General features: G+C 41.8%; 113 protein-coding genes, 1 tRNA gene, 1 other RNA gene and 3 pseudogenes. 95 read left to right on the top strand and 23 right to left on the bottom strand.

Annotated elements, in window-relative coordinates:
* Nucleotides 1-28 precede the first annotated feature (28 nt).
* Together SST111_RS01430 and SST111_RS12320 are read right to left on the bottom strand one after the other, a co-directional pair.
* The gene (locus SST111_RS01430) at nt 29-256 is read right to left on the bottom strand and encodes a KilA-N domain-containing protein (RefSeq protein ID WP_099809772.1); all 228 of its coding nucleotides are present in this window, start codon (nt 254-256) and stop codon (nt 29-31) included.
* A 374-nt stretch (nt 257-630) separates the two neighbouring features.
* Nucleotides 631-1,119 carry a helix-turn-helix domain-containing protein gene (locus tag SST111_RS12320; protein ID WP_257211345.1) on the bottom strand — a complete coding sequence of 163 codons (489 nt, stop codon included), beginning with the start codon at nt 1,117-1,119 and terminating at the stop codon, nt 631-633.
* Between the two features lie 208 nt (nt 1,120-1,327).
* On the opposite strand from SST111_RS12320, the gene SST111_RS01420 reads away from it, so the two are divergent.
* The 25 genes and pseudogenes from SST111_RS01420 (at nt 1,328) to SST111_RS01305 (ending at nt 18,572) form a co-directional block, all read left to right on the top strand.
* A complete protein-coding gene (locus SST111_RS01420; RefSeq protein WP_099809771.1) occupies nt 1,328-1,528 on the top strand; it encodes a helix-turn-helix transcriptional regulator in 201 nt (66 codons plus the stop codon).
* 17 nt (nt 1,529-1,545) lie between these two features.
* Nucleotides 1,546-2,289, top strand: coding sequence for a BRO family protein (locus SST111_RS01415; RefSeq protein WP_099809770.1), 744 nt, complete (start codon nt 1,546-1,548; stop codon nt 2,287-2,289).
* Nucleotides 2,290-2,295: 6 nt separating this feature from the next.
* Nucleotides 2,296-2,404 (top strand): annotated as a pseudogene (locus tag SST111_RS12665) (Rha family transcriptional regulator); the annotation flags it as partial.
* Nucleotides 2,405-2,420: 16 nt separating this feature from the next.
* The gene (locus SST111_RS01410; protein ID WP_099809769.1) at nt 2,421-2,747 is read left to right on the top strand and encodes a phage head closure protein; all 327 of its coding nucleotides are present in this window, start codon (nt 2,421-2,423) and stop codon (nt 2,745-2,747) included.
* Nucleotides 2,748-2,910: 163 nt separating this feature from the next.
* Nucleotides 2,911-3,312, top strand: a complete 402-nt coding sequence (locus SST111_RS01405) for a hypothetical protein (RefSeq protein WP_099809768.1) — start codon at nt 2,911-2,913, stop codon at nt 3,310-3,312.
* Nucleotides 3,300-3,656, top strand: coding sequence for a hypothetical protein (locus SST111_RS12600; RefSeq protein ID WP_257211344.1), 357 nt, complete (start codon nt 3,300-3,302; stop codon nt 3,654-3,656). Before SST111_RS01405 ends, SST111_RS12600 begins: the two co-directional genes overlap by 13 nt.
* Nucleotides 3,653-3,991, top strand: coding sequence for a hypothetical protein (locus SST111_RS01395; RefSeq protein ID WP_099809767.1), 339 nt, complete (start codon nt 3,653-3,655; stop codon nt 3,989-3,991). The genes SST111_RS12600 and SST111_RS01395 overlap by 4 nt, the downstream gene beginning before the upstream one ends.
* Nucleotides 3,981-4,265, top strand: a complete 285-nt coding sequence (locus SST111_RS01390; RefSeq protein WP_099809766.1) for a transcriptional regulator — start codon at nt 3,981-3,983, stop codon at nt 4,263-4,265. The genes SST111_RS01395 and SST111_RS01390 overlap by 11 nt, the downstream gene beginning before the upstream one ends.
* Entirely contained in the window at nt 4,252-5,064 is an 813-nt protein-coding gene (locus SST111_RS01385; RefSeq protein WP_099809765.1) for a phage replisome organizer N-terminal domain-containing protein, read from the top strand. The genes SST111_RS01390 and SST111_RS01385 overlap by 14 nt, the downstream gene beginning before the upstream one ends.
* A gap of 14 nt (nt 5,065-5,078) precedes the next feature.
* Complete coding sequence (locus SST111_RS01380; RefSeq protein WP_099809764.1) at nt 5,079-5,930, top strand: ATP-binding protein; 852 nt, start codon at nt 5,079-5,081, stop codon at nt 5,928-5,930.
* Nucleotides 5,931-5,934: 4 nt separating this feature from the next.
* The gene (locus tag SST111_RS01375) at nt 5,935-6,492 is read left to right on the top strand and encodes a hypothetical protein (RefSeq protein ID WP_099809763.1); all 558 of its coding nucleotides are present in this window, start codon (nt 5,935-5,937) and stop codon (nt 6,490-6,492) included.
* Nucleotides 6,493-7,044: 552 nt separating this feature from the next.
* Entirely contained in the window at nt 7,045-7,452 is a 408-nt protein-coding gene (locus SST111_RS01370) for an ArpU family phage packaging/lysis transcriptional regulator (RefSeq protein WP_099809776.1), read from the top strand.
* A 168-nt stretch (nt 7,453-7,620) separates the two neighbouring features.
* The gene (locus tag SST111_RS01365; RefSeq protein WP_002941795.1) at nt 7,621-7,812 is read left to right on the top strand and encodes a type II toxin-antitoxin system HicA family toxin; all 192 of its coding nucleotides are present in this window, start codon (nt 7,621-7,623) and stop codon (nt 7,810-7,812) included.
* A 35-nt stretch (nt 7,813-7,847) separates the two neighbouring features.
* Entirely contained in the window at nt 7,848-8,225 is a 378-nt protein-coding gene (locus SST111_RS01360) for a type II toxin-antitoxin system HicB family antitoxin (RefSeq protein WP_002941801.1), read from the top strand.
* Nucleotides 8,226-8,529: 304 nt separating this feature from the next.
* Nucleotides 8,530-9,783 carry an EF-P 5-aminopentanol modification-associated protein YfmF gene (gene yfmF, locus SST111_RS01355; RefSeq protein WP_002941805.1) on the top strand — a complete coding sequence of 418 codons (1,254 nt, stop codon included), beginning with the start codon at nt 8,530-8,532 and terminating at the stop codon, nt 9,781-9,783.
* Nucleotides 9,780-11,063 carry an EF-P 5-aminopentanol modification-associated protein YfmH gene (gene yfmH, locus SST111_RS01350; RefSeq protein WP_099809762.1) on the top strand — a complete coding sequence of 428 codons (1,284 nt, stop codon included), beginning with the start codon at nt 9,780-9,782 and terminating at the stop codon, nt 11,061-11,063. Before yfmF ends, yfmH begins: the two co-directional genes overlap by 4 nt.
* Before the next feature lie 81 nt (nt 11,064-11,144).
* On the top strand, nt 11,145-12,002 hold the full coding sequence (gene rodZ / locus SST111_RS01345; RefSeq protein WP_099809761.1) for a cytoskeleton protein RodZ: 858 nt from the start codon (nt 11,145-11,147) through the stop codon (nt 12,000-12,002).
* A 9-nt stretch (nt 12,003-12,011) separates the two neighbouring features.
* Entirely contained in the window at nt 12,012-12,551 is a 540-nt protein-coding gene (gene pgsA / locus SST111_RS01340) for a CDP-diacylglycerol--glycerol-3-phosphate 3-phosphatidyltransferase (protein ID WP_099809760.1), read from the top strand.
* Nucleotides 12,551-13,387 (top strand): energy-coupling factor ABC transporter ATP-binding protein, encoded by an 837-nt coding sequence (locus SST111_RS01335; protein WP_099809775.1) that lies wholly within the window; start codon nt 12,551-12,553, stop codon nt 13,385-13,387. Before pgsA ends, SST111_RS01335 begins: the two co-directional genes overlap by 1 nt.
* Nucleotides 13,363-14,205 carry an energy-coupling factor transporter ATPase gene (locus tag SST111_RS01330; protein ID WP_099809759.1) on the top strand — a complete coding sequence of 281 codons (843 nt, stop codon included), beginning with the start codon at nt 13,363-13,365 and terminating at the stop codon, nt 14,203-14,205. Before SST111_RS01335 ends, SST111_RS01330 begins: the two co-directional genes overlap by 25 nt.
* A complete protein-coding gene (locus SST111_RS01325) occupies nt 14,198-14,992 on the top strand; it encodes an energy-coupling factor transporter transmembrane component T family protein (RefSeq protein WP_099809758.1) in 795 nt (264 codons plus the stop codon). Before SST111_RS01330 ends, SST111_RS01325 begins: the two co-directional genes overlap by 8 nt.
* Nucleotides 14,993-15,123: 131 nt before the next feature.
* Nucleotides 15,124-15,678 carry a LysM peptidoglycan-binding domain-containing protein gene (locus SST111_RS01320; protein WP_099809757.1) on the top strand — a complete coding sequence of 185 codons (555 nt, stop codon included), beginning with the start codon at nt 15,124-15,126 and terminating at the stop codon, nt 15,676-15,678.
* 121 nt (nt 15,679-15,799) lie between these two features.
* Nucleotides 15,800-17,182: a HAMP domain-containing sensor histidine kinase gene (locus SST111_RS01315; protein ID WP_099809756.1), complete on the top strand. Its 1,383-nt coding sequence runs from the start codon at nt 15,800-15,802 to the stop codon at nt 17,180-17,182.
* Nucleotides 17,179-17,847: a response regulator transcription factor gene (locus SST111_RS01310; protein ID WP_099809755.1), complete on the top strand. Its 669-nt coding sequence runs from the start codon at nt 17,179-17,181 to the stop codon at nt 17,845-17,847. The genes SST111_RS01315 and SST111_RS01310 overlap by 4 nt, the downstream gene beginning before the upstream one ends.
* A gap of 119 nt (nt 17,848-17,966) precedes the next feature.
* On the top strand, nt 17,967-18,572 hold the full coding sequence (locus SST111_RS01305) for a DUF3642 domain-containing protein (protein WP_099809754.1): 606 nt from the start codon (nt 17,967-17,969) through the stop codon (nt 18,570-18,572).
* Nucleotides 18,573-18,614: 42 nt separating this feature from the next.
* On the opposite strand, the gene sdaAA is transcribed toward SST111_RS01305, so the two are convergent.
* Nucleotides 18,615-19,487, bottom strand: coding sequence for an L-serine ammonia-lyase, iron-sulfur-dependent, subunit alpha (sdaAA, locus tag SST111_RS01300; protein ID WP_099809753.1), 873 nt, complete (start codon nt 19,485-19,487; stop codon nt 18,615-18,617).
* A 12-nt stretch (nt 19,488-19,499) separates the two neighbouring features.
* On the bottom strand, nt 19,500-20,174 hold the full coding sequence (gene sdaAB, locus SST111_RS01295) for an L-serine ammonia-lyase, iron-sulfur-dependent subunit beta (protein ID WP_099809752.1): 675 nt from the start codon (nt 20,172-20,174) through the stop codon (nt 19,500-19,502).
* A gap of 217 nt (nt 20,175-20,391) precedes the next feature.
* Between sdaAB and mnmA the strand changes: the two genes are divergently transcribed.
* Entirely contained in the window at nt 20,392-21,516 is a 1,125-nt protein-coding gene (gene mnmA, locus SST111_RS01290) for a tRNA 2-thiouridine(34) synthase MnmA (RefSeq protein ID WP_099809751.1), read from the top strand.
* A gap of 42 nt (nt 21,517-21,558) precedes the next feature.
* Here mnmA and SST111_RS01285 read toward each other — a convergent pair whose 3' ends face one another.
* Nucleotides 21,559-21,948: a nuclear transport factor 2 family protein gene (locus SST111_RS01285; RefSeq protein WP_099809750.1), complete on the bottom strand. Its 390-nt coding sequence runs from the start codon at nt 21,946-21,948 to the stop codon at nt 21,559-21,561.
* 125 nt (nt 21,949-22,073) lie between these two features.
* Between SST111_RS01285 and SST111_RS01280 the strand changes: the two genes are divergently transcribed.
* The 23 genes from SST111_RS01280 to nrdI all read left to right on the top strand — a co-directional run bounded on the left by SST111_RS01280 (nt 22,074) and on the right by nrdI (nt 42,898).
* Nucleotides 22,074-22,400, top strand: coding sequence for a winged helix-turn-helix transcriptional regulator (locus SST111_RS01280; protein ID WP_024389858.1), 327 nt, complete (start codon nt 22,074-22,076; stop codon nt 22,398-22,400).
* 128 nt (nt 22,401-22,528) lie between these two features.
* On the top strand, nt 22,529-22,690 hold the full coding sequence (locus tag SST111_RS12125) for a hypothetical protein (protein ID WP_180274012.1): 162 nt from the start codon (nt 22,529-22,531) through the stop codon (nt 22,688-22,690).
* Between the two features lie 39 nt (nt 22,691-22,729).
* Nucleotides 22,730-23,362, top strand: coding sequence for an RpiB/LacA/LacB family sugar-phosphate isomerase (locus tag SST111_RS01270; RefSeq protein ID WP_029176231.1), 633 nt, complete (start codon nt 22,730-22,732; stop codon nt 23,360-23,362).
* Between the two features lie 129 nt (nt 23,363-23,491).
* Entirely contained in the window at nt 23,492-23,944 is a 453-nt protein-coding gene (locus tag SST111_RS01265) for an NUDIX hydrolase (RefSeq protein ID WP_099809749.1), read from the top strand.
* 16 nt (nt 23,945-23,960) lie between these two features.
* A complete protein-coding gene (locus SST111_RS01260; protein WP_099809748.1) occupies nt 23,961-24,392 on the top strand; it encodes an NUDIX hydrolase in 432 nt (143 codons plus the stop codon).
* Entirely contained in the window at nt 24,382-24,843 is a 462-nt protein-coding gene (locus SST111_RS01255; RefSeq protein ID WP_099809747.1) for an NUDIX hydrolase, read from the top strand. The genes SST111_RS01260 and SST111_RS01255 overlap by 11 nt, the downstream gene beginning before the upstream one ends.
* Entirely contained in the window at nt 24,840-26,756 is a 1,917-nt protein-coding gene (mnmG, locus tag SST111_RS01250; RefSeq protein ID WP_099809746.1) for a tRNA uridine-5-carboxymethylaminomethyl(34) synthesis enzyme MnmG, read from the top strand. The genes SST111_RS01255 and mnmG overlap by 4 nt, the downstream gene beginning before the upstream one ends.
* A gap of 80 nt (nt 26,757-26,836) precedes the next feature.
* Nucleotides 26,837-28,798, top strand: a complete 1,962-nt coding sequence (locus SST111_RS01245) for a DHH family phosphoesterase (RefSeq protein ID WP_099809745.1) — start codon at nt 26,837-26,839, stop codon at nt 28,796-28,798.
* Between the two features lie 10 nt (nt 28,799-28,808).
* Nucleotides 28,809-29,261, top strand: coding sequence for a 50S ribosomal protein L9 (gene rplI, locus SST111_RS01240; protein WP_029179683.1), 453 nt, complete (start codon nt 28,809-28,811; stop codon nt 29,259-29,261).
* A gap of 31 nt (nt 29,262-29,292) precedes the next feature.
* Nucleotides 29,293-30,648: a replicative DNA helicase gene (gene dnaB, locus SST111_RS01235; protein ID WP_002938217.1), complete on the top strand. Its 1,356-nt coding sequence runs from the start codon at nt 29,293-29,295 to the stop codon at nt 30,646-30,648.
* A gap of 3 nt (nt 30,649-30,651) precedes the next feature.
* Nucleotides 30,652-30,903: a Veg family protein gene (locus SST111_RS01230; RefSeq protein ID WP_002938218.1), complete on the top strand. Its 252-nt coding sequence runs from the start codon at nt 30,652-30,654 to the stop codon at nt 30,901-30,903.
* Nucleotides 30,904-31,043: 140 nt separating this feature from the next.
* Nucleotides 31,044-31,739 carry a cytochrome c biogenesis CcdA family protein gene (locus SST111_RS01225; protein WP_099809744.1) on the top strand — a complete coding sequence of 232 codons (696 nt, stop codon included), beginning with the start codon at nt 31,044-31,046 and terminating at the stop codon, nt 31,737-31,739.
* An 18-nt stretch (nt 31,740-31,757) separates the two neighbouring features.
* The gene (locus SST111_RS01220; protein ID WP_099809743.1) at nt 31,758-32,321 is read left to right on the top strand and encodes a TlpA family protein disulfide reductase; all 564 of its coding nucleotides are present in this window, start codon (nt 31,758-31,760) and stop codon (nt 32,319-32,321) included.
* A 309-nt stretch (nt 32,322-32,630) separates the two neighbouring features.
* The gene (gene rpsD / locus SST111_RS01210) at nt 32,631-33,242 is read left to right on the top strand and encodes a 30S ribosomal protein S4 (protein ID WP_002938227.1); all 612 of its coding nucleotides are present in this window, start codon (nt 32,631-32,633) and stop codon (nt 33,240-33,242) included.
* A 65-nt stretch (nt 33,243-33,307) separates the two neighbouring features.
* Complete coding sequence (locus SST111_RS01205; RefSeq protein ID WP_099809742.1) at nt 33,308-33,757, top strand: DUF6568 family protein; 450 nt, start codon at nt 33,308-33,310, stop codon at nt 33,755-33,757.
* Nucleotides 33,758-33,891: 134 nt separating this feature from the next.
* Nucleotides 33,892-35,406: a flavocytochrome c gene (locus SST111_RS01200; protein WP_099809741.1), complete on the top strand. Its 1,515-nt coding sequence runs from the start codon at nt 33,892-33,894 to the stop codon at nt 35,404-35,406.
* 82 nt (nt 35,407-35,488) lie between these two features.
* A complete protein-coding gene (locus SST111_RS01195) occupies nt 35,489-36,853 on the top strand; it encodes a metallophosphoesterase (RefSeq protein ID WP_099809740.1) in 1,365 nt (454 codons plus the stop codon).
* A 163-nt stretch (nt 36,854-37,016) separates the two neighbouring features.
* The gene (locus SST111_RS01190) at nt 37,017-38,030 is read left to right on the top strand and encodes a glycosyltransferase family 2 protein (RefSeq protein ID WP_180274011.1); all 1,014 of its coding nucleotides are present in this window, start codon (nt 37,017-37,019) and stop codon (nt 38,028-38,030) included.
* Nucleotides 38,031-38,097: 67 nt separating this feature from the next.
* Entirely contained in the window at nt 38,098-39,009 is a 912-nt protein-coding gene (locus SST111_RS01185; RefSeq protein ID WP_099809738.1) for an aldo/keto reductase, read from the top strand.
* 9 nt (nt 39,010-39,018) lie between these two features.
* A complete protein-coding gene (locus tag SST111_RS01180) occupies nt 39,019-39,471 on the top strand; it encodes a GNAT family N-acetyltransferase (protein WP_099809737.1) in 453 nt (150 codons plus the stop codon).
* A gap of 222 nt (nt 39,472-39,693) precedes the next feature.
* Nucleotides 39,694-41,445, top strand: a complete 1,752-nt coding sequence (aspS, locus tag SST111_RS01175) for an aspartate--tRNA ligase (protein WP_044758453.1) — start codon at nt 39,694-39,696, stop codon at nt 41,443-41,445.
* Entirely contained in the window at nt 41,432-42,370 is a 939-nt protein-coding gene (locus SST111_RS01170; protein WP_099809736.1) for a YitT family protein, read from the top strand. Before aspS ends, SST111_RS01170 begins: the two co-directional genes overlap by 14 nt.
* 75 nt (nt 42,371-42,445) lie before the next feature.
* On the top strand, nt 42,446-42,898 hold the full coding sequence (nrdI, locus tag SST111_RS01165) for a class Ib ribonucleoside-diphosphate reductase assembly flavoprotein NrdI (protein WP_024407725.1): 453 nt from the start codon (nt 42,446-42,448) through the stop codon (nt 42,896-42,898).
* Nucleotides 42,899-43,049: 151 nt separating this feature from the next.
* Here the strand turns inward: nrdI and pulA are convergent, their stop codons facing one another.
* The 6 genes from pulA to SST111_RS01135 form a co-directional block, all read right to left on the bottom strand.
* The gene (gene pulA / locus SST111_RS01160) at nt 43,050-45,101 is read right to left on the bottom strand and encodes a type I pullulanase (RefSeq protein ID WP_099809735.1); all 2,052 of its coding nucleotides are present in this window, start codon (nt 45,099-45,101) and stop codon (nt 43,050-43,052) included.
* 23 nt (nt 45,102-45,124) lie between these two features.
* On the bottom strand, nt 45,125-46,108 hold the full coding sequence (locus SST111_RS01155) for a LacI family DNA-binding transcriptional regulator (protein ID WP_099809734.1): 984 nt from the start codon (nt 46,106-46,108) through the stop codon (nt 45,125-45,127).
* A gap of 9 nt (nt 46,109-46,117) precedes the next feature.
* Nucleotides 46,118-46,828 carry a hypothetical protein gene (locus tag SST111_RS01150; protein ID WP_228477860.1) on the bottom strand — a complete coding sequence of 237 codons (711 nt, stop codon included), beginning with the start codon at nt 46,826-46,828 and terminating at the stop codon, nt 46,118-46,120.
* A 131-nt stretch (nt 46,829-46,959) separates the two neighbouring features.
* Nucleotides 46,960-47,802 (bottom strand): sugar ABC transporter permease, encoded by an 843-nt coding sequence (locus tag SST111_RS01145; RefSeq protein ID WP_002941891.1) that lies wholly within the window; start codon nt 47,800-47,802, stop codon nt 46,960-46,962.
* Nucleotide 47,803: 1 nt separating this feature from the next.
* Complete coding sequence (locus SST111_RS01140; RefSeq protein ID WP_024376014.1) at nt 47,804-49,099, bottom strand: sugar ABC transporter permease; 1,296 nt, start codon at nt 49,097-49,099, stop codon at nt 47,804-47,806.
* A gap of 106 nt (nt 49,100-49,205) precedes the next feature.
* Entirely contained in the window at nt 49,206-50,465 is a 1,260-nt protein-coding gene (locus SST111_RS01135) for an extracellular solute-binding protein (protein ID WP_099809733.1), read from the bottom strand.
* Nucleotides 50,466-50,767: 302 nt separating this feature from the next.
* On the opposite strand from SST111_RS01135, the gene malQ reads away from it, so the two are divergent.
* The 9 genes and pseudogenes from malQ to SST111_RS01090 all read left to right on the top strand — a co-directional run bounded on the left by malQ (nt 50,768) and on the right by SST111_RS01090 (nt 59,029).
* On the top strand, nt 50,768-52,306 hold the full coding sequence (gene malQ / locus SST111_RS01130; RefSeq protein ID WP_099809732.1) for a 4-alpha-glucanotransferase: 1,539 nt from the start codon (nt 50,768-50,770) through the stop codon (nt 52,304-52,306).
* Nucleotides 52,307-52,386: 80 nt separating this feature from the next.
* On the top strand, nt 52,387-53,298 hold the full coding sequence (locus SST111_RS01125) for a helix-turn-helix domain-containing protein (protein ID WP_099809731.1): 912 nt from the start codon (nt 52,387-52,389) through the stop codon (nt 53,296-53,298).
* A 351-nt stretch (nt 53,299-53,649) separates the two neighbouring features.
* Entirely contained in the window at nt 53,650-53,913 is a 264-nt protein-coding gene (locus SST111_RS01120; RefSeq protein ID WP_373560736.1) for a hypothetical protein, read from the top strand.
* A gap of 54 nt (nt 53,914-53,967) precedes the next feature.
* A complete protein-coding gene (locus tag SST111_RS01115) occupies nt 53,968-54,582 on the top strand; it encodes an ABC transporter ATP-binding protein (RefSeq protein ID WP_099809730.1) in 615 nt (204 codons plus the stop codon).
* Nucleotides 54,582-55,733 (top strand): hypothetical protein, encoded by a 1,152-nt coding sequence (locus SST111_RS01110; RefSeq protein ID WP_099809729.1) that lies wholly within the window; start codon nt 54,582-54,584, stop codon nt 55,731-55,733. The genes SST111_RS01115 and SST111_RS01110 overlap by 1 nt, the downstream gene beginning before the upstream one ends.
* Before the next feature lie 11 nt (nt 55,734-55,744).
* Nucleotides 55,745-55,930, top strand: a pseudogene (locus SST111_RS01105) (lactococcin 972 family bacteriocin); the annotation flags it as partial.
* A gap of 133 nt (nt 55,931-56,063) precedes the next feature.
* The gene (locus SST111_RS01100; RefSeq protein ID WP_099809728.1) at nt 56,064-58,094 is read left to right on the top strand and encodes a bacteriocin-associated integral membrane family protein; all 2,031 of its coding nucleotides are present in this window, start codon (nt 56,064-56,066) and stop codon (nt 58,092-58,094) included.
* Between the two features lies 1 nt (nt 58,095).
* Nucleotides 58,096-58,737: an ABC transporter ATP-binding protein gene (locus SST111_RS01095; RefSeq protein WP_099809727.1), complete on the top strand. Its 642-nt coding sequence runs from the start codon at nt 58,096-58,098 to the stop codon at nt 58,735-58,737.
* The gene (locus SST111_RS01090; RefSeq protein WP_099809726.1) at nt 58,730-59,029 is read left to right on the top strand and encodes a hypothetical protein; all 300 of its coding nucleotides are present in this window, start codon (nt 58,730-58,732) and stop codon (nt 59,027-59,029) included. The genes SST111_RS01095 and SST111_RS01090 overlap by 8 nt, the downstream gene beginning before the upstream one ends.
* Before the next feature lie 39 nt (nt 59,030-59,068).
* Here SST111_RS01090 and SST111_RS01085 read toward each other — a convergent pair whose 3' ends face one another.
* A complete protein-coding gene (locus SST111_RS01085) occupies nt 59,069-59,254 on the bottom strand; it encodes a hypothetical protein (RefSeq protein ID WP_099809725.1) in 186 nt (61 codons plus the stop codon).
* A 128-nt stretch (nt 59,255-59,382) separates the two neighbouring features.
* Here SST111_RS01085 and SST111_RS01080 point away from each other — a divergent pair, with 128 nt between their 5' ends.
* Nucleotides 59,383-59,907: an ABC transporter permease gene (locus SST111_RS01080; RefSeq protein ID WP_099809724.1), complete on the top strand. Its 525-nt coding sequence runs from the start codon at nt 59,383-59,385 to the stop codon at nt 59,905-59,907.
* Nucleotides 59,908-59,956: 49 nt separating this feature from the next.
* On the opposite strand, the gene SST111_RS12120 is transcribed toward SST111_RS01080, so the two are convergent.
* Together SST111_RS12120 and argS are read right to left on the bottom strand one after the other, a co-directional pair.
* On the bottom strand, nt 59,957-61,258 hold the full coding sequence (locus SST111_RS12120; protein ID WP_180274009.1) for an SH3 domain-containing protein: 1,302 nt from the start codon (nt 61,256-61,258) through the stop codon (nt 59,957-59,959).
* A gap of 179 nt (nt 61,259-61,437) precedes the next feature.
* Nucleotides 61,438-63,126: an arginine--tRNA ligase gene (gene argS, locus SST111_RS01065; RefSeq protein WP_053863622.1), complete on the bottom strand. Its 1,689-nt coding sequence runs from the start codon at nt 63,124-63,126 to the stop codon at nt 61,438-61,440.
* A 106-nt stretch (nt 63,127-63,232) separates the two neighbouring features.
* On the opposite strand from argS, the gene argR reads away from it, so the two are divergent.
* From argR to SST111_RS01050, 3 genes are all read left to right on the top strand, one after another.
* Nucleotides 63,233-63,673 (top strand): arginine repressor, encoded by a 441-nt coding sequence (gene argR / locus SST111_RS01060; protein WP_099809773.1) that lies wholly within the window; start codon nt 63,233-63,235, stop codon nt 63,671-63,673.
* A gap of 14 nt (nt 63,674-63,687) precedes the next feature.
* Complete coding sequence (mutS, locus tag SST111_RS01055; protein ID WP_099809723.1) at nt 63,688-66,228, top strand: DNA mismatch repair protein MutS; 2,541 nt, start codon at nt 63,688-63,690, stop codon at nt 66,226-66,228.
* Nucleotides 66,229-66,373: 145 nt separating this feature from the next.
* Nucleotides 66,374-66,769, top strand: coding sequence for a hypothetical protein (locus tag SST111_RS01050; RefSeq protein ID WP_099809722.1), 396 nt, complete (start codon nt 66,374-66,376; stop codon nt 66,767-66,769).
* A gap of 124 nt (nt 66,770-66,893) precedes the next feature.
* Here SST111_RS01050 and SST111_RS01045 read toward each other — a convergent pair whose 3' ends face one another.
* Nucleotides 66,894-67,331, bottom strand: a complete 438-nt coding sequence (locus SST111_RS01045; RefSeq protein WP_099809721.1) for a MarR family winged helix-turn-helix transcriptional regulator — start codon at nt 67,329-67,331, stop codon at nt 66,894-66,896.
* A gap of 135 nt (nt 67,332-67,466) precedes the next feature.
* On the opposite strand from SST111_RS01045, the gene SST111_RS01040 reads away from it, so the two are divergent.
* The 12 genes and pseudogenes from SST111_RS01040 to nrdG all read left to right on the top strand — a co-directional run bounded on the left by SST111_RS01040 (nt 67,467) and on the right by nrdG (nt 76,187).
* Nucleotides 67,467-68,159 (top strand): type 1 glutamine amidotransferase domain-containing protein, encoded by a 693-nt coding sequence (locus tag SST111_RS01040; protein ID WP_099809720.1) that lies wholly within the window; start codon nt 67,467-67,469, stop codon nt 68,157-68,159.
* Nucleotides 68,159-69,502, top strand: coding sequence for a dihydrolipoyl dehydrogenase family protein (locus tag SST111_RS01035; RefSeq protein ID WP_099809719.1), 1,344 nt, complete (start codon nt 68,159-68,161; stop codon nt 69,500-69,502). The genes SST111_RS01040 and SST111_RS01035 overlap by 1 nt, the downstream gene beginning before the upstream one ends.
* Nucleotides 69,503-69,518: 16 nt before the next feature.
* Nucleotides 69,519-70,145, top strand: coding sequence for a nitroreductase family protein (locus tag SST111_RS01030; RefSeq protein ID WP_099809718.1), 627 nt, complete (start codon nt 69,519-69,521; stop codon nt 70,143-70,145).
* Nucleotides 70,146-70,187: 42 nt separating this feature from the next.
* On the top strand, nt 70,188-70,841 hold the full coding sequence (locus SST111_RS01025; RefSeq protein ID WP_099809717.1) for a DUF998 domain-containing protein: 654 nt from the start codon (nt 70,188-70,190) through the stop codon (nt 70,839-70,841).
* A gap of 121 nt (nt 70,842-70,962) precedes the next feature.
* Entirely contained in the window at nt 70,963-71,406 is a 444-nt protein-coding gene (locus SST111_RS01020) for a LytTR family DNA-binding domain-containing protein (RefSeq protein ID WP_099809716.1), read from the top strand.
* Nucleotides 71,403-71,843 carry a DUF3021 domain-containing protein gene (locus SST111_RS01015; protein WP_099809715.1) on the top strand — a complete coding sequence of 147 codons (441 nt, stop codon included), beginning with the start codon at nt 71,403-71,405 and terminating at the stop codon, nt 71,841-71,843. Before SST111_RS01020 ends, SST111_RS01015 begins: the two co-directional genes overlap by 4 nt.
* 33 nt (nt 71,844-71,876) lie before the next feature.
* A complete protein-coding gene (locus SST111_RS01010; protein ID WP_180274008.1) occupies nt 71,877-72,050 on the top strand; it encodes a hypothetical protein in 174 nt (57 codons plus the stop codon).
* A 126-nt stretch (nt 72,051-72,176) separates the two neighbouring features.
* Entirely contained in the window at nt 72,177-74,363 is a 2,187-nt protein-coding gene (nrdD, locus tag SST111_RS01005; protein WP_373560735.1) for an anaerobic ribonucleoside-triphosphate reductase, read from the top strand.
* Nucleotides 74,364-74,455: 92 nt separating this feature from the next.
* Entirely contained in the window at nt 74,456-74,590 is a 135-nt protein-coding gene (locus SST111_RS12310; protein ID WP_099809712.1) for a hypothetical protein, read from the top strand.
* 120 nt (nt 74,591-74,710) lie between these two features.
* Nucleotides 74,711-74,947: pseudogene (locus tag SST111_RS00995) on the top strand (bifunctional metallophosphatase/5'-nucleotidase); the annotation flags it as partial.
* A 1-nt stretch (nt 74,948) separates the two neighbouring features.
* Entirely contained in the window at nt 74,949-75,443 is a 495-nt protein-coding gene (locus SST111_RS00990) for a GNAT family N-acetyltransferase (protein ID WP_099809711.1), read from the top strand.
* A 186-nt stretch (nt 75,444-75,629) separates the two neighbouring features.
* Nucleotides 75,630-76,187, top strand: a complete 558-nt coding sequence (nrdG, locus tag SST111_RS00980; RefSeq protein WP_099809710.1) for an anaerobic ribonucleoside-triphosphate reductase activating protein — start codon at nt 75,630-75,632, stop codon at nt 76,185-76,187.
* A 93-nt stretch (nt 76,188-76,280) separates the two neighbouring features.
* Here the strand turns inward: nrdG and SST111_RS00975 are convergent.
* The 3 genes from SST111_RS00975 to SST111_RS00965 form a co-directional block, all read right to left on the bottom strand.
* Nucleotides 76,281-76,353, bottom strand: a tRNA-Lys gene (locus SST111_RS00975).
* An 8-nt stretch (nt 76,354-76,361) separates the two neighbouring features.
* Nucleotides 76,362-76,555, bottom strand: a non-coding RNA gene (gene ssrS / locus SST111_RS00970) — 6S RNA.
* Nucleotides 76,556-76,626: 71 nt separating this feature from the next.
* Nucleotides 76,627-77,907 (bottom strand): replication-associated recombination protein A, encoded by a 1,281-nt coding sequence (locus SST111_RS00965; protein ID WP_099809709.1) that lies wholly within the window; start codon nt 77,905-77,907, stop codon nt 76,627-76,629.
* A gap of 68 nt (nt 77,908-77,975) precedes the next feature.
* Here SST111_RS00965 and SST111_RS00960 point away from each other — a divergent pair, with 68 nt between their 5' ends.
* Genes SST111_RS00960 through SST111_RS00950 form a run of 3 tightly spaced genes read left to right on the top strand, consistent with a single transcriptional unit; the run spans nt 77,976 to nt 79,138 of the window.
* Nucleotides 77,976-78,311, top strand: a complete 336-nt coding sequence (locus SST111_RS00960) for a MazG nucleotide pyrophosphohydrolase domain-containing protein (protein WP_099809708.1) — start codon at nt 77,976-77,978, stop codon at nt 78,309-78,311.
* A 1-nt stretch (nt 78,312) separates the two neighbouring features.
* On the top strand, nt 78,313-78,783 hold the full coding sequence (locus tag SST111_RS00955) for a DUF3013 family protein (RefSeq protein WP_099809707.1): 471 nt from the start codon (nt 78,313-78,315) through the stop codon (nt 78,781-78,783).
* A gap of 1 nt (nt 78,784) precedes the next feature.
* On the top strand, nt 78,785-79,138 hold the full coding sequence (locus tag SST111_RS00950; protein ID WP_099809706.1) for an ASCH domain-containing protein: 354 nt from the start codon (nt 78,785-78,787) through the stop codon (nt 79,136-79,138).
* A 153-nt stretch (nt 79,139-79,291) separates the two neighbouring features.
* Here the strand turns inward: SST111_RS00950 and SST111_RS12305 are convergent, their stop codons facing one another.
* Nucleotides 79,292-79,396, bottom strand: a complete 105-nt coding sequence (locus tag SST111_RS12305; RefSeq protein WP_257211343.1) for a putative holin-like toxin — start codon at nt 79,394-79,396, stop codon at nt 79,292-79,294.
* Nucleotides 79,397-79,608: 212 nt separating this feature from the next.
* Here SST111_RS12305 and prmA point away from each other — a divergent pair, with 212 nt between their 5' ends.
* The 3 genes from prmA to SST111_RS00935 are packed head-to-tail and all read left to right on the top strand — an operon-like array spanning nt 79,609 to nt 82,030.
* Complete coding sequence (gene prmA / locus SST111_RS00945) at nt 79,609-80,562, top strand: 50S ribosomal protein L11 methyltransferase (protein WP_099809705.1); 954 nt, start codon at nt 79,609-79,611, stop codon at nt 80,560-80,562.
* A gap of 1 nt (nt 80,563) precedes the next feature.
* On the top strand, nt 80,564-81,310 hold the full coding sequence (locus tag SST111_RS00940; RefSeq protein ID WP_099809704.1) for a 16S rRNA (uracil(1498)-N(3))-methyltransferase: 747 nt from the start codon (nt 80,564-80,566) through the stop codon (nt 81,308-81,310).
* 3 nt (nt 81,311-81,313) lie between these two features.
* A complete protein-coding gene (locus SST111_RS00935; RefSeq protein ID WP_099809703.1) occupies nt 81,314-82,030 on the top strand; it encodes a DUF554 domain-containing protein in 717 nt (238 codons plus the stop codon).
* Nucleotides 82,031-82,053: 23 nt separating this feature from the next.
* Here SST111_RS00935 and SST111_RS00930 read toward each other — a convergent pair whose 3' ends face one another.
* Nucleotides 82,054-82,578 (bottom strand): GNAT family N-acetyltransferase, encoded by a 525-nt coding sequence (locus tag SST111_RS00930; RefSeq protein ID WP_099809702.1) that lies wholly within the window; start codon nt 82,576-82,578, stop codon nt 82,054-82,056.
* Between the two features lie 59 nt (nt 82,579-82,637).
* Nucleotides 82,638-85,193, bottom strand: coding sequence for a bifunctional 2',3'-cyclic-nucleotide 2'-phosphodiesterase/3'-nucleotidase (locus tag SST111_RS00925; protein WP_099809701.1), 2,556 nt, complete (start codon nt 85,191-85,193; stop codon nt 82,638-82,640).
* A gap of 254 nt (nt 85,194-85,447) precedes the next feature.
* On the opposite strand from SST111_RS00925, the gene SST111_RS00920 reads away from it, so the two are divergent.
* From SST111_RS00920 to SST111_RS00860, 12 genes are all read left to right on the top strand, one after another.
* A complete protein-coding gene (locus SST111_RS00920) occupies nt 85,448-87,649 on the top strand; it encodes a RelA/SpoT family protein (RefSeq protein WP_099809700.1) in 2,202 nt (733 codons plus the stop codon).
* 1 nt (nt 87,650) lies between these two features.
* Entirely contained in the window at nt 87,651-88,094 is a 444-nt protein-coding gene (dtd, locus tag SST111_RS00915) for a D-aminoacyl-tRNA deacylase (RefSeq protein WP_099809699.1), read from the top strand.
* A gap of 61 nt (nt 88,095-88,155) precedes the next feature.
* Entirely contained in the window at nt 88,156-88,341 is a 186-nt protein-coding gene (locus tag SST111_RS00910) for a hypothetical protein (protein ID WP_099778114.1), read from the top strand.
* A 701-nt stretch (nt 88,342-89,042) separates the two neighbouring features.
* Nucleotides 89,043-89,780, top strand: a complete 738-nt coding sequence (locus SST111_RS00895; protein ID WP_099809697.1) for a response regulator transcription factor — start codon at nt 89,043-89,045, stop codon at nt 89,778-89,780.
* The gene (locus SST111_RS00890) at nt 89,780-91,120 is read left to right on the top strand and encodes a sensor histidine kinase (protein WP_099809696.1); all 1,341 of its coding nucleotides are present in this window, start codon (nt 89,780-89,782) and stop codon (nt 91,118-91,120) included. Before SST111_RS00895 ends, SST111_RS00890 begins: the two co-directional genes overlap by 1 nt.
* Before the next feature lie 160 nt (nt 91,121-91,280).
* Nucleotides 91,281-91,442, top strand: coding sequence for a hypothetical protein (locus SST111_RS12115; RefSeq protein WP_180274007.1), 162 nt, complete (start codon nt 91,281-91,283; stop codon nt 91,440-91,442).
* A gap of 17 nt (nt 91,443-91,459) precedes the next feature.
* The gene (locus SST111_RS00885) at nt 91,460-91,669 is read left to right on the top strand and encodes a hypothetical protein (protein ID WP_024398780.1); all 210 of its coding nucleotides are present in this window, start codon (nt 91,460-91,462) and stop codon (nt 91,667-91,669) included.
* Nucleotides 91,670-91,779: 110 nt separating this feature from the next.
* Nucleotides 91,780-92,034: a hypothetical protein gene (locus SST111_RS00880; RefSeq protein ID WP_044774149.1), complete on the top strand. Its 255-nt coding sequence runs from the start codon at nt 91,780-91,782 to the stop codon at nt 92,032-92,034.
* A 2-nt stretch (nt 92,035-92,036) separates the two neighbouring features.
* Entirely contained in the window at nt 92,037-92,219 is a 183-nt protein-coding gene (locus SST111_RS00875; protein ID WP_099809695.1) for a hypothetical protein, read from the top strand.
* 34 nt (nt 92,220-92,253) lie between these two features.
* Nucleotides 92,254-92,478: a hypothetical protein gene (locus SST111_RS00870; RefSeq protein WP_099809694.1), complete on the top strand. Its 225-nt coding sequence runs from the start codon at nt 92,254-92,256 to the stop codon at nt 92,476-92,478.
* Between the two features lie 2 nt (nt 92,479-92,480).
* The gene (locus SST111_RS00865) at nt 92,481-93,182 is read left to right on the top strand and encodes a CPBP family intramembrane glutamic endopeptidase (protein WP_099809693.1); all 702 of its coding nucleotides are present in this window, start codon (nt 92,481-92,483) and stop codon (nt 93,180-93,182) included.
* A gap of 21 nt (nt 93,183-93,203) precedes the next feature.
* Nucleotides 93,204-93,398 (top strand): hypothetical protein, encoded by a 195-nt coding sequence (locus SST111_RS00860; protein ID WP_099809692.1) that lies wholly within the window; start codon nt 93,204-93,206, stop codon nt 93,396-93,398.
* 94 nt (nt 93,399-93,492) lie between these two features.
* Here SST111_RS00860 and SST111_RS00855 read toward each other — a convergent pair whose 3' ends face one another.
* Nucleotides 93,493-93,834 carry a type II toxin-antitoxin system RelE/ParE family toxin gene (locus SST111_RS00855; protein ID WP_099809691.1) on the bottom strand — a complete coding sequence of 114 codons (342 nt, stop codon included), beginning with the start codon at nt 93,832-93,834 and terminating at the stop codon, nt 93,493-93,495.
* Nucleotides 93,824-94,111 (bottom strand): type II toxin-antitoxin system RelB/ParD family antitoxin, encoded by a 288-nt coding sequence (relB, locus tag SST111_RS00850; RefSeq protein ID WP_099809690.1) that lies wholly within the window; start codon nt 94,109-94,111, stop codon nt 93,824-93,826. The genes SST111_RS00855 and relB overlap by 11 nt, the downstream gene beginning before the upstream one ends.
* A gap of 225 nt (nt 94,112-94,336) precedes the next feature.
* Here relB and SST111_RS00845 point away from each other — a divergent pair, with 225 nt between their 5' ends.
* The 3 genes from SST111_RS00845 to SST111_RS12110 all read left to right on the top strand — a co-directional run bounded on the left by SST111_RS00845 (nt 94,337) and on the right by SST111_RS12110 (nt 95,974).
* Complete coding sequence (locus SST111_RS00845) at nt 94,337-94,987, top strand: CPBP family intramembrane glutamic endopeptidase (RefSeq protein ID WP_099809689.1); 651 nt, start codon at nt 94,337-94,339, stop codon at nt 94,985-94,987.
* Nucleotides 94,988-95,052: 65 nt separating this feature from the next.
* Entirely contained in the window at nt 95,053-95,727 is a 675-nt protein-coding gene (locus SST111_RS00840; RefSeq protein ID WP_099809688.1) for a CPBP family intramembrane glutamic endopeptidase, read from the top strand.
* A gap of 97 nt (nt 95,728-95,824) precedes the next feature.
* Nucleotides 95,825-95,974, top strand: a complete 150-nt coding sequence (locus tag SST111_RS12110) for a hypothetical protein (protein WP_180274006.1) — start codon at nt 95,825-95,827, stop codon at nt 95,972-95,974.
* The last annotated feature ends 176 nt before the right edge of the window (nt 95,975-96,150 follow it).

Below are 96,150 nucleotides of genomic sequence, written 5' to 3'. Positions count from 1 at the left end.
TCTTTAGGCGCTGGCTGGTGATGTGGGCTTATAGCCCTTGTTCAAACCACCCGTTTGACGGGTGGTCATGATTTTCATTATTTATTTTTTCCCAAGCTCCTAGGAATTCAATAGTATTTCTACTCCTCATCCAGTTTTTAATAATATCGGCTGGAGCGTCTGGATTTCGATATTTAGCGATATCTGTCAGACTGACATAATCAGTATTTGTGGAAAGTAAAGTTATTTCTTTACCATTTGCCTTAATTTTAACCATTATGGGCCTTTCTAAAATTGTTATAGGATTTACAGTTTTGTTGGCGTCAACAAAATTGATAGGTATAACCTTTACTAAGTCAGCGGACTTGCTGAAGCACGAGGGAATCACGCGCCGAAACCTAGAAAAACCTATCTTTCAAAAATAAACTGATTAGGTATTTAGGATTTTCACACCGTGGCGCGTGATCTATCTTGTTAACTCCTCTTCTCTTTGGTCTATTCTATCAATCAAATCTAGCAACTGACAAAAACTGACTTTTTTCACTCCACACAGTCCACTAGAAAGCCCATAGGCGCGTGGAATAACTTGGTAGGGTAAATGTACCCGAGAAGTGTTTGAACGTGGTGAGGGGGCTTGTAGGGGGGCGTGGGTTAGTTGTTTGGGATAATTTTATCTGATAAGCTCTTGACCAATTTAAAAATGAGTTGTTTATCGCTATTATCTAGCAATGAAAAATAAATAATTAGTTCCGCTTCTTTTGTATGCTGAATATTTGTTAAATTATCAATGAAACTGAAGTGTACAAAATCGTTTGTACTTGTCTTTTCCAAAAACTCAGCCATTCTTTTTTCGCCTATAATTTGAGCGATCCAATCGAAGTTTTGACCCCCGACAGATCCACCCATTGGGACATCATACACTAGGTTTTTTATCTCCGTCTGATCTCTATATTCACTATACCCCAACAGATACCCGACACTTACCCCAAAATGGTCAGCGAGTGCCTGGGCTTTGTCTGGTTTGATTTGTCTTTCACCGTTCTCCCAACGGAGAATAGTTATTTTTGATACACCAATTTCACTAGCTAATTCTTCCTGAGTTAGCTTTTTTTCTTTGCGTAATTCTTTCAACCTATTCATACATTTCACGACCTTTCAAGGTTGATTATAACCAAAAAAGTAAAAAGTATCAAGAAATGATACAAAAAAATTAAAAAAACGCTTGACAAGTATCTGAAATGGATATATAATCATTTTCAAAGTTATCCAAAACGGATACTTCACCCCCTCCATGACCTTTCACACTTTCAATCTATGGAGGGGGATTTTTCAAAGAAAGGAGAACGACATGAGCAAACTCAAAGGCTATCGGGTCATGTTAGGGCTAACCCAGCAAGCTATGGCGGACAAGCTAGATATTTCTTTACAGTCATACAACAACAAAGAAACAGGCAAAACACCATTCAATGACAAGGAAAAGAAAGCAATCAAGATTATTGTTGCAGAGGTTAAGCCAGACATCACCATTGATGAACTATTTTACAGCTAGAAAGGAGCGGGCAAGCTATGAAAAGGAACTACAGTAAAGTCATTGAAGAAATGCGAACCACACACGGGCTGAACTTGGTCGCTATTGGTCAGCGTATCGGAACAGACCCCCGAACAGTTGGCAAGTGGGCGCAGGGCAAGCACCAACCCAACAAGGACAGCAGAAAGAAAATCAATAATCTATACAGAGAGGTAAAACAGAATATGACAACGCAAAACACAATTGAACCATTCGAAGATTTTTACGACTGGTCAAAAATGAAGAAAAAGAAACCGACTACCGAAGTTATCGCTACTCAACAATTCGGGGGAAAGTCTTTTGAAATATATGGAAACAAAGATAACCCGCTTTTTATTGCTGTTGAAGTAGCTGAAATGATTGAAGTACAAAATACAACCGACTTATTAAAAAGGATTGACGAAGATGAAAAGCTGACCTATGTAATAACTAGGGCAGGTCAAAAACGAGAAGTGAACATGTTGACTGAGTTTGGTCTTTATGAAGTCTTATTTCAATCACGTAAACCAAAAGCCAAAGAGTTCGAGAAAGTAGTCAAAAACATCTTGAAAGAAATTCGAGTAAACGGCTACTACATGCAGGGTGAACTAATTCAAGAACCAACCCAGCCAGCTATTGAGCCAAATTCTGACATGGCATATATCAAGAGCAGACTTTCAGAGTTGCAAAATATGACTACCATGGCAGATATTAAAATAGGACTAGCCAAAACTTACCGAATTGCTGAACTGATGGAAGATTAGAAAGGGCAAGCACTGGAAGACATGGCTATTGCTATGATACACCTAGGCATGACATACCAAGACATCAAAACTATGGTATTCAGACCACTAAAAAAACGCACCACAAGGCGCGTGAGAGGAGAAAAAACAAAATGAACACCAGAAAAATGACTGAGCGAATTACATTTTTTTCAAAAAATGGAAAGCAAAACGAGGACGGAGAAATAATTGAGCCTATTTCTACTGACGTATATTCTTGTTGGGCTGATGTTTCAGGGATGACCGTCAGAGATTTTAAAACCTTATCAGGGCTTGAAACTGGAAAAGATACAAAAGTTTTTGTTATTCGTTATCACCCTAAACCTCCATTTGATAATTCCATGTATATCCGTTTTCGTGGAACAGATTATAAAATCACCGAAATCCACGTAGACCATGCGGACAAGGAATATATTTCAGTAAAAGCAATAACGATTTAAAACAACAAAAAAAGGCTTTGAGAGCAACCAACTTCCAAGCCTTTGAGGTAAATAACTAAAACACAATTCAGCAGGCAAGCTATAAGGGTTTTAGAAATATTTTTACGGCTATATTATACCATAATCCTGAGCAATCTTGAGCAAAAAAAGAGGTAAGAACTACATGAAAGACAATAACAGAGAAACGATAATCCATTTTGATAATTCTAGCAAAGAATACTCACCCGTAAAGGCTGCAGTATCGGAAGAGCTAGAGGCGGTCATCAGAAAAGTATATCAGCTAGATCATGAAACAGGATGGACATTGCACTATCTAACCGAAATCATGCTGAACCACTTTCATGAGGACGTGGCACGAGTTCAATATGGCGATTTGACACCGATTGAGCGCAGTTTGAACAGCATAGCCTCACGAGTTGAAAAAGCTAGAATAGAACTCTTAAAAGCTGGATATGAAGACAAGATTGAAGTAGGTAATCCTATGTGGTATTTAAAACTAATCTTGCAAGATTTTGAGCATATGAAAAAACTAGCCAAGAAGGAGGTTAAAAAATGCAAGAAATGACAATCGAAACCGCTTTGACTTTACTAGCAATCTTTACACCTCTGAACCTCTATCTATGGTTTGGTGTTGGTTTAGGCACTTTTCAGCTCCATAGCAAGCCAAAAAAAGTTTCCGAGGGTAAACCAGACCCCTTGAAAACGAGCGCTACGGGGCTTATATTCAATCACAGGGCAGATATTATAACTAGGAGGACAGACATGACACAGGCAGAACTTGAACGGATAGCAGAGACCATTCTCAAACACACAACACCAGACGAAATGCAAGAATATCTTGCCATGGATCATGATGATAAGTTGCTTTGGATAAAATACAAAATTGCAAGTCTGGAGGTGCAGGCATGACAGAAAATCGACTACCACCACACCTATACAAAGTTTTCAAGCTCCTACCGCTTGGAATGGACTTGCCAATCACAGGGGCGGACATCGAACGACTGACAGGCTTGGACGTTCGAACCATTCGGGAACATATCCGCCAGCTCATTGTTGATTATGGTATTCCCGTATGCGGTGGGCGAGATAACAAACAAAGGGGCTACTATATCCCCCAGAATGAAGTGGAACGACTGGCTGGAGTGCTACCGCTCCAACGGCAATACGACCAGGAGCATAAGCGTATCCACGCGCTACTGACCGCTGATTTACAAGACTGGAGGAAGTACAGAGATGAGACTTGAACTGACCGCACAAAGTGAAACAGACTTAAAAACGGGCATTCTGGAGCTTATAGAGAACTATCTGGAAGCGCGTGAGATGGTCAAGCCAAGGGTTACAGGGCTAATCACAGCCCAACAGTTGAAGAGTGAGCTAGACATAGAATACAAGACTTTGCAACGGTGGGAGAAAAACGGGCTGAGACGATACCAACCACCGATAGAGGACACTAAGAAAATATTTTATAGGGTCAGTGATGTTTTGAAATTTTTGGGGGTGGAGAATGGTAAAAACTAAAATATATTTTTGGTTGAAGATTGATAAAAAATTTTTTGATAATATTTTCATTAAGAGACTGAAGACAATTCCAGGCGGTTACACTATGACAGTAATTTACATCCGTCTTATGCTTGAAAGTCTTGAAAGTGACTGCATTCTCTACTACGAAGGTTATTTTGAAAATCTCAAGGAAGAATTGGCTTTGAAGTTGGATGTGTCGGAAGATGATATCGATATGACTATGGCATACTTTACAAAATGCGGACTAATTCAGATTGACGAAGACCAAAACGCAGAGCTAACACAAGCCAAAGCCTTGGTACAACAAGAAACTAACCAAGCTTCATACATGCGAGAATATAGAAAACAACAACAAGAAAAAAAGAAAAATCTTACAATGTTAACCGAAAATCTTACAACGTTAACTACGTGTAAGACAGAGATAGAGCTAGAGAAAGAGCAAGAGATAGAGCTAGAGCAACAGCAAGAAGAAAAAAAAGCGGCTGCTGGAGTTGGTAAAAATATCATCTTTGAAAAACTCAAAGAAGCATTTGGGGAAGTGGCGATTAGTGGAACTGTCACCCAAGAAGTCGAAGACCTATTAAAGGTTCATGGGCAACGCTTGGTATTGTATGCTTTAGACGAAACTATCCTGAATGGTGGGAGGTCAATCAGATATACCCGTTCTATTCTGGAACGCTGGCAAGGTCAAGGTCTGAAGACTATCGAACAAGTCAAGCAGAACAAAATGGAGTTTGAAGCGATGAAACAACCTAGGCAAGATAATCCGGACAATTTCCCAGAAGTGCCATTTTAGAAAGGGGACAGGAATTGAGAAATCCATTTCAGAATTTACAGCACCTTAGACAGTTAGAAGCGACTTGCCCACTACATAACATCCCATTAGTCCAACTTGATAGAGCTGTCAAGGTGGTTGGAGAAGACAAACCACGGAAGCTAGAGCCTTTTTGTCCTGAGTGCGAGCAAGAACAAAAGCAACAACAGGAACAAAGGGCAGTAGAAGAGTATTTGAACGCTGGGCTTTACTCAAGGACGTATAATGTGCTTATGCGAGATAGCACAATTCCAAGGGAACTAGAGGGGGCTAGTTTTAACACTTTCAAAGCGGAAACTGCCGAGGAAAAACAGCTACTAGCTTTTGCTAAAGGGCAGGCGGAAAAGTATCTTGCAGGGCTCAAAGCAAATACCCTTATCACAGGCTCTACAGGCATCGGAAAAAGCCATCTAAGTATTGCAATGGCTAAAGCGATAAACGAGGGCTACAGGGCTAAGGGAGAGCCTAAAAGCGTGCTCTTTGTAAACCTAACGGAGCTTATCAAAAAAATCAAAGAAGGCTGGAACTACGGACAAGGGGCAAAACTGACAGAATTTGAGGCAGTGGAGTTGCTGAAGTCAGTCGATTATCTGATTTTAGATGATCTAGGGGCAAAAAATGCGATTATTAAACCCAAAAGCGACTGGGAACAGGACCTGCTTTTTGATATTTTGAATAGTCGTGAGAATACAATCATCAACACTAATCTAAGCGGGTCAGAGTTGAAGACAGTTTACAACGAGCGGAACTATAGCCGTATTTTGAAAGGCTTAGAAGGTAATTCTTTCAAGTCGTTTACAATCAAGGATAAACGCTACTCAATCAACAAACTAAAACAAGGAGAATAATACCATGACATTAAAAACTATTTCAGACACACCACAAACCTTTACTTTTACTTACGACTTTGAAGACATTGACACCGCCAAAGTGGCAAGTAATGCAGTCTTTGGATATATGTTTGGGACTTATCACGCGCCAGTGATTGAGGCAACGATTAAGGGAAAAGGCCAGCTAGTACTGGAGTATATAGCAGATACTGAACTTACTGAAACATTCAAGCGGATTTGTGACAGTTTTAAAGACTACTACAACAATCCTGATGAGTTAACAGGCGTAGACTTGGACGACTACGAACAAGAACAGGAAATCGAACAAGAGTATATCCGTCAGCGCACGGAACAACTAAGACAGTCAGATAGCTTTGACAGCCTACTGGAAAAAGTAGCAAGGTTAGAGCTTGAACTGATGGAGCTAGCTGACAGCGTGCTAGACGATGATTATCCTGACATGGCAGTGAATGGAGTATGGGAGAATATGATGGCCGTAGATGATGAAGCAAGAAAGTTACTGAAGGAGCTGGATACCGAAGATAACTATTGCGCTTTGTGGAAGTATTCAGCAGAATAGCAGAGAGAGGCTACAGCCTCTTTTGCTGTTTCGTAAACCTAAAAAAAACCTAAGATAAAAACAGATATAAGATACTACAAAATACTACAATCAAATCTATATAGGCAATACTAAGAAAACCTAAGTTTGAAAAATGCTATAGGGTTGAAGTACTTTGGCAACTCCCAAAACGAACAAATACTACAAACGTTCGCTTTACAAAACAAATAAATGCGGAACGTTTGGAGGCTGAAAAGCTAGTACTATCAAGCATTCACAGGGTTTAAAGGCGCAAAAAAATATGGAACGTTTTTTTGATTTTCCAAAACGACGAACACCCGAACACTATATAATTCTTAAAGCTAGATAAATGAAATGATTAGGTTTAGACTAGGTTGGATAAGTAAAAAATAAGGAGATTCAGCATTTTTTTTGGTAGTCTAAAAGAGATAATATTCAGATACGGCGGCGCGTGATTAAACAAAAAGCCAAGGCACTCTCTGCCCAGGCTGTGGTTTCGCTATCAATATTATACCACAGTTGGAGGGCGCTAGCTTGATTTTTTTAGATACTATGATAGACGAAAAGAAGACCGTAGCAATCACTAAGCGATACTTGAAACAATATCCACGATTGAAAACCATAGCACGCACTACCACCACTTTACAGAGTAGTTGGAATGTATCGGATAAAGTAAAATCAGGAACGACCAGAAACACGCAAGAAGATAGATTACTGAACGCAATCGCAGTAAGTCAGGAAGTGGAAAAAATAGAGCGAGCTATTTCAAACTTGGATAAGCTGCACAGTGACATACTGACAGAAAAGTATATCAAGCGACAGAAAGCCGATTATGGTATATACCAAGATATGAACATGAGTGAGTCAGGTTTTTACAGAACATTACAAACAGCTTTGTTAGACTTTGCTTATATATTCAAGAATGGGGAATTGTTGCAGTATAAAGACGGTCAGGCTTAATATTCGTAAATACCCCTATCTTTTTTAATCGGGGGTGGGTTTGTTCGGGGTTCAACGACGCCGGCCTCTTCCGTGCACAATTTTCCCTTTTTGAAGTTTTTAAGATAAAAGAATTTGACAAATGCGCATAATGCGTATATAATAAATAATGTAAGGAGGTAGAGCGCTATGCCACTTACTGGAAAAGAAATGGCAAAACTTGCAGAGGCTAACGGGTGGAAAGAAATCCGAGTTAATGGAAGTCACCACCATTTCAAAAAAGAAGGATTTTCAAAAATAGTCACAATCCCAGTTCATGGAAACAAGGACTTGGGAAAAGGGCTAGAAAAGAAAATCCTGAAAGATTTGGGGCTACTTTGAAATGCCCCTCCTCTTTCGCTTTTGGAGGTAGAAACATGTTAAAATCTTACCCAGCTATTTTTCATAAAGACGAACAAGGTTATTGGGTGGAGTTCCCAGAGTTTAGTGGTGGTACTCAAGGGGATAACCTTGAGGAAGCTATGTACAATGCCCGCGAGTTTTTAGAAAGCTCTATTGCCCTTTATATTGATGAGGGGATGGAGTTACCAAAAGCAAGCGATATAAAGGAGTTAAGCGCTCCTGATGGCTTTGTTTCAATGATACAAGCTGACCCAACACCGTATATTAAGAATAATAAAGCAATTAGAAAGAATGTGACGGTGCCTGAATGGTTAACAAAACTAGCAGACCGTGAGGGTTTGAACTATTCGGAAATTTTAACAACGGCTTTAGAAACACGATTGCAAGTGTAAACATGGTATAATACACTTACCAGCAATCAAAAAAAGCGTAGCTGATCACTACGCTAGTACTTGCCTGCTGAACTCATAAAATTTTTAGGTTATCGCCCTTTGATAACCTTTTTTTATTTGTAAAATTTGTTCACCTTTTTGTGGACTTTCTAGGAAAATGTAACGCTTTATAAAGTTTACACATTTTTCAAAAAATCCAGTAAAATCAACTATAAAGGCGTGTAAAGCAATCAAATGCTAAAGCCAAGCATACCTTATCACAAAATGGTATAATGGAAGGTACAATGTTTGAAAGAGGGAGACGATGAAATTACAAGAGGGAGTAGATCTTCATTTTATTGATACAGATCAGTTTACGACAAATCGTATACGTATTCGCTTTGCAGCTGAAATGAGTGAGGCTACAGTTGCTGGTCGTGTGTTAGTTGCAAATATTTTTGAAATGGGTAACCAAGAATTTCAAACTGCTCAGGCTGTTCGGAGAAGATTGGCAGAATTGTATGGTGCTCAGTTCTCGACCTCAGTTTCGAAACGTGGTAGGGTGCACTGTGTAGATGTGACAATTTCATATGTCAGTCCTCGTCACTTGCCAGAAAATGAGGATATTACAGTAGAGATTCTTGATTTTTTATACACATGTATATTTAGACCACTGAAAAAGGGGCGAGGATTTGATAGCCAGATTTTCGAGGTTGAAAAAACGAATTTAATCAATTTTCTTCAGTCAGAGATAGAAGATAATTTTTATCATGCAGATGTTGAAATGAGTAAGCTTTTTTATAAAGATCCCTCTCTTCAAATTCCACGCGTCGGTAGGCTTGATTTGGTTGAAAAAGAAACAGCAGAATCAACCTTTCAGATTTATCGGAATATGTTGCGTATGGATAAAATTGATATATTTGTCTTAGGGAAGGTTGACAGAGAACAAGTCAAAAGAAAACTTGAAGATTTTGGTTTTACTTATAGAAAACCAAAATTAGAGTTAGAATATCATCAGGAATACTCAAACATCACGCAAGAAAAAATCGAGCGTAAACAGGCAAGGCAGTCCATTTTGGAATTGGCATATCATTTACAAGTGGTTTACAACGATGTAAACTATCCGGCTTTGATGGTATTTAATGGTCTACTGGGTGCTTTCTCCCATTCGAAGTTATTTATGAATGTTCGTGAGAAAGAAAGTTTGGCCTATACAATTGGCAGTCAGGTTTCTATTTTTTCAGGAATGCTGAAGGTCTATGCTGGAATTAGCCGTGAAAATAGACTCAGGGTAATGAAGTTAATCAGTAAACAACTACTTGATTTAAAATGTGGTAAGTTTACAGAAGAAGAATTAGAGTTGACAAAAAACATGTTGATTCATTCAGCAACCTTGGCTCAAGATAGGCAGAATAATTTGATAGAACAAGTATATAATCAAGTTACCTTAGGAAATAGAAATTTAAGTTGGTTAGATTGGATTGAGGCTATCAAATCGGTATCAATAGACGATGTCATTCGAGTAGGACAGATGATTAATTTACAGGCTGTTTACTTTATGGAGGGGACAGAAGAATGAAGTTAATTGAGAAGAAGTATCCTTACATGAAAGAATCTGTCTTTTATGGAAAAGTTGACAATGGGTTGACAGTTATTTTGCTTCCTAAAGTAGATTTCCATGAGACATATGGAATTCTAACGACAAATTTTGGGGGTATTCATACTCGATTTACATTGGCTAATGGTAATAGTGTTGTTTATCCTGCAGGGATTGCACATTTTTTAGAACATAAGCTGTTTGAAACTGAGAATGAAGAGGATATTATGAATGAGTTTGCTAAATTGGGAGCAAGCGCAAATGCTTATACCAGTTTTAGACAGACTAGTTACTTATTTTCAACGACTCAGAAAGTATTGGAGTCTCTATCACTTTTACAATCTTTTGTTCGAGAACCGTATTTTACAGAAGACAATGTAGGAAGAGAACAGGGGATTATTGAACAAGAAATCGAGATGTATCAAGATGATGCAGATTATCGCTTGTTTACGGGAATTTTATCATCGCTTTATCCAGAAAGTCCTTTGGCCTATGATATAGCAGGGACAGTTGAATCAATTGCTGCAATTACTGCGGATGATTTACATGAGAATTTTGAAGTGTTTTATCATCCAAGTAACATGAATTTATTCGTTATTGGTAATTTTGATTTAGAGGCAGTTTGGAAACAAATTTCAAGTTATCAAGTAGCTCAGATGGATAATCCAGCTCAGTCGTTTGAATTGGCAGGTGTCCCAAAGTTGCCGATACAGGAACATCTCTCAGAACAATTTGAAGTATCTACCCCAAAATTGGCCGTTGGTTTACGGGGAAATGACGAGGTTGATAAGGAGACTATTCAGAAATATCGGATCAGTTTACAATTTTTATTTGCCATGTTGTTTGGTTGGACTTCAAAACGATATCAACAGTTATACGAGCAGGGAAAAATTGATTCTTCTTTCCAGTTCCAATTAGAGGTTACACCTGAATACCACTATTTGATTATCTCGGGAGATACTCAAGAACCCATTACGCTTTCTAGTATACTGATGAAAGCACTTAGGAAATTTGAGGATGATGCAGATGTGACAGAGGATCATTTACAATTGTTGAAAAACGAGATGTATGGAGATTTTATTCGTAGCTTAAATTCTCTTGAGTTTACAGCTAGTCACTTTGTTTCTCAGTATTCAGAATATGAAAATGTTTTTGATATACCTCAAATGATACAAAGTCTTCAGTTAGATGACATCAGAGAGGCAGGTCGTCGCTTTATTGATCACTGTGATATGACAGATTTCACGATTTTTCCAAAATAAGTGGGCGCAACCCGTCGAAATTTCCTTGGAATTTTGTTAGAATAGTATACTGTACATGATGAGCGATAGAGAGAGAGTATTATGAGACAAAAGAGTATAGGGGAAGTACTTAGAACAGCCAGAGAAGGACGGGGTTGGACATTTGTTGACTTGCAACGGATAACAAAAATCCAAGCTAAATATTTACAGGCACTTGAGTACAATGATTTTGATTTTATTGCAAACTCAGATGATGTTCAGTCTATGTTAAAAGCATATGCTGAGGCTTTGGAATTAGATGCAGATGTTCTACTGGATGCTTACGAGACCAATAGTTTAGTGAAATATTATGAAGATGGAGAAGAAGAACTACGCTCTTCAGAATTGAAAAGAAGCTATAAGGTTCGTAAACGTAAAAAGAACTCTTATCTTCCGTTGATTTACTTATTACTCGCGACGGGTTTGATTATTATTTTTGTGACTTATATTGTTCATAGCAGGCTTCAAAATAGAGCATCTATTACGCCTACTACAACGTCATATAGTATAGTTGAGCAATCTGTATCTGAAGCAAGTAGTGGCACAGAGACGAGTTCTACTGAGCAGGCGCAGTCAAATTCAACGAGTTCAAGTAGTTCCGCTACAGAAAATGTGACTATTTCAGGATCAGGTTCTAACATTGTTGCGACCCTTAAAACAGTGACTTATCCAGTAGAAGTAACTGTAACAGCAAAAAATACAACGAGTTGGATCAGCCTTTCTGACACCTTGTTAGAGGGGGGTGTTACACTAACACCTGATAATCCGACAGTAACTACTACTATTGAAGAAGGAGTGACTTCTACTACACTTGTTCTTGGTGTTGTCAAAGGAGTAGAGGTAATTGTAGGTGGCCAAAAGTTAGATCTATCAGCCTTGACAGTAGATACAGGCTCAATTACAATAAATTTTGGACAATAAAGGTTTTATATGAAAAAAGAAAATATTCCCAATGCATTGACGATAGGTAGGATCTTGGTAATTCCAGTTTTTATCTTGTTACTGACCGTTTGGGATTCAACAATTAGTCATGTTTTAGCAGCACTAATCTTTGCTTTGGCAAGTATTACGGATTATCTAGACGGCTACTTGGCTCGTAAATGGCAGGTTGTAACAAACTTTGGAAAATTTGCGGATCCGATGGCAGATAAGATTTTGGTGATGACAGCATTTATCATGCTTGTAGAGCTTGGCTTTGCTCCAGCTTGGGTAGTTGCAATTATTATTTGTCGTGAATTGGCAGTGACAGGTCTTCGTCTACTCTTGGTGGAAAATGGAGGAACAGTTCTAGCTGCGGCTATGCCAGGAAAAATCAAAACATTTTCACAGATGTTTTCAGTGATTTTCCTGCTCTTACACTGGAACGTCGTGGGGCAAATAACACTCTATATTGCACTTTTCTTCACCCTATATTCAGGTTATGATTATTTCAGGGGTGCCTCTTACTTATTCAAAGATACTTTTAAATGATGACAAATATTATCGAAGTAAAAAATCTTAAATATAAATACAACCAAGAGGATGAGCAATATACTCTAAATGATGTTTCGTTTCACGTGAAACAGGGAGAGTGGCTGTCTATTATTGGTCATAATGGTTCGGGTAAATCAACAACAGTTCGATTGATTGATGGACTACTGGAAGCTGAATCCGGAGATATTTATATCGATGGTGATGCCTTAACCATTGATAATGTATGGGATAAGCGACGCTTGATTGGTATGGTTTTTCAAAATCCAGATAACCAATTTGTAGGCGCTACAGTTGAAGATGATGTTGCATTTGGTTTAGAGAACCAGGGAATCCCTTTGGAGGAGATGCGTAGTCGAGTTGACGAAGCTTTGGAATTGGTTGGAATGACTGATTTCAAAACACGTGAGCCTGCTCGTTTATCTGGTGGTCAGAAGCAGAGGGTGGCGATTGCTGGAGTGGTTGCCTTGCGTCCAAAAATTATTATTTTGGATGAGGCTACGTCTATGTTGGATCCAGAAGGTCGTCTCGACTTGATTAAGATTGTCCGTGAAATTAAGGAGCGTCATGGTATGACGGTTATCTCTATAACACATGATTTGGATGAGGTTGCATTGAGTGATCGAGTTATCGTGATGAAAAATGGACAGGTTGAATCAATTAGCACTCCAAATGAATTATTTATGCGAGAAGATTTGGTAGATTTAGACTTGGATAGACCATTTACGACAGAGCTGACTTCATCTTTGCGCCAGACTGGACTTGATTTACCGCTCCGCTATTTTACAGAGGAAGAATTAGAGGAAACTTTATGGGAATTGATCTCCAAGAAGTAAGCTATACCTATCAAGCTGGCACTCCTTTTGAGGGGCGTGCGCTTTTTGGTGTGGATTTGGAGATTGTTGATGGCTCTTACACGGCCCTTATTGGGCATACGGGTTCGGGCAAATCAACGATTTTACAGCTTTTGAATGGATTAAATGTACCAACAGAAGGAAGAGTAGTCATTGATGATGTTGTGATTACAGCGACGTCTGAAAATAAGGATATTAAGCAAGTCAGGAAGAAAGTTGGGTTGATGTTCCAATTTCCTGAAAGTCAGGTGTTTGATGAAACGGTCTTAAAAGACGTTGCTTTTGGTCCACAAAATTTCGGAGTTTCTCAGGAAGAGGCTGAAACGATTGCGCGTGAAAAGTTGGCCTTGGTTGGAATTGATGAAAGCTTGTTTGAGCGTAGTCCTTTTGAACTATCCGGTGGTCAAATGCGTCGGGTAGCGATTGCTGGGATTCTGGCAATGGAACCAAGTATCTTAGTTTTGGATGAACCAACGGCTGGATTGGATCCTGCGGGTCGTCAGGAATTGATGGATATTTTCAAAAAGCTTCATGAATCAGGCATGACAATCGTTTTGGTAACTCATTTGATGGACGATGTGGCTAACTATGCTGATTTTGTTTACATTATGGAAAAGGGAAAGCTGGTCCGTTCTGGCAAACCAGTCGATATTTTTCAAGAGGTAGATTTTTTAGAGAGTATTCAGTTGGGAGTGCCTAAGATTACTAAGTTTGCAGCTAATTTGGAGAGAAGAGGTTTTGTATTTGAACGTCTTCCTATTACAATTGAAGAATTTACGGGGATGGTGACACATGGATAAATTAATTTTAGGTCGCTATATTCCTGGGGATTCAATTATTCATCGCTTGGATCCAAGAAGTAAGCTTTTAGCAATGTTTGGATTTCTATTGATGATTTTTTGGGCCAATAATTTGGTCACCAATGCCTTGTTGATAGCATTTGTTTTAGGAATGGTTGTTTTATCTCGTATTCGCTTATCATTTTTTATTAATGGTTTGAAACCGATGATAGGAATTATTCTATTTACAACTTTCTTTCAGGTTTTCTTTACACCTGGAGCGACCATTCTATGGGAGTTTTGGATTTTTAAATTATCTGTAGAAGGGTTGCAACAGGCGGCGATTATTTTTGTTCGCTTTGTTTTGATTATTTTCTTCTCAACCCTATTGACCTTGACGACGACACCCCTTAACTTGGCTGATGGTATCGAGTCAGGTCTTGCACCTTTGAAGAAATTTAAAGTTCCTGTGCATGAAATTGGTTTGATGTTGTCCATGAGCTTGCGTTTTGTACCGACCTTGATGGATGATACCACTCGGATTATGAATGCTCAGAGAGCTCGTGGAGTGGACTTTAATGAGGGAAATCTTATTCAGAAGGTAAAGTCAGTTATTCCTATTTTGATTCCGTTATTCGCATCAAGTTTTAAGAGGGCAGATGCTCTTGCAACGGCGATGGAGGCGCGTGGGTATCAGGGCGGCGATGGGAGAACCAAGTATCGGATTTTGGAATGGAAGTTAGCAGATACGTTAGCAATTTTAGTTATGTTAGCTTTAGCTGGACTCTTATTTATATTGAAAAAATGAGTAAAAAACGCTAGAAATAGCGTTTTTATTGTCTAATCTCAATTTGTCTGTAATATTTGTAACAATTTCACAAAGTCTAAGTAATAGTTAGAGGGTATGATAGACACATGACAGAAAGGAATGTGACTATTATGAACATTACATTAAAGAAAAACTTAAAAACAACTATTGCTGGTTTGGTAGCGGGAATCTCCCTTTTGACTGCGGGTGTAGTTAGTGCAGAAACCTATACTGTAAAGTCTGGTGATACCCTGTCTGAAATTGCTGAAACACACAATACTACTGTTGAAAAATTAGCAGAGCAGAATAAGATTACCAACTTAGATTTTATCCATGTCGGTCAAGTTATCGAATTGGGTGATGTGACAGTGAAGGCAGTAGAGAGTTCAGTTGAACAAACTCAATCAACATCAACTTCTACTGCAACAGCAACAACTAGCACCTATTCTTCAAACTTGAGTGCTGAAGATGCAGTAGCAAAAGAATGGATTGCAATGAAGGAATCAAGCGGTAGCTATGATGCCCGTAACGGTATCTACATTGGTCGTTACCAGTTGACAAATACTTACTTGAATGGTGATTACTCACCAGAAAACCAAGAGCGTGTAGCAGATGCCTATGTTGCTAGTCGCTATGGTTCATGGTCTGCAGCCAAGGCTTTCTGGTTGGCAAATGGTTGGTACTAAGATAAATTAGAAGAGGTCTAGCACGATGCTAGACTTTTTTCTATTGTTGAAAGTTGTCTAGCTTTACAGATAAGGTTGTTTTGTTTATAATTGTGAAAAAATTGACTAGAAAAGAAGAGCTATGAAATTACAAAAACGAATTTTTCGATTAAATATGATCATGCTTATTTTTTCCTTGGTTGCGATGCTGGGGGTAAGTGTTTATGTGGTTAATAGCATTTATCGTAACCAAGAAACATGGCAGTCCACTAGCCAGAAGACAGCAAGTAGTCAACAGAGTTTGGAAAAATTTTCGGGATCAGATTTTGCAGTATTGGCAGATGAGTTAGCATCGAATGATGCACGACTCTATGTAGAAAGTAATGGTGAGGCTGTCTTTTCAAATCTGAAAGATGATGCGGATGAGATATTGGGAGTGACAGTATCATCAACCACTCACATCTCCTATGTAGATGGAGAAATTGTGATTAGCCGTAAACTCGCCACGGATGGACAAGTTTATTATTTATATGCCTTGTTAGAAGATTTGGAAGACCAGCAAGAAAGCCAAGAATTTCAAGCCTTCCTGATACAGCTTTTGTTAGTTGGTGGAATAGGTATCGTGGTCGTAGTGGTGCTTAACTTCTTCTTTACTCGCCGTCTCCTAGGGGTTATCATGCGTCCTCTGGAGGAATTGCACAGCGGTGTAGAGCGTATCCAGCAGGGAGATTATACAGTGTCTTTGACCTATCAAGGTGATAAGGAATTTGAAGAATTGACCCAAGGGTTCAATCAAATGCAGACTTCTTTGTTAGATGCCCGTGAGAAAAATCAACTGTATGAACAAAATCGAACCCAGATGGTCGCAGATATTTCGCATGATTTGCGGACTCCCTTGACTTCTATCAAAGGTTATGCTAAGGGAATTTTGGATGGTATTGCCAATACGGATGAAAAACGTAATCAGTATTTGACTGTTATCTATCAAAAATCTCAGGTGATGGAGAAATTACTGGAAAAATTATTTGCTTTTTCACAATTGCAGACAGATAAAACGCCATTTGATAAAGTCAAGCTTGATTTGGCTATCTTTTTACAGTCCTATGTAAGAGAGAAAACGGAGGAATTAGTAGATGAAGACATTCGGTTTAGTTTGGAAGTATCGGATGGATTGCCAGTTGAGATTGATCCAATTCAATTTCGTAGAATTCTAGATAATCTGGTGGACAATGCACGAAAATATGCTGCTGTAAAGCCCCTGATAATCAGTATTACTGGACAAATGCAGGAGCAAGAAGTTGTTTGGACTTTTACAGATAACGGAAAAGGTGTAGAAAAGAATAGACTTGACTTGATTTTTGAAGAATTTTACAGGGTAGACGATACCAGACAGCAAGTAGAAGGCCATGGTCTGGGGTTAGCGATTGTAAAAAATATTATGGAACGCTTGGGAGGTCGAGTGTCTGTTGAGGCAACTCCAGGTCTTCGATTTATCTTTAGATTACCTAGAAAGGATATGAAATGACACGGATTTTAATTGTAGAAGATGATCTAGAAATCGCCTATTTAGAGCGAGATTATCTGGAAATGCAGGGGTATCAAGTTGATCTGGTCCATGACGGTGGTCTGGTAGAGAAGGAACTGGCTCAAGCAGACTATGACCTCTTGCTCTTGGATGTTATGCTTCCCAACAAGACCGGTTATGACCTCTGTCGTGATTTGCGGGACAAGGTTGATTTTCCCATTCTCATGGTGACCTCTAAGCAAGAAACGGTCGATGTGGTGCGTGGTTTAGGTTTAGGAGCAGATGACTACATCAGTAAGCCCTTTGACCCCATGGAGCTGGTGGCACGCGTCAAGGCCCATTTAGCCCGATATCAACGCTACCAACAACCTCAAGAGCCAGACCAGCTGGTCATCGGTGACTTGACCATTTACCTAGAAAGCTGGAAGGTGCTCAAGGCAGGCCAGGAAATCAAGCTACCAAACCGAGAATTTGAACTTTTGGCCTACTTGGCCAAGCACCCCAACCGTGTCTTTTCAAAAGACCAGCTCTTTGAAAGCATTTGGGGTTATGACTACGTTGGAGATAGTGCGACAGTGACAGTCCATATCAACCGCCTCCGTGATAAACTGGGCGAAGACCTGATTGAAACCGTCTGGGGAGCAGGATATCGTCTCAATCACTAAATTTTTTTAGAATTGTTTAGATTTTGTTTAGAATTTCTACATTGTCTGTTCATTTTTAGCTGTTAGAATAAGATTATCAGCTGGGTGCTGAAGAAAAAACAAAAACAGAGGATATAAAAATGGAAAACAATCAACAAGAAATCATTGAAGTACAAAACGAAAACGGTCAAAAAACAGGCCTGTGGCAGACAGCAAAAGACAAGCTTGCAGGCATGAGCAAGAAAACCATTGTTCTCCTATCCGTTGGAGCCTTGGTCTTGGTGACAGGTAGCTTCGTTGCAGCTGAAGTATTTGAGAACAGATTTGAAGTGCTAGAAGACCGAATCGAACGACAAGTTGGAGCTGTTGACTACGATGATGATGACAAGTACGAAGTCGCTAGTTCAAACGCTACTACAACAGCGACCGCAGCTCAAACAGCCAACGAGCTTGCAACAGCCTACGGTGTCAAGTTGGTTGACACCTCAGACTTGGACGGTACTTATACAGCCACCAGCGGAAATGACATTTATACCTTGACTGTTACAGGTAACCGAGCTACTTTGGTAGAAGCCGACAACGATGGAGACCGAGATAGTGACATCATCATCTTTGACCTGGATAAGAAATTGGTCTATGTGGATGGTGAAGCAGAAACCTATACAGTAAACGGGAACACCCTAACCTTGACAGAAATTGACACCAATGACACAATAACAGACCAATTGGTCTTTATAAAACAATAAGAAAAGGACCAGACGGTCCTTTTCTTATTGTTTACAACCTTGTCAACTTTCACCGAAGATTTCTTGTGCTAGTCGGCGACCAGTTGGTGTGGCAGCCAGGCCTCCTTCAGCAGTTTCACGGAAGGCAGTTGGTAGGGCAGAGCCAACTTGGTACATGGCATTGATAACCTCATCTACAGGAATTTTTGATTCAATTCCTGCCAGTGCCATATCAGCAGCTACCATGGCATAGCTTGCTCCCATGGCGTTTCGTTTAACACATGGGACTTCTACCAGACCAGCGACGGGATCGCAAATCAGACCCAGCATATTTTTGATGACAAAGCAGATGGCTTGGCTGGCTTGGTAGGGAGTTCCACCTGCTGCCAGTGTCAGGGCTGCGGCAGACATAGCAGAGGCAGAGCCGACTTCTGCCTGACAGCCTCCTTCTGCACCTGAGATGGAGGCGTTGTTGGCAATGACCAGACCAAAGGCTCCTGCTGTAAAGAGGAAGTCAAGTTGTTGCTCTTCTGTCAAGTTTAACTTGTCAATAGCAACACCAAGAACGGCAGGCAAACAGCCAGCAGATCCAGCAGTGGGAGTGGCACAGACTAAGCCCATTTTGGCATTCAATTCATTAACGGCCATGGCATTTCTTGCGGCGGATAGGACGGCGGAATCTGATAGGGTTTTACCAGATTTCATGTAGGCATCTAGCTTGGCAGCATCGCCTCCTGTTAAACCAGATACGGATTTGCTTTCAGTTAGTCCATCCACGATGGACGCTTTCATGACTGTCAAGTTTCTTGACATGATTGTCAATATTTCTTCGCGGCTACGACCAGTTAATTCAATTTCGGTAGCAATCATTAGTTCAGCAACATTTCCTGAAAACTGCTCTGCTTGTTGAACCAATTCTTCGATAGTATAAAACATGGTTTCCTCTTTCTAGTTAAAGAAGGTGACATTGTGCAAATGTGGAATTTTTTCAATCTCTGCAATCGAATTTTCACATTGGCGGGCATCCACTTCGATAATCATAATGGCTTTTTCGCCAGCATGTTCACGTGTCACGTTCATTTGGGCGATATTGATGTCATACTTAGAAAGAACATCAGTCACTTTCGCAATCATACCAGGTACATCTTGGTGAACAATGATAATGGTCGGTGTGTTCATGTTCAGGTTGACAGAGAAACCGTTGAGCTCGGTCACTTGGATATTGCCTCCGCCAATGGAAACGCCCGTTGCTGAGATAGACTTCTTCTCGTTTTTAATGATAATTCGGGTAGTATTGGGATGTGGCGTGTTACTGTCATCCTTGTTGACACGCCAGTAAACCTTAATACCTCGTTCTCTTGCAATATCAAGAGAGTCAGGAATACGTGGATCGTCTGTATCCATGCCTAAAATACCTGCTACCAAGGCTACATCGGTGCCATGTCCTCGATAGGTCTTGGCAAAGGAGTTGTAAAGTTGAAATTCGACCTCGGTTGGTTCATCGCCAAAGATAGAAGACACTATTTTCCCAATTCGGACCGCCCCAGCTGTGTGACTAGAAGATGGACCAATCATAACAGGTCCAATAATATCAAAGACCGACTGAAATTTTAAGTTTGTCATAGTAATCCTCACGTTTTTCTTGGTACTATTATACCAAATTTTCCAGTTAGAGAATATGCCTAGATGAATGGGCTTTCCCATGTCAAATTCCTGTCGATCTTACCTTTTGTGTGGTATAATACAAGTTGTTCAAAATCGACCTTCAAATCGTTTTTTGAAAAAATTTTTGGAATACGACCTTCAAATCGTTATTTCTACGAAAAGATGGGAGAAAATGATGTCAATAGACAATTCGAAAACCCGTGTCGTTGTCGGTATGAGTGGCGGTGTGGATTCATCGGTTACGGCTCTCTTGCTCAAGGAGCAGGGCTACGATGTGATCGGTATCTTCATGAAAAACTGGGATGACACGGATGAAAATGGCTTCTGTACAGCAACAGAAGATTACAAGGATGTGGCTGCAGTGGCAGACCAAATCGGCATTCCTTACTACTCTGTCAACTTTGAAAAAGAGTATTGGGACCGCGTTTTTGAGTACTTTTTAGCAGAGTATAGGGCAGGCCGCACCCCCAATCCAGATGTTATGTGTAACAAGGAAATCAAGTTCAAGGCCTTTTTGGACTACGCTATGAACTTGGGTGCGGACTATATGGCGACTGGCCACTACGCTCAGGTGTCACGCGACGAAGACGGTACCGTTCATATGCTACGTGGGGCAGATAATGGCAAGGATCAGACCTACTTCCTCAGCCAACTCTCGCAGGAACAGCTGCAGAAAACTATGTTTCCGCTCGGCCATTTACAAAAGCCTCAGGTAAGGGAAATAGCAGAGCGAGCAGGCTTGGCGACCGCTAAAAAGAAAGACTCGACAGGCATTTGCTTTATCGGTGAAAAGAACTTCAAAGAATTTTTAGGGCAGTATTTGCCAGCCCAGCCCGGCCGGATGATGACGGTTGACGGTCGTGATATGGGAGAGCATACAGGCCTTATGTACTATACAATTGGTCAGCGTGGCGGGCTTGGTATCGGAGGACAAATCGGTGGGGACAATGAACCTTGGTTTGTTGTCGGAAAAGACCTGTCAAAAAATATTCTCTATGTCGGTCAAGGCTTCTATCATGAGTCCTTGATGTCAACTTCTTTACAGGCTAGTCAAGTGCACTTTACACATGATATGCCTGAAGAATTCACGCTAGAATGCACAGCTAAATTCCGCTACCGTCAACCAGATAGTCAAGTGACTGTCAAGGTAAAAGGAGACAAGGCAGAAGTTATCTTTGCAGAGCCACAACGAGCAATCACACCAGGCCAAGCCGTTGTTTTCTATGATGGACAAAAGTGTCTGGGTGGTGGTATGATCGACATGGCCTACAAGGATGGGGTGGCTTGTCAGTATATTTAATCAAAAATAAAAGCTTAGCACCCTCATGCTAAGCTTTTTATCTTATCCCCAGAAAGCATCTTCGGCTTTTTGGTCGGCTGAGAAGAGCCAAACTTCCTTGATTTTGCCATTTTCCATACGGAAAAGATCGATGCCATTCATGTTTAGTTCTTCACCATCTGTTCGAGTACCGAGGAATGTTACGTTAGCGGCAACAAGAGTATCATTATCGGATACCCAGTTTGTCACTACTTTGAAAGTTCCATTTGTTTTTTCGGCGAAAGTTGCTAGATGTGCTCCGAGTACTTCCTTACCAATTTTAGCACCAGATGTTGAATGATTTCCGGGTTGATGCCAGATAATGTCATTAGCCATTGTTTCAAAAAGAGCTGCAAAATCACCAGCGATGAGAGCATTGTTATAGGCATTAAAAATTTCCAAGTTTGTTGACATTTGATGTCCTCCAATTTTTTTGATATAGTACAATTATAGCTTAAACATTCCATTATGCAAGTAGGTACTTTTGCATTCGTTGGTATCAAAAGTGATACTATTGTGATAAATAAAGGAGAATTTTTTTGAAAAAAGTTAGTGAATATGGTATTTGCCCTTTTGCAACAACACAAAAAGTCTTGACTGGTAAGTGGGGATTGGTGATTATCTACCAACTCAGTACAGGAACGAAACGCTTCAATGAATTACAGCGACTGATTCCAGGTATTACTCAAACCATGTTAACAAGACACCTTAGACAATTGGAGGAGGATCACATTATTAGTCGCACGGTCTATGCAGAAGTCCCCCCTCGTGTAGAGTATAGCTTGACTGAGATGGGCGAAAAATTTCGTTCGGTACTGGATGCTGTTGAGGCTTGGGGCTTAGAATATATTGAAACGTTAGCGTAACACTAGATTTGAAATTCTACAAATCTTTTGATAGAATAAGAGTAACAATTATCATGATGGTCAAAGCTCATGGGAATTGTAGGCTTTTTTGTCCTGCAGTTTTCGAGAGTTTTGGCTATTTTTTGCGATTGGGAAGAGAAGATGACCTTTTTGATATTACCAAAATTTCAGAATCAGAACTGAGTCAGTTTCCTAATCTAAAAACGATTGATGGAACAGTGTTATTGATGACAGATGATGTAAAACTGTTCTTGAAATCGAAAGGTCTTCGATTTTTGATTGAGGAGTAGCTTGTCAATCTAATTGACAGATGTGTAAAGGAGGGGAAAATGCGTGTTGTAGTTATTCAAGCTAGTACAAGAACTGAGATCAACCAGCTCTTGTTTGACACAGTTTGTGAGGTAGTGGACGGACACCATGATGTTGTTAATCTAGGCGTGTTTCCAGAAGAAATAGAAAACTACACCTATATGGAAGTAGCTGTTATGATTAGTCTGTTGATTGAAACAAATGCAGCTGATTTTGTTGTAACGGGGTGTTCTTCTGGACAAGGAATGATGATGGCTTGCAATAGTTTGCCAGGTTTACGTTGTGGCTTTGTGCAAACCCCTCAGGATGCCTATCTATTTGGTCGGATTAACAACGGCAATGTGGTTTCTTTACCACTAGGCTTAAATTTTGGTTGGTCTGGCGAGTTGAATTTGCGTTATACCTTAGAAAAACTATTTGAAGGAGAATTTAATACAGGCTATCCAGTTCAAGATGCTGAACGTAAAAAGAAGGAAGCAACTGAATTAGTGCATCTTCATCAGTTGACAACACGCTCTTTTTTGGAAATTTTACCAAACTTTAATGAATATCTATTGACTAAAATTTTAAGAAGAAAAACGTTTGTCGATTATATTTATCAAAACGGGACGAATAAACTCCTTTTAGAAAAGTTAACGGCTTATAAGGTTTGAACTTTAGAAGCAGATTTGATACAATATTTCTAATAAGAACTATGATGGTCAAAGCTCATGGGAATTGTAGGCTTTTTTGTCCTGCAGTTTTCGAGAGTTTTGGCTGTTTTTTGCTATAGGGGAGAGAAGATGGATTTCAGAACGAGACACGACAATCAAATCTTCGGTGTTCGTGCGACGGGCTTGGTGGTACAAGATGAGAAACTTTATCTTGTTAAGTCACCTGAGGGGAAATATTACACCTTAGGTGGAGCCATTCAGCTTGGCGAAACAACCGAAGAGGCTGTGCAACGGGAAATACAAGAAGAAATCGGAATTGAGGTGGAGGTTGGACCACTAGCATTTATCGTTGAAAATCAGTTCACCTTGCAGGAGAAATCCTATCATCAGATTGAATTTCTCTATATAGTTACCCCACTGTCTAATCCAGCTACCAATCTGGAAGAAGGGAATTCTGTTCGCCAGTGTGAATGGGTTACTTTTGCGGACTTAGAGAAACTGGATCTCAATCCAGATTTTCTTAAGACCGAGTTAGCCAACTGGGACGGACAACTAAAGCATTTTATGAACAAAGACAACTAAAGTAGCGGAGGAAACCATGCCGGTTAAATTGATTGCCCATGTCTTGCTGACTGTTGTAGACAGCCACTTGATTATTCAGCGTTCGCAGATTAAGCGTGGAGAGCCGAATGTATTTCCGCTGCATTGGGATATCCCAGGTGGTCGTGTTGAGGAGAATGAGTTGCCCTGTGATGCTGCAGTGAGAGAGTGTTTTGAAGAAACAGGTATTTCGATAGAAAAGGAAAATCTGACCATTATCCATGAAGATAGTCAGTTTGATGTAGAGAAACAGACGGTATTTACAAGGCTGGTCTATGAAGTGACACTTCCTGAACAACCAAAAACCATTCTTCTTGACCCAGAAGAGCATACTGATTTTATATGGTTTACTAGTCGCGATGAAAACAAGAAAAATTTAGTTCCATATCTCGAAGAAATTTTAGAAAAGAGAAGGAAGAATGGATTTTAGGACCAGAATTGACAATCAGATTTTCGGTGTCCGTGCCACTGCATTGATTATAAAAGATGGGAAGATTTTCCTGACCAAAGATTATAAGGGCCGTTATTATACGATTGGCGGTGCGGTTGCAGTCAACGAAACTGCGCAAGTTGCGGTTGTTCGAGAAGTCAAAGAAGAATTAGGGGTTGACAGTTGTGTCAACCAACTGGCTTTTGTCGTTGAAAATCAGTTTACACAGGAAGGCAGAGATTTTCACAATATCGAGTTTCATTTTATCATGGAGCCTATTGGAGAAATGCCTAAGGAGATGATTGAAGGGAAGTTGAAGCAAACTTGTGAATGGATTGCACTTGACAACCTTGTCAACTTAGATGTAGTACCAGCTTTTCTGGCACAGGAATTACCAAACTGGAGTGGACAAGTTAAACACATTATGAACATGAAGGAGAAAACAACATGACACACACATTTGCAGAAAACTATGATGTCATCGTGATTGGTGCGGGGCATGCAGGTGTAGAAGCGGGATTGGCAGCCAGTCGGATGGGCTGTAAGACCTTGCTTGCAACTATTAACTTGGATATGGTGGCCTTTATGCCTTGTAATCCCTCCATTGGTGGCTCTGCCAAGGGGATTGTGGTGAGGGAAATCGATGCCCTGGGTGGCGAAATGGGTCGCAACATTGACAAGACCTATATCCAGATGAAAATGCTTAATATGGGTAAGGGGCCAGCTGTTCGTGCCTTGCGGGCTCAGGCGGATAAAGCAGAGTATGCAGCAGAAATGAAGCGGACGGTGGAGCGTCAGAAAAATCTGACCCTGCGTCAAACCATGATTGATGAGATTTTGGTGGAAGAGGGCAAGGTAATCGGTGTCCGCACGGCTACCAACCAGAAATTTTCAGCCAAGGCAGTTGTGGTGACGACGGGTACAGCCTTGCGTGGTGAGATTATCATCGGTGACCTCAAGTATTCGTCAGGTCCTAACAATAGCCTAGCTTCTATCACGCTGGCGGATAATCTGAAAGAATTGGGTCTTGAAATCGGTCGTTTCAAGACAGGAACGCCACCGCGTGTCAATGCTCGTACCATTAACTACGAAGACACGGAGATTCAACCAGGCGATGAAAAGCCAAATCACTTTTCATTCTTGTCCAAGGACGAGGATTATTTACAGGACCAGATTCCTTGCTGGTTGACCTATACCAACGCGACCAGCCATGAGATTATCAACAGCAATCTTCATCGAGCACCTATGTTTTCAGGAATTGTCAAGGGGGTTGGGCCCCGTTATTGTCCATCAATCGAGGACAAGATTGTGCGTTTTGCCGATAAGGAACGCCACCAGCTTTTCCTAGAGCCAGAAGGTCGCAATACCGATGAAATCTATGTTCAAGGGCTGTCAACCAGTCTACCAGAAGATGTGCAGCAGGACTTGATCCACTCCATTAAAGGTTTGGAAAATGCCCAAATGATGCGGACGGGTTATGCCATTGAGTACGATATGGTTATGCCTCATCAGTTGCGGGCGACGCTGGAAACCAAGAAGATTTCAGGGCTCTTTACAGCAGGTCAGACCAACGGAACGTCGGGTTATGAAGAAGCAGCAGGTCAGGGAATTGTCGCTGGTATCAATGCAGCCCTCAAGGTGCAGGGCAAGCCTGAATTGATTTTGAAACGAAGTGACGGTTATATCGGCGTTATGATTGATGACCTGGTGACCAAGGGAACGGTGGAACCTTATCGTCTCTTGACCAGTCGGGCAGAGTACCGCTTGATTTTGCGTCATGATAATGCCGATATGCGACTGACGGAGATTGGTCGTCAGGTGGGCTTGGTGGATGATGAGCGCTGGCAGGTCTTCCAGATTCACAAAAACCAATTTGACAATGAAATGAAGCGTTTGGAGTCTATCAAACTCAAGCCAATCAAGGAAACCAACGAAAAAGTTGTTGCTATGGGCTTCAAGCCTTTGACAGACGCTTTGACTGCCAAGGAATTCATGCGTCGTCCAGATGTGACTTACGCAGATGCGGTAGCCTTTATCGGTCCTGCGGCAGAGGATTTGGACGCCAAGACCATTGAATTGATTGAAACAGAGGTCAAGTACGAAGGCTACATTGCCAAGGCCTTGGATCAGGTGGAGAAGATGAAACGTATGGAAGAAAAACGCATTCCAGCCGACATTGACTGGGATGATATTGACTCCATTGCGACCGAGGCTCGTCAGAAGTTCAAGCTGATTTCACCAGAAACCATTGGCCAGGCTAGTCGGATTTCCGGTGTCAATCCAGCGGATATATCCATTCTCATGGTCTACCTGGAAGGACGCAGTCGTTCCATTTCTAAAAACAAATCAAAGGACAGTCACTAAGGCTGTTCTTTTCTTATGCGTGCTAGCGAAAACTAGCAATTTCTTGTGATTTGTGGTAGAATGGCAGGCAGAGGTTAGTGATGAAAAGATTTCGATTTTCGACAATTCACTTTGTCATGATAGGTGTCATTTTATTTGGGTTGGTGGCTCTTGTCCACCGATTTTTTCCAATTGGTGCCAGTACAGTTTTTGCGCTACTCATCAGCCTATTGGTGTTGATTGCGCTGTTTATTTATCAAAAACATTCTTATGAATTTAGTGAGATAGAACAGATTGAATATCTCAATAATCAGGCCAATTCTGGTTTGATGATGCTCTTGGATAAAATGCCAGTGGGAGTTATCAAAGTTCGACCAGATAGTAATCAGGTAGAATGGTTTAATCCCTTTGCTGAGCTGATTTTTGCTCAAGAAAATGGTGAGTTTGATCAAAAAAAACTACGTGAAATTATTGACGTTGGTCTGGATGAGGAGCGAATTTATGCAAACTTTTCAGGCAAGAGATACGCTGTTAACGTTGATTTTGATCAAGGGTTATTTTACTTTTTTGATGCGTCGACAGAGTATTCAGCGACAAATAGTTTGATCGGAAGCCGTCCTGTTATAGGGATTATTTCAGTTGATAATTATGATGAACTCGAGGACACGGTATCTGATTCACAGATTAGCCAAGTCAATTCCTTCTTGGCTCAATTTGTTTCGGAATTTTGCCATGATTACGGTATCTACTACCGACGCGGCACAATGGATCGATTCTATTTCTTTACAGATTATGCTGTGTTGGAAAAATTGATAGAGAATAAATTTTCAGTTATTGATAAGTTCCGCGAGGAGGCTAAAAAGTTAGATTTAGGTTTGACTTTGAGCATGGGATTGGCGTATGGTAATGAAAATCATCACCAAATCGGACAGGTTGCGCTCCAAAATCTCAATATGGCTGAGGTTCGTGGCGGAGATCAGGTGGTTGTCAAGGAAAATGACGAGAGCAAGCAACCGCTTTTCTTTGGCGGAGGTTCAGCTTCATCAGTAAAACGTACTCGTACTCGAACGCGTGCTATGATGACAGCCGTATCTGATAAGCTAAAATCGGTGGATGCTGTCTTTGTTGTCGGACACCGTAATTTGGACATGGATGCTCTGGGTTCAGCAGTCGGGATGCAATATTTTGCCCAAAATATCATGAATAATGCCTATACGGTTTATAATCCTGATGAAATGGCACCAGATATTGCACGTGCTATCAAGAAGTTGAGTGATGAAAATTGTTCTAATTTGCTAACGGTTGAGGAAGCCATGAAGATGGTCACTTTCCAGTCGTTGTTAATCATGGTAGATCATTCAAAGATTGGCTTGACTTTGGATAAGGATTTCTATGACCAATTTACTCAGGTTGTGGTGGTTGATCATCATCGTCGCGATACAGATTTCCCAAATAATGCAGTTTTGACTTATATAGAGAGTGGTGCTAGTTCTGCGAGTGAGTTAGTAACGGAATTAATTCAGTTCCAGAATGACAAACACCATAAACTTAATCGCATTCAATCTAGTTTATTGATGGCTGGGGTTATGCTTGATACAAAAAATTTCACCTCTCGTGTGACTAGTCGTACTTTTGATGTGGCTAGTTACTTGCGGACTCGTGGTAGCGATAGCTTGGAAATCCAGCAGATTGCTGCGACAGATTTTGAGGAATATCGTCAAATCAATGAACTAATTTTAAGTGGGCAGAGAATTGAGTCCAATGTTGTTATTGCGTGTGCAGATGATACTAAAGAATACGATAATATTATTCCGAGTAAGGCTGCCAATACAATATTGGACATGGCAGGAATTGAGGCGGTATTCGTTGTAACAAGAAATACCAAAGGGTATGTATCTATTTCTGCAAGGAGTCATAGTAAAATCAATGTTCAACGCATTATGGAAGAAATGGGCGGAGGTGGCCACTTTAACCTGGCTGCCGCTCAGGTATATGATCAGACAATCGCAGAAGTATGTGAAAAGTTGACGGATAAAATCCGCGAAGAAATAAATGGAAATTAGGAGAACAGATATGAAAGTAATCTTTTTAGCAGATGTTAAAGGTCAAGGTAAAAAGGGTGAGATTAAGGAAGTTCCAACAGGTTACGCCCAAAACTTCTTGATTAAGAAAAATTTGGCTAAGGAAGCAACAAACCAAGCGATTAGCGCCCTTCGTGGTCAGGAAAAATCTAAGGAAAAGGCTCATGCAGAGATGATTGCAGAAGCAGAGGCTATCAAGGCTAAGTTGGCTGAGGAAGCTACTTTAGTGAAATTTGTCGAAAAAGTTGGTCCAGATGGTCGTACCTTTGGTTCTATCACTAGCAAGAAAATTGCTGAAGAATTGGAAAAACAATTTGGTATTAAGATTGACAAACGTCATATCCAATTAGACCACCCAATTCGCGCCCTTGGTTTGATTGATGTTCCTGTCAAAATCTATCAAGATGTAACAGGCATCATTAATTTGAGTATTAAGGAAGCTTAATTATTTATCTAGCCAGTGAGGAGGTGAGATCTTGGCAGAGTTGGATGAATTGCGGGTGCAACCGCAGGATATTCTAGCTGAACAATCGGTATTAGGAGCTATTTTCCTTGATGAAGGCAAGCTGGTCTTCGTTCGTGAATACATCGAAGCTGAAGATTTTTTCAAACATGCTCATAAGCTAATTTTTAAAGCTATGATTGCTCTTTCTGATAGAAATGAGGCAATTGATGCGACTACCATGCGTAACTATTTAGTGAACCATGGTGATTTGGAAAATATCGGTGGTTTGGCCTATTTGGCTGAAATCATTAGTTCCGTGCCGACGGCAGCCAATGCGGAATTCTATGCCAAGATTGTTGCTGAAAAGTCTAATCTCCGTAAACTGATTGCCCGTTTGACGGATGCAGTTAATCAGGCTTATGAGGGTGCGGATGGTTCAGATGACATTATTGCCAATGCTGAAAAAGCTTTGATTGATGTCAGTGAGGGAGCCAGTCGAAGTGGTTTCAAGCGGATTGATGATGTCTTGAATATCAACTTTGACAACCTTGAAACTCGTGCTAAGCAGACGTCGGATATTACAGGGATTGCAACTGGCTATCCTGCTCTTGATGCTATGACAACGGGTCTGCATGAGGAAGAGTTGATTATTCTTGCGGCTCGTCCTGCGGTTGGTAAGACGGCATTTGCTCTCAATATTGCGCAAAATATCGGTACAAAACTAGGTTTGACAGTTGCTATTTTCTCTTTGGAGATGGGTGCAGAAAGCTTGGTTGACCGTATGCTCGCTTCTGAGGGAGTTATCAATTCGAGGGCTATTCGTACGGGGCATTTGACGCAGGAAGAATGGAATAAGTACATGGTGGCTCAAGCTAACCTGGCTCGGGCTAGTATCTATATTGATGATACACCAGGTATCAAGATTACGGAAATCCGTTCGCGTTCGCGGAAGTTGGCCCAGGAGACTGGGAATCTGGGCTTGATTTTGATTGACTATCTTCAGTTGATTACGGGAACAGGTCGGGAAAACCGGCAACAAGAGGTTTCAGAGATTTCCCGTCAGTTGAAGATTTTGGCCAAGGAATTGAAAGTTCCTGTTATCGCCCTCAGTCAGTTGTCGCGTGGTGTGGAGCAACGTCAGGATAAGAGACCTGTTCTATCTGATATTCGTGAATCGGGATCTATCGAGCAGGATGCGGATATCGTTGCCTTCTTGTATCGTGATGATTATTATGAGCGCGGTGAGCAGGAAGACGGCGGCATTCCCAATAATACGGTTGAAGTTATCATCGAGAAAAACCGTTCCGGTGCGCGTGGTACCGTGGAACTGATGTTCCAAAAAGAATACAATAAATTTGCAAGTATTTCCAAGAGAGAGGATGGATAGAGAATGAGTGATGCATTTACAGATGTTGCTAAAATGAAGCAGATCAAGCAGGATATTAAGGATCATGAGGGACAGATTGTCGAGTTGACCCTTGAAAATGGCCGTAAGCGTGAGAAGAATAAGCAGGGGCGTATTGTGGAGGTTTATCAGTCTCTCTTTATCGTAGAGTTTGAAGACCCAAACAATACTTTTGTAGAATCCTATACTTACTCAGACATTTTGACAGAAAAGATTTTGATTCATTATTTGGATTAGGAATGGAAGCCTGTGATTGCAGGCTTTTTTGTATGATTTAACAAAACGATATATTGACTAAGGTAAAGCAGTGTGTTACAATATTAGTACATAAAAACGTTTTCAATACTGTCTTTTGAGCTAGATAGAAAGGAGTTTATATGGAATTTCAATGGTTTACAGTTCTGGCTCTGTTTGCAGAAGGGCTCTTGTCTTTCTTATCACCCTGTGTTCTGCCCATTCTCCCTATCTACATTGGTTTGTTGGCAGGTGGAGCTGAGGGGAAAGAGGGAGAGAAGAAGGTTCTCGTAAATACGCTGAGTTTTGTAGTTGGGATTGCTCTGACCTTCTTCTTATTGGGATTTGCCTCTAGTTTGCTGAGTAGGGTCTTACAAGCAAATGCTCAAGTCTTGCAGATTATTAGTGGTCTATTGATTGTTCTGATGGGAATTTTGCAGTTGGGTTGGTTCAATATTCCCGTGTTAGAGCGTGAATTTTCTGCTAAAAATAAGGTGTACCAAGCAGGAAAACAGGTCACTCCATTTCTAGCTTTCCTGATGGGTTTTACCTTTAGTTTTTCTTGGACTCCATGTATAGGACCTATTCTGGCATCTGTTTTTATTTATGCTAGCAGTCAGCAGGGTTGGTTGAGCGGTATCTTGCTGTTGGTCTATTGTCTTGGCTTTATTCTTCCCTTTATTTTGGTTGCCTTCTTTTCTCAGAAAATGTTGGCTTTCTTCAAGAACAATCGGCACTATTTGGCTTGGACTAAGCGTATTTCAGGCTATTTATTGCTCTTGATAGGCTTGAGTATTTTAACAGGTTTCTTCCAACATCTTGTGCGTTTTTTCCAGTAGGATAGAAAGGATTTATTTATGAAAAAGTTGGTATCAATTGTCGTTTGCTTACTTGTTTCCTGCTTTGTTTTGACTGCCTGCTCTCTCTTACCATTGGTCAGTCCGTCTTCTACTGAGTCGACTTTACAGGTCAATCAACCAGTCACGCTAGATTTTTCCCTAAAGGATAAGGATGGAAATGATGTCAATCTAGCGGATTACAAGGGAAAAAAGATTTACATCAATGTTTGGGCAACCTGGTGTGGTCCTTGTCAGAGGGAAATTCCTGAATTGGAGGAAGTTTACCAAGAGTACAAGGATAAGGAAGATTTTGTCTTTTTGTCAATTACATCACCTGAGGATGCTGAGTTTGGAAATACCAATCCTTCGGATGTGAGTAAGGATGAGATTTTGGAGAAGGCTAGTGAGTTAGGAGCGACCTATCCAGTCTTGTTTGATACAAAAAATCAGGCTATGACACATTTTGGTATTGCTGCTTTTCCGACACATATTCTCATCAATAGTGATGGAACCCTCAAGGTTTCTTTTGCAGGACAGGTTCAAAAGGATAAGCTGGTCGAATTATTGGAAGAAATGCAATAAGAACGATGAAAAAGGCTTTACAGAGCCTTTTTTTTGTGCTATACTAACCTTTGTGTGAAATAACAGCAGGGCAAAATGAAGCTCGTCAACAGAAGGTCAGCAAGAAGAGTAATCGTTGCTGTTTCGATGAAGGCCTCCTGCACGAATCAGGTTTGCTTAAAACGTTATTTCCTACAGACAGGTCTTTTTGTTTCCTTTTAGTACTAGGCAAGGAGGTGCAGGCTATACTGAGGTATGCCAAGCCGACTTAACGACGTAATAAAAGAGAAACGAAATGACGGAAATTTTTATTTTTAGGAGGACATAACTATGTCACGTTATACAGGACCATCTTGGAAACAAGCTCGTCGTCTTGGCTTGTCATTGACAGGTACAGGTAAAGAATTGGCACGTCGTAACTACGTACCGGGTCAGCACGGACCAAACAACCGTTCTAAATTGTCAGAATACGGTTTGCAATTGGCTGAGAAACAAAAATTGCGTTTCTCTTACGGTTTAGGTGAAAAACAATTCCGTAACTTGTTCGTACAAGCTACTAAAATCAAACAAGGTACTCTTGGTTTCAACTTCATGCTTCTTTTGGAGCGTCGTTTGGACAACGTTGTTTACCGTCTTGGTTTGGCAACTACTCGTCGTCAAGCACGTCAATTCGTAAACCACGGTCATATCCTTGTTGACGGCAAACGCGTTGACATCCCTTCATACCGCGTTGAAGTTGGTCAAGTGATCTCAGTTCGTGAGAAGTCAATCAAAGTTCCAGCTATCCTTGAAGCTGTTGAAGCAACTCTTGGACGTCCAGCTTTCGTATCATTCGATGCTGAAAAGCTTGAAGGTTCATTGACTCGCTTGCCAGAACGCGACGAAATCAACCCAGAAATCAACGAAGCTCTTGTCGTAGAATTCTACAACAAAATGCTCTAAGATTTGTATAGATATTTTAAAAGCCCTATTTACAAGGGCTTTTTGTCTGTATTTGAGGAGGGATTATGTGGCGTAAGTATTTTTTGCTAGTGCTATTAGCTATTTTGGTCGTAGGTGGGGCATTCTTTTTATCTCAATCAGCGGCTGTACCAAATGAATCAGACTACGTGAAGGCTGTAAAGAGTTATCAGGCTATTTCGATAGATGAAGTGGAGCAAAAAATCCAAGACGAGGAAGAATTTATATTATACATAGGTCGTGAGACATGTCCTTATTGTCGTGACTTCGTTCCTAAATTAACAGAGGCAGTAGAGCAATCACATGCGACTATCTACTATTTAGATAGCGAGTCGGATCCGAATGGAAAAATACAACAATTTCGACAGAGTCAAGGTCTTGCTACGGTTCCTAGCTTAACCTACTATAAATCAGGTAAATTATCTGGAATACTTCGTAAAGGGAGTCAAGCAACGCTATCTGAAATAGAGAATTTTCTAGCTCTTCAAGGGCAGTAAATAGTTCTAAGAATGTATGAAGCGAATATCATACATTTTTTTGTTCATATTTGTGAAAAATATTGCAAAACAGATTGAAAAACATTTCACAATCTTATATAATACTAATATCGGATAAAAATTGGAGGTTTATCATGAAAAAGAAAGCTTGGTTAGGCTTACTAATGAGTCTACTTGCTGTGGTGTTTTTAGTAGCGTGTGGGGGTAAGTCTGAGAATACAGCGACATCCTCATCTTCAACTTCATCTTCTTCAGAAGAAGCTGTTTCAGGTGCATCTGAGAAAGTTTATACAGATCCATCTGAGTTGAAAGATAGCTATGATGTTATCGTCGTTGGTTCTGGTGGTGCAGGTATGTCGGCAGCTATTTCAGCTAAAGACGCTGGTGCTAGTGTTGCTCTCTTGGAGAAAATGCCTGTTATCGGTGGTAATACGGCTAAATCATCAGCTGGTATGAATGCTTCACAGACTAAATTCCAAGAAGCAGAAGGTATTGCTGATACAAACGATAAATTCTACGAAGAAACCCTTAAAGGTGGTAAGGGTACAAACGATCCTGAACTACTTCGTTATCTTGTAGATCATTCTGCTAGTGCAATTGACTGGTTGGATGGAATGGGGATCACTCTTAGCAATCTAACTACAACTGGTGGTATGAGTGAGAAACGTACCCACCGTCCAGCAGATGGTTCAGCTGTTGGTGGCTACTTAGTAAATGGTCTTTACCACAATCTTGTTGAACGTGAAGTACCAATTTTTGTAAATGCAGATGTTACGAAACTTCAAGATAAAGATGGAGTTGTAACAGGTGTTGAAGTGAAGATTGCTGGTGAAACGAAGAAAGTTTCTGCAAAAGCAGTTGTATTGGCTACAGGTGGTTTCGGTGCGGACTTAGATATGGTTGCTAAATTCAATCCAGCACTTGAAGGTTATGTCACTACTAACCAAGAAGGTTCAACAGGTGATGGTATTGTACTTGCCGAATCAGAAGGTGCTGCGACTGTTGATATGGAACAAATCCAAATTCACCCAACTGTTGAGCAAGAAACTTCTTACTTGATTACGGAAGCTGTTCGTGGTGAGGGTGCTATCCTTGTCAATTCAAAAGGTGAGCGTTTTGTTAACGAATTGGAAACTCGTGATAAAGTTTCTGCGGCTATCAATAGCTTAGAGCCAAACTATGCTTATGTTATCTTTGATGATGCCTTGAAAGATCGTGTGAAAGCTATTGCTCAATACGAAGAAAAAGGTCTTGTAAAAACGGGTGCTACACTTGCAGATTTGGCTAAGGAAATTGACCTACCTGCGGATACACTTCAAACGACACTTGATACTTGGAACAAGGCTGTAGCAGATAAGAATGATGCGGCATTTGGTCGTACATCAGGTATGGACCATGCTTTGAATACTGGTTCTTACCATGCCATTAAAGTTGCACCTGGTGTTCACCATACAATGGGTGGTGTGAAAATCAATACCAATACTGAAGTATTGAAAACAGATGGTTCAGCAATTTCTGGTCTTTATGCTGCTGGTGAAGTAACTGGTGGTGTTCATGGTCAAAACCGTATTGGTGGTAATGCTGTAGCAGACATCATCGTATTTGGTCGTCAGGCTGGTGAACAAGCAGCTGGATTTGCTAAGAAATAAATTTTAATATGAGGGGTTGGCTACAGTCTAGCTCCTCTTTTTGTATTGTAGCCATTCATCTAAGATGATATACTTTTAAGGTATGAAGAAGAAAATAGTATTATTGCTAGGAGCTATTGCAGCCATTGTTTTGATTTGGTCTGCTATTGCTTGCCAGCATCAGCAATCCTATGTCGAGGCTGAACTAAGAGACCAAGATAAAATTTGGATTATCACAGATTTGCATTATTTGTCACAGGATTTATTTGATGATGGAGAGGCTTTATCCTATATCGAAAAAACAGCTGCTGGCAAGGATTTACGTTATGGAAATGAGCGGATGGAGGCCTTGGTTGAGCAGGTTGAGCGTGAGCAACCGTCCTTGTTACTAGTCAGTGGGGATTTGACTCTCAATGGTGAAAAGCAGAGCATGGTTGAATTGGCGCAGTATTTTACCCAGATTGAAGAAAAAGGAACGGAGGTTCTGGTCATTCCTGGCAACCATGATATTGCCAGTGGTTGGGCTAGGGCCTTTAAAGGAGACCAGCAGATAGGGACGGATCAGGTCACCGCTCAGCAATTTTCAGATATATTTGACGATCATGGTTATCAACAAGCTAGCAGTCGTGATAAAGCTTCATTGAGCTATCTGGCTAAGCCGTTTTCCAATGCTTGGTTTCTGATGATAGACAGTAACATCTACTCTGACGGCTACGGTAAAGGAGCTCCTCCAACAAATGGACGTATCAAAAAAGAGACCTTGGATTGGATAGATGTACAGCTTCAGGCAGCCAAGGAAGCTGGAGTGAGCTTGATACCTGTTGTTCATCACAATGTCTTGCAACAGCATGCCATGCTCTCAAAAGGCTATACTTTGGATAATGCTGCCGATTTGAAGGCCTTGTTCAATCAATATGGCATTCAATTTGGTTTTTCAGGCCACACTCATTCTCAGAATATTGTTAAGGAAGACTTGGGACAAGTTAACTATACTGAAGTGGTCAATGGAGCATTTTCTATTTACCCAGCTGTTATCGGCCAATTGAGCCTTGATGATACAAGCATTCGCTATCAAAAAACTCAACTTGATATGGCTTCGTGGACAGAAAAACACCAACCTAGTGATCCAAATTTGCAGGATCACGTAAAGTACTTACAAACCGTCTTTGACAATACCAGTGACATCATGGTCCACAATGTGTTGAACGATGAACGTTGGTATGATGGCGAGACGGCAGATGCAATTTCACAATTTATCATGCCAGCCAATCGTGCTTATTTTTCAGGAGAAAAATTGGATCAGACTTGGCTTGAAGAGATGGTATTTCCTAGCCAAGCCTATCAGACCTTGCAAGCAGCATCACCGAGAAGTTTCTTGGCTGATTATCTTGATGTGATTATAAAACGGAGTCAAGGTCGAGATGTGGAAAAACTAGAGATTAAAACAGAAAAAGATTTTGTCCAATAGTTTTCCACAGATTATTGAAGAAATCCACAACTTTTCCACAGGTTGTGAATAAGCTATGCCTTAGTAACTGTCTGAGTAGGTCTGTTTTTACAAATAAAAATGCTCAGCAACTTTCCTGAAAATGTGATAAAATAGTAACAAATTGTGTCAAATGGAGAGAAAGATGACCTTAGTAAGTATTGCCATTCCGAGTTATAATTCGGATGCTTACCTTCATTACTGTGTTCATTCCCTTGTAATGGGTGGTGACAAGGTTGAAATTCTGATTATCAACGATGGTTCGACCGATCGGACTCAGGAAATCGCAGAGGGACTAGAGAATCAATTTTCAAACGTACGTGCCATCTATCAGGACAATAAGGGCCATGGCGGAGCTGTTAATACAGGGATACGTGAGGCCAAGGGGAAGTACTTTAAAGTTGTAGATTCAGATGACTGGGTTGATACCAGAGCCTATTTGAAGATCCTAGAGAGTTTGCAGGCATTGGAAGACGAAAATACGCCAGTTGATGCCTTCATTTCCAATTTTGTTTATGAAAAAGAGGGGCAATCTCGTAAAAAATCCATGTCTTATCAATCCACTCTACCTGAGAACCGTATCTTCGGTTGGGAGGATGTGGGTGCCTTTTCCAAGGGTCAATACATGATGATGCATTCCTTGATTTACAGGACAGATTTATTGCGTGAGGTTGGTCTCGTTCTACCAGAGCATACTTTCTATGTGGATAATATTTTCGTGTTTACCCCTTTACAGGCTGTGAAAACCATGTACTATCTGCCAGTAGATTTTTATCGTTACTTTATTGGGCGAAATGACCAGTCTGTCAATGAATCCGTCATGATTAAGCGCATTGACCAGCAGTTAAAAGTTAATCGGATCTTAGTGGATAATTTAGACTTGGAGGCGATTGATAATCCTGATTTACGAAGTTATTTGCTCAATCACGTGGAAATTACGACCATTATCTCCTGTGCCCTTCTCAATCGTGCTGGAACAGCTGAGCATATGATGAAAAAGCAGGAATTATGGCACTATATTCGTGATAACAATCCAGCTCTCTTTAAAATCGTTCGAAAAGGGTTACTCGGGCAATTAACTAACCTATACGGGTATCCAGGCCGAAAAATTTCCAATGCTGTCTATAAAATCGCGAAAAGAATTTATGGTTTTAACTAAAACTCAGTTTCGGCTGAGTTTTTCTGTTATAATGAATAGAAGAAAAACGCTTACAAGGAGAAGACATATGCAAGAATTAGGACAGACAGGTTTACAGGTTCCTCGAATTGCTTTAGGCTGTATGCGAATGGCTAGTTTGACAGAGCAGGAAACTGCTAAAGTGTTAGATACAGTCGTTGGGCAGGGAATCAACTTTTTCGATCATGCAGATATTTATGGTGGTGGTGAGTCAGAAATCCGTTTTGCTCAGGGAGCAAAATTGGCAGGATTGAAACGTGAGGACATGCTTCTCCAATCAAAATGTGGCATTCGTAAAGGCTATTTTGATTTCTCAAAAGACTATATTTTGGAATCTGTAGATGGGATTTTGAAGCGTTTGGATACAGATTATTTGGATGTTCTCGCCTTGCATAGACCAGATGCTTTAATGGAAGCAGAGGAAGTGGCAGAAGCCTTTTATCTCTTGAAAAAAACAGGGAAGGTTCATCATTTTGGCGTCAGCAACCAGAATATTTACCAAATGGAGTTATTGCAATCCTATATCAATCAACCGCTTGCAGTTAATCAATTGCAGCTATCTCCTGCTCACACGCTTTTGATTGATGCTGGATTACATGTCAATATGAAAGATGATGCTGCGACTATGCGTGATGGTGGGCTGATTGATTATTGCCAGCTTAAAAAAATCACTATCCAAGCCTGGTCTCCTTTCTTGATTGATTTGCAACGAGGTATTTTTGCCAACCATCCAGATTATGCTCTTTTAAACCAGACCATTGGGGAAATAGCAGAGCGATACAATGTTTCACATGAAACAATTGTCGTAGCTTGGATTTTGCGTCATCCAGCAAAGATTCAAACCATTGTTGGGTCCATGAATCCAGATCGTTTGATCAAGATTGCACAAGCTAGTCAGATTACCTTGACTCGGCCAGAATGGTACGAAATATATAAAAGTGCAGGCAACATCTTGCCCTAGGAGGAAGCTATGCAGTGGGAAATAAAAGCATTTGACCAATTAAGTTTACAGGAACTTTACGGTATCTTGACACTGAGAGTTGATGTCTTTGTTGTTGAACAGGCCTGTCCCTATCCTGAAGTTGATGGAAAGGATCCAAACTGTCTTCATCTTTTGGGAACTGATGAAGGAGAGTTAGTGGCTTACTTGAGAATCTTGCCAGCTGGTCTAAGTTATGATGAAGTTTCCATCGGTCGTGTGGTCATCAAGTCAAGTCATCGTGGCAAAGGTTTAGGTCGACCAATGATGGGGCAGGCAATTCACTTTATTACAAACGAATGGAAAGAAAGTCAGATTAAAATCGGTGCCCAAGCCCATTTAGAAAAGTTCTATAGTTCGTTAGGTTTTGAGCCAGTTTCAGAAGTCTATTTAGAGGACGGTATTCCTCATTTAGATATGCTTTATACTAAACCAGTCGTTTAAGGCTGGTTTTTTTCACAAGTAATGTCATATAAGAGATCGTTTTTTGAAGGAATACGGCCTGTATTTTTAGAAAAAATAAGGCTGAGTATCTGAATAAAAAGTCTAAGATAGGTCTGCTGGACGGTGAATACAGTTTCTTAGATTTTTCTCGGCAATTTCCCCCAAAAATCAGCCATTTTATGGTAGAATGAATAGGTATAAAATCAGTAAAAGAGGAAGAAAATGAAACGTTCTATGTACGCTGGACGTGTTCGTAAAGAACATGTCGGACAGGAAATTACTTTGAAAGGTTGGGTTGGCCGTCGTCGTGACTTGGGTGGTCTGATTTTCATTGACTTGCGTGACCGTGAAGGCATTATGCAATTGGTGATTAACCCTGAGTCAGTTGAAGCTGAAGTGATGGCAAAAGCGGAGAGTCTTCGTTCCGAGTTTGTTATCGAAGTAACAGGAACGGTTGTGGAGCGTGAGCAAGCTAACGACAATATCCCGACAGGAGCTGTTGAACTGCAAGTAACCAGCTTGACAGTGTTGAACACGGCTAAGACAACTCCGTTTGAAATCAAAGATGGCATTGAAGCCAGCGATGATACCCGTCTTCGTTACCGTTATTTGGATCTTCGCCGTCCAGAAATGCTCAACAACTTCAAATTACGTGCAGCTGTAACCCACAGCATTCGCAATTATCTGGATGACTTGGAATTTATTGATGTGGAGACGCCAATGTTGACTAAGTCAACACCAGAAGGTGCACGCGACTACTTGGTACCATCTCGTGTGTCCAAAGGTCATTTCTATGCCCTGCCACAAAGTCCACAGATTACTAAGCAGCTTTTGATGAATGCTGGTTTTGACCGTTACTACCAAATCGTTAAGTGTTTCCGTGATGAGGACTTGCGTGGGGACCGTCAACCTGAGTTTACACAGGTGGACTTAGAAACCTCATTCTTGAATGAAGTTGAAATCCAAGACATCGTAGAAGGCTTGATTGCTAAGGTCTTGAAAGATACCAAAGGAATCGATGTGACCTTGCCATTCCCTCGTATGGCCTATGACCATGCTATGAACTTCTATGGTTCAGATAAACCAGATACTCGTTTTGAGATGCTTTTGCAAGACTTGACAGAACTTGTCAAGGAAGTTGACTTTAAGGTCTTCTCAGAAGCACCAGTTGTCAAAGCAATTGTAGTCAAGGGTGCGGCGGATAGCTACTCACGTAAAGACATTGACAAATTAACAGAATACGCCAAACAATTTGGTGCCAAGGGACTTGCTTGGGTTAAGGTTGATAAGGGAGAATTAGCGGGCCCAGTTGCTAAGTTCTTGACAGACATTACAGAAAACTTGACAACAAGTTTACAACTTGAAGATAAGGACCTGGTCCTCTTTGTGGCAGATGAATTGGAAGTAACCAACAATACCCTGGGAGCTTTGCGTAACCGCTTAGCAAAAGAGCAAGGTTTGATTGACGAAAGCAAATTCAACTTCCTCTGGATTGTAGACTGGCCAATGTTTGAGTGGTCGGAAGAAGAAGGTCGCTACATGAGTGCCCACCACCCATTCACCTTGCCAACGGAAGAAACAGCTCACCATTTGGATGGTGATTTGGCGCAAGTGCGTGCAGTTGCCTACGATATTGTTTTGAATGGTTATGAATTGGGTGGCGGTAGCCTTCGTATCAACCAAAAAGACATGCAAGAACGGATGTTCAAGGCTCTTGGTTTCTCAGCTGAAGATGCGCATGAGCAGTTTGGTTTCTTGCTTGAAGCTATGGACTACGGCTTCCCACCACACGGAGGCTTGGCTATTGGTTTAGACCGTTTTGTCATGTTATTGGCTGGTGAAGACAACATTCGTGAAGTTATCGCCTTTCCGAAGAATAACAAGGCATCTGATCCGATGACACAGGCACCAAGTACGGTTGCATCAGCTCAATTAGAGGAATTGGCTTTAGACATTACACTTGAAAATGAATAAATTTTTCAGAAAACAGCGTGTACGCTTTTTAAGAAAGGCCAGAAAGAATAAGTTTTGGTCGGTCATTTTGGGAATTTCTCGGGAAAAATATGCTGAACGGATATCGGGGTCCATTATTTATGGACTCCTATCTAGTATTGCAGTCAATTTTTTCTTTAGACCAGGGAATGTCTATTCGTCTGGAGTTACTGGTCTTGCACAAATTGTTTCTGCTCTGGCAGCTTCTTACGCTGGTTGGAATGTACCGATTGCGGTGGTCTACTACGGTCTGAACATCCCCTTGCTTATCTTAGCCTGGTATAAAATTGGTTATAAATTTACTATCTTTACCTTTATTACGGTATCCTTCAGTTCTTTCTTTATCCAATTTATGCCGCCAGTTACCCTGACGACGGATCCGTTAGTCAATGCTATTTTCGGTGGTCTCATGCTGGGAACTGGGATTGGCTTTGCGCTTCGGAACAATGTATCCAGTGGTGGTACTGATATTGTCTCTATTATTATTCGCAAGAAGACGGGACGTCAAGTTGGCTCCATTTCCTTGATTGTCAACATTATGATTATGTTGATTGCAGGGATGACCTTTGGCTGGCAATATGCCCTGTATTCAATGGTTGCGCTGTTTATCTCCAGTCGCATGACAGATGCGATTTTCGTGAAACAAAAACGGATGCAGGCCATGATTATTACCAATCATCCTGAACGAGTCATTAAGAAAATCCATAAGAAGCTCAATCGCGGTGTGACCATTATCAACGGTGCTGAGGGTGCTTATAACCATGAGCAAAAGACGATTCTCATTACCATCATCACTCGTGCAGAGTTCAATGATTTCAAGCATATTATGAAAAAGGCAGACTCCAAAGCCTTTGTATCGGTAGCTGACAACGTCAATATTATTGGTCGGTTTGTGGAAAGTGACTGATTGACAAACACTACATGTAGGAGTAAAATAGTATTTACAATCTACATGTAGTGTTTTTATATAAAGAGGAAATGTATGAAGAAGAAAATATATTTGGTTTACATCAGTTTGAGTGGCAATACAGAAAGTTTTGTGAAACGCCTAAAGTCCTTTTTCCAATTTCAAACTGACTGGGAGGTTGAACTGGTCCATGTTAAAGATTTGGTCAAGCAGGATATTCCTTTCTATCAGCTAGATGCACCCTTTGTCGCCTTTTTACCAACCTACTTAGAAGGTGGAAATGGAGTGGACAACGGAGATGTGGAAATTCTGACCAATCCTCTTGGAGATTTTATCGCTTTGGGGACCAATGCAGAGCTCTGTCTGGGTGTCGTTGGCTCAGGCAATCGCAATTTTAACAACCAATATTGTCTGACTGCTAAGCAATATGCTGAGCGATTTAATTTTCCTGTTATAGACACCTTTGAACTTAGAGGGATGCAGAATGACATTGAACGCATTGGTCGGAAGATAATGGAATTGATGTAAAGAGCCTCAACTCAGCTTTATGCTGGGTTGTTTTTTTGTCACACAAAAAAACTCACCAGCGTGACTAGTGAGTTTTAAGGAGATTATGAAAAATATTTAGGATTGACTATAGTATACCTCAGACTATATCGTGTTTCATCGGTCTAAAGTCCTATTTGTCTTCTAAAATGCAAATACTCTGTCCTGCAATCGTGATTTCTTGCTGATCACGCTCTTCGACTGGAGGATAGTTGTAGAGAACTGTCTTATCTTTTTCACGTTCATAGGTAAAGTCGCTATCCGCAAAGTTGATGATAAATTGAATGGTCTTTTCTTCACTTGTCACTTGATAGCGAAGAACATATTCAGTTAACCAGTAGAAATCACAAGTTTCTTGGATACTTTCGTAGTTATCCTGGCTGAGTATTGGATTATTTTTGCGGAAGGTAATTAATTCCTGAATGAATTCGATATGTTCCTTATAACGAATAGCTCGTGTCCAGTCCAGACGGTTGATACGGTCAGGGACATTGTAAGTATTGTCTATTTCATCTTTTGTACGGAAAAATTCCTGTCCGCTGTGAATGAAGGCCATACCCTGAGAGATTAAGATGAGCTGGAGACCAAAACTTGCAGCACGTTTTTGCTGTTGAGGTGTCCAGTTTGGATTCTCAATATGGAAATAGTCAAATGCTGTAGCATTATCATGGCATTCGATGTAGTTGAGGGACTGTTGAGGCGTTAAGAAATGGCTTAATCGGCTACCAGTCAGGAGATGTTGTACCTTTTCGTGTAATTGCTTATCTATTAGACGGTTTGGCTTGAGTAAGAGTTTCTTAAAGGTATCACGGTAATCGTCGTTGAAGAAGCTGATTTCAGGTAACTGCTCTGCATTGTACTGATGAGCCAGCTTTTCAAATTCGAGGCCTGTTGCCATTTTCCAGCCTTCGCCATAGAGGTAGACATTTGGGTGAATGGCAGATAATTCAGTTTGAATCTGGTTGATTGTTTCGCTATCTAAAATCCCCATAAGGTCGAAACGGAAGCCATCAAAACCATAGAGTTCTAGCCATTGGCGAAGGGATTGTTTGATGTAGTTGCGGACCATACTGCGCTCGCTGGCAACGTCGTTACCGCAGAATGTCCCGTCTGTTCGCATGCCGTGGTCATCATAGCGATAGAAGTAGCCTGGAACGATGAGCTCAAATGCGTACTTTTCAGCATGATAGACGTGGTTGTAAACAACGTCCATAATAACGGAAATATCTGCATCATGGTAGGCCTGAATAGCTTCTTGTAGCTCTAGAATACGTGCGTAAGGATCATTTGGTTGGCTAGAATAGGAACCTTCTGGCAGATTGTATTGCATAGGGTCGTAGCCCCAGTTGTAAACAGCTTGGGGTTTATTTTCATCCACACTGCCAAAATCATAAACAGGCAATAATTGAATATGGGTAACGCCTAGTTCTCTGATGTAATCCATTCCTAGCTTCATTCCATCCATGGTAGGAGACTCTGTCAATCCGAGAAATTGACTGCGATGCTTGAAACCAGCTTCTTTTTGCCATGAGAAATCACGGACGCTCATTTCATAGATAATGGCCTGAGAGATAGGTCGTTGGGTCTTAGCACGACGGATTTTATGAAGTTTATCTGGATTGATAACGTAGCTGTCACCTGAGTTGGCTGTGGAAGACAGGGCGTAGGGATCGTGAACGGAAATCCATTCACCGTTTACTTTGTGGAGATAGTGATAGCTGTGCGCTTCTAGGTCTCCTTCAACAGTAATTTCCCAAACTCCTTTTGCTCCCTTAGTCATTGCATGTGGGTTTCCTTCTAGAACAAGAAAAACTTGCTTAGAAATAGGTGCCCATAACTTAAAGGTTGTTGCCTCTGGTCGATAGGTTGCTCCCAAGTCTTGCCCATTGTATGTATAACTTTGTTCAAAAAGTGTAGAGCGAACGATATGACCATAGCCGAGTTCAGCTTTATTACGGTCCTGGTCGTAGATGGTATAGTCCTTGTCCAATGTCAATGCATGGAGGCTGGTTAGATAATAGATAACGAGATTATCTACTTCTAGACAGGAATGGATAAAAAGTTGAGACGTAGCATCATTTGATTCGAGTGAGAAGCTCATATGTTCGGAGTCGAATCGTTTTTCCATGACCAAGCGAATAGTTGCTACATCATCAAGGAATGCTTGGAATTGTCGTAATGCCATGAGCCAAAAGGCTCCTTTCTAAGTTAGAGTTCGGTAATGGTATGTGGAATGACACGTCGGTAGCAGACTTGCTTGTCTTCCTTGTTGTCATTGATAATTTGGTGGAGAGTATTGAATGCGACACGTCCTAGTTTAATAGCGTGGACGTCAACGTAGGCTACAATATCTAGTTTTGGTTTGACGGAGTCGAAAGAAATGATAGGAAGTTTGACTCCGACTTCGTTGAGATATTTGACAACACCTTCGGCAACGGAAGTGTCGGTTGTGACGATTGCATCCAGGTCTTGTTTGAGTAATTTCTTAGAAATTTTATAGGCACTGTCTTCGAGAAGGAAGCCAGACACAAACTTGACCTTGTTTTCATCCAGGGGAATATTGTGTGATTTAAGGGCGTTCTTGTAACCTGTATAACGGTCTTGAGATACGACCAACTCTTTGTTACCAGCGACGAAGGCAATGTTTTTGTAACCTTTATTGATGAAGTAGTTGGTAGCTTCAAAGCCGGCCTGGATATTATCATTATCAACTAGTGATATGAATGGAGAATCCGCCTTACCAAGAATGAGGAAAGGGAATTTGTGTTGGATAGCCAATTGTACCAATGGATCGTCGGGCTTGGAATAGAGGAAGATGAGTCCGTCCACTCGTTTGCCGTAGACCATCTGAGAAATCGCTTCTAGACGCTGTTCTTCATTCTTTCCTGTGGAGATTTGGATGGCATAATTATGATCTGCTGCAACTTGAGAAATTCCTCGTAAGGCAGTAGGGAAGAAGGGGTTTTGATAGAAAACATCCGAGTCATCTGGCAAAACCAGTCCGATAACCTGTGTATAGCTAGAAACTAGGCTTCGAGCGTTGAGGTTTGGATGGTAGTTGAGATCCGCCATGGCTTTCCTAACCAAGTCTTTCGTTTTTTGGCTAATGGCAGAGCTGTTTTGAATGACACGAGTAACTGTAGATGGCGAGACACCAGCTAATTTGGCCACATCTTTGATGGTAGCACGCATATAGACCTCCTAGATTTCATCTCTGAATTTTGTTTTGAAAAATACCCATAACAAGCATAGTACAAATAGGATATTTTGTATGGTTAGAAGGGTAGTCACAGGTTGACCAAATAGTCCAATTAGACAGGCTATAAGAGTAGGTAGGCCCAGACAGTTGATAGCAAAATTATAGCACTCTGCAAACGTTTCAAAATGGAAGAAACGAGACTTTTTAGTCAAAAAGAGGAAGAAGCTGGCTCCTAGTAGGATGAAGAGTAGGTTTGTTGTTAAAATAAAGGTTGAAATAAGAGTGATGGACAGTCCGACAGCTGCTCGGTTGGCTTGATACCATTTTTTAGAGATGGCTGCAGTTAATGTCTCCTTACTAGCAAAATCGTCAGTATTCAAACCTTCATAAGTCAATTCGCTTAGAATATCACTTCCTTTACGAATAGTCAGAGACTGATTGGCGAATTGATAAGTAAAGTCAGAACTAGAGCTAACGGTATCACCAAATGTCACTTGCTCCCAGTTAGTATTTCCAGTATAGGTTAGGTGGTTGTTTTCGATGACTGCATGTTGACGGAGGTCATCTACGACCTGATCTGTCAGAGGTGAATAGATACCTTCTACGAAATTTTCTAAAGGATAGGTTTCGAGATTGACAGTCTGTAGGGAGCTCGGAATGAGCAAGAGCGCCACTAAAAAAAGCGTTGTAAACAACCGTTGCCAAAGGTTCATTAGTCTACGATTGGCAAACATATTTCTTGGAGAGAAGATACTAGAAAAATAGGAAAAAGGATATGGGAGCATTCGTTGGACCTTTCATAAATATCAATGTTTCCCCTGAAAAGGGAAAAGGTGGGACAGGGTTATCCCTTGTCGCCACCGCTTGTTAAACCAGATACAAAGTTCTTTTGTAGGAAGAAGAATAGGATACTGATAGGGAGGGCAATAAGAATGGCACCTGCCGCAAAGTAGGCAATCTTCATATTTTTCACATCACTGATGAAGGTTTGAAGTCCGACAGCTACAGTATAGAATTCTTTTTCACGAAGCAAGAATTTGGATAGAATGTAATCTCCAAAAGGTCCCATGAAGGCCCAGAGCGCTTGTACAGCAATCATTGGACGAACGAGTGGGAGGACGATTTGCCAGAAACGTCTGAAGTGACCAGCGCCGTCTAGTTTTGCAGATTCATCAAGTGAGATTGGCACCGTATCGAAGTAGCCTTTCATGAGCCAAGCGTTCATTGGGATACCACCACCGACATAAAGGAAGATGAGGAACCAGCTTTGGTTGAGCGCATTGAGCATGAGGGCCATAACGAAGAAGGCGGTAAGAGCAGCCATGGTTGGTACCATTTGGATAATCAAGAAGAAGACCAAACTCTGCTTACGAGCGATGAAGTTATAGCGACTATAAGCGTAACCCGCTAGTACCACTATACTTGTTTGAATAACCATTGTCAAGAGAGCAATGATAAGCGTATTGAGGTACCAGGTTCCGTATAGAGTCTCGCTAAAGAGCTTGCTGAAATTGTCTAGTGTAAAGTTGATATTGCTATCCAATTTGAAGGCAACCACGTTACCAGACTTGAAGGCGGACATGATTGTAATCAAGAGAGGATAGATGATGATAACAGACAGAACAATCAGATAGAGATAGGTTAAGGTCTGATTGAGTATGCGTCTAGTTTTTACAGATACTTTCATCTTATACATCCTCCATTTCAAAAGCATTTAGTTTTTTGAAGGCAATCATGGAAATACTGATGACAATCATTGAGATAATCAATGTAACTGCTGCCGCCATTGAGTATTGAGGTGATGTACCTGTGGTTAATTTATAAATCCATGAAATCAAGATGTCAGTTGAACCTGCTCCACCACCGACGCTACCAGGACCACCATTGTTGAAGAGGTAGATGATAGAGAAGTTGTTGAAGTTGAAGGTGTATTGACTGATTAGTGTTGGAGCTGCTACTGCTAAAATCATCGGAAGGGTGATGTTACGGAATTTTTGAATGGCACTTGCACCATCAATGTAAGCAGCTTCATACAAGTCGTTTGGAATGGATTGTAAAATACCCAAGGTCAAAACATAGATATAAGGGAACCCAAGCCAAGCCTGCATCATAATGAGGGCAACTTTAGTCCAGAATGGGTCGGTCTTCCAAGGGATAAGGAAATTATCGATGAATGGTAGGAATTTGCTCAAGAATGGCAATACCTGTGTGTTAATAGCGCCGACACTATCGTTGAACATGTTACTAAAAGTCAAGATAGTTACGAAGGCAGGAACAGCCCATGGGAGCAAGAAGATAACACCGAAGATACGTTTTCCTTTGATGAATGGTTGATTTGCGATGATGGCTGTCAAGATACCGATAACAATTTGAGCTGTTGAAGCGCAGAGTGCCCAGATAATTGTCCAGCCAAGTACAGAGCCAAATGCTGTACGGAATGTGCTTAGTTTCCAGATGTTTGTAAAGTTGGTAATACCAATCCAATCCAACAAGGCACCTGGTGGCAGGTGTTTGAAGTCGTAGTTTGTAAAGGCGATAAACAATGTAACGACAACTGGGAAGATGATAGCAAAGGTCATCGCAATATATGATGGGATAATCAAGAGATATGGGAAACCATTCTCATAGATACCTTTTACCATTTCTTTTAATGTGGTAGCTACTGGCATCCCTGAATTCCATCGTTTCGCAGTATCACGTGCATCTTTTAGGTTGAGTGCATAGAAAGCGAGATAGACAACCGTGATAATCAAATGGAAAGAACCACGAATCAGCATGAATAGTGAATTATCTTGTCCACGAACACTACCGAGGGTAATCAAGTTGCCTAATTCACCAGCTGCAATTGCAATAAAATAAACAAGGAAGGCAAGGGTAACACCCAAAAAGATGTATCCTTTGGCTTTTTGTTTATTGTAGATTTGTCCGAGACCAGGGATCAGGGACAAAAGGAGTGCCTTACCTGGATTTTGTTTCATAGTCATAGTCTCCTTATATAGCTTCTGAATAGATGGTCGATTTTATCTATTCAGTTTATCGTTAAGTAATAAAGTAGACTGGGAGGAACTCCCAGTCCAACTTTAAACTTGACTAGTTGCTGTGTTTTTGAGCAATTTCGTCTGCAATAGCTTTCACAGCGTCTGTTGCAGCAGTTTTAGCGTCTTTAGCACCACTTGCTGCTTCGAAGAGCATGTTAGCAGCTGGTTCCCAAACTGAACCCATTTCAGAGATGTTTGGCATTGGTTGAGCTGAAGCGAACTGGTTGATAACTGCAGTTGTCAATTCATCGTTTTTAGATACAGTATATTCACGTGCTTCTGTGTTAGCAGGAACTTCGTTTGTAGCATCGTAAAGTGCTTTTTGTTGGTCTGTAGCAGTCAAGAAGTTAACAAATTTTTGAGCCATTTCTTGGTTTTTAGCGCCTGCAGGAACAACCCACGCTTTACCACCACCAAATGTTTCGTAGTTATCGCCATTTGGAAGAGTTGGGATTGTTGCTACACCGTAGTTTACGCCAGCTTCTTTATATGAAGCTGCTTTCCAAGGTCCTTCGATAATAGCAGCTGCTTTACCTTCAGTAAATTGCGTATTGATCAAGTTGTTAGCAGCTGTCCTGTCTTGGAGACCTTGAGGCCATTTTTCATACCAAGTTTTAGCGTATTCAATCGCTTTGATGGCACCTTCATTAGCAAGTCCGATGTCTTTTGGATCAGTACCGTTTTCGCCAAATACGTAGCCACCGTAACCAGCTAGAAGTCCGTAAGTGTAGTAGAAGTTTGTCCAGTCAGCAAGGAAGGCAGTTGTTTTACCAGCTTCTCCTTCGAAGGCGTATTTGCTATCTTTAGCAAGTGTTTCCAATTCAGCAAATGTTTTTGGTGCTTCAGTCAACAAGTCTTTGTTGTAGTAAAGAACAAGTGTTTCGATAACTGCTGGTGAACCGTAAACTTTACCACCGTTTGTTACAAGAGCAGTTGTTGTGTCATCTGCTTTGCTATCATCTGCAAGTGTCAATTCAGATAATTGACCTTCAGAACCAAGGCTACCTACACGGTCGTATGGTGCCATCATAACGTCTGGAGCTGAACCAGATTGGTTGTCCAATGACAAGTTATCCAAACCAGTCAAAGCATCACCAGTTTTAACTGTAACAGTCACACCATTTTCTTTTTCGAAGTCAGCTTTGACATCATTGATGTAAGTTTCATAACCTGGGTCAACGTAGACAGTCAATTCTTTGCTACCTTCAGCAGACTTAGATGCCTCTGTTGATGAACCTGAGTTTGAGCAAGCAGCTAAAACAGCAGTTGATGCAGCAAGAAGAGCAACGCTCTTAAGGAGATTGTGTTTCATTTTCTTCCCTCCGAAGATAAATAGTTTTGTGTGACGTCCGCATAGCGCAAACGTTTTCCTAAGTTGACTTCATTATACACCAGATTGAATCCGTTTGCAAGCGTTTTTATAAAAAAAATTTAAAAATTTTTTTGAGTTTTAAAAAACATAAGAATTTTTTTGTATATATAATGAAGAGAAATATGAAATGGTATAGGAACGAACAGAATTAAAGGAAAATCCCTTGATTTGTTACCGTTTTCAGTATATAATGAAAAAGAGAAAACGTTTGCGTCGTGTAAGCGGATTAGATAGGAGAGCTTATGAAAGTAAGACAGAGTGGTGTGCTGATGCACATTTCATCATTACCAGGAAAATATGGAATTGGTTCCATGGGACAATCGGCCTATGAATTTGTTGATTTTTTGGTAAGAACTAAGCAACGCTATTGGCAAATCTTACCTTTGGGAACAACCAGTTATGGAGATTCTCCTTACCAGTCATTTTCAGCTTTTGCAGGGAATACCCATTTTATTGATTTCGATATATTGATTGATAAAGGCTGGCTGGCAGCAGAGGATTTACACGGTGTTGACTTTGGGCAGAATCCTACAGAGGTAGATTACGCAGCCATTTTTTATGCTCGCCGTCCATTACTGGAGAAGGCAGTTGCCAACATGAAGGCACAAGGCTTGCCGGAAGATTACTGGATGTTCTTAGGGGAGAATGACTTTTGGATTCATACCTTTGCGGAGTATATGGCTATAAAAGAGCATTTTGATCTCAAACCTTGGACAGAGTGGGAAGATCAAGGGGCGCGCTTACGTTACCACGATACCTTGGAATATTATCGTCACTTGTTGGCAGATCGAATTGATTATCACCGCATTACACAATATTTATTCTTTTCACAATGGAAGGCTTTAAAGGCTTACGCCAATGCCAAAGGTGTTGAGTTTGTTGGGGATATGCCAATTTATATCGCGGCTGATTCTGCCGATATGTGGGCTAATCCACATTTCTTTAAAACGGATGAAGAAGGCAAACCGAGTGTGGTTGCAGGATGCCCACCAGATGCCTTTTCGGAAATTGGTCAGCTTTGGGGCAATCCGATTTATGATTGGGAAGTGATGAAGCATGACGGATTTACTTGGTGGGTTGCTCGTTTACGTGAATCCTTTAAGATATACGATATGGTACGTATCGACCACTTTATCGGCTTTGCCTCTTTCTGGGAAATTCCAGCGGGTGAAGAAACAGCGGTCAATGGCTACCGTGTGGAAGCACCAGGTTTTGAATTATTTGATACAATCAAACGTGAACTCGGAGACTTAAATATCATAGCTGAGGATTTGGGCTCTGTGACAGACAAGGTCATCCAATTGCGTGATACGACAGGTTTTCCTGGTATGAAAGTTTTGCAGTTTGCCTTTGACCCTGAGGGCGACAGCATTGAAATGCCGCATAACCATCCTAATAATGTGGTGGCATATACGGGAACCCATGACAATGATACGATTCTTGGCTGGTACGAAAATGAAACAACGAAAGAATCGCGTGCATTCTTAGATAAGTACAGCAATCGTCGTGAGGGCGAAACGGTCAGTCATGCTCTTTTCCGCCTGCTCTTTGGTTCACCTGCCTTTATGGCGGTGGCTACTATGCAGGACCTACTTGGTTTGGATGGTTCGGCTCGCATGAACTTGCCAAATACACTTGGTGGTAACTGGACTTGGAGGATGACTGCTGATCAGCTCACCCCTGCCATTGAGGCGGACTTGCTTGATTTGACAGTGACCTACCGCCGTGAGAATGCCATTGTCAAAGCGAAAGAACAAGAAGGAACAGAAACATCAGCCTAGGCTGGTGTTTTTTGTAAAGGCTTGCAAGATGTGGTATACTGTTTAGGTAAGGATAAATAGGTGCAGTGGGGGGGACTGGTATGGATTTGGGACAAAAAATCGAACGCTTACGATTAGAAAAGGGACTGAGTCGCCCAGATTTTTGTGGAGATGAATCCGAGTTGACGGTACGCCAATTAGCTCGGATAGAAAGTGGTCAATCGCAGCCTTCTATTCCAAAGCTAGAGTACATTTCCCAGCGTTTAGGCATTCCAGCCTATAGCCTGATGCCAGACTATAAGGAACTACCACAAGGTTATTTGGAACTCAAGTACAAGTTGCTGCGGGAGCCGATATATAATAAGGTGGAGGTGTTGGATAAAAAGGAACAATACCTTGATGAAATAGAAGTACTGTATTGTGAACAATTACCACCGGAGGAAACGGTGTGGGTTGAAACGTCAAGAGCGATTCTGGATGTTATTCGCACACAACATCCAGAATATGCAGTAGCCTTATTAGAAACGTATTTACCTGAACTTGAGGAAAAAGAAGTCTTTTCGTTGAAGGATTTAGAACTGATTAGTCTGTATTTCGTCAGTGTATTTGCACATATAAAAAATAAGAAAAATCAGTTATCAGAAATTGGCAAGTTGCAATCATTCTTATCGCGTTTAATAAAGCATGTCAATCTTGTTCAGCCAGAGCAATTATTTCTTCTGAGTAATGTTATTTTTTCAGGTCTGGCTTGTTTGGATATGCTGGGGTCCTATGAGTTTTTTGACCTTTATATTGCTTGTCTTCAAGAAATAATGGAGAAGACACAGGATTTCCAAAAGAAACCAATTTTACTTATGTTGCATTGGAAACATGCTCTTGTTGTGGAGAATAAGTATAGTTTGGCAGAAGGGTGCTATCAAAAAGCAAAACTATTTGCTGATATGATTGAAGATACACATTTGGTAACCATGTTAGAAAAGCAATGGCAAGAAGATTTGAAAGAATATTTGTAACTATAATTTATCGGTGACATGAATGTCATCGCTGAAAGACCTAAAAGATATGATAGTTCGTCTTTTAGGTCTTTTTCTATCTCTTGAATGCCTTTTTACGAGTTTTAGACTATTTTCGATGACATTGCTGTCATTGGTGATTTTGTAGAAAGTAGATATACTCATAATGTAAATAAAATTAAAGGAGTTAAGAAAGTATGTTTGGCTATTTCAAAATTTTGGATATTTCAGGTTGGTGGATAAAGAGAGGATAGAAAATGAGATGTATTTTTGAAAAGGTGTATATTCCGTGAAAGGAATTAGACCTAAAAATAAACAATAAAACAGAAAAAACAAAAGGAGAAAATTAAAATGAAAAAAATTGGTAAATGGTTGGCACTTGGTGCTGTTGTCGCTGGTATTGCAGTAGCTCCGTCAGCATCTGCTGTTACAGTTGTAAAATCGTATCGCTATGATGTAAACAAGTATACTGGTGGTGGAAGTAATTATCATGGTTATCAATATGTAAACATTCCAAACTGGTCACGTTACGCTGGTTCTAGCCGTATCTTTGTCAGTCAAGGTTGGAACTACACAAGGTATCAACACATTAACTACTATTCAGGTGGATACTAAGATTTTCGGCAGGAGAGAAAATCTCTCCTGCACTTTTTATGAGAGGTGAGGATAATGACTTTAGAGATTAAAAACATGACCATTGCGACACGGCATCCTGTTTTGACGAATTTTTCCTATCAATTCCATAAGGGGAACTTGTACGGCATTGTAGCTACCAACGGTTCTGGAAAGACAACATTTTTCAGAACGGTGGCAGGTTTGCTAGCTCCTATGACTGGTCAGTCTAGTTGGTCTTGCACTGCTGGTCATCCAAATAGGGACTTGTTTTACTATGAAACGAGCGAATGGTTTGAGGGAAATCTTTCTGGTCTGGACTATTTACGATTTGTCAAACAAACTTGGCAGTCTTCGGTGGATATTGATGCGGTTATTTCCTATTGGGAAATGGAGGACTATGTCCACCTACCTATTCGCCAGTATTCGCTGGGGATGAAACAGCGGGTCTTGATTGCCATGTATATGGTCAGCGACGCGACCTATCTGTTGATGGATGAGATTACCAATGGTTTGGATGAAGCGAGTCGAAAACTGTTCTTTAAAGCCTTGCACCAACTTTGCCAAGAGGACAAAATGATTATCCTGACCTCTCATTATAAAGAGGACATTGAAGAATATTGCCATGTGACCTTGAAACTGGTCAATGAAACCATGCAGGAGGTGGACTGATGACTTACAAGAAATTTCTATTTGCTCAATTAGTAAAAAACAAGTTGACCTATGTACCTCTAGTACTATTGTTACTTGCTTGTTTGGGAACCTTGTTCCTCAATCATCAGGCCTCACAAGCCAATAATCTTGGGGTACAAATTCGGCAGAATCAATTGACCAATGCCCAAGCTATCGAAGAAAACAAGGCTCGTTTGGAGAATCTGGATCCAGAATCTGAGGAATATGTTTATATTTCAAAAAGTATAGAAGATGGGCAAGCGATTATTGCTTCTGATGAGGAATTTCTAAAGGCTTTTACAGCTGGTCGGTGGGACCAAGTCTATGATTTTCAGCTAGAATATCTGTCATCTGCCAAGGCTTCCTTGGAAGCTCATAGTCCTGAAAAGGATGTTTTGGAGGCTTTGGATAGGGAGCTTGCTTATTATACGGCTCTTTCTGAGATTGACCTACCTTTTGAGGATACCTATTTCCCACATACAGCCTTTCAATTTCTCCCGTCCTTGTTTACCTACATCTTCCCTGCCCTCCTTCCTGTTGGAATCGCCTTTGTCTTAACCAATGTCTATGGGGGTGCCTACGCAGGAAAGCTGGACAAGTATCGGATGTTGCCCCTGTCTCGAGGACAGCGTTTGGTGCAGGAATTAGGAGTTGGTTTTGGTTTCTCTCTCTTGCTGTTTGGTTTAGTTTCTATAGTCTCCTTTCTAGCCGCAGGTTTGGCCTTTGGTTTTGGAAGTCTTCAGTACCCAACTCTTTCTTACAGTTTGGATCATTTCCAGCTTTCCTTTGTGACGATTGGTTCGGTCCTTCTGCCAAGTTTGCTTCTCCAAATCCTCTCCCTTGTCTTTATCAGTAGTCTGGTCTATCTAATCAGCTTGGTGACTAAAAATCGGATGACAGCCCTCTTTTTGTCGACAGTTAGCTTGTTTGCGTTGGTCTGGCTACCAAGTCTGCTCAATCCTCTCTTCAAAATTGCCCATCTGCTCCCGACGACCTATATGAGAAGTTTTGAAATTGCAACAGGTGTCTTCCAAAAAAGCATTGAAAACCATACATTGAGCTGGGGCATGGGAATTCCTGTTATTCTGGTCTGGGCTGGACTTATTATTGGTCTATCCTATGTGTTTTTGGGAAGAACAGATAAGACATAGAAGGAGATTAGACGTATGGAGCAGCAAATGGTGGTGCCTATTCAAACTATTATCACAGCAGTCGCTACCATAGTTTAACAGTGGTAAGTCGATGGACTGGAGCCTCAAGTAAAGGGTCTGCACAGGCAGGACAGACCTCTCGTGCATGGATTAGTGCAAAACGGGGAGAGAAAGCAGCTTTCTATTACAACTATTAACACAGTACATTTTGCTGGAATCTTACAAGATTGTCATTTCTTTGTAAGGTAGAGCGATGGCTGGCTTTGTTATTATTGGATACAATGGTTGTTATAGGAATGTTATCAATCTATTCTTGGATTGGAGGAGACGATGAAACGTTTATTTATTCTAGTGTCGACCGTATTGGTAGCGATTTACCTGGGTATTTCTTTGGCTGGTCAGGTTAGTCTTGTAGAGTTTGGTTCTTATCAGGCAGTGGATATCGTCGGGAAAGATACCAATAGACAGACAGCCAATCGTGACCAGGTGACAGAGGTCTTGACCGACTTGGCAGATGAACATAAGAGTGTGATTGCTAGACGGATTGTCGAGCCTAACGCTTCTGGTGAAACCAGTTTTACCTACACCATCTATGGTAGCGGACAGGTTCCAGAAGGTTTGACCGTTTCCTCCAAGGAAAGTGCTGAAACCAGCGACTTGGTTAGTTCTTATCTGATTGTTTCAGGAGATTTGGACAACCAAGTCTTGAAAGAAAGTTTGGAATCACTGGGTTACAGTGGCATGGTCCATCATGGCTATTCTCTTTTTAGCATCTTCCTATCCACAGTCGTTTCAGAAGTAGCCATGCTGAGTTTCTTTGTCTTTCTCTTGACCTTCATGGCTCTCACCTTAATCTATCGGATTAAGACCTTACGATTTGCAGGAATTCGTCTGATTTCAGGTGAAAGTTTCTTACAGGTGGTGGCTCGTCCTTTATGGGAGGATATTCGTCAGATTGCGATGGCTACATCGGTGGGGGCTATAATCGGACTTCTTATTCTCTATCTTCAAGCTGGATTTTTACTATCCATCTTGCAGGTCTTTTTCCTGGGGCTTTTCCTCTATGCACTGGCTCTTACTAGCATTTCTGTCCTACTTAGCCTAGTGTATTTCCTAGGGTTGAGGCAAAATAGTTTGGTTGATTTGCTCAAGGGAAAACTGCCTCTCAAACGGATGTTGGCTATGATGATGGTTGGGCAACTTCTGGCTATTTTGGTAGTAGGTTTTAGCTCTAGCCGTCTATTGCAGGGCTATCAGGAAATCCGCTTGCTTGAACAGGCACAGGAAGAATGGGCATTGAGAGATGACTATTACAAATCTGTTTTTAGTTACAGCTCTGCTATGATGTCTGAAGAGGAAGTCGCCCAGCAGAATAAAAAGTGGCGGGAGTTTGCCAAGGGACAGCTAGAATCTGGGTCGGCTCTATTTGTCAAAAGCAATGTAGACCAGTATCTCTTTGGTAGCGAGGTGGACCCAGAGGGCAATCGCCTGACGGATTATAGCCCTCGTGGCAATGTCCTCTATGTAACGCCAGCATATCTGACCGAGCAGAAGGTGGCAGTGGATACCGCATTCTTGGAGAAGATGAATCACTTGACTTTAGGGGAATATGGCTTGGTTTTGCCAGAGAGCTTGCGACATCAAGCGAAGCAAGTAGAGGAGATGTTTCAGGCAGAATTAGAAGGATTTTCTCGTGAAAGCTTGGAAATAAGTAGCCAGCAGTTATTTGAAACCAAGGTCAGTCTGACTTATACAGATAGCGGTCACCATCGCTTCCTCTATAATGATGGTGAGCGTAGCCAGCTTCAGTATCTGACAGATCCGATTATAGTTGTCTTGACCCCTGAGTCCACTGGTGTAACACCGATTTCAGATATGTTCTGGGGAACCAGTGTTGATGTGGGGATGAAGTTTAAGGATTATCAGGCTACGATTGAAGCCATGAAGGAACAAGGTGTGTATAACTGGGTGTCATATCTGGTCAATCATCGCTTGACTTTTGTCGGTGTCTTGAACACCAAGCGGACAGAGTTTTATTCGTTACTCATTGGCACTGTCTTAACTTTAGCAACGGCTATTTTGCTCTTTGATGCCATGAACTTACTCTATTTTGAGCAATTCAGACGGGAAATCTTTATCAAGCGCTTGGCAGGAATGACCTTCTGTGAGCTTCATGGACAGTATCTCTTGGGACAACTAGGGGTATTCCTAGTAGGCTTGCTTGCATCAGTTTGGTTGGCAAGCGATCTTGTTATGAGCAGTTTGGCAGTGGGTTTGCTTGCTGTCAATGCCACGGTGATATTGAAACTGCAAGATAAAAAAGAACAAACTGCCAATGTCGCAGTATTGAAAGGACAATAAGATGATTGAGATTCAGGGATTGAAAAAGAGTTTTGAACAACGGGTGATTTTTTCAGATTTGAATATGAAACTTGAAAAAGGGAAAATATATGCCTTGATTGGTAAAAGTGGTAGTGGCAAGACGACCTTGTTGAATATGCTAGCCAAGCTGGAAGCTACTGATGGTGGGCGGATTATGTATCAGGGACAGGATTTGTCCACCTTATCTTCGCAGGTTTTCTTTCGGCAGGAGATGGGCTATCTGTTTCAACATTTTGGCTTGTTGGAAAATCAGTCCATCAGAGAGAATTTGGACTTGGGATTTGTTGGGCAGAAGTTGTCAAAAGTTGAGCGCCTGCAAAGGCAGTTGGTGGCTATGGAACAGGTCAATCTAGGCTATTTAGATATGAATAAACCTGTCTATACTCTATCAGGTGGCGAGGCGCAGAGGGTTGCCCTAGCCAAATTGATTTTAAAAAATCCTCCCTTGATTTTAGCGGATGAACCAACCGCTGCACTTGACCCTAAAAATTCTGAAGAGGTCATGCAGCTTTTGACAGAATTAAAAAATGACAAGCGTGTGATTGTCATTGCGACCCACAATCCTGCTATTTGGGAAAAGGCAGATGTGGTAATTGATATGAAGGAGATTGGACATGGATAATAAATTTAGGTATTATCGCAATCCAGACTATACGATCGGACGGCGAAAGATGGATATGCTGGTCATTGAAAATTTGACGGATAACTTAATGTTGTATCAAGTTCGGGTAAATGGGTATTTGCTGGACTTTGTCAGTGCAGAGGGGCACGTAATCAGACGTTATAGACTGAAGGATTTGCCCTTGGATGTCGAATTAACCGTGGCAGATGTGGAAGACGATGTAGATTTGACCTTACCGGAAAATCAAACCTACCGCCAATTTGACTTTTTCCAAAATCTTACCTCTAAATAAGAATAATCTCCTCTAGGTCGAACTTAGAGGAGATTATTCTTATTTCTTCTGTTTACGGACATAGAGCCAGTAGCTAATCCAGTAGTAGATGGTGTAGAGCAGGTAGGCTACGATAGTCCAAATGAAAAATGTATTCAGCACTTTGGCAAGACTTGGCAATAACCAGTTAATCAGTAGAGTCACTACAAAAATAATCACTCCGATATAGGTAGGCAATTTCTTCATGAGTTTTCCTCCTTGCTACTTTTCTTTATTATAGCATTTTAATATACATTTATCAACTTGTTCACACAATCACATTGACAAAGCATGGTTTTTGGAGTAGAATAAGACTAAAATTAGGAGGTGCTTATATGAAAAGACCAATTCATTTGTATATTTTTGTTGTGCTGTCATCTATTGCGAGCGTATTGCGTGGCTTTAATATATTTTTTGCGAAGTACGATGAGGCAGTTGTGCGTCAATTGTTGCAGAATTTTAATGTTGAGGGGATTGATGAGGCATATTTTACCTACATGAGAGAATCTATCAATTTCCAGACGAATCTTGTCAATAAGGCATTTGCAGTTGTGTTATTACTTGCTGTGATTGCGACGATTGTGTTGCTTTTCCTCAAGAAAAATGAGCAGGCTTCTTATACCTACCTAGGTTATCTTTTTGTAACTCTCCTATTTTCGACCTACGCTTTTATTGGTGAGAAAGGGTTGGGTCAAATTTATACGGATTCAGTTATGCGTCAGTCAGTAGAGGCGCGGGCAATGATGAATTATATTATTCGAGTTGTCCTATTTGCTATCTATTTTGGGGTAACTATTTTCTTCCATCTGCGTAAACCGAAAGAAAAACCGAGCACAGCTATCAATTCTACTGATATTTAATCATATAAAAAACTGCATGGTGCATAGTGAACCTGCAGTTTCTTTTGTTTTATGGGATGGCGATGTAGCGACGGGCTCCTGAATAGCTGACATAGCTGATCCACTGGCGTCCTTCGGATGTGACAACTCGGTCATAGCGGACAGAAGAACCAGCACCGTAGTAGGTGATTTCACTGGCGGACTGACTAGGGCTATTGCGGACAATGGCTTTGCTCTTGAAATAATAGGTACCCGATGCTGGTAAATTACTGTTTGTTTGATTGGTTTGTTGAGATATTGCTGTTAGTTGAGTTGTAGTTCCAGTAATGAATTCGAGTTTGTTTGAGGAATCTGTGTAATAGACATGGATGTGGTAGAGTCCTCGGTCATTTTTATGTTTACTTGCTTGAACGTTTACCTTGTAGCTGCCATCGCTTTGTCGCTGAGCAGGATACCAGATGATATCATCTTGCCCATTATTATCTGACCAAATTGGAATAGATACTGATTTGATAGTCTTGGGAGATTTTACATTGGTGACGATAACTTCAAAACTACCCTCTGCTTGATTGATATTTGTAATGTGGATTGTTCCTTGAGGTTTTGTAGGAGTTGATACAATTGGCTGCTGTGGTGCAGGGGAGGACTGTACCTGTTTGATAGGAATGTAGCGTCTTTGACCACTATAGCTGACATAGCTAATCCACTGGTAGCCGTCAGCTGTTAGAACTCGATCGTAGCGTACGCTCTCACCAGCATAATAGTAATCCAAGGTTGTGCTAGATTGTTTGGCTTCATTTTTAATTGGTGCTTGCTGGGTAAAGGTATAGGTACCACTGTTTGCTAAGCCAGATGTGTGCGTCTGAGTAGGTGCAGGACTGGTCTGACTGACAGGAGAGCCAGCTAGGTCCTTGAAGTGAATATAGCCACTGACAGAGTTCTTATGGATCAGACGGCGATTGTAGGTGTATCGAGTACCGTAGTTGTATTCTTCGATTTCGACCATGTCACCTTGGATGCTAGATACCCAGGCAACGTGCATAGGAGAGGTCCACCAAGCCACTGCTCCTATGGCAGGGTTCATATCCACTCGGTAACCCTCTCGTCGAGCTCTATGTCCCCAAGCATCTGCATTACCGTAAGCTGCCGGAATTTCAAAACCGTTGACTTTACTGAGGCGAAAGGCTACAAAGGAGGTGCACTGGCGTGTGTAGAGTCTCCATGGATCGACTGCATCAACTACTGTGTAGGGATAGTCATCTCCTCTTGCATTGGCTGAGGCTGACGGTGGGGATTGTAAATTGATACCGACAATGAAAATGGCGGCTAGAAGCTGACAGGCGATTCCTTTTCTTCTCAAGAATGTTTTCATTATTTCTCCTTGTGTAGTAGATGTAGAGGTATCACGTGTACCTCCCATCTATATATTCGTAATTGAAATGAATCTTTTTGATTTTCATTTGGGATAAGGAGTTGTTGTGATAAGGAATCTGAAACGAGAGTAGGCAATGTGGTAGAAAAAAAGCCTCGGCTGATGGCCGAAGGCTTTGATTACATTTTTTCTGGTGCTTTTACGCCGAGAAGACGTAGAGCTTCTTTGAGGACAAGTCCTGTTGCGTAGGCAAGTGCTAGACGGCTATCACGCTCTGGGCTTTCATCCAAGATACGCGTGTGTGCGTAGTACTTGTTGAAGGCTTGAGCTAGGTTGATAGCATATTTAGCAATGAGGGATGGGTCAAATTTGTCGCCAGCACGTTCTACAACGTTTGAGAAGTTTTGGATGTGCTTGATGATGTCCCAGCTTTCTGCATCAGCCAGTTTGTAGTCATTTTCTGCGCTTGGTACAAAGTTGGCTTTGCGCAGGATAGACTGGATGCGGGCGTATGCGTATTGTACATAAGGACCTGTTTCGCCTTCGAAGGAAACCATAGCTTCCAAGTCGAAGTCGTAGCCGTTGTCACGGTCGGTCTTGAGGTCGTAGAACTTAACAGCGCCGACACCAACTGCGTGCGCCACTTCTTCCTTGTTTTCAAGGTCAGGGTTTTTAGCTTCGATTTGAGTAAGGGCGCGTGAAATAGCTTCATCTAGAGTTGGCTCGAGTAGGATGATATTTCCTTTACGAGTGGATAGCTTTTTCTTGTCCTTGGTAACCAGACCGAAGGTGACATGGGTCATATCGTCGCTCCAGTCGAAATCCATTTCTTTCAAGACAGCCTTGAGTTGTTTGAAGTGGTTGATTTGCTCCTGGCCAACGACGTAGATGCTTTTCACAAAGTCGTAAGTGCGTTTGCGGTACATAGCTGTTGCCATGTCACGTGTGATGTAAAGTGTTGCACCGTCTGTTTTCATGATGAGGGCTGGTGGAAGATTGTAGCTTTCAAGGTCAACGATTCTCGCACCTTTAGATTCTTGAAGAAGTCCTTTTTCTTCTAAGATTTGGATACCTTCGTCCATCTTATCGTTGTAGAAAGCTTCGCCATTATAGCTGTCGAATGTTACGCCGAGTTTGTCGTAGATGCGGTTGAATTCGACCAAGCTTTCATCACGGAACCATTGCCATAGCTCGTGTGCTTCTGGATCGCCATCTTCCAATTTTTTGAACCATTGACGTGCTTCTTCGTCCAACTCAGGCTTCTCTTCCGCCTCAGCATTGATACGAACATAGAGTTTGAGGAGTTCTGAGATTGGGTCGGCTTCGACCGCAGCCTTGTCACCCCAAAGTTTGTAGGCAACAATCAACATACCAAATTGTTTACCCCAGTCACCCAAGTGGTTGATGCGGATTGGCTTGTAGCCAAGCTTTTCGTGGATGTTAGCAAGGGCATCACCGATAACGGTTGAACGCAAATGTCCAACTGAGAATGGTTTAGCAATGTTTGGGCTAGACATGTCGATGGTTACATTGCGTCCTTGACCAATGTTGAGTTTACCGTATTGGTCTTTTTCAGTAATAACATCTGTCAAGACTTGGTGGGAGATAGCAGCCTTATCCAAGAAGAAGTTGACGTAAGGACCGGTAGCTACAACCTTCTCAAAGCCAGTTGTATCGAGTTTTTCAACGATGTCCGCTGCGATAGCCTGTGGAGCCTTGCGTTCCACTTTAGCAAGTGAGAAGGCTGGGAAGGCAATATCGCCCATTTCTGATGATTTTGGTTTTTCTAGCAGATTGTAGATAGCTTCCACTTCCAAACTCGGAAGGATGGCAGCCAATCTTTCTGCAATCACTTGTTTTTGATTCATATAGGATTTCCTCCAAAGTTATTGATTCTATTTTAACACATTTCTAGGCTAATAGCGGGGAAAAGTGTTATAATATTTCTATAAATATACATTTTGAGGTAAAATGATGAATAAAGCAGGACGACATGATTTAATAAAGTCCATGATTCGTCAAGAAAAAATAGGGCGACAAACGGATATTCAGCAAGGTTTAGAGGCTCGAGGGGTAGTGGTAACCCAGACAACCTTGTCTCGTGATTTACGTGAGTTGGGAGTGATAAAAATTCATGAAAATGGGCGTTCATTTTATTCCTTAGCTATCGAAGAAGAGCGCGTGAATTTTATCCAATTATTGGCACAATATGCGTATAAAGTAGATAGGGCTAGTTTTATTCTGGTCCTTCATTCAGAACTGGGAGAAGCGGCCTTGATGGCCAATATCATTGATGCAGAAAAGCCAGAGACTATTTTGGGAACGCTGGCGGGAGCTAATACACTTTTAGTTATTTGTCGAGATGATGTAGCGGCTCAGCAAGTTGAAGCGGAGATTAACTACTATTTGAATTAGAACAAGGAGAGATGATGGCAACAGAAAAAATTTCTCCGGGAATGCAGCAGTATCTGGATATAAAAGCACAGTATCCAGATGCTTTTTTGCTTTTCCGTATGGGAGACTTTTATGAATTATTTTATGAAGATGCGGTAGAAGCGGCACAGATTTTGGAATTGTCCTTGACCAGTCGGAACAAAAATGCGGAAAATCCTATTCCCATGGCAGGCGTTCCCTATCACGCAGCCCAGCAGTACATTGATACTCTGGTAGAGTTGGGACACAAGGTAGCGATTGCCGAGCAGATGGAGGATCCCAAGCAGGCAGTCGGTGTGGTCAAGCGGGAAGTAGTACAGGTCATTACTCCTGGTACGGTAACAGACTCGTCCAAAATGGGAGCAGACAGTAACTATTTGGTTGCGATTGACCGTCAGGGCGTACAATTTGCTCTTTCTTACATGGATGTGTCAACGGGGCAGTTTTTCGTGACTAGTTTGGATGATTTTACCAGCCTCTGCGGTGAAATTCGTAATTTACGGGCGCGGGAATTAGTCATCGGCTATACTTTATCTGAGGAAGAAGAGCAGGTCTTTTCGAACCAGATGAACCTCCTACTCTCTTTTGAGGATGAGGTGACGGAAGATGTCCAGCTGATTGACAACTCCTTGACAGACTTGGAAACGGCTGCGGCAGGTAAACTCCTCAGCTACCTACATCGGACTCAGATGCGGGATTTGAGCCACTTGCAAAAGGTGGTTCACTATGAAATCAAGGACTATCTGCAAATGGACTATGCAACCAAGTCCAGTCTGGACCTGCTTGAAAACGGTCGGACAGGCAAGAAGCATGGTAGTTTGTACTGGTTGCTAGACGAAACCAAGACAGCCATGGGTATGCGACTATTGCGGACATGGATTGATCGTCCCTTGATTGATCTTAAGCGGATTGAGAATCGTCAGGCTGTCGTTCAGGTTTTTCTGGATTACTTCTTTGAACGGAGTGACTTGGTAGAAGCCTTGAAAGGTGTCTATGACATCGAACGCTTGGCCAGTCGGGTGTCTTTTGGAAAAACCATGCCCAAGGATCTCTTGCAGCTCTCCCAGACTTTGGGAAATATCCCAGCAATCAAGAATATCTTGCTACAAATCAATGAGCCTGCTCTAGGCAATCTGGTAGCTGGATTGGACCCAATCCCAGAACTGCATGCTCTGATCAGCTCTGCTATTGACCCAGAAGCCCAAGGGACTATCACAGATGGAAATATCATCCGTACGGGCTTTGACGAAACGCTGGATCAGTACCGTCTGGTCATGCGTGAGGGTGCGGGTTGGATTGCGGAGATTGAGGCCAAGGAGCGTGAAGCGTCTGGTATCAACAATCTCAAGATTGATTACAATAAAAAAGATGGTTACTATTTCCATGTGACCAATTCCAATCTGGGCAATGTACCAGGGCATTTCTTCCGCAAGGCGACCTTGAAAAACTCGGAGCGCTATGGAACGGAAGAATTGGCTAAAATTGAAGGGCAGATGTTGGAGGCGCGTGATAAGTCGTCTAACTTGGAGTACGAGATTTTCATGCGGATTCGCCAAGAGGTTGAGAAGTATATCGGTCGCTTGCAGAAGCTAGCTCGAACCATTGCAACCATCGATGTTTTGCAGGCCTTTGCAGTTGTGGCAGAGCAGCAGCACTGGGTTTGTCCACGCTTTACAGATCAAAGAGAACTGACCATTGACCGTGGACGTCATGCGGTGGTGGAGAAGGTCATGGGCAAGCAGACCTACATTCCCAACTCTATTCACTTGAATACCGATACGCATATGCAACTGATTACTGGTCCAAACATGAGTGGTAAGTCTACCTATATGCGGCAGTTGGCGGTTATCGTCATTCTGGCGCAGATGGGTTCCTATGTGCCTGCGGATCAGGCTGAATTACCGATTTTCGATGCTATTTTCACCCGAATTGGGGCGGCAGACGACTTGGTCAGCGGTCAATCGACCTTCATGGTCGAGATGATGGAGGCCAACAAGGCGGTCCGTCTGGCGACAGATCGGTCGCTCATTCTCTTTGACGAACTTGGACGGGGAACGGCCACCTATGACGGTATGGCTCTGGCCCAGTCTATCATCGAGTACATTCACGACAAGATTGGAGCCAAGACTCTCTTTGCCACCCACTACCATGAGTTGACAGACCTTAGTCAGACCTTGGAACACTTAGAGAATGTCCATGTATCGACCTTGGAGAAGGACGGCCAAGTCACCTTCCTCCACAAGATTGCACAAGGCCCAGCTGACAAGTCCTACGGGATTCACGTGGCTAAGATTGCTGGAATGCCAGAGGAGTTATTGGAGCGGGCGGACAGGATTTTGCAGACGCTTGAAAACCAAGCCCCTACTGCACCAACTCACCCAGTTCCGACAGTAGTGGAAGAGCCGTCTGGTCAAATCGACCTCTTCGCAGATACGCCTTCTCACCCAGTCCTCGATGAACTGGCAAAACTGGACATCTACAATATGACCCCGATGGAAGTCATGATGAGGGTGGCAGAATTGAAGAAGAAGTTATAAGATAATGAAAGTCAGGATAGCTGTTCTGGCTTTTTTGGTCAAAAAACGAACGATTGAAGATGTCTTTTGAAAATATCTTGTTGTTTTTGATGTACATAGGCTATACTGATGAAAGATAAACATAAAGAATGGGAGATGACTGGCTATGCAACATAATCAGGACCTGCGTGTGAAACTGTTTCAATTGGAACAATTGGTTTTGGATATATATGCTGAACTAGAAAGGCAAAATCCACAATTTGCCCCGATTAGCTGGTATGTGTATCATCTGGGTTTGGATGATGAGCAGGCCAGTGACATCATGCAGTATTTTCTCTTCCAACAGGACAAACCTCTTGAGGAATTAACGGTTTGGTTGGAAAAGTGGGTTGCGACCAATCGTTACCCTTATCCTCGTGATTTTGTTGAGAAGATGGCTCGTCGCTACCATGAAGAAGTCACACGGGCAGTTGATAGGTCGGATGCCAGTCTGTCCTTAGAAGATTTGGAGCAGTTGAAGGCAAGCGGAGCCTTCGATGGGCTAGATGAGTTTGAAGAGTAAAGCTCCAGAGGTTTCTAGTTCCTCGCATAAAAAATGTTGATATAACAGACTAAGTCAGGACAGCTGTTCTGGCTTTTTTGCGATAAAAAACCGCTTCTGTAAAAAAGCAGGAGTGGATTGGCTATCAGTTTAAATAGTCTTGTAAGCTGTTGATGAGCTCTTGATTAGACTGGATATAGGCTTGTTTTTTTTCCTTGGTCAAGCCGTCAAGTTGACGAAAACAAGAAAGCAGTTTATCTTCAAGGCTTACTTGGAGTTTTTGACCCTCTGCGGTAAGGTAGATGAGGAGTTGTCGCTTATCTTCTTTAGGAATCATGCGGCGGATAAAGCCTTTTTCTTCTAGGCGTTTGACAAGAGGGGTCAAGGTGTTGCTGGAAAGGTCTAGCTTTTTACCAATTTCCTTGAGGGATAGGGGAGAGTTTTCCCACAGAACAACAAGTACGAGATATTGGGTATAGGTCAAGTCAAATTCCTTGAGATTTTTCAAGTAAAATTGATTAAAGAGTTTATTGACTTGGTAGAAGGAATGGCAGAGCTGTTTTGAAAAATGATAATCGGACATGGTTTCTCGTCTTTCTAATCGTTTGCGATAAAAATATCTTATCAAAATTCTTTTGTCTTGACAAATCAAATGAATAAGCATAGACTATACACATATCAAAAAATAGTCTCACGCGATTGAATAAAAGGTGAAAAAATGAAAAAAGTATTGATTGTCTTAACAAATGTCCAACAGTATGGTGAGCATGAACGTCTGACAGGCCTCTGGCTCAGTGAATTGACTCAGTTTTATGATGAGTTGGTCAAGGCAGGATATGAGGCGGATTTTGTTAGTCCAAAGGGTGGTTATGTTCCACTAGACCCACATAGCCTCACCATGTTAGATGCTGTGGATCGTACTTACTATAATGACGCAGACTTTCGTAATCGTGCTCTAGGTCAAACGCTTCGACCAGAGCAAGTTACAGCGACTGACTATGACTTGATTTATTATACAGGTGGTCATGGCGTTATGTGGGATTTTCCACAGTCAGTGGAAATAGCAGAGCTGGCCAGCCAGATTTACCAAAACGGAGGCCTTGTAACAGCAGTTTGTCACGGTGTGGCAGGACTCTTGCCTATTAAAGATGAGGCAGGTCAGCCCTTGATTGAAGGGAAAGTTATTACTGGTTTTACCAATCAAGAAGAAGAACTAAACGGGACTACCGATTTAGTACCATTTTTAACGGAAACTGCTCTTCTTGAAAAAGGAGCTAAGGTTGAGATTGGAACAGCCTTTACACCGGTAGTTCGCCAAGATAGTCGTGTCTTGACAGGTCAAAATCCTCAATCTGCTCGTGCCCTGGGTCAGATGGTCGTTGCTGTGTTAGCAAAAGAAGGAGAGAAATAATGTACCAATACGATGTTACTTTTATCGGCTCTGGTCATGCCAACTGGCATGCTGCAGTTGATTTAGCAAAAGCAGGTAAAAAAGTTGCCATTGTAGAAAAAGATATTATAGCTGGAACCTGCACAAACTACGGTTGTAATGCCAAGTTTTTGCTAGAAAGTCCGTTTGAATTTATGGACGGCTTGGCTCGGTATGAAAAGGCAGGGATTGCCAAAACAGGTAAGATTTCTTGGGAGAAGCTCATGGCTTACAAAAAAGAGGAAATCCCGACCTACTCTCCTATGCTAGAAGGCATGTTTGCCCATCTATCGATTGACGTCTTAAAAGGTCACGGACAGTTAAAAGATGCTCATACTGTCTTGGTTGATGACAAGGAAATTTCGACAGACTATGTCGTCATCGGAACAGGTCAACGTCCAGCACGCCTCAATGTTCCTGGTAATGAATGGTTCCAAGATAGCCGTGCCTTTCTTGATATGGACCATATGCCTGAGAGACTGGTCTTTATCGGTGCTGGTATCATTTCACTAGAATTTGCGACAATGGCTTCGCTACTGGGCTCAGAAGTTCACATCATTGAGTTTGCAGATCGTGCTTTAGCAGCCTATCCTGAAAAAATGGTAGCCACTGTGGTTGAAAAAATGACAGCCGATGGCGTCCAGTTCCATTTTAACCAAGCCGTTTCTTCCGCTGAAAAAACTGCAAGTGGCCTTCTTGTCAAGACGTCTCAAGGATTAGAAATCGAGACAGATACGATTATTGATGCGACAGGCCGCGTGTCAAACGTAGAAGGTCTTGGCTTGGAAACTGTGGGAGTGGATTTTGACCGAACAGGTATCAAGGTAAATGAGTTTATGCAGACATCTTTATCCAATATCTACGCATCTGGAGATGTGGTTTCAAAAACCATTCCTCGCTTAACACCGACTGCCAGCTTTGAGTCTAGCTACATTGCAGAGCATATTTTGGGAAATCCAGATCCAATTGACTATCCAGTTGTTCCAAACGTTGTTTTCACTCTGCCGCGTCTGGCACAAGTCGGTGTCACTGTGGAAGAAGCCGAGACCAATCCTGAACAGTATCAGATTATCGATGTTCCTTTTGGTCAACGATTGAAATTCCAAACGAAGTTAGAAGCGGAGGCTCGTTTTACGCTGATTGTTGGTAAGGATAAAACCTTGAAAGGGGCAGCTTTGTTGGGACATGAAGCAGGAGAGATGGTAAACTTGCTGACTTTGATTATCAATCAGAAGTTAACCGCAAAAGACTTAAATCGTATGATTTTTGCCTTTCCTGCAACGACCTACGCCCTACTTTCTAATGTCATAACAGCACTATCGTAAGGGGGGATAAATCAGTATGCAAACGAATGATTTTAATGAGATTATGTTTGGTCGCCGTTCGGTCAAAGTTTATGATGAAACGGTGACAATCGACCAGGAAGAAATGCTCGACATGCTGAACAAAGCAATCACAGCTCCATCTTCTGTCAATTTACAGCCTTGGCGGTTTGTAGTTGTGGAAAGCGAGGCTGCTAAGGCCAAGTTGCGTCCTATGGTACGTTTTAACACCAAGCAAGTAGACACTGCTTCAGCTGTCGTTTTAATCTTTGCAGATATGCAGCCGCAGGAACACACAGAAGCTATCTACGATCGTGCTGTGACTGAAGGCAAGATTCCTCAAGAAGTACGAGATTATCAGGTGCCAGCTATTAAGAACATGTATGATGCCTTGTCGCCAGCCACGATGAGAGAAGTCGTGAAAATGGATGCTAGTCTAGCTGCTATGCAGTTGATGTTGGTAGCCCGTTCTCACGGCTATGATACCAACCCGATGTCCGGTTTTGACCCTGAGGAGATGGTGGCAACTTTTGACCTAGATCCAGACCGTTATATTCCCGTTCTGATGGTTTCAATTGGAAAAGCCAAAGAACCAGGTTTCGACTCTGTTCGTATTGAGGCAGAAAAAATTACAGATTTTAAATAAGTCTAGTGGCAAAATGCCAAGAGAAAGTAAGTAAGGAAAAAGATGAGAGTACATAATCTACAAAAATGGGGAGCCATTGGCTTTCTAATAAATGCCAGTATTTACCTAGGGACCGAATTAATCGCTGCCATTGGAACGGGCTATCCGCTTAGCTATGTCTATGGTCGGCAGTTTATTTCAGCTCTTGGGGTATACAATGGTCAGCAGGTAGCTGGTGTGCCAGAAAACTTTTCGAATTGGGCGATTGTTATGAATAGCGGCTTTATTCTAACTGCGATTGGCTTTGTCTTTTCTTATGCTCTGCTTATTTTCTCTAAGATAAGGCGAAGACATCCAATTTTGGCAATCCTTATCCTGCTTATAGTTACCCTCTTTGGCCTAGGGAGTCTCTTGGTTGGTTTCTTCCAAGGTGGTGTACCTGGTCAGGATGGCTTGCATGGACTTGGAGCTCGTCTGTCCTTTATGATGGGCAATAGCACCTTGCTGTTGACAGGTCTTTTCCTATCTGAGAAAAAAATAACCTATCGCTTCATGAGCATCCTTCTTGGCTTATGTGGTTTTGTCGCTGCAGGATTGTTGCAGACGGCAATCGCAGAAAATCAAGTGGCGGTAATGGCCATTTATGAACGCTTAACCGTCTATCCTATCACAGCTTGGCAGATAGTGACGGGGCTAACTTTTCTAAAGAATGACTAAGTCAGGACAGCTGTTCTGGCTTTTTTGCCGTTTAGCTCAGGAATATGACCACATAGTCAAACGCCCTTGAAACCAATTAAGAAATGGTGTTTAATAGGGTCAGAAAGAGAAGGGAGAGAAGATGAAAGTAAAACTAGCTATTTCACCAGAAATTTTGGAAGATTTGGTTACTATTGAAGCACAGGCTATGTCTGAGCAGATTACGCAGTTGGTGGCCTATGTTCAAAACCTAGACAAGCAGACTTCCAGATTGACAGTCAAAAAAGGGGAGCAGGTATATCTTTTGGAGCATGATGAGATTGTCAGACTCTACTTGGAAGACAAAATCTTACAGGTGGAAACGGTGGGAGATTCCTTTACTTCCAACCTACGCTTGTATCAGGTTAAGGAGGAACTGCCTGCCAACTTTTTGCAGATTTCCCAGTCGGAAATCATTCACATCAAGCAATTGGACCACCTCAAGTTGACAGCCAATGGTTTGGTCAAATTGGTCATGAAAAACGGCTCTGTCACCTACTCGTCTCGTCGTTATTTAAAAGTTATCAAAGAAAGGTTAGGATTATGAAAAAATACATCTTATCAGCCAGTTTAGGTATTACAATCGGAACAATGATTTCTATCATCACATCTGCTGTCTTTGGACAAGGAGCCTACCTACCGCTCAATCCCTTTTCAACCATGGGCGCTTACTACCTGAGCAATTTTAATCAGGTAACCGTTATGCTCATCTGTGTGCTGATTTGGGCAGCAATCGGCATCTTGTTTCAGCTGGCAGACAAGATTTTTGAACAGGATTGGAGCCTTTTGCGAATGACGGCAACGCACTTTTACATCACAGCTTTAGGCTTCACACCGCTGGGCATTTTAGCAGGCTGGTTTCCCGTGAAACTTGGTGCCCTTCTCTTCTTCTGGCTTATCTTTGTCTTGGTATACGCTCTGCTATTTCTAATAAACTATCGAAAAATGGAGCGACAGATTAAGGACATCAACGGTCGTTTGTAGTATAATAGCACTATCATTTAGTTGGAGTGTCTTATGAAAATTATTTTGACGATTGTCTATAGTTTGGGAGTGGTGTGGAATCTCCTCATTCTTGCTGTGAATGTTGGTAAAGTTCCCCTCCTAAATTTGCTTTGGCCTACTGTGATTTTAGTGGCCTGTGCTATCAATTTGTACTTCTTATGGACCAGAAAGCAAGAGTCAGAATAGGCTCTTGTTTTCATTTGCTTTTCAGAAAGAGAGACTACATTTAGTGTGAAATGATAGAATTTATATTTTTTAACACAAGATATTGATTTTTAATTTGTGAAATGTTACACTAGTAGCAGTGAAAAAATGGAGGCTAGTCAGATGAAGGTGCGAGAAAATGATGTAGAAAAACTGAATTTAGTCGTCTTGAAACGAGATGGTCGGACGGTGTCCTTTGATGAGCAAAAGATTTTTTCTGCTCTTTCACGGGCCAATCAGGAGTTGGAACACCCGGTGTCAGAGGCTGGTTTGCAGCTGGTTTTAGAGGCAAGCTTGCAAGAGATTGACCGTCGTTTTACAGGCGACATTCAGATTTATGAAATCCAGACAATTGTGGAGCAGGAGTTGCTTAAGGCTCATTTGTATGAGCTGGCAGAGCGGTATATCCAGTACCGGACTCAGCGGGATTTTCGTCGGCATCAGGCGACCGATATTAACTTTGAAATTCACAAGTTGCTGAGCAAGGATCAGGCCTTGGTCAATGAAAATGCCAACAAGGACGCCGATGTGTTCAATACCCAGCGGGATTTGACAGCGGGGATTGTTGGAAAATCCATTGGTCTCAAACTCTTGCCTGCCCATGTGGCCAATGCCCACCAAAAAGGCGATATTCATTATCATGACTTGGATTACAGTCCCTATACTCCCATGACCAACTGTTGCTTGATTGATTTCAAGGGCATGTTGGCTCAGGGTTTTAAGATTGGGAATGCGGACGTGGAAAGTCCCAAGTCGATTCAGACGGCTACGGCTCAGATTTCGCAGATTATTGCCAATGTATCCTCGAGTCAATATGGTGGTTGCTCAGCTGACCGTATCGATGAAGTTTTGGCGCCCTATGCGGAACTCAATTACCAAAAGCATTTGAAAGATGCCAAGGATTGGGTGTTAGCAGACAAGCAAGAAGAATATGCGCGTGCTAAAACGCAAAAAGACATCTATGACGCTATGCAGTCTTTGGAGTATGAAATCAATACCCTCTTTACTTCCAATGGACAAACACCCTTTACCTCACTCGGTTTTGGGCTAGGGACATCGTGGTTTGAGAGAGAAATTCAAAAAGCGATTTTGAACATTCGCATCAAGGGTCTGGGGCGAGAAGGTCGGACAGCTATCTTTCCTAAGCTGATTTTCACAGTCAAGCGGGGCTTGAACTTGGAGCCAGATTCGCCCAACTACGACATCAAGCAATTAGCGATTGAATGTGCTACCAAGCGTATGTATCCAGATATGCTTTCTTATGACAAGATTGTTGAGTTGACAGGTTCCTTCAAGGTGCCAATGGGCTGCCGCTCTTTCTTGCAGGGCTGGCAGGATGAAAATGGTCAGGATGTGACATCTGGTCGGATGAATTTGGGTGTCGTGACCGTCAATCTGCCACGGATTGCTATGGAGTCTGCAGGAGATATGGATAAGTTCTGGGAAATTTTTGCAGAACGCATGGCCATTGCCAAGGATGCTCTGGTCTATCGTGTGGAACGAGTGAAGGAAGCAACTCCAGCCAACGCTCCAATTCTCTATCAATATGGGGCATTCGGCAAGCGACTGGCCAAGACCGATGCGGTGGATGAGGTTTTCAAAAATCGTCGAGCAACCGTATCTTTGGGGTACATTGGTTTATATGAAGTCGCAACAGTATTTTACGGTGGTCAATGGGAGACCAACCCAGAGGCAAAAGATTTTACAGTGGATATTATCAAGAAAATGAAAGCCTTGGTTGAAGATTGGTCGGACCAATACGGCTATCATTTCTCAGTTTATTCGACACCGTCTGAAAGCCTGACAGACCGCTTCTGCCGGTTGGATACGGAAAAGTTTGGTATGGTTGAAAACATCACCGACAAGCAGTATTACACTAACTCTTTCCACTATGATGTACGGAAAAATCCGACTCCCTTTGAAAAACTGGACTTTGAAAAGGTCTATGTGGAGGCAGGTGCTAGCGGTGGCTTTATCCACTACTGTGAATACCCTGTCTTGCAACAAAATCCAAAGGCCTTGGAGGCTGTTTGGGACTATGCCTATGACCGTGTGGGCTATCTGGGGACCAATACTCCGATTGACCATTGTTACGCCTGTGATTTCGAGGGAGATTTCGAGCCGACAGAGCGTGGTTTCAAGTGTCCAAGTTGCGGGAATAGCGATCCTAAGTCGGTGGATGTTGTTAAACGAACTTGTGGTTATCTAGGCAATCCACAGGCCCGTCCGATGGTAAAAGGCCGTCACAAGGAAATTTCGGCGCGTGTGAAACACATGAATGGGTCGAGCTTATAAGTAATAAACAGACTATGTAGAGCTTCCACAGTTCCAGTTAGCTGTGGAAGTTTATTATAAACAAATAAGAGATAAAAAAAGAGGAGAAAACAATGGGAAAATATCAATTAGACGATAAGGGGAAGGCCCTGGTGACACGCTATCATGAGAAGAATTCTAATGTGAAGCAGGATAAAAAAGCGCGTCTGCAGGAATTACTCAAGCAAGTCCAAAATAAGAAGAAGTAATATGGATTTTATAGATATCAGCATTCTCCATACCAATGATATGCATTCCTATATGGAGAATTTTCCAAAGAAGGCGCAACTGATTGTGAACATTCGGTAGGGTAATGAGAAAAAGGGGATTCCGACCTACAGACAGGTCTCAACCCTCAGATGTGGGGCATTGTCCCGGGCGGTGAGGGTTTTGTGGTCAATGGCAGAGCAGTCGAGTCAGATAAGGACTATCAAATTGTGACCAATTCTTTTGTTTGGAGCGGTAAGGACAACTATGACGATTTCCACAAGGCAGAAATTGTGCAGGACTTGGGACTGGATATAGACATCATCAGTGAATTTTTCAAGAGACAATATGGAGACTAGAATGGAACTAAGAAGACCGACTATAGCGGATAAGGATACGATTTTGGATATGCTGGCAGAATTTGAAAAAGCAGGCTCAGCTATGGATGGAGGATTTATCTCCAAAGATGTGGACTTTGAAGACTGGATTTTGAGAAACCAAGACTATGAGGCAGGCATCAACCTGCCAGAAGGTTTTGTTCCCTCTATTCAGTATGTATCATTTGACCAGACAGGTCGAGCCCTTGGTTTTCTCAGTCTACGCCTACGGCTCAACGATTTCCTGCTCAATAAAGGCGGTCACATCGGATATTCCATTCGCCCGACGGAGCGTGGCAAGGGCTATGCCAAGGATCAGTTGCGACTTGGTTTGCAGGAAGCCGCAACCAAAAATATTTCCAAAGTCCTCGTGACTTGCTCGACAGACAATCAAGCCAGCCGTCGCACGATTGTGGCTTGTGGTGGCGTTTTGGAAGATGTTCGAGACGGGGTAGAAAGATACTGGATTGAGGATTAATGGGAGTGACAAACTACTGAATCAAAACAGGAAAGGAATTGAGATTGGTTCCGCACTAAGCTTGCTGGGATCAATCCGAGCTAAAGCATTGGAAGTACCATTTATGGATAAAAACAGTCTGTGTACTGGTAAAACGGAATTCATCCAAACGATTAGATTTCATTTGCTTATGCTCAGGTATTTGAAATGAATAATCCTAAACCACAAGAATGGAAGAGTGAAGAACTCAGTCAGGGACGGATTATGGACTACAAGGCCTTTAACTTTGTGGACGGCGAAGGCGTGCGCTGCTCCCTCTATGTCAGCGGCTGCCTCTTTCACTGTCCAGGCTGCTACAACGTCGCTACCTGGTCCTTCAAGGCCGGCATTCCCTACACCAAGGAGCTGGAAGACCGCATTTTAGCAGACTTGGGCCAGCCCTATGTGCAGGGCCTAACCCTCTTGGGCGGAGAGCCCTTTCTCAATACAGGGACCGTCCTCCCCCTCGTCAAGCGAGTTCGGACGGAATTGTCAGACAAGGATATTTGGTCCTGGACAGGCTATACATGGGAAGAATTGATGCTGGAAACGCCAGACAAATTAGAATTGCTCAGCCAGTTGGACATTCTCGTAGATGGTCGCTATGACAAAAGCAAACGCAACCTTATGTTGCAGTTCCGAGGCTCTTCCAACCAACGCATTATTGATGTGCAGAAATCATTGCAGGAAAAACGAGTTGTCCTGTGGGATAAGTTAAAAAAATAGCCCTTCACAATGTGAAAGGGTTCTTTTTGACCAAATTCTCTCTAAAAACGAGAAAAAGCCTTGATAAATCAAGACTTTCCTCATATCAACCAATCCTCCCTGTAGGGATCGAACCTACGACCCACGGATTAAGAGTCCGCTGCTCTGCCAGCTGAGCTAAGGAAGGTAAAAAATAAAAATGCTGTATTGGTACCGGTTATCCATGGATTGTATTGATCCCGCACGCTAAAAGCAGGTGGGTGACGTGTTTCTGACTTAGTTGCTTCTGGGTGTGCCAGCCTGCATACTGCCAAAAGATCTTTGTCTCCCTAGTAATACAAAAATAGTCGGTCAACACATAGGTATGAATTCGTATACCACAGCAGTTCTTATTTATGATTTAATATTACCACATTTTTTAAAAAAATCAAGAGAAAATTGGCAAAAAATGAAAACGTTATCAACTTTTTTTCTTGTTTTGTTTTAGATGGTTGATTTTTTCTTGGGTCATGCCCAAGGCACGCTCGTATTTTCCGGTGTCGTTGGCGGTGAAGTAATCCGCAGCCAGTAACTTGTCGGGCAGGTATTGCTGATCAACCCATTTTTCAGGATAGGCATGCGGATACTGGTAGCCAATAGCATTTCCCAGCTCCTTACTACCAGCATAGTGACCGTCCCGCAGGTGATTTGGGATGGGCAGATGGCCGTTCTTTCGCAAATCAGCCAGAGCCGCATCCATAGCCAGATAGGCAGAATTGGACTTGGGAGAAAGAGCCAAATCAATGACCACATTGGCAATCAAAATCCGTGCCTCTGGAAAGCCGATTTTCTGCGCTGCTTCAAGAGCTGTCACCGTATGAATCTGAGCCTCTGGATTGGCCAAGCCGATGTCTTCATAGGCGATGACTGTCAAGCGACGAGCCAGACTAGGCAGGTCTTCGACCTCAATCAAACGAGCAGCGTAGTGGAGGCTGGCATTGACATCGCTACCCCGAATAGATTTTTGCAGGGCGGAGAGGATGTCGTAGTGGGCATCGCCGTTCTTGTCCATGCTGATGTAGGACTTTTGCAGGCTATTTTCCACAGCGTCCAAGTCGATATGGCGTCCGCCCTCGCTTTCTTTGGTAGAAAGTACAGCCAGTTCCAGCGAATTGTAAGCAGCTCGCAGGTCACCGTTTGTCGCATTTGCCAGAAAATCCAGAGCCTCAGGCTCAATGGTAATGGGGAAGTCAAAACCGCGTTCGCTGTCTGTCAAAGCCAACTCCAAGGCTTGTCGGATGTGGCTGGTTTGCAAAGGTTGTAATTCAAAAATCTGCACCCGACTGCGAATGGCGGGCAGGATTGAGAAAAATGGATTTTCCGTCGTCGCTCCAATCATGATGATATTGCCATTTTCCAAAAGAGGAAGCAGGAAGTCTTGCTTGGTCTTGTTGAGGCGGTGAATCTCATCGAGCATGAGGACCAGACCGCCAGAAAATTTGGCTTCTTCAGCGATTTCCTGCAGGCGTTTTTGGTTGTCGGTCGTGGCATTAAAGGTCCGAAAGGCATACTTGGTCGTACCAGCAATTGCGGAGGCAATCGAGGTCTTGCCAATCCCTGGCGGACCGTAGAGAATCATGGACGACAGCATATTGGCATCAATCATGCGGCGAATAATCTTTCCAGGACCGACTAGGTGCTCCTGACCGATGACTTCATCAATGGATTTGGGCCGCATACGAAGAGCGAGATTGGCTGGCATAGGCTTCCTTTCAGTACATTTATGGTATAATCATTATACTACAATTTTAGGATTTGGAGAGAAACGAAATGACTGAGTTGACAGTGAGTGTTTTGGAAGAATACTTGCGTGACCACTATGGGACGACAGTTCCAGAGCAAAGTCTCTTTATGAAATTAGTGGAAGAAATTGGTGAAGTGGCAGAGCTGCTGAACAAGCGTGCAGGCCGCAAGATGATGGACGGCGAAGAAGACAGCTCGGCTTGTCTGGCAGAAGAGCTAGCTGATGTTATTCACTATGCTGTAGCCTTGGCAGCGGTGAATCAATTAGATTTAACCAAGTCCATTTTGGAGAAAGACAAGCGGGCTTCCGTCAAATACGGTCGAGAAATAAATTTACTGGAATTTATAGAAAAGAGGAAATAGAATGGCAAAACATGGCTTTTTAGATGTGCTGGAAGTGGCACTAGATAAACATTTTACTTATGATTATGAGCTCAACTGGGACAAGAAAAATCATGCTGTTGAGTTGGCGTTTATCTTGGAAGCACAAAATGTGGCTGGGATTGAAACGGTGGACGACGAAGGCAATGCGTCTTCTGAGGATATTTTCCTAGAGGAGTATGTCCTTTTCTACAATCAGGACAAGTCTCGCTTTGACGCGGAAGACTATCTGGTCGCTCTGCCATTTGACGCCAAGAAGGGCTTTTCAGCAGAGTTTCTGACCTACTTCGCAGGTTTTCTCAAGGACACCGCAGACCAAGGCCTAGATGACCTCATGGACTTTTTAGCGGATCCAGAAGCCCAAGAATTTGCGATTGCATGGGATAGCGAGGCCTTTGAAAAAGGCAGAGCAGACTTGGTGGAAGGGGAATTTTACCCATATCCGAGGTATTGAGATGGTTCATGAAATGTTACTGGCTCCAAAACCTTTTGCAATGATGAAGTCTGGCCAGAAGACTATTGAGCTACGACTTTATGACGAGAAGCGCAAGCATATACAAATTGGAGATCGCATCCGTTTTTATTGTACAGAAAATCAGACGCAAACGATCGAGGTGCAAGTATTAGATCTTCACATATTTGATAATTTTGCTCAGTTATACAAAGAACTGGATTTATTGTCTTGTGGATATACGCAAAGCAGTATCAGAGGGGCGAAACCAGAAGATATGGAAGTTTACTATTCGCGAGAACAATTAGAACAATATGGTGCAGTGGGTATAGAATTGAGGGTAATAGATTCTATCTGACATTCCGTTTTCTTTCTTGCTTGACTGCGTGTGAAACTTTTGCTATTATAAAAATAGAAAAGGCGTTGAGTTCCAGCTCAACGCCCTGACAGGACCATAACGATGGTTCAGCTTTTGGACAAAATAGACCGCCAGCTTGAAATCATGGGCGGTCTATTTTTTATCTAGCATGGTTACGATGATTGTAATGATCAAACCAAGCATACTTACAAGTAAGCTTGCAAAAGCTATGATGACCATTAGTTCATCTGCTGACAAATTAGGTTCTCCTTTCCGTTGGATTTTGTGTCTATTTGCATAGGCACCACCACCTTTCAGAAATCAGAACCACCGCTCAGATTTTCCTGTCATTTCATTTATTCGAAAATTATTTTGATTTTACTTACCTTATAACATTAGCTTGTAAAATGGGCTAGAAATCGGTACAATAATACAGTGATTGACACATAGAAAAGAAAAGGAAAACAAACATGAACTCATGGCAAGAATTAACGATTCACGTGCATCGTGATGCAGAAGAAGCAGTTTCAAATCTCATGATTGAAACGGGTAGTCAGGGAGTGGCCATTAGCGACTCGGCTGACTATGTGGGGCAGGAAGACCGTTTCGGCGAGCTCTATCCCGAGGTAGAGCAGTCAGATATGATTGCGATTACGGCCTATTATCCTGATACTGTGGATATTGAGGAAGTTAAGGCAGACTTGGCGGCTCGTTTGGCGGATTTGACAGGCTTTGGCTTGGAAACGGGTCAGGTCAGCCTAGAAAGTCAGGAACTGGCAGAGGAAGACTGGGCGGACAACTGGAAGAAATACTATGAGCCAGCCCGCATTACCCACGATTTGACCATTGTGCCGTCTTGGACGGACTACGAGGCGACTGCTGGTGAGAAGATTATCTGTCTGGATCCAGGCATGGCTTTCGGTACAGGAACCCACCCGACCACTAAGATGAGCCTTTTTGCTCTTTCTCAGGTCCTGCGTGGTGGTGAAACGGTCATCGACGTCGGTACAGGTTCAGGCGTTCTCTCCATTGCAAGTTCTCTCTTGGGTGCCAAGGAGATTTACGCCTATGACTTGGATGAAGTGGCGGTGCGTGTGGCCCAGGAAAACATTGACCTCAATGCCAATACTAGCAATATTCATGTCGCAGAGGGCGATTTGCTTCGTGGCGTAGACATTAAAGCGGAAGTCATTGTTGCCAACATCTTGGCGGACATTCTCATCCATCTGACCGAGGATGCCTACCGTCTGGTCAAGGACGAGGGCTACCTGATTATGAGCGGCATCATCGCGGACAAGTGGGACATGGTGCGTGCATCTGCGGAGGCGGCAGGCTTCTTCCTCGAAACCCACATGATTCAGGGCGAGTGGAATTGCTGTATCTTCAAGAAAACAGCTGACCGCTCAGGTGTGATCGGAGGCTAGGATGCAGCAGTATTTTGTCAATGGCAGAGCACCGCAGGGCATTTTCCAGATTACCGATAAGGACACTGCCAAGCATATGTTTTCTGTTATGCGATTGCAGGCAGACGACCAGATTGTCCTGGTCTTTGATGACGGCATCAAACGCTTGGCACGGGTAGTGGACAGCCAGAGCCAATCTGTTGAGATCATCGAAGAATTGGCAGACAATGTTGAATTACCCGTTTCCGTGACCATCGCCATGGGCTTTCCAAAAGGAGATAAGCTCGAATTTGTCGCCCAAAAGGCAACGGAATTGGGCATGGCAGCCCTCTGGGCCTTTCCAGCGGATTGGTCCGTTGTCAAATGGGACGGTAAAAAGTTAGCCAAAAAAGCAGAAAAGTTGGAAAAAATTGCCCAAGGCGCAGCCGAGCAAAGCAAACGCAATCGCATTCCAGCTGTTCGATTATTTGAGAAAAAAGCGGATTTTCTAGCTCAGCTGGCAGGATTTGACCAGATTATCCTAGCCTATGAAGAAGCCGCTAAAGAGGGTGAACAAGCCAACCTGGTGAAAATCTTATCTGGCTTAGAAATCGGCCAATCAGTTCTAGTCATCGTCGGTCCAGAAGGAGGTGTGTCGCCTGAGGAAGTAGCTGCTTTCGAAGGAGCAGGAGCGGTCAAAACAGGTCTAGGACCTCGTATCTTACGAGCAGAGACGGCTCCACTCTACGCCCTTTCTGCCATTAGCTACGCGACGGAATTGTTGAGGTAGTATATGTTTGCCTTAGGTACGATTATCAATACGGTGGCCATTGCCCTAGCAGGTTTGATAGGGTCTTGGTTTGGACATTTACTGAAAGAACGGCATCAATCTGGTCTAACCTTGGCCAGCGGGGTTGCCATTCTATTTTTAGGGATTTCTGGAACGCTAGCAGGTCTTTTAAGAGTGGAAAATGGTCAACTGGTCACCCAGAACACTATGCTTTTTGTATTGAGCCTAGCCTTCGGGACATTTTTAGGAGAAGTCCTGCATATCGAAGGTTGGTTTGAGAGTCTGGGAATCTGGCTCCGAGAAAAGTCAGGAAACGGACAGGACTCTCAGTTTTTAGATGCTTTTTTGACCGCCTCTCTGACTGTCTGTATCGGAGCCATGGCCATTATTGGCTCTATCCAAGACGGCTTGACGGGAGATTATACCCTCCTCACCATTAAGAGCATTCTGGACTTTATCATCATCTTTATCATGACAGCAAGTCTGGGTAAGGGAGCAGGATTTTCAGCAGTACCAGTCTTGATTTTTCAAGGTTCGGTCACCCTTTTGGCTCGCTTGATTGAGCCTCTGATGACGGATCAAGCCCTTGCCAATCTCTCCTTTATCGGCTCCGCCCTCATCTTCTGTGTCGGCGTTAATATCGTTTGGGACAAAAAGATTCGCGTGGCCAATATGTTGCCAGCTATTCTCATCGCGGTGATTTGGAGTTATTTTGTATAAAAAAACCAGGATTTCCCTGGTTTTTACTGTTTTCGTTCAAACTGCAAGAGGCTGACCTGCCCCAAGCCCTTCCAGACCTCCTCAACTTGCCCGACCTGTTGAAAGTCATTTTTCAGGAGCACTTGCTGAGAAGCTTGGTTTTCCGGTAGGACAAGGGCGACGATTGTTGTTATCGGACATTCTTCTAGTAGGAAATGGCAGAGCAGACTGACTGCTCGACTAGCCAGACCACGATGCCAGAAGGCATGGTGAAGCCGATAGCCAATGGTCACCGACGCAGACCGTTTCTTGTAGTCAAAGACTTCCAAAACGCCAATCAATTTCCCTTGGTGCTCCAGCCCCAAGAGCAAACGTTTTTTCTTATCAAAATCCCTCTGAAAATGCCCAATGCGTTTGCGGAGGGTTTCTTTGTTTTGCGTGGAAGTATTGGGTGTCATCTGAAAATGAATGGGATTGGAATAGATTTCCCACAGGTCCTCGAGGTCTGTTTCCTCGATTTTTCGCAGCTGGAAGGAGTCGGCTTGTAGAGTAGGGAAGGTGTCAAACATGGTCGTCCTTTCAAAAGACAAGAGTTTGGTAGACCCAAACTCTCGACTTTTATCTATGTTTAGTTTGCTTTTTTCTTGCGGAATGCACCAACAAAACCAATCAGGCTGAAGCCAAGAAGACTGAGCATGGAGCTTGCCTCACCAGTAGCAGGAAGTGATTTTGCATTTGTTTGAGAAGTAGTCGGTTTTGTAGCTGGCTCAGTTGATACAGCTACAGATGCAGAAGTAGCTGTAGAAATAGGTGTTGTAACTGTAGTCGCCAGCTTGTGTTTTGGTGTGGGTGCTGCTGTTTTTTCAGCTGGAAGAGTAATGACCTGACCAGATGGAAGTGTGATTTGAACGCCAGTTTGACCAGTTGATGTGTTCGTATTGGTATCTGTTTGACCAGTTGGAGGTGTCACTACTTTTGGCTCGGTATAGACAAAGCGGAACTCACCGAAACCTTCATTTTCAGTAGAGGCTTGGAGGTAAACCAGACCTTCTTGATCCGCTAGCAAGTCTTTTGCACGATCTGCCGTCAAGAAGCGGAGGTCTAAGCCCTTGATGCTATCGGTAAAGGTCCAGTTATTGTCTGCTGTTGGGTTGATGACCTTTTCAGCGATGATGTAGTTGATGATCGCTTGGCGGTTTTCCAGATTGAGCAAGTAGTTGACAGAGGCGTCTTTGACACCTGGGAAGGTACCATTTGCACGGTAGTTGTTGGTCACCACGATGAACTCTTGTTCATCTGTGACAGCCTGTCCATTGTACTGAAGGTTGCGAACACGACTGGCAGTTTCGTTAACCACCTTACCGCTGCGGTCGTACTTGTTTGGCTGGGTGATGTCGTATTGATAGGTTACGCCGTCAATGACATCGAAGTTGTAGGTACGATAGTCAGTATTGATGAGATTTTGTGGTTCTGTAGAGTTTGGATCTACTTGGTTGAACTGACCTGCGGACATTTCCAACCACTCTTTTAGTTGGGCACCGTTGACCTTCAAAATAGCCGCGACATTATCGTAGAGGTAGAGGTCTGCTACGTTCTTGATAGCGATTGGTCCAGCAGGAATATCGGTATAGGCAGTCGCGTCGCCACGGGTTCCAGCCTTGAATGGGGCCGCTGCAGAAAGGATTGGTAGGCCAGCTTCAGGCGTTCCTGCTAGCTGCTGTTTTGCATACCAGATTTGGGCATTGTTGACGATTTGAACAGATGGGTCGTCTTGCACCAAGGCGAAGAAGCTGTTGATTGGTGCAGTTGTTTCACCGACTTGTTGGCGGACATAGTTGATGGTTTCGGTATGGGCTTCTTTGGCAAGGTCAACGATACGGCTGTCTGCCACAGATGACTTAGTGTCAATCTTGCGGATGGCAGCCTTGCTAGAAGTTGTGGTCCATTTACCGTCAGTATAGGTCAGGTTAAGGTCGATCACACCAAGGTGGTCACCGTATTTTCCAGCCATAGTGACAGGAGTACCATTGATTTTACCATTTGTGTCGTCCACGCCAGCATATTTAGCGTAGAAACTTGGTTTTTCAGCTGTTCCTGGGAATTCTGCGTGGGAGTGGCCTGTGATGACCGCATCAACTCCAGACAGGCTGGCGATTTGGTAACCGACATTTTCTTCGCCGACTTCATACTGGTCATCACCGATACCTGAGTGAGAAAGAACTAGAACGACGTCTGCGCCATTTTCGCGAATAACAGGAACAATGTCACGAACAGCTTCAACTGCATCGCGAACAATCACCTTGCCCTCCAAATAGGCCTTGTCCCAGTTGAGGATTTGAGGCGGAACGATACCTGTAATTCCGATTTTCAGGCTAACAGCCTTGCCAGTCGTATCTGTAAAGGTCTTGTCAATGATGGTATAAGGCTGGTAGAGGAAGTCCTTGGTTGTAGGGTCGAGAACATTGGCGTTAAGTAGTGGCATGCCTGCTGTAGCAATGACCTTGCGGAGATAGTCTAATCCGTAGTTGAACTCATGGTTGCCGAGGGTACCGGCATCGAAGCCCAACGTATCCAAGGCAGTGTACATAGGGTGTTGTTCGCCCTCTTCAATTGGATCAATAAGAGACTTGTAATTTCCAAGCGGTGTTCCTTGGATGGTGTCGCCATTATCCACAAGGATGACGTTTGGATTTTCAGCCTTTGCTTCTTCAATTAGAACGGCCGTTTTTGCCAGACCGAGTGTTTCCACAGGCTTGTCTTGGTAATAGTCGTAGTTGACCAAGTTGGTATGAAGGTCCGTTGTAGCAAGGATGCGGACATCGACGGATTGGCCTTCAACAGGAGTTGTTGTCTCGGTCGTTGCTGCGCGTGTTTCGGTTGCAGAAGTTGTTGTCTCGTCGCTAGTTGCTGTGTCGCTCACTGGAGTGCTGGTTTCAGTCGTTGTTTCAGCGCTTGCTGGATTTTCAGTAGCTAGGGCAGACTCCACTGTTGGGGCAACTGTTTCAGAAGGAGCGGTTTCAGTTCCCGTTGCGACAACGGTGCTGCTCGTTTCTGTTTGTACTGCTTCAGCATTTACGACTGGGGTCTCTGTACCAGTTTCTTCAGCAGAGACAAGGGCGGTGTTGGTGCTAGCCAGCAAAGCTAGTGTGAGCGCTACGGCACACTTACTGAAACGAAAATTCATAAGAATCCTCCATTTTCTTTTTGTAATAATCTTCTACAATCATTATACAGCTAAGGAATGCAAAAATCAAGACTAATTCTGAACGTTTGATTGAAAAACAAGTGAAAATAGTAAGAAAAACAATAAAAAAAGGAACGTTCGCCGAATCTGAACTTGGTTTGGATTGTTTGTAATTAGTAGTCTTATGTTAGATTCCTTTTTCTTTTTTTCGTGAAAATGGTAGAATAATAGGAAATAGTTAGGGAGAGAAGTAAATGAAAGAAATCAATTACACTGGCGAGGAAGTTGTTGCACTGACAGCAAGCTATCTTCCAGCTGATGATGTGGCCTTTGTTGAGAAAGCTTTGAACTATGCTACTGAAGCTCATAAACTTCAATTTCGTAAATCAGGTGAACCCTACATTGTCCACCCTATCCAAGTGGCAGGGATTTTGGCAGGGCTCAAGCTAGATGCGGTAACCGTAGCTTGCGGATTCTTGCATGACGTAGTAGAAGACACTGAGGTAACACTGGACGATATGGAAGCTGAATTTGGCCCGGAGGTTCGCCATATTGTCGGTGGTGTAACCAAGTTAGGCAAGGTTGAGTATAAGTCACATGAGGAGCAACTAGCTGAAAACCACCGCAACATGCTGATAGCCATGTCCCAAGACATGCGGGTCATTCTGGTTAAACTGGCAGACCGTCTTCACAACATGCGGACCCTTAAGCACTTGCGCAAGGACAAGCAGGAACGGATTTCACGTGAAACAATGGAAATCTATGCACCGCTTGCCCACCGTCTAGGTATTTCCTCTATCAAGTGGGAATTGGAAGACATGTCCTTCCGTTACCTCAATGAAGTTGAGTTCTACAAGATTACCCACATGATGAGGGAGAAACGACGCGAACGGGAAGAGTTGGTCAATGAAGTCGTCGACAAGTTGAGGGAATACACAGAGGAGCGCCATCTGATTGGTCAGATTTACGGTCGTCCCAAGCATATCTACTCCATCTATCGAAAGATGCATGACAAGAAAAAGCGTTTTGACGAACTATATGATCTGACTGCTATCCGTTGCTTGATGGATACACCAAGTGATGTCTATGCCATGCTTGGCTACATCCATGAATTATGGAAGCCGATGCCGGGTCGTTTCAAGGACTACATTGCCAGTCCAAAAGCCAATGGCTACCAGTCCATCCATACGACAGTCTATGGACCAAAAGGTCCAATCGAGTTCCAAATTCGGACGGTGGAAATGCATCAGGTTGCGGAATACGGGGTGGCAGCTCACTGGGCCTACAAGCGTGGTGGCAAGGCAACTGCCAGCGAAAAAGAGTTGCGCTGGATCAACAACCTGATTGAACTCCAAGAAGGGGCTGGGGATGCGCAAACCTTTGTAAATTCTGTCAAGGACGATATTTTTACAGAACGTATTTACGTCTTTACGCCAGATGGTGCTGTGCGTGAATTGCCAAAGGATTCTGTACCGATTGATTTCGCTTATGAAATTCATACCAAGGTCGGTGAGCGAGCGACAGGTGCCAAGGTCAACGGCCGTATGGTGCCTCTGACGACCAAGCTCAAGACGGGCGATCAGGTGGAAATCATCACCTCTGCCAACTCTTTCGGTCCAAGTCGTGACTGGGTCAACTTGGTTAAAACTCACAAGGCCCGTAATAAAATCAAGCAGTTCTTCAAGAATCAGGACAAGGAATTGTCTGTTTCAAAAGGACGTGAGATGCTTCAGAACCTACTCCAAGAAAATGGCTACGTTCCCAACCAATACCTGGACCGTCGCCATATGGACGAGGTCCTGCAAAAGACCAGCTATAAAACCGATGAGGCTCTCTATGCAGCGGTTGGTTTTGGAGAAGTTTCTGCCGTGTCCGTCTTTAACCGTCTGACAGAGAAAGAACGCCGGGAAGCTGAGCGGGCTAAGGCAAAGGCTGCCGCGGACGAATTGGTCAACGGTGGTGAAGTCAAGCACGATAACAAAGATAGTTTGAAAATTCGTCACGAAGGTGGTGTGGTGATTGAAGGAGCGTCAGGGCTGCTGATTCGGATTGCTAAGTGTTGTAATCCAGTACCTGGCGATGAAATTGTTGGCTACATCACCAAGGGGCGTGGGGTAGCCGTTCACCGTGTAGACTGTATGAACCTCAAGAGTCAAGAAAACTATGATGTCCGCCTGATTGATGTCGGTTGGGAGGATGAAAATTCGACCAAGGAATACATGGCAAATATTGACATCTACGGTCTCAACCGTTCAGGTCTCCTCAATGATGTTCTCAAGGTCTTGACCAATGCTAGCAAGAATATTTCTTCAGTCAATGCCCAGCCAACCAAGGATATGAAGTTTGCGACCATCCACGTTTCCTTTGGTATTTCCAATTTGGCAACCTTGACTAGTCTGGTGGACAAGATCAAATCAGTGCCAGAAGTTTACTCAGTGAAAAGGACCAACGGATAAGATGAAAATTGTATTACAACGTGTATCACAGGCCAGTGTGACCATCAACGGAAGTATCAATGGGCAAATTGAACAGGGACTTTTGCTCCTAGTCGGTGTGGGACCAGATGACAGCCAGGAAGACCTAGACTATGCTGTTCGAAAAATCGTCAATATGCGGATTTTTTCAGATGAGGCAGGCAAGATGAACAAGTCGGTTCAAGATATAGGGGGCAAGATTTTATCCATTTCCCAATTTACCCTGTTTGCGGATACCAAAAAAGGCAATCGCCCTGCTTTTACAGGAGCGGCGGCTCCTGCCCTAGCCAGCCAACTCTATGATGCTTTTAACCAAGCCTTGTCAGCCTTTGTGCCTGTTGAAGTGGGTATTTTTGGGGCGGATATGGCGGTCAGTCTGGTCAATGATGGACCGGTGACCATTGTTTTGGATACGAAAAATCGCTAGACCTCTATACATTCAAGGTCTAATTTGATATACTACTATCAAGAAAATGTGGAGGTGTCTGATGAAAAAGTTGTTGACCAATCATTTCTTTTATTTGCTTCTTGCCTTTCTTTTGATGGTGGCAATTTATTTTAGTGGCATAGACAAACGCTGGATTATTCTGGCAAGTCTTCTTTACTTCATTCCTTCGCAGATTTTGTACCGTCGTCGTCTAAAAGAGCGACTACAAGAAGACCAGCCCAAGTAGGCTGGTTTTTTGATGTGTGAATTGGACTACAATTCTTTATTAAATATGCTATAATAGTTTTTGCAGAAAAGTAAAGACGGTGGCTCTAATTTCTGAAAGGTAGGTGGGAGCGGTACAGAACTCAACTAGTAGAAAACGAGTTCGTTTTACCGCCCCCGCACAGCTCAAAAGGTTCAGTGAACATTTTGAGGTTGGAAATGGAGCGAACTTGTTCGCAACAGTCGTATAGGTCAGATTTGGAGTGCGAAGCACGAACAAATCTGCCAATCAACCACTGCGCTGAGATGTTGACGCGAATTAAGAGAAGTGGAATGGAACTTTTTGTTCTACTCTGCAAATCCTCCGAATCTGACGGAGAGGGGGTCTATCATTGTCAACCTTTGAGTGGCTAACACTCATTTTTGTAGCTGGTACAGTCATCCAGTTTTTCTTTTATCGCTCTCGTGATGTTATTGCTTGAATTGGTAAAAACGACAAAAAAATAACCGTCTATAACTTTGGCGAGTTCACGGTTATTTTTTAATAATTTATAACAAGCCACCGTCTTAAACGGTTCTGCAAGGGGTAGTTGTTTCCAGCAACTACCTTTTTCTATGTTTATTATACATCGGTAGGTCTATCAAGTCAAGTTGGACATTTATCTTTTGTCTAAATATGCTATAATAATGATTATAACTTACAAAAAGTTTAGGAGATAATCTATGCTTAATATTTTTGTATTAGAAGATGATTTTTTTCAGCAGAGCAGGCTAGAAAATGCTATTAGGCGGTGTGTTGAAGAAACGTCAGTAAGGTATAAATTCCTAGAAGTTTTTGGTAAACCAAATCAATTATTGGAATCAATCGAGGAAGCAGGCAATCACCAATTTTTCTTTTTAGATATTGAAATAAAAGGCGAAGAAAAGAAAGGAATGGAAATCGCTAAAGAAATCCGTTCTCGCGATCCTTATGCTGTTATTGTCTTTGTAACAACTCATTCAGAATTTATGCCGGTAACGTATCGTTATCGAGTCTCTGCTTTAGATTTTATAGATAAAGGCCTAGAGGATAGTGACTTTCAAAAGGCAGTATCAGATGTGTTAGTGCATGCTTTTGAAAATATTGATCATACTATAGCTGAAAATTCTTTTGTATACAAAACTGAAACTGCTCATATTCAAGTCCCTTTTAGTGATATTCTTTATTTTGAAACATCATCAACGATTCATAAAGTCATTTTAAAAACGAAAACAGGTCAGACTGAATTTTACGGGAAAGTATCCGATATAGCGAAAGCTGACGAACGACTTTACCAAGCACATCGTTCTTGTGTAGTGAATCCATTAAATATAACAAGATTGGACAGAACAAATCACATTGCCTATTTTGAGAATGGAGATTCTTGTTTTGTTTCTCGGATGAAGCAGAAGGAGCTTGCAGATTTACTGGAGATTGACTGATGAATATTTTTATATCTCCATTTTATGATACTATTTTCTTTATTGACATGCTGATTCGTTTGATGATTCTTCAACAAATTAGCGGTTTATTTTTAAGCAAGAAGAAAAAATGTTTTATAGCTTCTTGCTTAACTGTCTGTCAAATAATTCTTTATGATATTTACTTACTATTAGAACCATTTTCTTTTCTGATTGTTATACCATTTTTTAAAACAAATTGGAATAGAACTCAAAAAATATTTTATGGATTATTACCATTTGTGATAGGGGATATGTTTCAACGTATCATCAGCCTTTATTTACGTTTTATTTTTGATGTAGATATTGTATATGCAAATGCTAGTGTTATGTTTGAAATCTTATTGTCTATTTTATTAATTCCTTTTTATTATGGATTTTTCAAGGGATTACGAATAGAATCGAAATATCTTCAAGTTGATACTTTGGACAAAAAATTTAGCGGTATATTTTTGGGATTAAATATTCTATTTATTACTTATTTTCTTTTAATAAGAGGTAATTTATTTTTGGAAGTATTGATGGATAAAGGAATAGTGGATATTAAGATAGATACTTATTTTATTAGAACTAATATACTATTATTATACTTTATTCTATTTACAGTTAGTATGTTGTATTTAAACTATCAGAAGAAAGAAAAGCAAGAAAAAGAAATCCAGGAGTTGAAGGACAAACAATTAACTGATTTAGGTCGTTATAGTCGTCATGTTGAATCACTTTATAAAGAAATTAGAAGTTTCCGACATGACTATACAAATATTCTCGTTAGTTTGAATGAGGCTATAAAAGAGGGAGACATTGTTGCGATTCGAACGATTTATAGTGAGGTTATTGCAGATTCTGATAGAAAATTCTATGATGGAAAATATGATATAGCTAGATTATCCAATATACAAAATCCTGCTGTGAAGAGTTTACTATCATCTAAGATGTTGGAGGCACAAAAAAAGGGGATTGCAATTTCTGTGGAAGTAGATGCTGAAATTGAACCACCTGCTTTAGAGTTGATTGAATTTATAACGATTCTGTCTATTTTATTAGATAATGCTATCGATGCTGCAGAGCAGTGTACAAATGGAAATATTGTATTTGCCTACTTTCAGGAATATGACCGAAAAATTGTGGTTGTAGAAAATACTACTGTCAAGGATAAAATATCAACAAGTCATATTTTTGAATATGGTCATTCTACAAAAGGAGATAATCGAGGAATTGGCTTGGCCAATGTAAAAGCTATTTTAGATAACTATCCTAAATTTTCTATATCAACGAAGAGTAGCAATCATCGATTTGTTCAAGAGTTGGTGTTTTTAGATTAAGATTTATAGATGTAAGTCCAGTCGAAAGGCTGGATTTTTTTGCATTTTCTCGAAAAAATGGTCATTCATTACAAAATAACGACATTTCATGACATGGATGAAAAAATCGGGCTGAGTTGGCTTATACTAAGAGTGTAAAAAACAAAAAGGAGACACGAGCATGAATACTTTAAAAACAATTGTTAAACACCGTCATTTCCGCTCCCTACTTGTAGGACTCGGAGCAGGAGCTATCATTGGTCTATGGGGAGTGTATTATGGAATGATTTACCTATTCAGTTATCTTGTCATTAGAGGTTTGATTTATATGGTAAAAAAATAAGAACAAGGAGAAATGAGATGACAGTGAAAAAGAAAATTGCTATGACAGAAGAACAATTGCTACATGTCGCTATGATAGTCTATACCTTGTATGTGCTGTACTTACTTGTCACCAAGAATTTTGTACCACGCTTCATAACTCCCTATGGACTGTATCTATTTGTTCTCGTTGAAGAAAAATTAGAGAAATTTTGCAAAAAACTATATCACAACTTAATGAATCGATAAAAAATGGTCATTCATTACAAAATAACGACCGTTCATGACATGGATGAAAAATTTGGTCTGGGTTGACTTATACTAAGAGTGTAAAGAAAACAAGAACAGGAGAAACAAAGATGAGAGAAAAAAAGGAAATTGTTATTACAGGGAAGCATGTATTACATGCAACAATGCTTGTATTACATGCAACAATGCTTGTATATACCTTCTTTATTGGATTTGCATTCATTAGACAGAATCTTGAGTTGCCGATGTTGATACCATACGGATTCTATCTACTTGCTCTTATTCTTGAAAAAATGGAAAAAGTGGCAAATCGTTATTTGAAATCAAAATTGAACGTTAAGGAAAATGATAGTGAGGAGAATTGAAGATGAAGAATAAAAAATTCTATGCAGTTTTGATTCCCATTGTGCTTTGGATAGTTTTTAAAATCTGTGCGAATTTGTCAGATGAAAACATTAAAGACTATTTCAATATTTTAGCAGTCAGTAATCCAGGTCTAATCATCGCTTTTGCCATTTTAACAAATAAGGAACAAAACAAGGAAAAGTAAGCTAATAAAGAAAACAAGAACAGGAGAAATGAAAATGGAAAACAAACATCAAATGATGACTATCAAAGAAACGAATAAAATTATGCAGTTCTTACAAGGGCTTGTTGAAGGAATTTTGGTCACTGCCGTTCTTATTCACCTAGTAGTTTGGCTTGTTCTTGGAAAAACAGTAAATGTTTTCTCATCTGACTTTTATCCCACTTTATTTATTGCATTGTATTTTCTAATGAAAGTCAACAAGAGTAACAAGGAGAACTAGCTATGCAACGTGTTAAAAATATTTTAAAATTTATTGGTTTGATTCTTGTCATCATTGCGATTAACATAACTCCGATGCGATTGATTGCCATACAGGATTCGATGTCTGGTGTCATGCAGTGGGTTTCTGGCATTGGCTATCTAGTCATTGCGACAGCTATTGTGATGTGGACTTGGAAACGGTATAAGAAAGGTCTACCTGACCAGCAAAAACGGTTCACATTTACTTGGAAAGATTTTGGCTTTGCTCTGCTATTTTTCTTGGCGGGACGGGTTGTCGGTATTGGCGGAACCCTATTGATACAGTTGGTTACTGGCAATACCACCACAGCCAACGATGCAGCACTTTTGGCTGCAAATCAGCAATTGGCGAAGATGTTTCCACTATACTTTGTTGCCTTTCATATTGCAATAGGCGTCTTTGCTCCCTTTATGGAGGAACTTGTGTTCAGAGGTTTGTTTAGCAGTTATTTCTTCAAAGAAAATCAAAAATGGCTAAAATTGATAATCAGTTCAGCAGTCTTTGCTCTTCTTCATGCGATTCATCCAATTGAGTTGCCACTTTACTTCTTGCTTGGGGCAGTCTTCTATTTGGCTTATGCTCGCCGTGGCAATATTGTGGATGCGATTCTTGTTCATATATTGAACAATAGCCTACTGGTTATCTTCTCAATTATTGGTTACTTATTGGTACTGTTTGGTTAGTGATGTAAAAGGAGTTTAGTTATGACAACGATAGAAAAATTAGATAAAAAATACCAAGAATTTGAAACAGCTTATGAGTCTTCCTCGTTTGCAATGAAATTCTTAGTATGGGTAGGAATAGCTATGACCTTGATGACTCTTGGTTCAGTTCTTGTGCCAGTGATTTATTCTGCAGGGCAAGATTTTGGTGCCTTCCTATATTCTATTTTTGGATGAGGGAGTGGTAGAAAATAAAATGAAAAAAGCTGAGGAATCAGCTTTTTGTTTATACTCGTTTGGTTAGACTTGTTGGAGGTGGGGGAGTTGCTCGTTATTTGAGGGTTTGCTTGAATAGATTGTCTAGGTTGTTTAGGTAGTCTGTCCTTGCTCCTCTAATGCGAAGGATGTCTACACGAGAGCCACGAATCAAATAGAAGATGAGTTGCTGTTTTCCAGGAATCATCCTTGTTTTTCCTTCTGGGAATAATGCTCGTCCCAGACGAGCGTCGAGGTCAATATATCCCTCTGGAAATGTTTCTAAGGTCAAGATAGCTGTGCTCAGAGATGCAAGCACCTTTCGTGCACTTGATTCTGAAAATTCACGGACATAATACTGGTAGATCTCCTCTAAATCTTGCTCGGCTTTAGCAGATAAATGTACTTCATAGACCATATTTGGCGAATACCTCACGAGCAGGTGTCGTGTTTCCAGATAAAACTTCTTGGTAGCCTTCATCAAGCTCTGCAATCAACTCATCTAGAAAAGCCTCTGCACGTGCTTCTTCTACTGTTTGTATTGGCAAATCTTGCTCTTCAACCACCCTTTCTACAAATAAATTAAGAGCATCAGAAAGGGTCATATCTTTTTCTGATAAGATTATTTTTGCTTGTTCCAGTAATTGTGCATTTACTCTAAAATTATATTGTCTATCCCTAACCAATCCTGCCATTGTCTTCAACTCCAAATTCTAATATGTATAACAATAGTGTAGCTATTTGTTTTACATCTGTCAAGCGATAATCTTGTGCTGAATATCTTGGATGCTATTCGGTGAATTCGAAAAAATGGTCATTCATTACAAAATATCGACCGTTCGTGACATGAATGTAACTATTGTGCTGATTTGTTTTATACTAAGTTCATAAAAAGATTCTATTAGAATGGGAGAGTAGCAATGGTTCATTGGCTAAAAAGCATCGTACAGGTTTTATTGTTGACCTTAGTCATACAAGCCCCTGTAATAGCTGAAATGTCTTGGGGAAAGATGGATGACACAGTAGTAGGTTATCTCATACATGTACTATGTTGGTTTGTTCTAACGGCTCTCATTTTTTGGTTATTAGGGACATTACGGAAAAAGTATCGTGATGATAGTCTCCAAGTCCGAGAATATAGTTATGTAAAACTGTTTGGATTGGTTTTACTAGGAATTGTGGCACAACTTGTAGTATCGAATATTTTTTTACGATTGTCTGGTTCGACCATCGATAATAGTTCCATGTTAGATCTATTTCAGTCCAAATATGGTTGGATGGCCTTGCTTAGTGTAAATATTTTGGGGCCTATTCGTGAAGAATATCTATATAGAGGTGTCTTTCAAGAAAGAATTAGGAATAAGGCTTATCCAATGATCAGTGTCTTTGTCACAACGGTAATTTTTACTTTTGTACATACTTATGATATTTCTGTAAGTTTTTGGATGCTATTTTTCCCGGGTCTTGTTTTTTCTTGGATTTATTATAAAACGAACCATCTCAAATATCCGATAGTGGCACATATCTTGTCGAACAGTATTGTGACCATTTTAAATCTTATAAGTGTGTAAAGGTGTGAACATCGTGAGTAACAATTACAATAGGCTATAAAAAAACAATGGAAAGGAGAGAGAATATGAAAATAATAAAATCAATCGGTTTAGCAGTAGGTACCTTGCTTCTCACTTTACTCATTCAACTTCCAGTTTATATGGGGATAACAGCCTTTCAAGAGAGTGTGCTTTTAAAACTTGTAGTCATGATAGGGCTTGGTCTTGCAATATTGGCACTACTTTCTGTCATCAGACGAGGAATGGTGAAGAATCAAGAATTTTCAAGAGAGAAGCTGAATATTTTTAAAATAGTCGGTATGACAGCGTTGGTATTTACTGGACAAACTTGCCTGAACCTCCTTTGGCAATATTTAGGGCTTAGCACTAGTGATTCTAATGCCTTGGATATAGCCAGTCAGTTAAATTCAGACAATTTTTGGGTGATGGCTCTCTCAGTTGTCTTGTTTGCACCAGTTTTAGAAGAATTTCTTTACAGAGGGATTTTGTTAGAAAAGACAGCCCAGTATTTTCCTAAGCATCCTCAAATGGTCATCGTATTTTCTGCCCTTCTATTTGCCTATTGTCATACTTGGAGCTTTTCAGTAGCATTTTTAGGGCACTTTATAACAGGGTCTTATCTGGGCTATCTGTATATGTGCAATAGACGAATGACGGACAGTATCCTTGCACATAGCTTCTATAATACCTCCATTTTACTCCTCCAAATTTTATTTGGTTTGGTGCAGATTGGTGGATAAAAATTGACAGTAGACATTTTGGGGAAATGCCTGTATACTAAGAGGAAGTTGGCAATTTTATAATTGCCAAATAGCAAGTGCAGGGGGGATTAAGAATATGAGAAAATTTTTTCAGGACCTTAATCAAGAATATCTGGACACCAGAAGTTCAACTAGAGAAGATTGGCTGGAGTGGATTATCCAGAGAAAGATGACCTGGGGGATGCGGTGGGGCTTGGTAGCCAATGTCATTAAGTTAAGCATTTAAACAATTAAAGGAACTATTCTCGTCTGAGCAGTTCATGACCAAACGGGAATAGTTTTTGTATTTAGGGCGCACAAAAAGGAGGTTTTTTACCCCTATTTTTCAACTATTATGTTACTCTATAAGTGAAGCTTACAGGTGCCTTGCTTTTTATCTTTCTTTGGAACGTTCGATTGGGT

The organism is Streptococcus suis YS161, assembly GCF_002760245.1.
GTDB lineage: Bacteria > Bacillota > Bacilli > Lactobacillales > Streptococcaceae > Streptococcus > Streptococcus suis_I.
This window is presented reverse-complemented; position numbering and strand designations above follow the sequence as displayed.

Excerpts from the sequence above, each read along its gene's own strand:
- SST111_RS01430 (WP_099809772.1), bottom strand. The coding sequence starts at position 256 with ATGGTTAAAATTAAGGCAAATGGTAAAGAAATAACTTTACTTTCCACA.
- SST111_RS12320 (WP_257211345.1), bottom strand. The coding sequence starts at position 1,119 with ATGAATAGGTTGAAAGAATTACGCAAAGAAAAAAAGCTAACTCAGGAA.
- SST111_RS01420 (WP_099809771.1), top strand. The coding sequence starts at position 1,328 with ATGAGCAAACTCAAAGGCTATCGGGTCATGTTAGGGCTAACCCAGCAA.
- SST111_RS01415 (WP_099809770.1), top strand. The coding sequence starts at position 1,546 with ATGAAAAGGAACTACAGTAAAGTCATTGAAGAAATGCGAACCACACAC.
- SST111_RS01410 (WP_099809769.1), top strand. The coding sequence starts at position 2,421 with ATGAACACCAGAAAAATGACTGAGCGAATTACATTTTTTTCAAAAAAT.
- SST111_RS01405 (WP_099809768.1), top strand. The coding sequence starts at position 2,911 with ATGAAAGACAATAACAGAGAAACGATAATCCATTTTGATAATTCTAGC.
- SST111_RS12600 (WP_257211344.1), top strand. The coding sequence starts at position 3,300 with ATGCAAGAAATGACAATCGAAACCGCTTTGACTTTACTAGCAATCTTT.
- SST111_RS01395 (WP_099809767.1), top strand. The coding sequence starts at position 3,653 with ATGACAGAAAATCGACTACCACCACACCTATACAAAGTTTTCAAGCTC.
- SST111_RS01390 (WP_099809766.1), top strand. The coding sequence starts at position 3,981 with ATGAGACTTGAACTGACCGCACAAAGTGAAACAGACTTAAAAACGGGC.
- SST111_RS01385 (WP_099809765.1), top strand. The coding sequence starts at position 4,252 with ATGGTAAAAACTAAAATATATTTTTGGTTGAAGATTGATAAAAAATTT.
- SST111_RS01375 (WP_099809763.1), top strand. The coding sequence starts at position 5,935 with ATGACATTAAAAACTATTTCAGACACACCACAAACCTTTACTTTTACT.
- SST111_RS01370 (WP_099809776.1), top strand. The coding sequence starts at position 7,045 with ATGATAGACGAAAAGAAGACCGTAGCAATCACTAAGCGATACTTGAAA.
- SST111_RS01365 (WP_002941795.1), top strand. The coding sequence starts at position 7,621 with ATGCCACTTACTGGAAAAGAAATGGCAAAACTTGCAGAGGCTAACGGG.
- SST111_RS01360 (WP_002941801.1), top strand. The coding sequence starts at position 7,848 with ATGTTAAAATCTTACCCAGCTATTTTTCATAAAGACGAACAAGGTTAT.
- yfmF (WP_002941805.1), top strand. The coding sequence starts at position 8,530 with ATGAAATTACAAGAGGGAGTAGATCTTCATTTTATTGATACAGATCAG.
- yfmH (WP_099809762.1), top strand. The coding sequence starts at position 9,780 with ATGAAGTTAATTGAGAAGAAGTATCCTTACATGAAAGAATCTGTCTTT.
- rodZ (WP_099809761.1), top strand. The coding sequence starts at position 11,145 with ATGAGACAAAAGAGTATAGGGGAAGTACTTAGAACAGCCAGAGAAGGA.
- pgsA (WP_099809760.1), top strand. The coding sequence starts at position 12,012 with ATGAAAAAAGAAAATATTCCCAATGCATTGACGATAGGTAGGATCTTG.
- SST111_RS01335 (WP_099809775.1), top strand. The coding sequence starts at position 12,551 with ATGACAAATATTATCGAAGTAAAAAATCTTAAATATAAATACAACCAA.
- SST111_RS01330 (WP_099809759.1), top strand. The coding sequence starts at position 13,363 with ATGGGAATTGATCTCCAAGAAGTAAGCTATACCTATCAAGCTGGCACT.
- SST111_RS01325 (WP_099809758.1), top strand. The coding sequence starts at position 14,198 with ATGGATAAATTAATTTTAGGTCGCTATATTCCTGGGGATTCAATTATT.
- SST111_RS01320 (WP_099809757.1), top strand. The coding sequence starts at position 15,124 with ATGAACATTACATTAAAGAAAAACTTAAAAACAACTATTGCTGGTTTG.
- SST111_RS01315 (WP_099809756.1), top strand. The coding sequence starts at position 15,800 with ATGAAATTACAAAAACGAATTTTTCGATTAAATATGATCATGCTTATT.
- SST111_RS01310 (WP_099809755.1), top strand. The coding sequence starts at position 17,179 with ATGACACGGATTTTAATTGTAGAAGATGATCTAGAAATCGCCTATTTA.
- SST111_RS01305 (WP_099809754.1), top strand. The coding sequence starts at position 17,967 with ATGGAAAACAATCAACAAGAAATCATTGAAGTACAAAACGAAAACGGT.
- sdaAA (WP_099809753.1), bottom strand. The coding sequence starts at position 19,487 with ATGTTTTATACTATCGAAGAATTGGTTCAACAAGCAGAGCAGTTTTCA.
- sdaAB (WP_099809752.1), bottom strand. The coding sequence starts at position 20,174 with ATGACAAACTTAAAATTTCAGTCGGTCTTTGATATTATTGGACCTGTT.
- mnmA (WP_099809751.1), top strand. The coding sequence starts at position 20,392 with ATGTCAATAGACAATTCGAAAACCCGTGTCGTTGTCGGTATGAGTGGC.
- SST111_RS01285 (WP_099809750.1), bottom strand. The coding sequence starts at position 21,948 with ATGTCAACAAACTTGGAAATTTTTAATGCCTATAACAATGCTCTCATC.
- SST111_RS01270 (WP_029176231.1), top strand. The coding sequence starts at position 22,730 with ATGCGTGTTGTAGTTATTCAAGCTAGTACAAGAACTGAGATCAACCAG.
- SST111_RS01265 (WP_099809749.1), top strand. The coding sequence starts at position 23,492 with ATGGATTTCAGAACGAGACACGACAATCAAATCTTCGGTGTTCGTGCG.
- SST111_RS01260 (WP_099809748.1), top strand. The coding sequence starts at position 23,961 with ATGCCGGTTAAATTGATTGCCCATGTCTTGCTGACTGTTGTAGACAGC.
- SST111_RS01255 (WP_099809747.1), top strand. The coding sequence starts at position 24,382 with ATGGATTTTAGGACCAGAATTGACAATCAGATTTTCGGTGTCCGTGCC.
- mnmG (WP_099809746.1), top strand. The coding sequence starts at position 24,840 with ATGACACACACATTTGCAGAAAACTATGATGTCATCGTGATTGGTGCG.
- SST111_RS01245 (WP_099809745.1), top strand. The coding sequence starts at position 26,837 with ATGAAAAGATTTCGATTTTCGACAATTCACTTTGTCATGATAGGTGTC.
- rplI (WP_029179683.1), top strand. The coding sequence starts at position 28,809 with ATGAAAGTAATCTTTTTAGCAGATGTTAAAGGTCAAGGTAAAAAGGGT.
- SST111_RS01230 (WP_002938218.1), top strand. The coding sequence starts at position 30,652 with ATGAGTGATGCATTTACAGATGTTGCTAAAATGAAGCAGATCAAGCAG.
- SST111_RS01225 (WP_099809744.1), top strand. The coding sequence starts at position 31,044 with ATGGAATTTCAATGGTTTACAGTTCTGGCTCTGTTTGCAGAAGGGCTC.
- SST111_RS01220 (WP_099809743.1), top strand. The coding sequence starts at position 31,758 with ATGAAAAAGTTGGTATCAATTGTCGTTTGCTTACTTGTTTCCTGCTTT.
- rpsD (WP_002938227.1), top strand. The coding sequence starts at position 32,631 with ATGTCACGTTATACAGGACCATCTTGGAAACAAGCTCGTCGTCTTGGC.
- SST111_RS01205 (WP_099809742.1), top strand. The coding sequence starts at position 33,308 with ATGTGGCGTAAGTATTTTTTGCTAGTGCTATTAGCTATTTTGGTCGTA.
- SST111_RS01200 (WP_099809741.1), top strand. The coding sequence starts at position 33,892 with ATGAAAAAGAAAGCTTGGTTAGGCTTACTAATGAGTCTACTTGCTGTG.
- SST111_RS01195 (WP_099809740.1), top strand. The coding sequence starts at position 35,489 with ATGAAGAAGAAAATAGTATTATTGCTAGGAGCTATTGCAGCCATTGTT.
- SST111_RS01190 (WP_180274011.1), top strand. The coding sequence starts at position 37,017 with ATGACCTTAGTAAGTATTGCCATTCCGAGTTATAATTCGGATGCTTAC.
- SST111_RS01185 (WP_099809738.1), top strand. The coding sequence starts at position 38,098 with ATGCAAGAATTAGGACAGACAGGTTTACAGGTTCCTCGAATTGCTTTA.
- SST111_RS01180 (WP_099809737.1), top strand. The coding sequence starts at position 39,019 with ATGCAGTGGGAAATAAAAGCATTTGACCAATTAAGTTTACAGGAACTT.
- aspS (WP_044758453.1), top strand. The coding sequence starts at position 39,694 with ATGAAACGTTCTATGTACGCTGGACGTGTTCGTAAAGAACATGTCGGA.
- nrdI (WP_024407725.1), top strand. The coding sequence starts at position 42,446 with ATGAAGAAGAAAATATATTTGGTTTACATCAGTTTGAGTGGCAATACA.
- pulA (WP_099809735.1), bottom strand. The coding sequence starts at position 45,101 with ATGGCATTACGACAATTCCAAGCATTCCTTGATGATGTAGCAACTATT.
- SST111_RS01155 (WP_099809734.1), bottom strand. The coding sequence starts at position 46,108 with ATGCGTGCTACCATCAAAGATGTGGCCAAATTAGCTGGTGTCTCGCCA.
- SST111_RS01150 (WP_228477860.1), bottom strand. The coding sequence starts at position 46,828 with ATGAACCTTTGGCAACGGTTGTTTACAACGCTTTTTTTAGTGGCGCTC.
- SST111_RS01145 (WP_002941891.1), bottom strand. The coding sequence starts at position 47,802 with ATGAAAGTATCTGTAAAAACTAGACGCATACTCAATCAGACCTTAACC.
- SST111_RS01140 (WP_024376014.1), bottom strand. The coding sequence starts at position 49,099 with ATGACTATGAAACAAAATCCAGGTAAGGCACTCCTTTTGTCCCTGATC.
- SST111_RS01135 (WP_099809733.1), bottom strand. The coding sequence starts at position 50,465 with ATGAAACACAATCTCCTTAAGAGCGTTGCTCTTCTTGCTGCATCAACT.
- malQ (WP_099809732.1), top strand. The coding sequence starts at position 50,768 with ATGAAAGTAAGACAGAGTGGTGTGCTGATGCACATTTCATCATTACCA.
- SST111_RS01125 (WP_099809731.1), top strand. The coding sequence starts at position 52,387 with ATGGATTTGGGACAAAAAATCGAACGCTTACGATTAGAAAAGGGACTG.
- SST111_RS01120 (WP_373560736.1), top strand. The coding sequence starts at position 53,650 with ATGAAAAAAATTGGTAAATGGTTGGCACTTGGTGCTGTTGTCGCTGGT.
- SST111_RS01115 (WP_099809730.1), top strand. The coding sequence starts at position 53,968 with ATGACTTTAGAGATTAAAAACATGACCATTGCGACACGGCATCCTGTT.
- SST111_RS01110 (WP_099809729.1), top strand. The coding sequence starts at position 54,582 with ATGACTTACAAGAAATTTCTATTTGCTCAATTAGTAAAAAACAAGTTG.
- SST111_RS01100 (WP_099809728.1), top strand. The coding sequence starts at position 56,064 with ATGAAACGTTTATTTATTCTAGTGTCGACCGTATTGGTAGCGATTTAC.
- SST111_RS01095 (WP_099809727.1), top strand. The coding sequence starts at position 58,096 with ATGATTGAGATTCAGGGATTGAAAAAGAGTTTTGAACAACGGGTGATT.
- SST111_RS01090 (WP_099809726.1), top strand. The coding sequence starts at position 58,730 with ATGGATAATAAATTTAGGTATTATCGCAATCCAGACTATACGATCGGA.
- SST111_RS01085 (WP_099809725.1), bottom strand. The coding sequence starts at position 59,254 with ATGAAGAAATTGCCTACCTATATCGGAGTGATTATTTTTGTAGTGACT.
- SST111_RS01080 (WP_099809724.1), top strand. The coding sequence starts at position 59,383 with ATGAAAAGACCAATTCATTTGTATATTTTTGTTGTGCTGTCATCTATT.
- SST111_RS12120 (WP_180274009.1), bottom strand. The coding sequence starts at position 61,258 with ATGAAAACATTCTTGAGAAGAAAAGGAATCGCCTGTCAGCTTCTAGCC.
- argS (WP_053863622.1), bottom strand. The coding sequence starts at position 63,126 with ATGAATCAAAAACAAGTGATTGCAGAAAGATTGGCTGCCATCCTTCCG.
- argR (WP_099809773.1), top strand. The coding sequence starts at position 63,233 with ATGAATAAAGCAGGACGACATGATTTAATAAAGTCCATGATTCGTCAA.
- mutS (WP_099809723.1), top strand. The coding sequence starts at position 63,688 with ATGGCAACAGAAAAAATTTCTCCGGGAATGCAGCAGTATCTGGATATA.
- SST111_RS01050 (WP_099809722.1), top strand. The coding sequence starts at position 66,374 with ATGCAACATAATCAGGACCTGCGTGTGAAACTGTTTCAATTGGAACAA.
- SST111_RS01045 (WP_099809721.1), bottom strand. The coding sequence starts at position 67,331 with ATGTCCGATTATCATTTTTCAAAACAGCTCTGCCATTCCTTCTACCAA.
- SST111_RS01040 (WP_099809720.1), top strand. The coding sequence starts at position 67,467 with ATGAAAAAAGTATTGATTGTCTTAACAAATGTCCAACAGTATGGTGAG.
- SST111_RS01035 (WP_099809719.1), top strand. The coding sequence starts at position 68,159 with ATGTACCAATACGATGTTACTTTTATCGGCTCTGGTCATGCCAACTGG.
- SST111_RS01030 (WP_099809718.1), top strand. The coding sequence starts at position 69,519 with ATGCAAACGAATGATTTTAATGAGATTATGTTTGGTCGCCGTTCGGTC.
- SST111_RS01025 (WP_099809717.1), top strand. The coding sequence starts at position 70,188 with ATGAGAGTACATAATCTACAAAAATGGGGAGCCATTGGCTTTCTAATA.
- SST111_RS01020 (WP_099809716.1), top strand. The coding sequence starts at position 70,963 with ATGAAAGTAAAACTAGCTATTTCACCAGAAATTTTGGAAGATTTGGTT.
- SST111_RS01015 (WP_099809715.1), top strand. The coding sequence starts at position 71,403 with ATGAAAAAATACATCTTATCAGCCAGTTTAGGTATTACAATCGGAACA.
- SST111_RS01010 (WP_180274008.1), top strand. The coding sequence starts at position 71,877 with ATGAAAATTATTTTGACGATTGTCTATAGTTTGGGAGTGGTGTGGAAT.
- nrdD (WP_373560735.1), top strand. The coding sequence starts at position 72,177 with ATGGAGGCTAGTCAGATGAAGGTGCGAGAAAATGATGTAGAAAAACTG.
- SST111_RS12310 (WP_099809712.1), top strand. The coding sequence starts at position 74,456 with ATGGGAAAATATCAATTAGACGATAAGGGGAAGGCCCTGGTGACACGC.
- SST111_RS00990 (WP_099809711.1), top strand. The coding sequence starts at position 74,949 with ATGGAACTAAGAAGACCGACTATAGCGGATAAGGATACGATTTTGGAT.
- nrdG (WP_099809710.1), top strand. The coding sequence starts at position 75,630 with ATGAATAATCCTAAACCACAAGAATGGAAGAGTGAAGAACTCAGTCAG.
- SST111_RS00965 (WP_099809709.1), bottom strand. The coding sequence starts at position 77,907 with ATGCCAGCCAATCTCGCTCTTCGTATGCGGCCCAAATCCATTGATGAA.
- SST111_RS00960 (WP_099809708.1), top strand. The coding sequence starts at position 77,976 with ATGACTGAGTTGACAGTGAGTGTTTTGGAAGAATACTTGCGTGACCAC.
- SST111_RS00955 (WP_099809707.1), top strand. The coding sequence starts at position 78,313 with ATGGCAAAACATGGCTTTTTAGATGTGCTGGAAGTGGCACTAGATAAA.
- SST111_RS00950 (WP_099809706.1), top strand. The coding sequence starts at position 78,785 with ATGGTTCATGAAATGTTACTGGCTCCAAAACCTTTTGCAATGATGAAG.
- prmA (WP_099809705.1), top strand. The coding sequence starts at position 79,609 with ATGAACTCATGGCAAGAATTAACGATTCACGTGCATCGTGATGCAGAA.
- SST111_RS00940 (WP_099809704.1), top strand. The coding sequence starts at position 80,564 with ATGCAGCAGTATTTTGTCAATGGCAGAGCACCGCAGGGCATTTTCCAG.
- SST111_RS00935 (WP_099809703.1), top strand. The coding sequence starts at position 81,314 with ATGTTTGCCTTAGGTACGATTATCAATACGGTGGCCATTGCCCTAGCA.
- SST111_RS00930 (WP_099809702.1), bottom strand. The coding sequence starts at position 82,578 with ATGTTTGACACCTTCCCTACTCTACAAGCCGACTCCTTCCAGCTGCGA.
- SST111_RS00925 (WP_099809701.1), bottom strand. The coding sequence starts at position 85,193 with ATGAATTTTCGTTTCAGTAAGTGTGCCGTAGCGCTCACACTAGCTTTG.
- SST111_RS00920 (WP_099809700.1), top strand. The coding sequence starts at position 85,448 with ATGAAAGAAATCAATTACACTGGCGAGGAAGTTGTTGCACTGACAGCA.
- dtd (WP_099809699.1), top strand. The coding sequence starts at position 87,651 with ATGAAAATTGTATTACAACGTGTATCACAGGCCAGTGTGACCATCAAC.
- SST111_RS00910 (WP_099778114.1), top strand. The coding sequence starts at position 88,156 with ATGAAAAAGTTGTTGACCAATCATTTCTTTTATTTGCTTCTTGCCTTT.
- SST111_RS00895 (WP_099809697.1), top strand. The coding sequence starts at position 89,043 with ATGCTTAATATTTTTGTATTAGAAGATGATTTTTTTCAGCAGAGCAGG.
- SST111_RS00890 (WP_099809696.1), top strand. The coding sequence starts at position 89,780 with ATGAATATTTTTATATCTCCATTTTATGATACTATTTTCTTTATTGAC.
- SST111_RS12115 (WP_180274007.1), top strand. The coding sequence starts at position 91,281 with ATGAATACTTTAAAAACAATTGTTAAACACCGTCATTTCCGCTCCCTA.
- SST111_RS00885 (WP_024398780.1), top strand. The coding sequence starts at position 91,460 with ATGACAGTGAAAAAGAAAATTGCTATGACAGAAGAACAATTGCTACAT.
- SST111_RS00880 (WP_044774149.1), top strand. The coding sequence starts at position 91,780 with ATGAGAGAAAAAAAGGAAATTGTTATTACAGGGAAGCATGTATTACAT.
- SST111_RS00875 (WP_099809695.1), top strand. The coding sequence starts at position 92,037 with ATGAAGAATAAAAAATTCTATGCAGTTTTGATTCCCATTGTGCTTTGG.
- SST111_RS00870 (WP_099809694.1), top strand. The coding sequence starts at position 92,254 with ATGGAAAACAAACATCAAATGATGACTATCAAAGAAACGAATAAAATT.
- SST111_RS00865 (WP_099809693.1), top strand. The coding sequence starts at position 92,481 with ATGCAACGTGTTAAAAATATTTTAAAATTTATTGGTTTGATTCTTGTC.
- SST111_RS00860 (WP_099809692.1), top strand. The coding sequence starts at position 93,204 with ATGACAACGATAGAAAAATTAGATAAAAAATACCAAGAATTTGAAACA.
- SST111_RS00855 (WP_099809691.1), bottom strand. The coding sequence starts at position 93,834 with ATGGTCTATGAAGTACATTTATCTGCTAAAGCCGAGCAAGATTTAGAG.
- relB (WP_099809690.1), bottom strand. The coding sequence starts at position 94,111 with ATGGCAGGATTGGTTAGGGATAGACAATATAATTTTAGAGTAAATGCA.
- SST111_RS00845 (WP_099809689.1), top strand. The coding sequence starts at position 94,337 with ATGGTTCATTGGCTAAAAAGCATCGTACAGGTTTTATTGTTGACCTTA.
- SST111_RS00840 (WP_099809688.1), top strand. The coding sequence starts at position 95,053 with ATGAAAATAATAAAATCAATCGGTTTAGCAGTAGGTACCTTGCTTCTC.
- SST111_RS12110 (WP_180274006.1), top strand. The coding sequence starts at position 95,825 with ATGAGAAAATTTTTTCAGGACCTTAATCAAGAATATCTGGACACCAGA.